Source organism: Streptomyces violens, assembly GCF_000717745.1.
In the GTDB taxonomy this organism is placed as follows: Bacteria; Actinomycetota; Actinomycetes; order Streptomycetales; family Streptomycetaceae; genus Streptomyces; species Streptomyces violens.
The window spans coordinates 113422-227528 of sequence record NZ_JOBH01000012.1; the positions used below are offsets into that span (position 1 = coordinate 113422).

The 114107-nt window shown below is 72.3% G+C and carries 96 protein-coding genes and 1 pseudogene (2 of these 97 only partly in view); 55 read left to right on the plus strand and 42 right to left on the minus strand.

Annotated elements, in window-relative coordinates:
* A protein-coding gene (locus IF04_RS0123780) for a maleylpyruvate isomerase family mycothiol-dependent enzyme (protein ID WP_063829517.1) crosses the window boundary here: on the minus strand, positions 1-72 show its 5' end (the start). It extends 570 nt beyond the left edge of the window; the window shows 72 of its 642 coding nt (coding positions 1-72); it begins with the start codon at positions 70-72; its stop codon lies off the left edge, out of view.
* A gap of 262 nt (positions 73-334) precedes the next feature.
* Here IF04_RS0123780 and IF04_RS0123785 point away from each other — a divergent pair, with 262 nt between their 5' ends.
* Positions 335-1129 carry an AfsR/SARP family transcriptional regulator gene (locus tag IF04_RS0123785; protein WP_051831501.1) on the plus strand — a complete coding sequence of 265 codons (795 nt, stop codon included), beginning with the start codon at positions 335-337 and terminating at the stop codon, positions 1127-1129.
* 51 nt (positions 1130-1180) lie between these two features.
* On the opposite strand, the gene IF04_RS0123790 is transcribed toward IF04_RS0123785, so the two are convergent.
* The 9 genes and pseudogenes from IF04_RS0123790 to IF04_RS0123830 all read right to left on the minus strand — a co-directional run bounded on the left by IF04_RS0123790 (position 1181) and on the right by IF04_RS0123830 (position 9708).
* Entirely contained in the window at positions 1181-2401 is a 1221-nt protein-coding gene (locus IF04_RS0123790) for a beta-ketoacyl-[acyl-carrier-protein] synthase family protein (RefSeq protein ID WP_030261489.1), read from the minus strand.
* The gene (locus IF04_RS0123795) at positions 2401-2631 is read right to left on the minus strand and encodes an acyl carrier protein (RefSeq protein WP_030261491.1); all 231 of its coding nucleotides are present in this window, start codon (positions 2629-2631) and stop codon (positions 2401-2403) included. The genes IF04_RS0123790 and IF04_RS0123795 overlap by 1 nt, the downstream gene beginning before the upstream one ends.
* A 91-nt stretch (positions 2632-2722) precedes the next feature.
* Positions 2723-3754 carry a beta-ketoacyl-ACP synthase III gene (locus tag IF04_RS0123800; RefSeq protein WP_245654485.1) on the minus strand — a complete coding sequence of 344 codons (1032 nt, stop codon included), beginning with the start codon at positions 3752-3754 and terminating at the stop codon, positions 2723-2725.
* A gap of 9 nt (positions 3755-3763) precedes the next feature.
* Positions 3764-4741: a ferritin family protein gene (locus tag IF04_RS0123805; protein WP_030261496.1), complete on the minus strand. Its 978-nt coding sequence runs from the start codon at positions 4739-4741 to the stop codon at positions 3764-3766.
* Positions 4734-5270, minus strand: coding sequence for a hypothetical protein (locus IF04_RS0123810; protein WP_030261498.1), 537 nt, complete (start codon positions 5268-5270; stop codon positions 4734-4736). The genes IF04_RS0123805 and IF04_RS0123810 overlap by 8 nt, the downstream gene beginning before the upstream one ends.
* A 3-nt stretch (positions 5271-5273) precedes the next feature.
* The gene (locus IF04_RS0123815; RefSeq protein WP_063829518.1) at positions 5274-5774 is read right to left on the minus strand and encodes a type II toxin-antitoxin system RatA family toxin; all 501 of its coding nucleotides are present in this window, start codon (positions 5772-5774) and stop codon (positions 5274-5276) included.
* 5 nt (positions 5775-5779) lie between these two features.
* Entirely contained in the window at positions 5780-7060 is a 1281-nt protein-coding gene (locus tag IF04_RS0123820; protein WP_030261782.1) for an aspartate aminotransferase family protein, read from the minus strand.
* 969 nt (positions 7061-8029) lie between these two features.
* Positions 8030-8695, minus strand: a pseudogene (locus tag IF04_RS40280) (MmgE/PrpD family protein); the annotation flags it as partial.
* An 8-nt stretch (positions 8696-8703) separates the two neighbouring features.
* Positions 8704-9708: a diacylglycerol/lipid kinase family protein gene (locus IF04_RS0123830; RefSeq protein ID WP_030261503.1), complete on the minus strand. Its 1005-nt coding sequence runs from the start codon at positions 9706-9708 to the stop codon at positions 8704-8706.
* 181 nt (positions 9709-9889) lie between these two features.
* On the opposite strand from IF04_RS0123830, the gene IF04_RS0123835 reads away from it, so the two are divergent.
* Together IF04_RS0123835 and IF04_RS0123840 are read left to right on the plus strand one after the other, a co-directional pair.
* Complete coding sequence (locus IF04_RS0123835; protein WP_030261505.1) at positions 9890-10888, plus strand: bifunctional lysylphosphatidylglycerol flippase/synthetase MprF; 999 nt, start codon at positions 9890-9892, stop codon at positions 10886-10888.
* A gap of 38 nt (positions 10889-10926) precedes the next feature.
* Positions 10927-11991: a fatty acid desaturase family protein gene (locus IF04_RS0123840; protein WP_051831502.1), complete on the plus strand. Its 1065-nt coding sequence runs from the start codon at positions 10927-10929 to the stop codon at positions 11989-11991.
* Positions 11992-12060: 69 nt separating this feature from the next.
* Here IF04_RS0123840 and IF04_RS0123845 read toward each other — a convergent pair whose 3' ends face one another.
* From IF04_RS0123845 to IF04_RS0123870, 6 genes are all read right to left on the minus strand, one after another.
* The gene (locus IF04_RS0123845) at positions 12061-12789 is read right to left on the minus strand and encodes an AfsR/SARP family transcriptional regulator (RefSeq protein ID WP_245654486.1); all 729 of its coding nucleotides are present in this window, start codon (positions 12787-12789) and stop codon (positions 12061-12063) included.
* Positions 12790-12893: 104 nt separating this feature from the next.
* Complete coding sequence (locus IF04_RS0123850) at positions 12894-13676, minus strand: thioesterase II family protein (RefSeq protein ID WP_051831504.1); 783 nt, start codon at positions 13674-13676, stop codon at positions 12894-12896.
* Positions 13673-14182, minus strand: a complete 510-nt coding sequence (locus IF04_RS36740) for a PaaI family thioesterase (RefSeq protein WP_063829523.1) — start codon at positions 14180-14182, stop codon at positions 13673-13675. Before IF04_RS36740 ends, IF04_RS0123850 begins: the two co-directional genes overlap by 4 nt.
* A gap of 16 nt (positions 14183-14198) precedes the next feature.
* Positions 14199-15347, minus strand: a complete 1149-nt coding sequence (locus IF04_RS0123860) for an acyl-CoA dehydrogenase family protein (protein WP_030261517.1) — start codon at positions 15345-15347, stop codon at positions 14199-14201.
* Positions 15348-15352: 5 nt separating this feature from the next.
* Positions 15353-16945: an aldehyde dehydrogenase family protein gene (locus tag IF04_RS0123865; RefSeq protein ID WP_030261519.1), complete on the minus strand. Its 1593-nt coding sequence runs from the start codon at positions 16943-16945 to the stop codon at positions 15353-15355.
* Between the two features lie 95 nt (positions 16946-17040).
* Complete coding sequence (locus IF04_RS0123870) at positions 17041-18495, minus strand: CoA transferase (protein ID WP_063829519.1); 1455 nt, start codon at positions 18493-18495, stop codon at positions 17041-17043.
* A 131-nt stretch (positions 18496-18626) separates the two neighbouring features.
* Between IF04_RS0123870 and IF04_RS0123875 the strand changes: the two genes are divergently transcribed.
* Genes IF04_RS0123875 through IF04_RS0123890 form a run of 4 tightly spaced genes read left to right on the plus strand, consistent with a single transcriptional unit; the run spans position 18627 to position 27916 of the window.
* Positions 18627-18935, plus strand: coding sequence for an acyl carrier protein (locus IF04_RS0123875; protein WP_030261524.1), 309 nt, complete (start codon positions 18627-18629; stop codon positions 18933-18935).
* Between the two features lie 15 nt (positions 18936-18950).
* Positions 18951-25280: a type I polyketide synthase gene (locus IF04_RS0123880; RefSeq protein ID WP_030261526.1), complete on the plus strand. Its 6330-nt coding sequence runs from the start codon at positions 18951-18953 to the stop codon at positions 25278-25280.
* Positions 25281-25293: 13 nt separating this feature from the next.
* A complete protein-coding gene (locus IF04_RS0123885; RefSeq protein WP_030261529.1) occupies positions 25294-26892 on the plus strand; it encodes a long-chain-fatty-acid--CoA ligase in 1599 nt (532 codons plus the stop codon).
* 28 nt (positions 26893-26920) lie between these two features.
* Positions 26921-27916 (plus strand): LLM class flavin-dependent oxidoreductase, encoded by a 996-nt coding sequence (locus tag IF04_RS0123890; RefSeq protein ID WP_030261531.1) that lies wholly within the window; start codon positions 26921-26923, stop codon positions 27914-27916.
* Positions 27917-27934: 18 nt separating this feature from the next.
* Here the strand turns inward: IF04_RS0123890 and IF04_RS0123895 are convergent, their stop codons facing one another.
* Both IF04_RS0123895 and IF04_RS0123900 read right to left on the minus strand, forming a co-directional pair.
* The gene (locus IF04_RS0123895) at positions 27935-28780 is read right to left on the minus strand and encodes an esterase/lipase family protein (RefSeq protein WP_051831528.1); all 846 of its coding nucleotides are present in this window, start codon (positions 28778-28780) and stop codon (positions 27935-27937) included.
* Positions 28781-28955: 175 nt separating this feature from the next.
* Complete coding sequence (locus tag IF04_RS0123900; RefSeq protein WP_030261533.1) at positions 28956-30131, minus strand: MGDG synthase family glycosyltransferase; 1176 nt, start codon at positions 30129-30131, stop codon at positions 28956-28958.
* A 69-nt stretch (positions 30132-30200) separates the two neighbouring features.
* On the opposite strand from IF04_RS0123900, the gene IF04_RS0123905 reads away from it, so the two are divergent.
* The 4 genes from IF04_RS0123905 (at position 30201) to IF04_RS0123920 (ending at position 33797) form a co-directional block, all read left to right on the plus strand.
* Complete coding sequence (locus IF04_RS0123905; protein ID WP_030261534.1) at positions 30201-30956, plus strand: polysaccharide deacetylase family protein; 756 nt, start codon at positions 30201-30203, stop codon at positions 30954-30956.
* Between the two features lie 106 nt (positions 30957-31062).
* Complete coding sequence (locus IF04_RS0123910; RefSeq protein WP_030261535.1) at positions 31063-31899, plus strand: SDR family NAD(P)-dependent oxidoreductase; 837 nt, start codon at positions 31063-31065, stop codon at positions 31897-31899.
* A gap of 48 nt (positions 31900-31947) precedes the next feature.
* Positions 31948-32880, plus strand: a complete 933-nt coding sequence (locus IF04_RS0123915; RefSeq protein WP_063829520.1) for a DMT family transporter — start codon at positions 31948-31950, stop codon at positions 32878-32880.
* A gap of 2 nt (positions 32881-32882) precedes the next feature.
* Positions 32883-33797: a DMT family transporter gene (locus IF04_RS0123920; RefSeq protein WP_030261539.1), complete on the plus strand. Its 915-nt coding sequence runs from the start codon at positions 32883-32885 to the stop codon at positions 33795-33797.
* Positions 33798-33818: 21 nt separating this feature from the next.
* On the opposite strand, the gene IF04_RS0123925 is transcribed toward IF04_RS0123920, so the two are convergent.
* Positions 33819-34997, minus strand: coding sequence for a MalY/PatB family protein (locus IF04_RS0123925; protein ID WP_030261541.1), 1179 nt, complete (start codon positions 34995-34997; stop codon positions 33819-33821).
* Positions 34998-35053: 56 nt separating this feature from the next.
* Positions 35054-35866, minus strand: coding sequence for a dimethylargininase (ddaH, locus tag IF04_RS0123930; RefSeq protein WP_030261543.1), 813 nt, complete (start codon positions 35864-35866; stop codon positions 35054-35056).
* A 227-nt stretch (positions 35867-36093) separates the two neighbouring features.
* On the opposite strand from ddaH, the gene IF04_RS0123935 reads away from it, so the two are divergent.
* From IF04_RS0123935 to IF04_RS0123955, 5 genes are all read left to right on the plus strand, one after another.
* A complete protein-coding gene (locus IF04_RS0123935) occupies positions 36094-36750 on the plus strand; it encodes a response regulator (protein WP_030261545.1) in 657 nt (218 codons plus the stop codon).
* 8 nt (positions 36751-36758) lie between these two features.
* A complete protein-coding gene (locus tag IF04_RS0123940) occupies positions 36759-38339 on the plus strand; it encodes a sensor histidine kinase (RefSeq protein WP_030261547.1) in 1581 nt (526 codons plus the stop codon).
* Between the two features lie 458 nt (positions 38340-38797).
* Positions 38798-39511, plus strand: coding sequence for a GAF and ANTAR domain-containing protein (locus tag IF04_RS0123945; RefSeq protein WP_030261550.1), 714 nt, complete (start codon positions 38798-38800; stop codon positions 39509-39511).
* Between the two features lie 170 nt (positions 39512-39681).
* Positions 39682-41382: an aa3-type cytochrome oxidase subunit I gene (ctaD, locus tag IF04_RS0123950; RefSeq protein ID WP_106975659.1), complete on the plus strand. Its 1701-nt coding sequence runs from the start codon at positions 39682-39684 to the stop codon at positions 41380-41382.
* Complete coding sequence (locus IF04_RS0123955; protein WP_030261555.1) at positions 41379-41747, plus strand: hypothetical protein; 369 nt, start codon at positions 41379-41381, stop codon at positions 41745-41747. The genes ctaD and IF04_RS0123955 overlap by 4 nt, the downstream gene beginning before the upstream one ends.
* A gap of 2 nt (positions 41748-41749) precedes the next feature.
* Here IF04_RS0123955 and aac(3) read toward each other — a convergent pair whose 3' ends face one another.
* Positions 41750-42607: an aminoglycoside 3-N-acetyltransferase gene (gene aac(3) / locus IF04_RS0123960; protein ID WP_030261557.1), complete on the minus strand. Its 858-nt coding sequence runs from the start codon at positions 42605-42607 to the stop codon at positions 41750-41752.
* A gap of 164 nt (positions 42608-42771) precedes the next feature.
* Here aac(3) and IF04_RS0123965 point away from each other — a divergent pair, with 164 nt between their 5' ends.
* The 3 genes from IF04_RS0123965 to IF04_RS0123975 all read left to right on the plus strand — a co-directional run bounded on the left by IF04_RS0123965 (position 42772) and on the right by IF04_RS0123975 (position 45021).
* Entirely contained in the window at positions 42772-43083 is a 312-nt protein-coding gene (locus tag IF04_RS0123965) for a hypothetical protein (protein WP_030261560.1), read from the plus strand.
* A gap of 40 nt (positions 43084-43123) precedes the next feature.
* Complete coding sequence (locus tag IF04_RS0123970; protein ID WP_030261562.1) at positions 43124-44383, plus strand: nucleotide sugar dehydrogenase; 1260 nt, start codon at positions 43124-43126, stop codon at positions 44381-44383.
* A 104-nt stretch (positions 44384-44487) separates the two neighbouring features.
* Positions 44488-45021 (plus strand): EF-hand domain-containing protein, encoded by a 534-nt coding sequence (locus IF04_RS0123975; RefSeq protein ID WP_030261564.1) that lies wholly within the window; start codon positions 44488-44490, stop codon positions 45019-45021.
* A 76-nt stretch (positions 45022-45097) separates the two neighbouring features.
* Here the strand turns inward: IF04_RS0123975 and IF04_RS0123980 are convergent, their stop codons facing one another.
* A complete protein-coding gene (locus tag IF04_RS0123980; protein ID WP_030261567.1) occupies positions 45098-45535 on the minus strand; it encodes a DUF6917 domain-containing protein in 438 nt (145 codons plus the stop codon).
* A complete protein-coding gene (locus tag IF04_RS0123985) occupies positions 45532-46656 on the minus strand; it encodes an Ldh family oxidoreductase (protein ID WP_030261569.1) in 1125 nt (374 codons plus the stop codon). Before IF04_RS0123985 ends, IF04_RS0123980 begins: the two co-directional genes overlap by 4 nt.
* Before the next feature lie 223 nt (positions 46657-46879).
* Between IF04_RS0123985 and IF04_RS0123990 the strand changes: the two genes are divergently transcribed.
* The 9 genes from IF04_RS0123990 to IF04_RS0124030 all read left to right on the plus strand — a co-directional run bounded on the left by IF04_RS0123990 (position 46880) and on the right by IF04_RS0124030 (position 58608).
* A complete protein-coding gene (locus tag IF04_RS0123990) occupies positions 46880-48049 on the plus strand; it encodes a DegT/DnrJ/EryC1/StrS family aminotransferase (RefSeq protein WP_030261572.1) in 1170 nt (389 codons plus the stop codon).
* On the plus strand, positions 48046-49176 hold the full coding sequence (locus IF04_RS0123995; protein WP_030261574.1) for a DegT/DnrJ/EryC1/StrS family aminotransferase: 1131 nt from the start codon (positions 48046-48048) through the stop codon (positions 49174-49176). Before IF04_RS0123990 ends, IF04_RS0123995 begins: the two co-directional genes overlap by 4 nt.
* Before the next feature lie 60 nt (positions 49177-49236).
* Positions 49237-50217 carry a UbiA family prenyltransferase gene (locus IF04_RS0124000; RefSeq protein ID WP_051831507.1) on the plus strand — a complete coding sequence of 327 codons (981 nt, stop codon included), beginning with the start codon at positions 49237-49239 and terminating at the stop codon, positions 50215-50217.
* Positions 50214-51587 carry a protoporphyrinogen/coproporphyrinogen oxidase gene (locus IF04_RS0124005; protein ID WP_030261579.1) on the plus strand — a complete coding sequence of 458 codons (1374 nt, stop codon included), beginning with the start codon at positions 50214-50216 and terminating at the stop codon, positions 51585-51587. The genes IF04_RS0124000 and IF04_RS0124005 overlap by 4 nt, the downstream gene beginning before the upstream one ends.
* Position 51588: 1 nt before the next feature.
* Positions 51589-53154: a class I adenylate-forming enzyme family protein gene (locus tag IF04_RS0124010; protein WP_030261581.1), complete on the plus strand. Its 1566-nt coding sequence runs from the start codon at positions 51589-51591 to the stop codon at positions 53152-53154.
* A 27-nt stretch (positions 53155-53181) separates the two neighbouring features.
* A complete protein-coding gene (locus IF04_RS0124015; RefSeq protein ID WP_078600700.1) occupies positions 53182-54045 on the plus strand; it encodes a methyltransferase domain-containing protein in 864 nt (287 codons plus the stop codon).
* A complete protein-coding gene (locus IF04_RS36000) occupies positions 54042-55736 on the plus strand; it encodes a CoA transferase (protein WP_037960469.1) in 1695 nt (564 codons plus the stop codon). The genes IF04_RS0124015 and IF04_RS36000 overlap by 4 nt, the downstream gene beginning before the upstream one ends.
* Positions 55733-57382 carry a class I adenylate-forming enzyme family protein gene (locus tag IF04_RS0124025; protein WP_051831509.1) on the plus strand — a complete coding sequence of 550 codons (1650 nt, stop codon included), beginning with the start codon at positions 55733-55735 and terminating at the stop codon, positions 57380-57382. Before IF04_RS36000 ends, IF04_RS0124025 begins: the two co-directional genes overlap by 4 nt.
* A gap of 95 nt (positions 57383-57477) precedes the next feature.
* Entirely contained in the window at positions 57478-58608 is a 1131-nt protein-coding gene (locus tag IF04_RS0124030) for a PP2C family protein-serine/threonine phosphatase (RefSeq protein WP_030261592.1), read from the plus strand.
* 34 nt (positions 58609-58642) lie between these two features.
* Here IF04_RS0124030 and IF04_RS0124035 read toward each other — a convergent pair whose 3' ends face one another.
* The gene (locus IF04_RS0124035) at positions 58643-59518 is read right to left on the minus strand and encodes a DUF5707 domain-containing protein (protein ID WP_342668215.1); all 876 of its coding nucleotides are present in this window, start codon (positions 59516-59518) and stop codon (positions 58643-58645) included.
* A 293-nt stretch (positions 59519-59811) separates the two neighbouring features.
* Here IF04_RS0124035 and IF04_RS0124040 point away from each other — a divergent pair, with 293 nt between their 5' ends.
* On the plus strand, positions 59812-60540 hold the full coding sequence (locus IF04_RS0124040; protein WP_030261596.1) for an SDR family NAD(P)-dependent oxidoreductase: 729 nt from the start codon (positions 59812-59814) through the stop codon (positions 60538-60540).
* A 44-nt stretch (positions 60541-60584) separates the two neighbouring features.
* Positions 60585-61112, plus strand: coding sequence for a 2,4'-dihydroxyacetophenone dioxygenase family protein (locus tag IF04_RS0124045; protein WP_037960473.1), 528 nt, complete (start codon positions 60585-60587; stop codon positions 61110-61112).
* A 63-nt stretch (positions 61113-61175) separates the two neighbouring features.
* Here IF04_RS0124045 and IF04_RS0124050 read toward each other — a convergent pair whose 3' ends face one another.
* From IF04_RS0124050 to IF04_RS0124060, 3 genes are read right to left on the minus strand one after another with little or no spacing between them, the layout of a single operon-like run.
* Entirely contained in the window at positions 61176-62165 is a 990-nt protein-coding gene (locus tag IF04_RS0124050) for a sugar kinase (RefSeq protein ID WP_051831510.1), read from the minus strand.
* A 5-nt stretch (positions 62166-62170) separates the two neighbouring features.
* The gene (locus IF04_RS0124055; protein ID WP_051831511.1) at positions 62171-62860 is read right to left on the minus strand and encodes an RraA family protein; all 690 of its coding nucleotides are present in this window, start codon (positions 62858-62860) and stop codon (positions 62171-62173) included.
* A gap of 15 nt (positions 62861-62875) precedes the next feature.
* On the minus strand, positions 62876-64219 hold the full coding sequence (locus tag IF04_RS0124060) for an MFS transporter (protein ID WP_078600704.1): 1344 nt from the start codon (positions 64217-64219) through the stop codon (positions 62876-62878).
* 231 nt (positions 64220-64450) lie between these two features.
* On the opposite strand from IF04_RS0124060, the gene IF04_RS0124065 reads away from it, so the two are divergent.
* The 5 genes from IF04_RS0124065 (at position 64451) to IF04_RS0124085 (ending at position 70888) form a co-directional block, all read left to right on the plus strand.
* Positions 64451-65395 carry a LysR family transcriptional regulator gene (locus IF04_RS0124065; protein ID WP_030261615.1) on the plus strand — a complete coding sequence of 315 codons (945 nt, stop codon included), beginning with the start codon at positions 64451-64453 and terminating at the stop codon, positions 65393-65395.
* 47 nt (positions 65396-65442) lie between these two features.
* Positions 65443-66564, plus strand: coding sequence for an RraA family protein (locus IF04_RS0124070; RefSeq protein ID WP_211259851.1), 1122 nt, complete (start codon positions 65443-65445; stop codon positions 66562-66564).
* A 56-nt stretch (positions 66565-66620) separates the two neighbouring features.
* Complete coding sequence (locus IF04_RS0124075) at positions 66621-68036, plus strand: mandelate racemase/muconate lactonizing enzyme family protein (RefSeq protein WP_030261621.1); 1416 nt, start codon at positions 66621-66623, stop codon at positions 68034-68036.
* 97 nt (positions 68037-68133) lie between these two features.
* Positions 68134-69147, plus strand: a complete 1014-nt coding sequence (locus IF04_RS36745; RefSeq protein WP_051831512.1) for a LysR family transcriptional regulator — start codon at positions 68134-68136, stop codon at positions 69145-69147.
* A 67-nt stretch (positions 69148-69214) separates the two neighbouring features.
* A complete protein-coding gene (locus tag IF04_RS0124085; RefSeq protein ID WP_030261626.1) occupies positions 69215-70888 on the plus strand; it encodes an FAD-binding oxidoreductase in 1674 nt (557 codons plus the stop codon).
* Between the two features lie 16 nt (positions 70889-70904).
* Here IF04_RS0124085 and IF04_RS0124090 read toward each other — a convergent pair whose 3' ends face one another.
* Complete coding sequence (locus IF04_RS0124090; RefSeq protein ID WP_030261628.1) at positions 70905-71942, minus strand: LacI family DNA-binding transcriptional regulator; 1038 nt, start codon at positions 71940-71942, stop codon at positions 70905-70907.
* A 157-nt stretch (positions 71943-72099) separates the two neighbouring features.
* Between IF04_RS0124090 and IF04_RS0124095 the strand changes: the two genes are divergently transcribed.
* Complete coding sequence (locus IF04_RS0124095; protein WP_030261631.1) at positions 72100-72699, plus strand: TetR/AcrR family transcriptional regulator; 600 nt, start codon at positions 72100-72102, stop codon at positions 72697-72699.
* A gap of 4 nt (positions 72700-72703) precedes the next feature.
* The gene (locus tag IF04_RS0124100; protein WP_030261632.1) at positions 72704-73897 is read left to right on the plus strand and encodes a GDSL-type esterase/lipase family protein; all 1194 of its coding nucleotides are present in this window, start codon (positions 72704-72706) and stop codon (positions 73895-73897) included.
* On the opposite strand, the gene IF04_RS0124105 is transcribed toward IF04_RS0124100, so the two are convergent.
* On the minus strand, positions 73894-74529 hold the full coding sequence (locus IF04_RS0124105) for a LysE family translocator (protein WP_030261633.1): 636 nt from the start codon (positions 74527-74529) through the stop codon (positions 73894-73896). The genes IF04_RS0124100 and IF04_RS0124105 overlap by 4 nt on opposite strands.
* Positions 74526-74900, minus strand: a complete 375-nt coding sequence (locus IF04_RS0124110; RefSeq protein ID WP_030261635.1) for a hypothetical protein — start codon at positions 74898-74900, stop codon at positions 74526-74528. The genes IF04_RS0124105 and IF04_RS0124110 overlap by 4 nt, the downstream gene beginning before the upstream one ends.
* A gap of 245 nt (positions 74901-75145) precedes the next feature.
* Here IF04_RS0124110 and IF04_RS0124115 point away from each other — a divergent pair, with 245 nt between their 5' ends.
* The gene (locus IF04_RS0124115) at positions 75146-76681 is read left to right on the plus strand and encodes a mannitol dehydrogenase family protein (RefSeq protein WP_030261637.1); all 1536 of its coding nucleotides are present in this window, start codon (positions 75146-75148) and stop codon (positions 76679-76681) included.
* Here IF04_RS0124115 and IF04_RS0124120 read toward each other — a convergent pair.
* The 4 genes from IF04_RS0124120 to IF04_RS0124135 are packed head-to-tail and all read right to left on the minus strand — an operon-like array spanning position 76665 to position 81688.
* Positions 76665-77372 carry an ATP-binding cassette domain-containing protein gene (locus IF04_RS0124120; RefSeq protein ID WP_051831513.1) on the minus strand — a complete coding sequence of 236 codons (708 nt, stop codon included), beginning with the start codon at positions 77370-77372 and terminating at the stop codon, positions 76665-76667. The genes IF04_RS0124115 and IF04_RS0124120 overlap by 17 nt on opposite strands.
* Entirely contained in the window at positions 77369-78415 is a 1047-nt protein-coding gene (locus IF04_RS0124125) for an ABC transporter ATP-binding protein (RefSeq protein ID WP_030261642.1), read from the minus strand. The genes IF04_RS0124120 and IF04_RS0124125 overlap by 4 nt, the downstream gene beginning before the upstream one ends.
* Positions 78396-80171, minus strand: coding sequence for an ABC transporter permease subunit (locus tag IF04_RS0124130; protein WP_106975654.1), 1776 nt, complete (start codon positions 80169-80171; stop codon positions 78396-78398). The genes IF04_RS0124125 and IF04_RS0124130 overlap by 20 nt, the downstream gene beginning before the upstream one ends.
* Positions 80172-80206: 35 nt before the next feature.
* On the minus strand, positions 80207-81688 hold the full coding sequence (locus tag IF04_RS0124135; protein ID WP_030261646.1) for an ABC transporter substrate-binding protein: 1482 nt from the start codon (positions 81686-81688) through the stop codon (positions 80207-80209).
* A gap of 249 nt (positions 81689-81937) precedes the next feature.
* Here IF04_RS0124135 and IF04_RS0124140 point away from each other — a divergent pair, with 249 nt between their 5' ends.
* Entirely contained in the window at positions 81938-82534 is a 597-nt protein-coding gene (locus IF04_RS0124140; RefSeq protein ID WP_051831529.1) for a hypothetical protein, read from the plus strand.
* Positions 82535-82620: 86 nt separating this feature from the next.
* On the opposite strand, the gene IF04_RS0124145 is transcribed toward IF04_RS0124140, so the two are convergent.
* Positions 82621-83310, minus strand: coding sequence for a UdgX family uracil-DNA binding protein (locus IF04_RS0124145; protein WP_030261650.1), 690 nt, complete (start codon positions 83308-83310; stop codon positions 82621-82623).
* A 245-nt stretch (positions 83311-83555) separates the two neighbouring features.
* On the opposite strand from IF04_RS0124145, the gene IF04_RS0124150 reads away from it, so the two are divergent.
* Positions 83556-85718 (plus strand): NACHT domain-containing protein, encoded by a 2163-nt coding sequence (locus IF04_RS0124150; RefSeq protein WP_051831514.1) that lies wholly within the window; start codon positions 83556-83558, stop codon positions 85716-85718.
* A 63-nt stretch (positions 85719-85781) separates the two neighbouring features.
* Here the strand turns inward: IF04_RS0124150 and IF04_RS0124155 are convergent, their stop codons facing one another.
* The gene (locus tag IF04_RS0124155; RefSeq protein WP_051831515.1) at positions 85782-88001 is read right to left on the minus strand and encodes an ATP-binding protein; all 2220 of its coding nucleotides are present in this window, start codon (positions 87999-88001) and stop codon (positions 85782-85784) included.
* A gap of 542 nt (positions 88002-88543) precedes the next feature.
* On the opposite strand from IF04_RS0124155, the gene IF04_RS0124160 reads away from it, so the two are divergent.
* Positions 88544-88747 (plus strand): cold-shock protein, encoded by a 204-nt coding sequence (locus IF04_RS0124160; RefSeq protein WP_030261656.1) that lies wholly within the window; start codon positions 88544-88546, stop codon positions 88745-88747.
* A 355-nt stretch (positions 88748-89102) separates the two neighbouring features.
* Positions 89103-90593, plus strand: a complete 1491-nt coding sequence (locus tag IF04_RS0124170; protein WP_030261660.1) for a DEAD/DEAH box helicase — start codon at positions 89103-89105, stop codon at positions 90591-90593.
* A 175-nt stretch (positions 90594-90768) separates the two neighbouring features.
* On the opposite strand, the gene IF04_RS0124175 is transcribed toward IF04_RS0124170, so the two are convergent.
* Complete coding sequence (locus IF04_RS0124175; RefSeq protein WP_030261662.1) at positions 90769-91548, minus strand: 2-keto-4-pentenoate hydratase; 780 nt, start codon at positions 91546-91548, stop codon at positions 90769-90771.
* A gap of 64 nt (positions 91549-91612) precedes the next feature.
* Positions 91613-92953, minus strand: coding sequence for an MFS transporter (locus tag IF04_RS0124180; RefSeq protein ID WP_106975655.1), 1341 nt, complete (start codon positions 92951-92953; stop codon positions 91613-91615).
* 558 nt (positions 92954-93511) lie between these two features.
* Between IF04_RS0124180 and IF04_RS0124185 the strand changes: the two genes are divergently transcribed.
* The 5 genes from IF04_RS0124185 (at position 93512) to IF04_RS38835 (ending at position 99022) form a co-directional block, all read left to right on the plus strand.
* Positions 93512-94918: an LLM class flavin-dependent oxidoreductase gene (locus IF04_RS0124185; RefSeq protein ID WP_030261667.1), complete on the plus strand. Its 1407-nt coding sequence runs from the start codon at positions 93512-93514 to the stop codon at positions 94916-94918.
* An 87-nt stretch (positions 94919-95005) separates the two neighbouring features.
* The gene (locus IF04_RS0124190) at positions 95006-95566 is read left to right on the plus strand and encodes a flavin reductase family protein (RefSeq protein ID WP_211259852.1); all 561 of its coding nucleotides are present in this window, start codon (positions 95006-95008) and stop codon (positions 95564-95566) included.
* Positions 95567-95695: 129 nt separating this feature from the next.
* Entirely contained in the window at positions 95696-97189 is a 1494-nt protein-coding gene (locus IF04_RS0124195) for an aldehyde dehydrogenase (NADP(+)) (RefSeq protein ID WP_030261672.1), read from the plus strand.
* Positions 97190-97239: 50 nt separating this feature from the next.
* The gene (locus IF04_RS0124200; RefSeq protein ID WP_030261674.1) at positions 97240-98556 is read left to right on the plus strand and encodes a flavin monoamine oxidase family protein; all 1317 of its coding nucleotides are present in this window, start codon (positions 97240-97242) and stop codon (positions 98554-98556) included.
* Positions 98557-98776: 220 nt separating this feature from the next.
* The gene (locus IF04_RS38835; protein ID WP_157847698.1) at positions 98777-99022 is read left to right on the plus strand and encodes a hypothetical protein; all 246 of its coding nucleotides are present in this window, start codon (positions 98777-98779) and stop codon (positions 99020-99022) included.
* A gap of 14 nt (positions 99023-99036) precedes the next feature.
* Here IF04_RS38835 and IF04_RS0124205 read toward each other — a convergent pair whose 3' ends face one another.
* Positions 99037-99828: an IclR family transcriptional regulator gene (locus tag IF04_RS0124205; RefSeq protein WP_030261676.1), complete on the minus strand. Its 792-nt coding sequence runs from the start codon at positions 99826-99828 to the stop codon at positions 99037-99039.
* Between the two features lie 1029 nt (positions 99829-100857).
* Between IF04_RS0124205 and IF04_RS0124215 the strand changes: the two genes are divergently transcribed.
* Complete coding sequence (locus IF04_RS0124215; protein ID WP_030261678.1) at positions 100858-101538, plus strand: TetR/AcrR family transcriptional regulator; 681 nt, start codon at positions 100858-100860, stop codon at positions 101536-101538.
* 10 nt (positions 101539-101548) lie between these two features.
* On the opposite strand, the gene IF04_RS0124220 is transcribed toward IF04_RS0124215, so the two are convergent.
* Complete coding sequence (locus tag IF04_RS0124220) at positions 101549-102982, minus strand: LVIVD repeat-containing protein (protein ID WP_037960478.1); 1434 nt, start codon at positions 102980-102982, stop codon at positions 101549-101551.
* A 265-nt stretch (positions 102983-103247) separates the two neighbouring features.
* Here IF04_RS0124220 and IF04_RS0124225 point away from each other — a divergent pair, with 265 nt between their 5' ends.
* Complete coding sequence (locus tag IF04_RS0124225) at positions 103248-103970, plus strand: DUF305 domain-containing protein (RefSeq protein ID WP_051831517.1); 723 nt, start codon at positions 103248-103250, stop codon at positions 103968-103970.
* A 168-nt stretch (positions 103971-104138) separates the two neighbouring features.
* On the plus strand, positions 104139-105503 hold the full coding sequence (locus IF04_RS0124230) for an FAD-dependent oxidoreductase (protein WP_030261685.1): 1365 nt from the start codon (positions 104139-104141) through the stop codon (positions 105501-105503).
* 9 nt (positions 105504-105512) lie between these two features.
* On the opposite strand, the gene IF04_RS0124235 is transcribed toward IF04_RS0124230, so the two are convergent.
* Positions 105513-106166, minus strand: coding sequence for a response regulator (locus IF04_RS0124235; protein WP_030261687.1), 654 nt, complete (start codon positions 106164-106166; stop codon positions 105513-105515).
* Between the two features lie 158 nt (positions 106167-106324).
* The gene (locus IF04_RS0124240) at positions 106325-106720 is read right to left on the minus strand and encodes an ArsR/SmtB family transcription factor (RefSeq protein WP_030261690.1); all 396 of its coding nucleotides are present in this window, start codon (positions 106718-106720) and stop codon (positions 106325-106327) included.
* A 397-nt stretch (positions 106721-107117) separates the two neighbouring features.
* On the opposite strand from IF04_RS0124240, the gene IF04_RS0124245 reads away from it, so the two are divergent.
* The 5 genes in view from IF04_RS0124245 to IF04_RS0124265 are tightly spaced (at most 47 nt apart) and all read left to right on the plus strand, a layout consistent with a single transcriptional unit that may run on beyond the window.
* Positions 107118-108152 (plus strand): 2,5-dihydroxypyridine 5,6-dioxygenase NicX family protein, encoded by a 1035-nt coding sequence (locus IF04_RS0124245; protein WP_030261692.1) that lies wholly within the window; start codon positions 107118-107120, stop codon positions 108150-108152.
* 47 nt (positions 108153-108199) lie between these two features.
* Positions 108200-109468, plus strand: a complete 1269-nt coding sequence (locus tag IF04_RS0124250; RefSeq protein ID WP_030261696.1) for an FAD-dependent monooxygenase — start codon at positions 108200-108202, stop codon at positions 109466-109468.
* Between the two features lie 28 nt (positions 109469-109496).
* Positions 109497-110870: an MFS transporter gene (locus tag IF04_RS0124255; protein ID WP_030261699.1), complete on the plus strand. Its 1374-nt coding sequence runs from the start codon at positions 109497-109499 to the stop codon at positions 110868-110870.
* Between the two features lie 26 nt (positions 110871-110896).
* The gene (locus IF04_RS0124260) at positions 110897-111745 is read left to right on the plus strand and encodes an FAD binding domain-containing protein (RefSeq protein ID WP_030261701.1); all 849 of its coding nucleotides are present in this window, start codon (positions 110897-110899) and stop codon (positions 111743-111745) included.
* Positions 111742-114107 carry the 5' portion of a xanthine dehydrogenase family protein molybdopterin-binding subunit gene (locus tag IF04_RS0124265; RefSeq protein WP_030261704.1) on the plus strand. It continues 13 nt past the right edge of the window, so 2366 of the gene's 2379 nt are visible here — the first part of the coding sequence; it begins with the start codon at positions 111742-111744; its stop codon lies off the right edge, out of view. The genes IF04_RS0124260 and IF04_RS0124265 overlap by 4 nt, the downstream gene beginning before the upstream one ends.

Below are 114107 nucleotides of genomic sequence, written 5' to 3' on the forward strand. Positions count from 1 at the left end.
GGTCAGGCTCTCGATCGTGTCGAGGAAGCCGGCGCGTTCCCGGCGGAGTTCCTCTTCGGCGGGCAGGCGCACCGTCGGCCTCGCTTCCGTGATCGTCGTGGGGTCCGGGCCATTGTGCGGGCCGCCCCTGACGGCACGCTGACGTCCCGCTGACGCCGCGGGCCCGTGCCTCCCCGCACCTGGTCACGCCCTTCGGGCGCAAACCTCGGTACCGCGGTTGGCTCATGTTCCCCTGTACCGAATCACCCGGCTTGAGCGGGATTCGGCGAGGCGTCTAGTGTGCGCACGGTCCGGAAGCACGGCACCCCCACACTCTCTTGCACGGAGAAGGTTCATGCCCCGTTCCGACCACCGTCCCCGACCCGACGCCCAGCCGCTGTTCCGCCTTCTCGGGCCACTGGAGGTGGGGCGGGGGCCATGTCCGCTGCCACTCCGGGCGGCCCGGCAGAAGCTCATTCTGGCCACCTTGCTGCTCAGCGCCGGCCGCGTGGTGCCGGTGGCGGGGCTGATCGAAGCAGTCTGGGGTGAACAGCCGCCGAACACCGCCCGCAGCCAGATCCACATCTGCATCTCGCAGTTGCGGCACAAGCTGGCCGACGCGGTGTACGACGGCCGCCGGATCGAGACCCGGACGTACGGCTACATACTGCGTGCCGAGCCGGGCGACCTGGACGTGGCGGTGTTCCGGGAGCGGGTGGCGGCCGCCGACCTGGCCGCGGCACACGGCCGGCCGGAACAGGCCGCCGGGCTCTACCGGGCCGCGCTCGGCCTGTGGCGGGGGCCCGCCCTGTCCGGCCTCGCGGGCGACGCGGCGGGCAGGGCCGCGGCACAGCTGGAGGAGGAGCGGATCGCGGCGGCCGAGAAGCGGATCGAGCTGGAGTTACGGCTGGGCCGGCACCGGGCGCTGGTGCACGAGCTGACCGGTCTGGTGGGCGATCACCCGCTGAACGAGCGGCTGAGCGGCTACCTGATGACGGCGCTGTACCGGTCGGGGCGGCAGGCGGAGGCGCTGGCGTCGTACCAGCGCGCCCGCCACCGTCTCGCGGCGGAGCTGGGCCTCGAACCGGGCCGGGAGCTGCGCGCGCTGGAACGGGCGATCCTCCGGCAGGAGGACGTGCCGGCGCTGTAGACGCGCCTTCTGAAGGGCGGTCCGGGCGTGGTCCCGGACCGCCCTCACGTCCTACGCGGGAGCCACCGCCAGTACCGCGTTCTGGCCGCCGAAGCCGATGGAGTGGGAGAGGGCGAGCCCGATGCGGCGGGGGGTTGGGGCGGTGGCGAGGTCGAGGTCCAGACCGGGGTCGGGCCGGTCGAGGTTGGCGGTCGGCGGCACCAGCCCGCGTTCCACCGCGAGCACGGTGTACGCGGCCTCCACCGCACCGGCCGCGCCGATCAGGTGCCCGGTGACACCCTTGGTCGAGGTCACCAGCGGGCCGCCGGGCAGGACCCGGCGCACCACCGCGGCCTCGGCCGCGTCGTTCAACGGGGTCGACGTGCCGTGGGCGTTGACGTGCGCCACCTCGTCCGGGGACGCGCCCGCGTCGGCGAGCGCCGCCCGCACCGCGGCCTCGATCCCCCGGCCTTCGGGGTGCGGGGCCGTGATGTGGTGGGCGTCGGCGGAGCCGCCGTATCCGACAACGCGGGCGCGTACGCGTGCCCCGCGGGCCCGTGCGTGCTCCGGGCGTTCCAGGACCAGCAGCCCGGCCCCCTCCCCCGCCACGAAGCCGTCACGGTCGGCGTCGAAGGGGCGCGAGGCCCCGGCCGGGTCGTCGTGGCGCCGCGAGAGGGCACCCATCTGCGCGAACCCGGCGACGGTGAGCGGGGTGACGGGGGCCTCGGCGCCACCGGTCAGGACGATGTCGCAGCGGCCGAGCGCCAGCAGGTCCCGGGCCATGCCGATCGCGGCGGTGCCGGACGTGCAGGCGGTGCTGACCACGAGGTTGGGGCCGCGGGCGCCGCACTCGATGGCCACCTGGCCCGCCAGCATGCCGACCGGATGCATCGCCAGCAGCAGGGGCGAGACCCACTGCGCGCCCTCCTCCCGCAGCACCTGGTGCTCGCGCTCCGCGGTGGCGGGTCCGCCGAGGCCGCAGCCGAGGACGACGCCGACCCGGGTGCCGTCCCAGTCGGCGGGATCCAGGTCGGCGTCGGCGAGGGCTTCGCGCACGGCCACCAGCGCGAACTGCACGCAGCGGTCCAGGCGGTGGGCGCGGCGCGCCCCGAGGAGGGCGGCCGCGTCGAAGCCGGGGACCCGGCAGGAGAGCCGTACCGGTACGCCGTCCAGCTCCGGGTCCAGGGCGGCGGCGGGCTTCGCGGCACAGACGGTCTCCCAGTTCGCTTCGGTACCGATGCCCGCCGGGGAGACGAGCCCGATACCGGTGACGACCGCGTCGGCACCGGGCATCAGAGCGTCGCCCCCCGCTCCTCCATGAGCCGGACGATGTCGCCGACGGTGCCCGCCTCGGCCAGCGTGTCGTCGCTGATCTTGATGCCGAGCTCCTTGTCCAGGACGAGGGAGAGCTCGACGACGGCCAGGGAGTCCAGCTCGATGGCCTCGGGCGTGGCCTCCATGGTGATGAGGTCCGCCGGCACTTGGAGCTTGCCGGCCAGGATCTCCTTCAGCTGTTCGAACATGGTCGCTCCTCGGGAGTCGTGGGCGGTGGGGAGTCGTGGGCGGTGGGGAGTCGTCGGTAACCGGAGGCCGTACCCGGGCGCTGAGCGGCCGTCAGTCCCCGGGGGTCACGTCCGGCCACACCAGGGTGGTCGCGCCCCAGGTGAGGCCGCCGCCGAAGGCGGTCAGCAGGAGCCGGTGACCGGGCCTGAGCCGGCCGTCCCGGGCGCTGTCGGCGAGCAGCAGGGGCACGGAGGCGGCGGCGGTGTTGCCGGTGTCGGCGATGTTGCTGAGCTGCCGTTCGGCGGGGATGTCGAGTTCGGCGCCGAGCGCTGCCTGGATGCGGGCGTTGGCCTGGTGGGCGGCGAGCCGGTCGACGTCGCCGGTCTTCCAGCCCGCGGCTTCCAGCGCGGCGCGCGAGGCATCCGCCATGCGCTCCACCGCCTGCCGGAAGACCTCCCGGCCGCGCATGCGGAAGTACTCGCCGCCGGGGGCGGGCGGGTGGCCGCTCTGCCGCTCCCGGGAACCACCGCCGGCGATCTTCAGCAGTTCGCCACGGGTGCCGTCGCTGCCGAGGACGACGCGACCGACGGCGCCCGGCTCGTCCGGCGTGCCCGCGCGCAGCACCACCGCGCCCGCCCCGTCGGCCAGGAGCGCCGCCACCGAACGGTCCTCCGGGTCGACGACCGTGGTCAGTACCTCGGCACCGATGAGCAGGACGCGCCCGGCGAGGCGCCCGGCGATCATTCCGGACGCGACGCCGAGCCCGTACACGAAGCCGGAGCACATCGCGCCGAGGTCGAAGGCCGCCACGTCGCCGAGGCCCAGCCGTGCGGCGACCTCCGGTGCGGTGGCCGGCGCCTGGTGGTCCGGCGTCATGGTGGCCACCAGCACCGCGTCCACCGTGGGCGACCCCGCGGAGCGCAGGGCCCGCCGGCCGGCCGCCACCGCCAGGTCGGAGGTGGCCGTGCCGCGCGGGGCGACCCGGCGCCGGGCGATGCCGGTCCGGGAACGGATCCACTCGTCCGTCGTGTCCAGGCGGGCGCTGAGGTCGTCGTTGGTCAGCACGCCGGGCGGCACGTGGCCGCCCACTCCGGCCACGACCGCCGCGGGCGCGTCGGCCCGGGTCAGCTGGTCACCGTTCACCGTTCCCCCTCAGCCCTCTCCGCCCAGTACCGCGACGGCCTCCGGGAGCCCCATGTGGACCAGGCGCACCTCGGCCATCTCGTCCGTCCAGCGCCCGGCCATCTCGTACCGCTCCTCGGGGGTGGTGTCGAGCATGCGGCGGCCGGGCCAGATCTCGTAGTCGCCGACCACGTCCGCGTGCTGCCGCATGCCTTCCTGGAAGAGCTCTTCGCGGGCGAGGACGTACTCGGCGTCGGGCAGGTCGTCCCACAGCTTCCGGCCCTCGCGCAGGATGTCCAGCAGCCGCGGCCGGTACTCGGGGTGGGCGGCGAGGTGGTCGCGGAGGATCGAGCTGCCGACGGTGAGGTGGCGGATCTCGTCGATCGCCGCACCGCGCGAGATTTCCCCGGCGGCCGGGTCCAGCCGGTCCCATTTGCGCTCGCTGAGCTCGGCGGCGGGCGCGAGGACGCCCTCGACGATGATGGTGAAGACGGCGACCCCGCCCGCGAAGTCGGCCCGGTCACGGACGACTTCGAGGCAGTACTGCTCGATGGGGCGCAGCACCCGGGTGCGGTAGTCGGCGGACATGTCCTGGATGTCGTCCAGCAGCGTGCGGGCGGGTGAGCCCAGTTCCACGAGGTGTTCGCGGAAGACCCGGGCGTGCCTCGCCTCGTCCAGCAGCTGGGTGGCGTAGAACTCCAGCTCCGCGATGCCGGGGGCGTGGGCGACGTAGTATCCGAGCGCCCGGGTGGCCATCTCCTCGGCCACCGAGCGGTAGCCGAGTTCGAGGGTGAGCGCCTCGCGCAGCGGGCCGGGCTCCTTCATGTACGGGGGTACGGGCGCCTCGTCGGCGTGCCCGGTGACCGCGCGGCCGCGCAGGGTGCCCTGGGCGACGTGGCGGAGCCAGTACGCGAGGTCGCACTGGTCGGCGGTGAGGTCGAGGGTCTTGGCCCCGTCGAGGAGTCCGGGTGCGGTGTCCCAGTCCGCCGCGGGTGTGGCGTCAGTCATCGTGGGGTGTCCTCCTGTGGTGGGCGCGGACCGGTCCGCCGGCCGGGGCCCGCACGGCGTCGGGGGCCGGGACCCTGGCACCCGCGCCGCGGGGCCGCAGGGCGTCGGCCAGCCGCTGGTACAGCGGCTCGGGTTCGGGCTCGAAGCGCAGGGCGAAGGGTTTGAGGAAGTTGCCGAACAGGCCGCGGTCGCCGCACAGGTGGAGCGGCAGCGCCAGCAGGGCCCACTCGGGGCGCACCAGCCAGCACCAGAGCGCGGCGACGGCGCCGGCGGTGAGCAGGCTGTGCATGGTGTTGTAGAGGATGTAGTAGATCTTGGAGATGCGTTTGTCGGGGCTGCGGCGGTACGCGAGTGCGCCGGGCAGGTAGCCGATGACGTCGATGTACGCGAAGAGGAGCAGCGCCGGGAGCCAGCGGATCTCGTCGAAGTGCAGCACGATCAGGACGATCGTCACGGCGAGCCCGGCCAGGTACTCGGCGCGGTGCAGCCGGAAGGTGGTCCGGGTCTCGAAGGGGTTGGCCTGGTCCACCGGTCAGTCCCCCGCGCCGAGCGGCTGGGCCTCGTCGTGCGCGGCGTCCGGCCGGGCCGCCGCGCCGAGCCGGACGCCGGCGAACATGCCGTTGACGGCCCAGCCGACGGTCTCCTCGATGACGCGCGCGGCGATCGGGTCGAGGATGCCCGCCATGCTGGGGATGCCGAAGCAGAAGCCGGCGTCGAAGCGCAGGGCGCAGTCCGGGCCCGCCTGCCTCAGCAGCCAGCTGCCGGACAGCTCGTCGAAGTCGCCTTCGGTCTGCCGGAAGGCGATGTGCAGCCGCTCCCGGTCGTAGGTCTCGCTCTCCGTCCAGCGCAGCAGGCCGCTGCGGAAGTACAGCTCCCAGCTGGAACTGCCCTGTGGCCCCGGCGGTCCTTCGTGGACCACGGCCGAGCGCACGTGCGGGGTCAGCTCGGGGTAGCGCTCGAAGTGGAGTACGGCGTCGAAGACGGCCTCGGCGGGGACGTCGGGGATGAGTGCTTCCACGGTCACGTGCCGCATGTCAGCTACCGCCTTTCCGGCATCCGGGCAGCGTGCTCGACCAGGTCGCGGGTGGCCCCGTCGAAGGCGGCCAGGAGATGCTCCACGTCCGCGTCGGTGAGCACGGCGGGCGGGGTGAACCGCACCACGTTGCTGCCGTTCATGGAGTGGTTGGCCACCACACCGTGGTTGAAGAGTTCGATCAGCAGCTCGCCCGCGAGGCCCGCCTCCACCAGTTCCACTCCGATGAGCAGCCCCCGGCCGCGTACCTCGGTGACCAGGTCCGGGATGTTGCGGGCGGCGATCTCGGTGATCCGCGGCAGCAGCCGGGCGCCGAGCGCGGCGGCGCGCGGGACGAGGTCGTCCTCCTGTACGGCGCGGATCGCGCCCTGGACGGCGGCCATGAGGAGCGGGGCGCCGGAGAACGTACCGGTGTGCAGGTAGGGGTCCTTGTCGAACGGCCGGAACGCCTCGCGGGTGGCGATCGCGGCGGAGACCGGGACGACGCCGCCGCCCAGCGCCTTGCCCGCGACCAGTACGTCCGGCACCACCTCCGCGGCGTCGGCGCCCCACCACGTGCCGAGCCGGCCCAGTCCGGTCTGCACCTCGTCCAGGACGAAGAACCCGCCGTACTCCCGGCACAGTTCGCCGACCCGGCGGAGGTAGCCGTCCGGCGGGATGATCACGCCGCCCTCGCCCTGCACCGGTTCGACGATCACGCAGACCTCGCCGGGGCTTTCGGCCAGCTCCTTCTCCAGGAGGTCGGCGTCCCCGTACGGGACGTGGCTGACGCCGTCCAGCAGAGGGCGGAACGGCCGCTGGTAGAGGTCCTTGCCGGAGACCGACAAGGCGCCGAGCGTCTTGCCGTGGTAGCCCAGGTGCGTGGCGACCACCTTCCGCCGGCCGTTCGCGCGGGCCAGCTTCAGCGCGGTCTCCACCGCCTCGGTGCCGGACAGCGAGAAGTGCACGCGGTCCAGGCCGGCCGGGGTCACCGCGGCCAGCGCCTCGGCGGCACGGGCGACGGCCGGCTCCAGGAGGATGCGGGTGCCGACGGGGTGCACGCTGAGCTGGCGGCGTACCTCCGCCATGACGGCGGGGTGCCGGGCGCCCATGAGGAACACGCCGTAACCGCCGCAGTTCAGGTACCGCTCGCCGTCGCTGGTGGTCAGCCAGGCGCCGGACGAGGCGACTTCCATGCGACCGCCGAACAGTTCGGCCAGGGTCGCGCGGCCCTTGCTCAGGTGGGCCCGGTACAGGCGGAGGATCTCCGCGTCCGTACCGGTACCGGGTAACGCGGGAGCGCTCACGGGCGGTTGCTCCTCGATGTCGTCGGCCGGACCGGTGCGCCGGTCGGGCCGGGCGGTCCACGGGACATGGCCGTGCGGCGGCCGGTGGGGATGCGCTGTCACAGTGGCACGGGCACCTGACGGATCGCTGACGGCTGCCTGATCCGCGCCCGGCGACGGGCCCTCCGGGCCGGAGGCCAGGGCCTCCTCGGTCCACGCACGCAGTTCGGCCGCGGTCATCTCCGGCAGCCGGGGCAGCGCGTCGGCGACACCGGCCGGCCCGCCGAGCGCACGGAACTTGGCGCGTACCAGGTCGGCGTGGTGGGCACGGGTGTGCGGCCCCGCGGCGCCGTACGGGATCAGCAGTTCGCGTTCGGCGGTGCGGCCGTCGGTGAGGCGGACGGTCACCCGGGCGCCGGTGGCCTTGGCGGATCCGGCGAAGTCGGCGGCGGGCGGCGCCGGTTCGCCCGCCAGGCGGACCAGGTCGTCGCCGCCGAACTCGCGCAGCCACGCCGCGGCCGCCGGTCCCGCCTGGCGCAGCGCCTCGCCGAACGGCGCCTCGGAGGCCAGGAGTTCCCGTGTCAGGCCGGGGTCGTGCCGCAGCCGTACCTTGCCGGCGACGGCGCGGCGTACCGGGTCGTCGGCGGCCGGTGGTACCAGGTCGGCGACGGTCAGCCGTCCCGTGAGCAGCGCGGTGGCCACGGGATGGCCGATGTCCAGGACCAGGGCGCCGAGGGGCCGCCCGGGCCCGTCGAGGTAGCGGCGGGCGCGCTGCCCGGCGAGGACCGTGTAGAGGGACGCCTCCACGAGGACGTCCTCGACGGCGGCGGCGTCAGGGGCGCCCAGGTCGTGGTGGAGGTCCAGCGCGCAGTCCACGGCCGCGTCGATGCCGGGCCCGCCGGGGTGCAGCTTGTACGAGAACGTCTCGGTGTGCCAGCGCGTGCCGAGTCCCGCGGTGACCGCCTCGGGCAGCGGTACGGTCGCGAACCGGCGCAGGAAGCCGTCCGGGTGTTCCAGCAGGTCGGGCGCGCCGGTGAGCCCGGCGGCGGCCGCGTCGCAGGCGTCCATGGCGGTACGGACCGGTCCGAAGGCGTTCAGGACGCGGGCGTCGCTGGCGAGGAACGCGCGCATCAGCGGCCAGGGCGGCTGCGCGTACGCGAGGCCGAGCGCGGCCGTCCACCGGGCGGCCGGGGCGCGTTCGCAGTGCAGCCGCCCGGCGACCGCGCCGGCGAGGTGGGCGTGCAGCGCGGTCTGGCCGCGCAGCGGGCCGAGCGTCGCGGCGGCGGTGATGCGGGCCGCGCACTCGTTGGCCGCGACGACGGCGGTGAGCAGCGCGGGTCCGTCCAGCCGCCGCGCGTGGGCGTAGGCGAGGGGCACCGCGACGGTGGAGTTGGACAGGTGCCCGGCGTAGGCGGTGTCGTCGAGGTTGAGAAAAGAGCCGAGGCCGGCCAGTACGGCTGCCGCCTGCCGCGGGTCGCTCTGCAGCGGCGGCCCGAAGGCGGCCGCCAGGCGCCGGCCGAGCGGATGCTCCGCGCCCGCGCGGACCGCGCCGAGCTGGGACAGTACCTGGCTGGCGGCGCGGCGCAGCACACGTGCGGGCACCGCGTCGGGCGTGAGCCGCGCGGCCCAGCCTGCGAGGTCTTCGAACAAGGCCATGGCGGTACCTACTTGCCCTGCTGTCCGTGGGGGGCTGCCCAGACCGGCAGCGCTCCGGGCAGCACGTCGAAGGTGGCGGTGGTACCGATGCGGTCGCGCAGCTCGCCGTCGTGTTCCAGGACCAGGCGCTCGCCGTCCAGCCGCTCCAGGACGATCCGCCGCCCGCGGCCGTACGCCGCGCCCGGCAGATCCAGGTGGCGGCCGTCGCGGGCGAGCGTGGGCAGCAGGGCCGGGTCGGTCCGGCCGCTGACGACGCAGACGTCCAGCAGTCCGTCGTCCACCTCGGAGCGGGGCAGCAGGAGGTACTGGCCCGCGCGGTAGCGCCCGCCGCCGACGCCGGCCAGCACGGTCGGGCCTTCGGCCAGTACTGTGCCGTCGACGGTGACCCGGCCGGGGTAGGGGCGGAAGTCGGCGGCCGCCTCGGCCAGCAGGCGCGCGTAACGGGCGCGGCCCGCGCCGGGCGCCGGAGTGCCGTTGGCCTTCGTGCCGTTGGCTGCTGTGCCGTTGGCCTTCGTGCGGACCGCCGTCAGGATCTGGGCGCCCAGCCCCGTGCAGGAACCGAGCAGCACATGGCCACCGGTCTCGGCGAGCAGGGCGAGGTCGATCCGGCGTACCGCCGCCCGGCCGCCGAGGACCATCGACACCGTGTCCTGCCAGGGCCGGTCGTCCCAGAACATGCGGTAGCCGGAGTTGGCGCTGCCGCCGGGGATCATGAGCAGCGCCGCCGGGGAGCCGTCGCCGTCCTGCCCGAGCAGGCCCTCGGCCGTCTCGTGCACGGTGCCGTCGCCGCCCACCGCCACCACCAGTCCGGGGCGGTTTCCGACGGGCCCTTCGGTCAGGGCGCGGCGTACGGCGGCGGTGGCGTCGCCCGGTCCGGTGGTGCGGTGCACCGTCACCGAAGCGAGCTGTTCGCGGCAGCGGGCGGCAAGGTGGTCGACCAGTTCGGCGGAGTAGCCGCCGGCCGCGGGATTGGCCACGACGAGGGCACGCGGCGGGCAGGGAGAGGAATTCACGGTAAGCAGCCTGGCCCAGCGCACTGACCGCTTCCTGACCTTCTCCTGATATTCCCCTGACACTTCACTGACGAGGTCTCAATTCCCGTTCCTCGGCCCGGGAATTACTTGTCGCGACCGGCCCGCACTGCTCTACTCGGATGCCGGCCCGTCCACTGCGCATGCTCGGAGGAATGGACGTATGACCACCGAACCGGCCTCGGATACGCTGGCCCACAAGGCCATCAGCAGCTACTCGCATTCCGCCAATCCGAGCGCTTTTCTGGCACTCAACGAAGGGAACAGCTACTTCACTTCGCCGGGCGCGGAAGGCGTGATCGTCTACCGGCGTTCGGGGCGTTGCCTGGTCCAGTTCGGCGGGCCTTTCGCGCCCGCCGAGCACTATTCCCGGCTGCTCGGCGCATTCGCTGCATACGCACGACGGCAGCGGCTGCGGCTGGTCGGCATCCAGCTCCAGCAGGCCGACGCCGTGCGCTACGCGGAGCTGGGGTTCACCGTCAACCAGATCGGCGCGTCCTATGCGGTGGACCTTGCCGGTTTCAGCCTGCGCGGCTCCCGTTTCGTACGGCTCCGCAACAAGATCTCGCGGTCGCTGCGGAGCGGCCTGACCGTTCAGGAAGCCCCGGCGGACCAGTGGACCGGCGCACTGCGTGAGCTGGACGCGCGCTGGCTGGCGGGCAAGGGGAAGCACGCCAGGCCGCTGGAGTTCCTGGTGGGCCAGCACGGCGGCGCGGCCCAGCGGCACCGCCGGCTGTTCGTCGGACTGATCGACGGCGAGCTGGCCGGGTACATCTCGTACTCTCCCGTCTACGGCAGCCGGTCCGGCTGGCTGCACGACCTGAGCCGGCGCCGCCCCGACGGGCCGCCGGGGGTGGCGGAGGCCATCAACAGCCACGCGATCGAGGTGTTCCGCGGCGAGGGGGCGCGCTGGCTGCACTTCGGCTTCACCCCGTTCACCGGGCTCGATCCCGCGTGCGAAGTGCCCGGTCACAGCCCGGCGTTCCGGTGGCTGGTGGGCAAGCTGTGGGAGCGCGGCGATGCCGTGTATCCCGCGCGCAGCCAGCTCGCCTACAAGGAGAAGTGGGCGCCGGACGTGGTGATCCCGGAGTACATCGCCTTCCGCGGGCGGGCCTCCCTCAGGTCGCTGACCCATGTCTTCCGGGCGGCCAACGCGCTGTAGCCGTGCGCCGCCACCCACACTGCAGGAGGCCATCCGGCATGACCCACGCATCCCCGTACCGTTCCGGCGCGCTGTCCGGCGCACCGTTCACCGAGCTCTTCCGCCAGGTCAAGGACGCGGGTCTGCTCGCGCTGCGACCCGGTTACTACGCCTGGCGGCTGACGCTGAACGCGGCGCTGTGCGGCGCCGGTCTGGCGGCGTTCCTCCTCCTCGGCGCCTCCTGGTGGCAGCTCGCCGTCGCCGTGTACCTGGCGCTGTGCTCCGTACAGTGCGCGTTCATGGGCCACGACGCGGGTCACAAGGCGATGTTCCGCGACAAGCGCGCCGCCACCGCCGTGGGGCTGATCCATCTGAATCTGGTCAACGGGATCAGCTACGGCTGGTGGGTGAACCACCACAACCGTCATCACAGTCACCCCAACCACATCGACCGCGATCCCGACATCGCCCGCCGCACCGCCGTCTTCCATGTGAAGCAGTACGCGACCCGGAACGCCCGGCAGCGGTTCATCGTGCGCCATCAGGCGGTGCTCTTCTTCGTGCTGCTGGTCCTGGAGGCGTACAAGATCCAGAAGACCTCGGTACTGGCGGTCGTCCGCGGGGTGATGCGGCGCCCTCTCCTGGAGGGCGCCCTGCTGCTGGCGCACGCCGTCGTCTTCCTGGGCACGCTGTTCCTCGTGCTGCCGCCGCTCCACGCCGTGGCGTTCCTGCTGGTCCACCAGGCCGCGACAGGGGTGTACCTCGGCCTGGTCTTCGCGCCCAACCACAAGGGCATGGCGGTGCGCGAGGGCGAGGAGGAGGCGCTGGACTGGCTGGAGCGGCAGGTGCTGACGTCGCGCAACGTCCGGCCCTCGGTCCTGACCGACTTCCTGTACGGCGGCCTGAACTACCAGATCGAGCACCACTTGTTCCCGGCGATGCCGCAGCGGAACCTCGGCCGGTGCCGGAAGATCGTACGCAGGTACTGCGTGCTGCACGGACTGCCGTACCGGGAGCTCGGGTTCGCCGCTTCCTACCGGGAGGTCGCGGGCTTCCTGCACGAGGTCAGCGCCCCGATGCGGGCGGATCAGGAGCGGGCGGGACGCCACCGGCGAGCGCTCTGAAGTCCGGCCGCCCTCCGTGGGGACGGAGGGCGGCCGGCGCGGCGTGTGCGGCGCGGAGGCCGCCGGTTCTCAGCTGCGGGACGGTATCCGCGCCGCGTGCACGGCCGACACCGGGCCGCTGGCCAGCGCCGGGTCATGGACCAGGATGGCGTGCTCCACGCGGCGCAGGGACGGCGAGGGATCGACGCCGAGCTGCTCGATCAAGGACTGCCAGGTCTGCCGGCAGGTGTCCAGCGCCTCGGCCTGCCGGCCCGAGCGGTACAGCGCGACCATGAGCTGTTCGCAGAAGCGTTCGCGCAGGGGGTTGGCCAGGTGGGCCTCCCGCAGTTCCGCCAGGACCGCCGTCCCCCGGCCGAGCAGCAGCTCACTGTCGAACAGCGTCTCCAGGGCCCGCAACCGGTGCTCCTCGTACCGTGCGGCGGCGGCCTTGCCCAGCGGGCCGCCGGGGCTGCCGCCGCAGACGGCCCCGCGCCACAGCCGCAGCGCGCCGCGCAGCAGGGTGACGGCCTCCTCGGGCGCGTCGGCGCGCAGCCGTTCGGCGCGCGCCGCGCTCTCCATGAAGGCCGTGGCGTCCAGTTGCGCGCCGTCCATGAGGAGCTGGTAGCCGTACGGCAGACAGACCAGGCGTGGCCGGTCCCGGCCCGGCTCGATCACCCTGAGCTTCTTGCGGAGCCGGCTGGCGTGGGCCTGCAGGGCGTTGGCCGCGCCGGCCGGGGCCGACTCCCCCCACAGTTCGGCCATCAGCGTCTCACTGGACACCGCCTTCCCCTCGCTCACCAGAAGGGCCTGCAGCAGCATGCGCTGAAATCCGCCGGCCACCGTGACACGGCCCTCCGGAGAAAGCATTTCCAAGCCACCGAGAATCCTGAACTCGATCATGGCGCAGACGCTATATCGACCGGCTATCGTCCGGCTTTTCGGTCGGTATCGAGTTTTCCCTGCTGTGAAACCCGCTGGATGTGCCGGGTGAAATCCGTCGCGACGGCCAGGGCGTGCTCGGTGAGGTAGAAATGCCCTCCCGGGAATTCACTGATCCCCAGGAACGCGGGTGTACGGCCGGACCACTCGCTGAGCCCGCCGGGCTCCAGCGTCGGATCGGACCGGCCGCCGTACGCGGCGACCGGGCAGCCGACGCCGGCTCCGTCATCGCGGTAGTCGGCGACGAGAGCCAGGTCGGCGCGGACGGCGGGCAGCACCAGCGCGAGCAGTTCGGGGTCCGCGCCGGCCTCTTCCGGCAGCACGCCGAAGCGCCGGATCGCCGCGGCGAACTCCCCGTCGGGCAGCGGCAGCAGCGCATCCACCGGCCGGAACCGCTCGGGCGCCCAGCCGGACACGCCGAGCAGCGCCGGCCCGGTGCCGCCGTCCTCCTCGATCGCCACGGCCAGCCGGTAGCCCAGCAGCGCGCCCAGGCTGTGCCCGAAGAACGCGTACGGCCGGTCGTCCAGCTCCGCTTCGATCGCCTCGTGCAACGCCTCGACCAGCGGCCCCGTCCGCCGGTACGGCGGCTCGGAGCGGCGCTCCTGGCGCCCCGGCAGCTGGACGACCCGCACTTCGACGCCGGGGAGCAGCGCGGCCCACCGGTGGTAGAACGCGGCGCTGCCCCCGGCGTGCGGGAAGAAGAACAGCTGCCGGTCCGCGCCGGGACGGGCCTCGGGGGTGTGGAACCAGCGGCCCGGCGGCGTCATTCCGCACCCCCTTCCGCCGCGCCGCGCATCCGCTCGGCGAAGTCCGCGTCCGGGATGACGCTCGCGCGGGCCTGGGCGGCCGGGCGGCCCCCGGCGTCCACGATGCGGGCGTTGGCGACCATCCGGCGCCGGCCCGCGTGGACGAGTTCGGCGTGCACGCTGTACGTGTCGCCGGGCCGCACCGCCCGGAGGAAGTCGATGTCCAGGTTCAGGGTGATCATGGGGTGGGCGCGGTCCCCGTGGCTCATCCCGGCGGCGCAGCAGGCGTCGTCGAGCACCATGGCGAGGTACCCGGCGTGCACCCCGCTCCCCGCGAAGTTGGCCAGCTCCCGCGGGGGCCGCCAGGTCTCGTCGACACCGCCGCGCCGCGCTCCGGTCACCCGCAGCCCCAGCAGGGCGTGGTGGGCGCCGTGCGGCACCTCTCCGTCGGCCAGGGCCTGCAGCATCTGCGCCCCGGTCAGCTCGTGCCACCGCGCGAGCATCGCGCTCTCCATCGTCTCCGGCATGTCCGGCATCGTCCCATCAGGACAGGACAAGGGGGGAGCCGTCGGCGTAGGCGAGCAGCGGGCCGGCGGTGCTGGTGCGGGACGGCGGGTGGAAGGCCAGCGGCCGGACGGCGGCCGCGAGCAGCGAGCCTTCCGGCGAGCGGATGAAGTCCATGCCGCCGAGCAGTTCCAGGGCGAGGTCGGCGGCGCCGGACAGCGTTTCCTGGGCGGCGTACCGGGCGACGAGCACGGCGGCGACCGCCTCCTCGCCCGCCAGGTCGCCGTCGCGGACCGCGCGGGCCGTGCCCTCCAGCAGGAGGTGGGCCGACTCGGCGCGGACCACGAGCGCGGCCCGGTCGGTGAGGCTGCCCCGCGCCTGCTCCAGTACGCGCTGGACGAGGGCGGCGGCGGCACCGGTGTACCCAGCGGAGATCAGCAGTTCGAACCAGACGAAGCCGGCGCTCTGCATCTCCGACAGCCGGTCGGGGCCTTCCCCGTCGGCGGTGGTGCGCAGGACCAGCTCCTCGGGCACGAACACGTCCGTGAGCCGCACCTCGTCGCTCTCCGCCGCGGCGAGCGCACTGTTGCCCCAGAAGGGGTGCACGGTGATGCCGGGCGTGTCCGCGGTGACCAGCGCGACGGCCAGTTCCGGCTGCCCGTCGGCGCCGGGGACCGTGACGCTCGCGGTGAGCAGGTCCATCGAGCGGGACAGGCTGCACGGCTTCTTGGCGCCGTTGAGGAGGTAGCCGCCGTCGGCCGGCTTCGCGGTGACCGCGGGAGCGAGGATGTTCTGCTGGGTGCGCCCCTCGGCCCAGCCGGACGCCATCAGCTTCCGGCCGGGCACGACGCCGGCCAGCAGGTCGCGCTGGGCGACGGTGAGGCCGTCGGCACGGCCGGCCAGCGAGTAGAGCATCGCGGCCGTGAAGTGGTGCATGGTCGCGGCGGCGGCGAGGGAGGGCGAGTACGAGCCGAGGGCCCGCATCACGCGTACGGCGTCCACGGGGTCGGCGCCGCGGCCGCCGAAGGCGGCGGGCACCAGCAGCCCGGCGCCGCCGTGGTCGCGGAAGAGCGCGATCACCGGACTGCCGACCTGTTCCCGGTCGGTCAGGTCGATCTCCTCCAGGGCCTTGCCGAGGCCCGGGTGGTACTGCTCGCAGGTGGTGCGGGCGGTTTCCAGGGAGCGCATTGAAGTCACCTTTCGCCGAAGACCGCGTGCCGCGGGCTGACGCCGGAGCTGATGCCGACGCCCTGGAGGTGCGAGGTGGTCAGCATGGGGTAGTTGGCCTCGCCGTGCACGCCGCCGGTCAGGCCGGTGCCGCCGTGGCTGGGCAGGCAGGGCAGGAAGCCGATGTGCGAGTCGTTGACCTTGAGCAGGCCGCCGTTGCCCACCCGTCGCACGAATGCGTCCACGACGGAGGTGCTCCGTGTCCACAGGGAGTTGCGCAGGCCGTAGGCGTTGGCGTTGAGGAAGTCCCAGAACCGGTCGAGCAGCACGTCGTCGGCGGCCGGTTCGGCGACGATGACCGGAAGCAGCGGGAAGAACGTCTCACGGCGTACCATCTCCAGCTCCCGGGCGCCCGCGAGGCCGTCGACGCGGACCACGGTCGGCTCCAGGAAGACCCCGGTCTGCGACCGTGTCCCGTCGGCCTCCGTACGGTGCCCGCCGCACACCAGCTCGGCACCGGAGCGCAGCGCCTCCTCCAGCAGGGCGAAGAACCGCTCGCTGCGCCGGACGGGAGAGAGCAGTACGTCCTCGTCACCGGGGTGGCCGGGGCGGATGTCGCGGGCCTTGGCCGTCACCTCGGCGAGCAGCTCGTCGGCGATGTCCGGGTGGGCGAGGACGTAGTTGGGGACCATGCAGATCTGGCCCGAGCCGTAGAACGCCTCGGTGACGGCCTCGGCAGCGAGCGGCAGGTCGGCGTCCTTCCAGACCACGATGCCGTCGTTGCCCGCGAGTTCGAGGACGGGCTTCTTGCCGGCGGCGATGCAGCGCAGCTGGAAGCGGAGCCCTTCCTCGCTGCCGCCGATGTAGAAGATGTCGTCGACGAGGGGGCTGTCGAGCCACCGGGTGAGGGTACGCGCGGGGTTGCCGCAGACGGCACCCAGGGCTCCGGGCGGCGCGCCCGCGTCCATCAGGGCCGGCCCGGCGAGTTCGCGCAGCAGGTACATGGTGCTGAGGGCGATGCTGCGCGGGGCGCGGACCACGACGGAGTTGCCCGCCATGAGCATCAGGACGGCGAGCGCGGCGCTGGGCGCCGGGGCGTTCTGCGGCGGGTTCAGACAGACCACGCCGTCGGGCCGGCGGTGGACGATGAGGCGGCGTCCGGCGTGCCGGAACTCGGTCCGCATGCACTGCCGGTACCAGGCGCAGCTCTCCTCGCCGTACAGCTCCAGCAGGCCGTCGAGCTGCCAGCGGGCGAGCCGCAGCGGGGTGCCCTCGGCGACCATCAGGTCCAGGAGTTCCGCGCCGTGCCGGAGCAGCCGTGCGCGGAAGAGCGGGCCGAGGGCCATGCGCTGGTCCAGGGGTACGGCGGCCCAGGCGGGTGCCGCGGCGGACGCGGCCTTGAGGGCGGCGTCGACGCCGGCATCGCCCGCGACGGCGACGCGGCCGATGACGTAGGGGTGCTGGGCGGCCTCCGATTCCGGGTCCGGGGAGCGTTCCAGCGCGCGCTTCAGGCCGACGCTGGTGAAGACGTCCTCCAGCAGGGAGCCGGCGCTGACGGTGTAGACCCAGCCCTCCCCTTCGACGTCCCGGCCTCCGATGTACGAGGAGTAGCTGAGCAGCGGCCGTTCGCGGGCCGGCGGTGCGGCCGGCGCGCCGTCCGGTGCGGCGGTGCTGCGGGGAGAGAACCCCACGGTGCCTCCAACGGTCGTATCGGTCACGGGCCCACGGGCGCGGGGCGCCACTGCGGTGCCGAGGAACCTCGCGGTACCAGCACCGGGTCGTCGAAGCCCGCGGGGGTCTCGCTGAGGCGGACGGGCGGGACGATGTGCCGCAGCTCCCCCAGCGGGGTGGCGCGGGTCTCCCACTCGGGGTCCGGCGGGACGGCGTCCTCGGCGAGTCCGGCGATCAGTTCCGGCTCCCAGCTGCCCAGTTCCCAGCACCAGTTGGCGACGCCGGCGAGCGAGACGCGCACGGCGTAGCTGCCGCCTTCCTCCGCCCGGCGGACGGCCGCCGCCATGATGCCGGCGGCGGCGAGGTAGGAGGCGAGGTAGTCGCAGAGGATCCGGCCCGGCGGCAGCCCGGGTGCCTCGCCGCCGCCTTCGCGCAGGCTGATGCCGGTGAATGCCTGGGCCTGCTGGTCGAAGCCGCCGCGGTCGCGCCAGGGCCCGGTGTGTCCGTAGGCGGTGAGGGAGCAGTGAATGAGCCCCGGGCGGGCGGCCGCGCACTCCTCGGCGGTGAGGCCGAGCCGGGCGGCCTTCGCCGGGCGGTAGTTGAGGACGAAGACGTCGGCGTCGCGCAGCAGCCGGTCGAACGTGTCGCGGCCGGTGCCGCGGTGGTGCAGGTCCAGCCGGGCCGACCGCATGCCGCTGCCCGACTCGTGCCAGACGGCGTCGTGCTCGAAGGAGTCCGGTTCGCACACATGCAGCACGTCGGCGCCGTACTCGGCCAGCGTCCGCCCGGTCGCGGTACCCGCCAGGATGTGGGTGAACTGCAGGCAGCGCAGCGAGGACAGCGGCCGGGGCCCGGTCGGCAGCGGGACGGCGGGGCCGTCGGCGATCCGCTCCACCGTCACCAGCGGCTCGGCCAGTACCGCGCGGCCCTGCGGGTGGGCGAGGAACTCCTCCCGGGTACGGGCGATGACGAGCGGGACGGCCCGCTCGGCCGCCGCCTCCTCCAGCGCTGCCGCGTCCCAGCGGCGGACGGCGGCGGCGATGTGCTCCCTGGTGTGCGCACAGTCCAGGAGGCTGAGCAGTTCGTCCCGGGTGCGCGGATAGCAGGCGATGGGGATGACCCAGCGGTCGTCGGCGGTGCGGTAGAAGTCCCAGACCGCCGGTGCCATGCCGGTCAGGCCGGCCAGCGAGCCCATGCTGGAGAAGTAGCCGTTGAGCGTGGCACCGCCGCCCAGGAACGGGGACATGCGGTGCAGGCCCCGGCCCAGGTCCAGGGACAGGTACTGGTCCCGGCCCGTGCGGAGATGCCAGATCCGGGCGGCGCCGACGGCCGCGGCGAGCAGCGACACCCCGATCGCGGCCGACATGCGCAGCGGGCTCCGGACGTACGGATGGCAGCCGGTCACAGTCAGACCGCTCACCGCGGATTCCCGGCTCAGGCCGATCGTTTTCAGCGTGCTGTCCAGTTCCCTGGTGAAGTCGAACCCGTCCTCCATCATTCCCTCGATTCTCTGCCGGCAGGCGCGTTTTCGGTGCGGGCCGCCGAGTCTGCCATTGCCGGAACCGGGCCGGAACACAGAGTCAGCGCACTGTCAGCAGCGTGTCAGCACCGTTTGCTTGACTGCCGACCATGGCGGACTCCGACGACCTTCACCGGCTCCCCCGCTCCGAGCGCCGGGAGGCGCTGGAGGAAATCCTTTCCAGGGAGTTCAAAGCCTGCCTTCTGATGGACGAAGAGGAGGAATTCCCGCTCGAGGAGAATTTCTTCGATCTCGGCCTCACCTCGCTGCGCGTCATGGAGCTGAAGCAGCGCCTGGAGACCCTGCTGAACTGCGAGATCAGCTCCAACGTGCTGTTCAACAGCCCCAATCTGGCGCGGCTTACGGAGCACTTGGCCACCGACGTTCTGCCCGGCCTCTTCGACGAACCGGTCAGCTGAGAGAAGGAACCAGCCATGCCTGAAACGCCCGAGGCCGCCGGGGAGCAGAGCCGGTGGGAGCCGACCGAGCCGATCGCCATTGTCGGAGTGGGGCTGCGTTTTCCCGGCGGTAACGAAACGCCCGAGGAATTCGCGGAGTTCCTGCGCACGGGACGGTCGGCGGAGGGCCCGGCGCCCGCTGACCGCTGGGTTTCCGGGGAGGACGGCGAACGGTCGCGCACCGCGGAGGGGAATTTCCTCGACGGGCTCGACATGTTCGATGCGAAGTTCTTCAAGATATCGCCCAAGGAAGCCCCGTACATCGATCCCCAGCAGCGCCTGGTACTGGAAACCGCCTGGCAGGCACTGGAGAACGCCAATATCGACCCCGCCGGCCTGCGGGACACCGACGCCGGGGTCTACATGGGCGTGATGTCCATGGACTACCTCACGGAGACGGTCGCCGTCCCGGACGGCGAGATGTCCGGCGCCTCGGTCCCCGGCACCGCGCACAGCGCCGTGTCCGGGCGGCTGTCGTACTTCCTGGGACTGCGCGGCCCCTGCATGAGCGTCGACACCGCCTGCTCGTCCTCGCTCACCAGCGCGCACCTGGCGGCCCAGGGCCTGCGCCGCGGGGAGTGCGACCTCGCCCTGTGCGGCGGCGTGAACGCCATCCACCACCCGCTGATCCAGAACACCCTGCACAAGGCCGGGATGCTCGGCTCCGACGGCCGCTGCAAGACCTTCGACGAGAGCGCGGACGGCTACAGCCGCGGCGAGGGCTGCGGCGTCCTGGTGCTCAAGCGGCTCTCCGACGCGCTGCGCGACGAGGACCGCGTCCTCGGCCTGCTGCGCGGCTCGGCCGTGCGCGCGGACGGCGAGAGCGCGGGTCTCACCGCCCCCAACGGCGTCGCCCAGCAGGCCGTCATGCGGGCCGCGATCACCGACGCCGGGCTGACGCCGCGGGACATCCAGTACGTCGAGGCGCACGGTACGGGCACGCCGCTGGGCGACCCCATCGAGATGGGGTCGATCAGCGACACCTTCGCGGAGTCCCACAGCAGCGCCGAGCCGGTGGTGGTCGGCTCGGTGAAGACCAACGTCGGACATCTGGAGTCGGCGGCGGGCGTCTGCGGCATCGTCAAGGTGCTGCTCCAGATGCGGGAAGGCACCTTCTACCCGCACCTGCACCTCACCACCCCGTCGCCCCGCATCCCCTGGGACAGCTGCCCGGTGAGCGTGCCCACGGAGGTCACGCCGTGGCCCGCCAGCGGCCCGCGGCGCGCCCTGGTCAACGGCTTCGGGATCGCCGGCACCCTCGGCTGCGTGGTCGTGGAGGAGCCGCCGCCCCCGGCCCGTACGGAACCGGCGCGGGACGACGGCGCGCCGCACGTCCTCACCCTGTCGGCGAAGAGCACTCCGTCGCTGCGCCGCCAGATCGAGCGCTACCGGCAGTACGTCGCGGATTCCCCCGACGTCCCGGTGTCCGCTCTGTGCCGTACCGGCGCGCTCGGGCGGGCGCACCTGCCCGTACGCCGCGCGGGCGTCGTCCGGGACCGCGCCGGGGTGACGAAGCTGCTCGACGGCTGGCTGGCGCGGGCCGACGAACCGGGCGGCGGCAGCGGGTCCGTCGGCAGCCTGCGCAAGGTGGCGTTCCTGTTCACCGGGCAGGGCAGCCAGTACCCGGGCATGGGCCGGGCGCTGTACGAGCGCCAGCCGGTCTTCCGGGAGCACCTGGACGCCTGTGACCGGCTGTTCGCGCCGCATCTGGGCCGGTCGGTACGGGATCTGGTGACCGGCGCAGCGGCCGACGGCGACGCGATCCACCGGACCGTGCACACCCAGCCCGCCCTGTTCTCACTGGAGTACGCGCTGGCGCAGCTCTGGCTGTCCTGGGGCGTGCGGCCGAACGTCCTGGTCGGCCACAGCATCGGGGAGATCGCGGCGGCGGCCGTCGCCGGGGTCTTCTCCCTGGAGGACGGCGTGGCGCTGGTCGCGGCGCGGGCCCGGCTGATGGAGTCGGTGACCGCGCCCGGCGGCATGGCCCAGGTGTCGGCGGCACCGGAGGAACTGGCCCCGCTGCTCGACGGCCGCCCGGACCTGGCCATCGCCTGCCGCAACGCACCCCGGCAGTGCGTGCTCTCCGGCGGCCGCGAGTCTCTTGGCGAGGTGTGCGTGCTGCTGCGCGATGCGGGTTACGAGGTACGGGAGCTGTCGGTCTCGCACGCGTTCCACTCGCCGCTCATGGCCGAGGTGGCGGACGCCTTCCGGCACGAGCTGAAGGACATCACATTCCACGAGCCGCGGCTGTCCCTGGTCTCCAACATCACCGGACGGGTCGCCAGGCCCGGGGAGCTGACCACGCCGGAGTACTGGGTCCGGCACATCGGCGCCGCCGTGGACTTCGACGGCAGCATGCGGACGGTGGCCAAGCGGGGCGGGCACGCGTGCGTCGAGATCGGCCCCGGCTCGACCCTGACCTCCCTCGCCCGGCAGTGCGTGCCGGCCGGTGACCACCTGTGGCTGGGCGGCCTGAACCGGGCCGACACGGACGGCGGTGCGGTACTGAACGCCCTCGCCCGGCTGTACGCGGCCGGTCTGCCGGTGTCCTGGGCGGGTGTCCACCGCGGCGCGGCCGACCGGCCCGCCACCCTGCCGACGTACGCCTTCGACCGCAAGCCGTACTGGCTGCCGGCGCCGCGCGGCCGCGACCGGGACAGGGCACCGGCGGCGGCCGGCGCGCAGCACCACCCGCTGCTGGGCGAGGAGGTCTCCACCGAGGAGCAACTTGCGGACGGCACACGGGAGTTCGCGACCCGGGTGGACGCCGCACATCCGGCGTACCTGGCGGACCACGTCATCATGGGGCAGGTCGTCCTGCCCGGCGCGGCCTATCTGGAGGTGCTGCTCGCGCTGCAGGACGCGGTGTACGGCGAGACCTGCCGGCCGGTGACGGACGTGGCGATCCGGGAGCCGGTCTTCCTCGCCGCCGACCGGACCGCCGAGGTGCGTACCCGGCTGCGGCCCCGGGAGGACGGCACGGCCGAGGCCGAGATCGTGACCCGGGTGGCGGGCCGGGACGGGGCCTTCGAGCGGTGCCACGCCACCGCGGTCCTCGGTGCGCCCGAGCCCCCCGGCGCGGCGCTCAGCAGGGCCGGGACGGAGCTGTGTGCGCAGGCGGCCGGCGCGGGCGAGCCGGCGGCGGCGGTCGGCGGCGAGGAGCTGTACGCCGGGATGTCCGCGGCGGGGGTGGATTACGGCCCGGAGTTCCGCCGGCTGCTGGCGGCCCGCGGGCACGACGGGCGGCTCGCGGTGAGCGAGCTGCGCGGCGTGCGGACGGGGCCCGCCGAGCACCTGCCGCCGGCGCTGCTGGACAGTTCGCTGCACGGGATGGCGGTCCTCAACGACGCCGGGGAGACGTATCTGCCGGTGCGGTTCGGGCGACTGCGGCTGTTCAAGAAGCCGAAGGCGGCGGAGCTGCGCACGGTGGCCAGGCTCGTCCCGGCACCGCCGGACGGCGGGCAGGACGTGGACGTGTCGGCGGACCTCGTGCTGCTGGAGGGCGACCGCCCGGTCTTCGAGCTGACCGGGCTGGGCCTGAAGCGGGTGGCCAACACCACGGCCGGCGGCGGGCGGCACGCGCAGGTCTTCCACGAGCCGCGCTGGATCAAGCGCTCGCTGCCGGGGCCGGGGCAGAGTGCCGGGGAACCGCGCCGCGTGCTGGTGCTGAACCGTACGGCGGCGGAGCTGGGCGACCTGCCGGCACGGGCCGCGGAGACCGGCACGGAGTTGACGTACGCCGCCGGGGCCGATGTGGCGGCCGAGTTCCTGCGCGACGGGGACCCCACCGATGTGTGCTGGTTCTGGCGGGCGGGCGACGGCGAGGGGGCGGCGGCGCTCGCCGCCGAGTGCCGGCGCAACTACCGCGATCTGCTCGCGGTGCTCGGTGTGCTGGAGCGCGGCGGTGCCGGCCACGGCAGGCGGCTGTGGCTGGTCACCGAGGGCGCCCAGCTGCTGCCGGACGAGACGCCGCACGGCACCGGCCCGTCGGCGGCCGCCACCCTGTGGGGCTTCGGCCAGGCGCTGTGGCACGAGTACCCGGGCTACCGCGTCACCCTGGTCGACCTGCCGCGCGAAAGCGGCGGCGACGGCACGGCCGGGGCCGCGGGTCCGCTGCTGGACGAGTGGCTGGCGCGGGACGCCGGGGAGTTCCAGGTGGCGTACCGGGCCGGGCTCCGCCACGTACGACGGCTGCACCCGCTCGACCCCGCCGGCCGGCCGGACGCCGCCGTGCGGCTCGCGATCACGGAGTACGGCTCCTTCGCGGGCGTGCGGCCGGAGCCCGTCGAGCCGGTGCCGCCCGTGGGCGACCGGATACAGGTCGCGGTGCACTCGGCGGGCCTCAACTTCAAGGACGTGCTCAACGTGCTGGGACTGCTCAAGCAGCACGCCGAGGAGACGGGCGTCGAGTACCGGCCGCAGCCGCTGGGCTTCGAATGCGCGGGCACGGTGGTCGCGGCGGGGCCGGATGCGGCCTTCGCGCCCGACGACGAGGTGATCGTCAACGCGCTGGACTGCATGGCGAGCACCCTGACCGTCTCCTCGGAGCTGGCGGTGCGCAAGCCGGACCGGATCACCATGGCCGAGGCGGCCGGCGTGCCGACCGTCTTCGTCACCGCGCACTACGCGCTGCACCACCTCGCCGGGCTGAAGCCCGGCGACCGGGTACTGGTGCACGCCGCGGCGGGCGGCGTCGGGCAGGCCGCCGTGCAGCTCGCCCAGCAGGCCGGTGCCGAGGTGTTCGCCACCGCCAGTCCCGGCAAGTGGCCGCTGCTGCGCGCCCAGGGCATCCGCCACATCATGAACTCCCGGACGCTGGACTTCGCCGACGAGGTGCTCGCCGCCACCGGCGGCGAGGGCGTGGACATCGTGCTGAACAGCCTGAACAAGGACTTCATCCCGGCGGGCCTGCGCTGCCTGGCCGACGGCGGGCGGTTCGTGGAGCTGGGCAAGGTCGGATCCTGGACGCCGGAGCAGGTGGCCGAGGTACGCCCCGACGTGGCGTACCACCACTTCGACCTGGGCGAACGGCCCGAGGCCGAGGCGCGGGAGCACACCCGGCAGATCCTGCAGTCCGTCACCGAGCAGCTGGCCGACGGACGGCTGCGGCCCGTCCCGGCCACCGTCTACGCGCTCGACGAGGCCGAGGAGGCGTTCTCGGTGCTCGGCCGCGGCGCGAGCACCGGCAAACTGGTGCTGCGGTTCGCCGACGACCGGGCACGGCCCGCCCGGCCGCTCGCCGTCAGCCCCGACCGTACGTACCTCGTCACCGGCGGGCTGGGCGGGCTCGGGCTGGTGACCGCGCGCAAGCTCGTCGAACTCGGCGCCCGCCACCTGGCGCTGGCCGGCCGTACCGCACCGCCCGCCGAGGAGGCGGCCGCGCTCGCGGCCGGGCTCGGCAAGGACGTCCATGTCACCGTCCTCCAGGCGGACATCGCCGAACCCGCCGACGTCGAGCGGATCACCGCCGAGCTGAAGCAGTCCCCGTACCCGGTGGGCGGCATCGTGCACGCGGCGGGCGTCCTGAACGACATGCCCGCGTCCGCGCTGACCTGGGAGAGCATCGAGACGGTGCTGCGGCCCAAGGTGTACGGCTCGTGGCTGCTGCACGAGGCCGCCGCCTCCTTCCCGGAGCTGGACTTCTTCGTCGGTTACTCCTCCGTCGCCGCCGTGCTCGGCGGCCCCGCGCAGGCCAACTACGCGGCGGGCAACGCGTATCTGGACGGTCTGCTGCGCTGGCGCGCGGGCCATGGCCTGCCCGCGCTGTCCGTCAACTGGGGCCCGTGGGCCGAGGTCGGCATGTCGGCCCGGCTCGACGCGCCGCTCGTCCGGCGTCTGAAGGACCAGGGCGTCACCTTCATGCATCCCGGGGACGGCATGCACGCGCTGGTCACCCTGCTCGGACAGCCCGCGCCCCAGGTCGTGGCCGCGGCCTGCGACTGGGACCGGTACGCGGCGGGCCAGGCACTCCCGCACAGCCTGTACCGGCACCTCGTACGCGACGGGCGCCCGGCCGGCCGGCCGGGGCTCGACGTCGACGAGCTGCTCGCGCTGCCCGCGGACGAGCGCAGGGCCGCGCTGAACACGTACCTGCGCGCCCGGATCGCCGACATGCTGCACTTCGACGGCACGGACGACGTGGAGCCGGACGCGGTCTTCCTGGAACTGGGCCTGGACTCGCTCGCCGCCGTGGAGCTGAAGAACGCGCTGGAGACCGCGTTGCGCGTGCCGCTGCCCGCCTCGGTCACCTTCGACCATCCATCCGTCGGGCAGCTCACCGACTTCCTCGACCGGCAGCTGTCCTGAGAGGGGCAACGGGATGAACGACGACACGCTCACGCGTCCACGACCGGCCGTCCGGCCGCGCACGCTCGATGCGGTCGCGGCCCGCCAGGCCGCCGACCGCCCCGGCCACCCGGCCGTGCTCTGCGAGGGCCGGCAGCTCACCTACGCGGAGCTGCACCGCGAGAGCAACCGCACCGCACACGCCCTGCTCGCGGCCGGCCTCGGTCCGGGCTCCCGCGTGGCCTACCTCGGGAAGGAGTCCGAGCACTTCTACGACATCGCGCTGGCCTGCGCCAAGACCGGTGCCGTGCTGGTGCCGGTCAACTGGCGGCTGACCCGCGACGAGATCGCGCACATCCTGGGCGACTCCGACACCGAGCTGCTCTTCGCCGAGCGCGAGCGGCTGGCCGTCGCCGGGCAGCTCGGAACCGTCCTGCCGAAGCTGCGCGAGGTGGTCCCGCTCGACAGCGGCGAGGACCGCGGTGCGGGCTTCCTGGCCTGGAAGGCGGACCGCCCGGAGCGCGACCTCGCCGCAGGCTCCGGCCCGGACGACGCCGTGGCGCAGATCTACACCAGCGGCACCACCGGCCTGCCCAAGGGCGTGGTGCTGGCCCACCGCAGCTTCTTCAACGTCGACGAGGCGTTCACGCGGCACGGCTGCGACTGGGTGGACTGGCAGCCCGGCGACCGGTGCCTGATCGGCATGCCGGGCTTCCACATCGGCGGCCTGTCGTACGCGATGCAGGGCTTCGTCGCCGGGGCCACGATGGTCAGCATGCCGATGTTCGTCGCCGGTGACGTGCTGCGGCAGATCGGCGAACTCGGCCTGACCCACGGCCTGGTGACGCCCGCCATGCTCCAGATGCTGCTGGACGAGCCGGGCGCGGGCCCCGCCGCGTTCCGCTCCGTACGCAAGATGATCTACGGTGGCGCGCCGATCTCCGGGCCGCTGCTGCGGCGCTGTCTGGAGACGATGGGCTGCGAGTTCGCGCAGATCTACGGCAGCACCGAGACGGGCAACTTCGCCGCCTGCCTGCCGCCCGCCGACCACGTTCCCGGCAGTCACCGGCTCACCGCGGCCGGGCGCGCGTATCCCGGCATCGACCTGCGGATCGCCGACGAGGACGGCACGGCCCTGCCGCCCGGCGCCGTCGGCGAGGTCTGGGTCCGCACCCCCGCGCGGATGCTGGGCTACCACCGGCAGCCGGCGGCCACCCGGGAGACGGTGCGGGACGGCTGGGTCCGCATGGGCGACGCGGGCCGGCTCGACGACGACGGCTACCTCTTCCTGTGCGACCGCATCAACGACACGGTCATCATCGGCGGCGAGAACGTCTACCCCACCGAGATCGAGCACGCGCTCGCCGGGCACCCGGCGGTGGCCGAGGCCGCCGTCGTCGGCGTCCCGGACGAGCGCTGGGGCGAGGCCGTGCACGCGTACGTCGTGCTGCGGCCGGGACAGCAGGCCACGCCGCGGGAGCTGATGCGCTTCCTGCGGGGCCGGCTCGCCGATTTCAAGATCCCCACGGCGTACGAGTTCCTGGCCGAACTGCCGCGCAACCCCAACGGCAAGGTGCTCCGCCGCACCCTGCGGGACCGGCTGTGGCAGGGCCGGGAGCGCAAGGTCAACTGAGGGCACATCAGGAATGGGAGGCCACGGCATGAGTGCCGAGGACCGTACGGATGACGGACACCGGCTCCGGGTCGGTGTCCTGCTGCCGACCCGGGAGGCGGCGATCAACGGTGACCACGGCGTCGCCCCCCTGCTGGACTTCGCCCGCGAGGCGGAACGGCTCGGCTACGACTCGGTGTGGACCGGGGACTCGCTGCTCGCCCGGCCCCGGCTGGACCCGGTGGTGGTGCTCGCCGCCGCCGCGGCCGTGACCAGCCGGGTCACCCTGGGCACGGCGGCCTACACGGCGGCCCTGCGGCACCCGCTGCTCGGCGCGCACCAGCTCGCGAGCCTGGACCGGGCGGCGGAGGGGCGCCTGGTCGCCGCGCTCGGCGCGGGCTTCCCGGTGCCGGAGACCGAGCGGGAGTTCGCGGCGGTGGGCGTGCCGTACACCGGGCGGTTCGGGCGCCTGGACGACACGGTACGGCTGTGGCGGGAGACCTGGCGCGGCAGCGCAGAGGCGGAGTCGGGGAAGGGCCGCGAACCGGCCGGTCCGCACCGGCCGCCGTCCCCCTCCTCGCCCGCCGGTCCCCCGCTGTGGCTGGCGGGCAGCGACACGCCGCGGGTGCTGGCGCGCACGGCCGAACGGTACGACGGCTGGCTGCCGTTCCTGCCGGACGCGAGTGGCTACGCGCGAGCCTGGGACCGGATCGGCCAACTGACGGCGGCACAGGGCCGGCCGCCGGGCGCGGTCACTCCGGGGCTGTACGCGACGGTGGCGATCGACCCGGACCGGGCGGCGGCCCGCAAGCAGCTGGACGCCTACGCCCAGGCGTACTACGGCCGTTCGCTGGAGCAGATGGCGACGTTCCAGGCGTTCGGGTACGGCAGCGCGCAGGAGTGCGCGGAGTGGCTCGGCGGTTACGTACTGGCCGGGGCCCGGCACATCATCCTGCGGATCGGCTCGCTGGACCCGGCCGCGCAGCGGGCCCAACTGGCCGAGGCGGCACGGGTGCTGGTGCCCGCGCTGCGCGCGGGCACCTGACACCTCCTGGTGATTCCGCTACGGGACGGGCTTGGGCACCGGCGCGGGCGCGGGGGCCGCCGCGGTCTTCTTCGCCTTCGCCGGTCCCAGCGCGCGCAGCACCTCCCGCATCACGAACGGCGAGTACACCACGGCGTTGTGCTCGCTGAGGTCGGCCACGCACAGGTCCTGCAGGAGGATGTTGCGGACCTTCGGGCCCTCGAGCCAGCACGAGGTGTAGGGCGTGACCACCTCGTCATACTTGGTCGCGATGACGGTGTACCGCACGCCCTCGACGGTGTCCGGACCGTCGTTGAGCTTGTTCATGAAGTCACTGCCCTTGTGCTGTTGGGTGAGCGCGGGCGTCACCATGTTGGTCAGCTCGATGCTGGCCGGGTACTGCTTCATGAGCGCGGCGATGCCGTTGCCGGTGGTGCCGTGGTTGTTCGGGGCGAGCCCGATCAAGTGATGCACTTTGGCGGCGCCGCCGAGGTACTTGAGGTAGTAGCGCGGGAGCATCCCGCCCTGCGAGTGGCCGATGATGTCGACCTTCTCCGCGCCGGTGGCCGCCAGTACGCGTTCCACATAGGCGGCCAGCTCCTCGGCCGATTCCTCCATGGAGGTGAGGCCGTGCATCACCGGTATGCGGGGGTCGGCGCCGTAGTCGAGCCGGAAGACGCTGTATCCGGCGGCGGCGAGGACCGGGGCGACGGTCAGCCAGTAGGTCTCGGCATTGCCGAAGGTGCCGTGGACGAGGACGACCGGGCGCGGGTGCTCCTCGTCGGGGCGGGCGGACCAGTCGTCGATGCCCGGCGAGCGGCTCAGCGCGGTGGCCGCCTGCGTGGTGATGGCCGCGGCCTGGGCGAGGGCGATGCCCTCTGCCATCTTGCCGGTCACCGACTGGGTGACCGATTCGAGCGGATTGGTGAACGGTAACTGGCCTTTTCCGGTGGGAAACATAGGGGAATCCTCCCGAGCAGCACGAAATGCCCCGGTCCAACCCGATTGGTCGGCCGAGCCCCGTTATGTCGCCTCACGCTACCGCTCCCCGGGCCGTTGGCTACCGTCCGGTGTTCTCCGGGGGCCGGGATCCCGCCACCCCCGGAGGCGCGGCGGCCGCCGGCCGTACGGCAGCGGTGATGACCTCGGCGGCATCGGCCCGGAACAGCGCCCGCCCGGCGGCGATCCGGGCCTCCCGGACCGGCCCGTCGCGGGTCAGGTCGTCGAGTACGCGCAGCAGGTCGGCCGGGTCGCGGGCGTGGCCCGACAGTCCGGCGGCGGCCATCCGGCGGGCCCCCGCCGCGCCGTGCCCGGGGATCGGCCGGTAGCTCACCACGGGCAGCCCGGCCGCCAGCGCCTGGGCCGCCGTCTGCCCCGCCGCGTTCTCCACCAGTACGCCCGCCGCGGCCATCAGGGCCGGTACGTCCGCCACCCAGCCGAGCGCCACGGTCCCGGACACCCGGCCGATCCGCCGCCGCAGCGACCGGCTGCGGCCGCACATCACCACCGGCAGGTATCCGCCGTCGCGGAGCAGCGCGGCCGTACTCGCCAGGTGCGAGGCCACGCCCCAGGCCCCGGCGGAGAGCAGGACCGGGGTGCGACCGGGGGCACGGGCGGCGAAGCGGCGGGTGAAGACGGCGGTACGGGAGGGCGGCGGCGCGGTGCGGAAGGCCGCGGGCACTACGGGTCCGACCGCCGCCGCGCCCCGGCCGCCGAGCCGGCCGATCTCCGCCGCGGTCTCCGGGGTCGGGCAGAGGTGCAGGTCGTTGCCGGGGTGCAGCCACTGGCGGTGCACGGCGAAGTCGGTGAGCACGACGATGCTCGGGCAGCGCAGCGCCCCGGCCTCCCGCAGCCGGCCGCTGACCTGCGCGGCGAGGTGGAAGGTCGCGATCACCGCGTCGGGCGGCGCGCCGGCCAGGCGGCGCCGCAGCTCCTTGGCGGCGGGCGCGACGACCGGCGAGGTGTCGGCGGGGCCCGGCTGCGGGCGGCCGGGCCCGGGCGGCGGCCGGGGGACGAAGTAGGCGCGGTAGATCGCGTCGTAGAGCGCGGGCGCGTGCCGGACGGTGGTGGCGTAGAAGCCGCGCAGGGCGGCGCCGGTGCCGGCCGGCAGCAGGTCGAGGACGTCGAGGGTCTCGGCCCGGTGGCCGCGGCCGGTCAGCCGGTGCGCGAGCTCCCCGGCCACCGCGTGGTGCCCGGCCCCCATGCCGGCGCTGAGGATGACGAATCGTCCGCCCATGTGCTCCACCGCCCCGGTCCGGGTGCCTTTCCCAAGCATTTCGTGGCGTACGCGACCATACTGGACGGCATGCGCATCGACCGTCCTCCGCCCGGGCCCGCCGCGTGGCAGGCGGCGGGCGCGGCCGCGACAGCGGCGGCCGCGCTGCACATCGGACCGGCCGGGACCTGGCTGCCGCCCGTGCGGCGCGCCCTCTTCCCCGGGCTCGACGGTCAGGGCCACCCGGGGCACATCGCCCTGACCTTCGACGACGGCCCGGACCGCGCGAGCACGCCGCGCTTCCTCGACGCGCTGGACGGCCTGGACGTCCGGGCGACCTTCTTCCTGCTGGGCGCGGCGCTGGCCGAGGCACCCGAGGTGGGGCGGGACATCGTGGCCCGCGGGCACGAGGTGGGGCTGCACGGCTGGGACCACCGCAGGCCCTGGTGGCCCGCGCCGGTACGCGAACTGCGCGACCTGCGCCGGGCGGTCCGGGCGGCCACCGACATCTGCGGGGTCCGGCCCCGGTGGTACCGGCCGCCCTACGGCATCCTCACCGGCGGCCGGTGGGCCGCCGCGCACCGCCTCGGGCTGCGCACCGTGCTGTGGTCCGCGTGGGGGCGCGACTGGGTGGCGGGGGCCGAGGCGGCCACGGTCGTGCGCACCGTGGAGCGCCGGCTGGAGGGCGGCGCGACCGTCCTGCTGCACGACAGCGACCGCACGTCGGCGCCCGGTTCCTGGCGCGTCACGCTCCAGGCGCTGCCCGTACTCGTGCAGCGCTGCCGCCGGCAGGGCCTCACCGTGGGCCCGCTGCGCGACCACGGTACGGACGACACGGGCTGGTGACGCCCGGGGTGGCAATTGCCCGGATCATCACGAAAGTCGTGTCATGCTGGTCCGGGTCTGGATATCAGGACATAAAGGGTGAGCCCCAGCTCGGAGGAGGTCTCCTGTGGAAGCCGCGGGACCACTGCCGCACAGTCCTGTACTCCCGGAGGACCAGCCCGGACGCCACAGCGCCGCGCCGCAGGCGCACCGTACCGGCGCGCCGGTGGCGCTGATCACCGGCGCCTCGTCGGGCATCGGCGCGGCCGTCGCCTCCCGGTTCGCCGCCGAGGGCGGCTGGCAGCTGCTGCTGAACGGCCGTGACGAGGAGCGCCTGGACCGGATCGCCGACCGCTGCGGGGCCACGGCTCTCCCCTGCGACCTGGGCGACCCGACGGGCTGCGGACAGCTCGTCGACCGCGCCCTCGACGTGGCGGGCGGCGTGGACGTGCTGGTCGCCGGGGCCGGCATCGGCTGGGCGGGCCCCTTCACGGCCATGCCGCCGGCCGCCATCGACGAGGTACTGGCGGTGGACCTGGCCGCCGTGCTGCATCTGACCCGCCGGGTGCTCCCCGACATAGTGCGCCGCGACCGCGGACACCTCCTCTTCGTGGGGTCGATCGCGGGCGCCGTGGGGGTGCGCGAGGAAGCCGTGTACTCGGCGGCCAAGGCGGCCGTCGCGGCCTTCGCCGAGAGCCTGCGGTACGAACTGGCGGGCAGCCGGGTGCGGGTGTCGCTGGTGGTGCCCGGCGCGGTCAACACCCCTTTCTTCACCCGCCGGGGAGCGCCCTACCAGCGCGCCCGGCCGCGGCCGATCGCCGCGACGCGGGTGGCCGACGCCGTCTGGGACGCGGTGGCGCACGAGCGGAGCGAGGTCTTCGTCCCCGGCTGGCTGCAGGTTCCCGCCCGCTTCAAGGGCCTCGCCCCGGCCCTGTTCCGGCGGCTGGCCACGCGCTTCGCCTGAGGGGCCGCCCGATCCGTCCTCCCGGGAGGACGACCGAGGAAGGACGTCGTGCTGAGCTACTTCCTGGCCGTGCTCGCCGCCTGCGCCAACGCGGCCGCCTCGGTGCTGCAGCGGCGCGCCAGCCGTGACCTGCCGGGCGAGGACAGCCTGCGGCCCCAGCTGATCCTGCATCTGCTGCGCCGCCCGGTGTGGTTCGCCGGCTTCCTCTGCGTGATCATGGGCTTCGTCCTGCAGGCGGCCGCGCTGGCGACCGGCAGCCTGTCGGTCGTCCAGCCCATCCTCGTCATCGAGCTCCCGGCGACGCTGCTGCTGGCGTCGTGGGTGTTCCACACCCGGCTGCACCACCGCGAGTGGCTGTCCGCCGTGGGCATGACCGGCGGGCTGGCCGCCCTGCTGTACTTCCTCTCGCCCGCCCCCGGGGACGGCGAGGAGGCGGGCTGGGAGGCGTGGACGGTGGGCACCGGCGTGAACCTCTTCGTCGTCGTCGCGGCCGTGGAGTGGGGCCGCCGCCAGCCGCCGTCGCTCCCGGGCGGCGCGAGCCGCAGGGCGGCCGCCTTCGGCGTGGCGGCCGGCTGCCAGTTCGGGCTGACGGCCGCCTTCATGAAGGGCGCGATGAGCCGCGGGGAGGAGGGCATCGGCGCGGTGTTCGCGACCTGGCAGCTGTACGCCATGGTCGCGGCCGGCATCCTCGCGATGTTCCTGCTCCAGTCGGCGCTGCACGCCGGGAACCTGCTCGCGGCCCAGCCCGGACTGACGCTCTCCGACCCGATCGTGGCCATCCTGTGGGGCTCCTTCGCCTTCGCGGAGCATGTGCGCGGCGGCTGGTACATCGTGCCGGCCGTGGCGGGCGGCGCGCTGATCGCCGTCTCCGCGGTGGTACTGGCCCGCTCCCCGCTGCTCAAGGGCGAAGTGGCGCTGCGTGAGGCGGACCGGGTGCCCTCGGCCGAGCAGCCGCCCGCCGGCCGCCCCCCGGTGCGGTGACCATGATCTACCTCTACGGTGTCCTCGCCGCCTGCCTGTTGGGGCTGGGCTTCGTCCTGCAGCAGCACGCGGCGCGGGAAGCGCCGCTGAAGGACATGCTCAGCTTCCGGCTGCTGCTGGACCTGATGAAGGTACCGATGTGGCTCGCGGGGATCGGCTGCATGGTCGTCGGGCAGATCTTCAGCGTGCTCGCGCTGAGCCGCGGCGACCTGTCCCGGGTCGAGCCGCTGCTGGCCACGAACCTGCTGTTCGCCATGGTGCTGGCCCGGTGGCTGAGCGGGGAGCGGCTGGGCTGGTCGGGCTGGGCCGGCGTGCTGCTGCTCAGCGGCGGCGTGGCGGCCTTCATCGTCGCCGGGAGCCCGCACAGCGGGCCCGCCCACACCGGCACGCTGCGGCACTGGCTCGTCTTCGGCGGCGTCCTCGCGATCGCGCTGCTCCTGGTGCTGACGGCACGTCATGTGCGCCTGGTGGAGGAGCCGCCGCTGCTGGCCGCCGCCGCGGGTGTGCTGTACGGCCTCCAGGACGCGCTGACCCGGGTGTCCAGCGAGATCGCGGAGGCCCACGGCCTCGGGCGGCTGCTGGTGAGCTGGGAGCCGTACGTGATCGTGGCACTGGCCGTGACGGGGCTGATGCTGGTCCAGAGCGCCTTCGAGGCCGGGCCGCTGCGGATGTCCCTGCCGGCGCTGACCGCGGCCGAACCGCTGGCCGGCATCGCCTGCGGCATCGGCTTCCTCGGCGACCGCATCCGCGTCACCCCCGCCGCACTGACCGGCGAACTCCTCGGCCTGGCCGCGGTGGTGACCGGCGTCTTCCTGCTCGGCCGCCACCCGGCCATGCCCACGGGCAGCCACAAGGACCCGGACGAGTCCACCGGCAGCCACCGGGACCCGGAGGAGTCCGCGCCGGAGAGCGACTAGGGCGTGTGTGGCGCGGCGCCCTCAGCCCAGGGCCGCCGCCATTCTGCGTACCGCTTCGGTGAGCACCTCCGGCGACGTGGCGAGGTTCAGCCGGGCATGGCCCGCGCCGCCGGTGCCGAAGTCCGTACCGGGGCTGAGGGCGACCCGGCCGCGCTCCAGGAAGACCGCGGCCGGATCGTCGCCCAGGCCGAGTTCGCGGCAGTCCAGCCAGGCGAGGTAGGTGCCCCGGGCCGGCGCGTACCGCACCTCCGGCAGCCGCTCGGCCAGCAGCTCCGCCAGCAGTCGGCGGTTCTCGTCCAGCCCGGCGAGCAGCGCGTCCAGCCAGCCGCCGCCGTCCCGCAGGGCCGCGGTGTGGGCCAGTACGCCCACATGGCTGGGTCCGTGGCCGACCTCTTCGGGGAGACGCGCGAGGTCGTCGGCGGCCGCCGGGCCCGCGAGCGCGAGGGCGGCCTTGAGCCCGGCGAGATTCCACCCCTTGGACGCGGACATCAGGGACAGCCCGCTCTCCGCGCCCGGCACGCTCAGGTACGGCACGAAGGTGGCCCCCGTGGCCACCACCGGGGCGTGGATCTCGTCCACCACGACCCGGACACCGTACCGGGCGGCCAGCGCGGCGACCGCGGCGAGTTCGTCGGCGGTGTGCACCGTGCCCGTCGGGTTGTGCGGGCTGCAGAGCAGGTACGCGGCCCGCCGCCCGTCCGCGACGGCCGTACGGAAGGCGCCGTCCAGGGCGGCGAGATCCATTCGGTGGCCGGGCCCGAGCGGCGCCTCCACGATCTTCCGGTCCGCGTTGCCGAGGAACTGGTAGAACGGCGGATACACAGGGCAGTTGACGACCACCGCGTCGCCGGGGCCCGTGGTCAGCTTCAGCATCTCGACGACGCCGAGCATCACATCGGGCACGATCGCCGTGCGCTCCACGGCGAGCCCGTCCCACCCCCACCGCTCGCGGGCGAAATCGGCCAGCGCCTCGGCGTACGCGGTCCCCGCCGGGTAGCCGGTGTCGCCGCGCGCGAGCGCGTCCGTGACCGCCCGTACGACCGGTTCGGCCAGCGGTACGTCCATCTCCGCCACCCACAGGGGCAGCACGTCGTCCGGGTACGTGCGCCATTTCATGCTGGTCCGCCGGCGCAGCTCGTCGAGCGTGAGACGGCGCAGCGGGTTCGCTTCCTCGGATGTGTCCCGCGGGATGCTGTCCATGCGCCTCAAGATAGGCTTCCCGCCCCGATTTCCCCATGGGGCGTCGGGCCCGGGCGTCACCCCTCGCGCAGCTCCAGGGTGCAGCACTTGACGCTGCCGCCGGCCTTGAGGAGTTCGGTGAGGTCCACGCCGATCGGCTCGAACCCGCGCTCGCGCAGCCCCGAGATGAGCCCCGTGGCCGACTCCGGCAGCAGTACGTGGCGGCCGTCGGAGAACGCGTTGAGGCCGAACACCGCCGCGTCCTCGGCCGTCGCGAGGAGCGCATCGGGGAACAGCTCGCGCAGCACGGCCCGGCTGCCCGGTGTGAACGCCTCCGGGTAGTACATGATCTCGTCGTCGGAGAGCACGGCGAGCGCGGTGTCCAGGTGGTAGAAGCGCGGGTCGACCAGGGTCAGCCCGGTGACCGGCACGCCGAAGAACTCCTGGGCCTCGGCGTGCGAGCGGGGGTCGGTACGGAAGCCGGTACCGGCCAGCAGGCGGCGGCCGACCAGCAGATAGTCGCCCTCCCCCTCGTTGACGTGCTCGGGCCAGTACGTCTCGGTGAAGCCGTTCGCGCGCAGCCAGGAGAGGTACAGCGGGCCCTCGGCGGTGCGCTCCTCGTGCCGGAAGCGGGCGCCCAGCACCTTGCCGTCCACGACGGTGGCGCCGTTGGCCGCGAAGACCATGTCGGGCAGCCCGCCGGCCGGCTCGATGACCTCCACGGTGTGGCCCAACTCCCGGTACAGGGCGCGCAGTTGCTCCCACTGGGCGAGGGCGAGCCCGCCGTCGACGGGCTTCTCGGGCTCCATCCAGGGGTTGATCGAGTACGTGACGTCGAAGTGGCGGGGCGCGCACATCAGGAGGCGGCGGGGGGCGGCGGTGCGGAGCATGGTGTCTTTTCCTTTGTTCGGGGGGCGGGTTCGCAGTGTCGGCGTGCGGGGTGTGCGCCGGGTGAAGCGAGCACGACCACCGCGTGGCCGATCAGGACATTAGGGAGCGGGAAGGGCCCGGTCAGGCATCCTTCGTCAGCGGTGGTACGGCACTTTCGTCAGCGTCCGGGCGGGTTGCGCAGGCGGTAGCGTGGGTTCGCTGTACACATACGGAAACGGGGGAGACGATGATCCGAGTGCTGCTGGCGGACGACGAGGCGATGATCCGGGCCGGGATCCGGGCCATCCTCGGGACGGCCGAGGACATCGAGGTCGTCGCCGAGGCGTCCGACGGGCACGAGGCCGTGGCGCTCACCCACCGGCACCGCCCGGACGTGTGCCTGCTCGACATCCGGATGCCCCGGCTGGACGGCCTGCAGGCCGCCGCCGAACTGCGCCGCGTCGCGCCCGGGAGCGCGGTGGTGATGCTGACGACGTTCTCCGAGGACGAGTACATCGCGAGCGCGCTCGGCTCCGGTGCCGCCGGGTTCCTGCTGAAGTCCGGCAATCCGCGCGAACTGATCGCCGGCGTACAGGCGGTCGCCGAGGGCGGTGCCTACCTCTCCCCCGCCGTGGCCCGCCGGGTGATCGCCCGGCTCGACTCCGGGCAGCTCGGCAAGCAGGCCGGCGCGCGGGCCCGCATCGAGGGCCTGACCGGCCGCGAACGGGACGTGCTCGCGCTGGTCGGGGCGGGCCTGTCCAACGCCGAGATCGCCCGCCGGCTGCACGTGGTCGAGGGGACCGTGAAGGCGTACGTCAGCCAGATCCTCGCCCACCTGGACGTCAGGAACCGGGTGCAGGCGGCGATCCTGGCGTACGAGGCCGGGATCGTCCAGGAGGACTGAGACCACCGATGCCCCGCCTCCCCCGACTCCCTCACCTCTACGACCTTCTGCTGTGGTCCGCGGTGACCGCACCGCCGGCCGTGGCCCTCTTCGAATTCCCGCCCGGGCAGCCGCTGTTCGTCGCGCGCGCCGCCGTACCACTGCTCGCCGTGGCCGTACTGCTCTGCCGCCGCCGGCCGCTGACCGCGCTCGGCATACCGGTCGCGCTGGGCCTCGCGCAGAGCGTGGAGCTGCTCAGTCCGCTGTACTGGCCGGCGCTCGCGGCCTTCGCGTACCTGGCCGGGCGCCGCACGGCGGAGATCCGCCCGGCCCTGTGGTTCTTCGCGGCGGTCGCCGTCGCGGGGCTGCCGCTCTGCACGATCATCGGCCGCGACCTGTGGGGCTGGCCCCAGATGCTCCTGGTCCTGCTGCCGTGCGCGGCGCTGCCCTGGCTGCTGGGCCGCCTCCGGCGGCAGTACGCCGAGCTGGTCGGCAGCGGCTGGCGGCTGGCCGACCGGATGGAGCGCGAGCAGCAGGCCGTCGCCGACCGCGCCCGTATCCGCGAACGGGCCCGGATCGCGGGCGACATGCACGACTCGCTCGGGCACGAGCTGACGCTGCTCGCGGTCCGCGCGGGCGCTCTGGAGGTCGACCCGTCGCTGGACGCCCGCCATCAGGCGGCCGTCGGTGAGCTCCGGGCGGCGGCGGGCGCCGCCACCGAACGGCTGCGGGAGATCATCGGCGTGCTGCGCGCGGACGACGAGGAGGCGCCGGTGGTCCCCTCGGAGGAGACCGTCGAGGCGCTGGTCGATCGGGCGCGGCAGTCCGGCGTCGACATCCGTCTGGCGCGCACGGGCGCCGCGGGCGGCCTGCCGCCGATGGTCGGCCCCGCGGTGCACCGCGTGGTCCAGGAGGCTCTGACGAACGCGGCGAAGCATGCGCCGGGCGGCGCCGTGCGGGTCCGGATCGACCGCGCCGACGGCAGGTTGTCGGTCTCGGTGGTCAATGAGCCCGCCGCCGCGGGGGCGCCGCCGCCCGGGGTGGCTTCGGGCGGCGCCGGGCTGGTGGGCCTGGACGAGCGGGTCCGGCTGGCGGGCGGCACGCTCCGGACGGGGCCGACGCCGGAGGGCGGCTTCGAGGTCGCGGCGGAGCTGCCTACGGGGGCGGGTGCGGGGCCCGCGGAGCTGCCGGCCGGCGCGGGCGCGGCCGCGCGCGGCTCCGGTTCCGGGGCGCAGCCCAGTACGTCCGCGAGGGAGTTGGAGCGGGCCCGCCTTCAGGTGCGGCGGCGGCTCACGCAGACCGTCGTGGCGCCCCTGGCGGCCCTCGCCGGCATTTTGCTCCTCATGATCCCGGTCAGTCTGCTCAGCTCTTCCTTCTCGGTGCTGGACCGCGCCGCGTACGACCGGCTGCGGGTGGGCCAGGACGAGGAGGCGGTGGAGGACCGGCTGCCGGTCTTCACCAGGGACGGGCCGCCGGACGACGCGCCGCCCGCGCCGCGCGGCCAACGGTGCGCCTACTACAGCACGGGCGTGCTCGCTGCCGACGCGTACCGGCTCTGCTACGCGAACGGACGGCTGGCCGGCAAGTCCGTGGTGGGCGCGAAGGAGTGAACGGGGAACTCTCCGCCCTGCCGCGCCCGTGGTCCGATCTGCCGCGCCCGTGGTTCCGCTCTGCCGCGCCCTGCGCAGCTTCCGCATGACGGTTCAAGAGGGCCGGGGCTGTCCGAGCCATCTTTGAATGCGCATCCGTAAGTCGGATTCGACGGGGGCGGCGGACCTTGTGGCATGTCCCCTTGGCATTCCGGCTGGCCCGGTGCGGGGCGTGCCCGCACGCGCGTGCCCCGGCGCGAGGCCCGGTTCCGGGCGCCGGATGGCTCGGACTGCACGGTACGTGTCCGAGTCATAGTCGTGGCGCGCGTCCCGTGCGGGACCCTGTGAGAGTGCTGTTCCCGGGTGGATGCGCACGGTTGCGCGGCATAGCCCGAGGAGGCGCCAGAGCCGACCGCGCGTTCGTCACCCTGCCAGCCGGACGACCGTCCTCTTCCCTCTTCACGTCCGTAAGGATGATCATGGGTCGCGAGCAGTTCCTGGCCGACGTCTTCGTGGACCTGGCCGACGCCTCCTACGGGAAGGCGTTCGACACGGCCGGCTACTTGCAGAGGTTCACCACCCGGTGCGTACAGCTGCTGGACGTCTCCGCAGCGGCGGTGCTGTTCGCGCCGCCGGGCGAGGGGCTGCAGCCGGCCGCCGCGAGCGAGCCGGACCCGGCCTTCGCCGACCTGCTGGCCATCGCGGCGCTGGAGGGGCCCGCGCGGGAGGGCTACCGCACCATCTCCCCGGTCGTCTCGGTGGACCTGCTGTCCACCGCCCCGCGCTGGCCCGCCTTCACGGAGCAGGCCCTCGCCGCCGGGTACCGCTTCGCCAGCGCGGTCCCGCTGACCCACCGGCGACAGGCCGACGGCTGCCTGCTGTTGCTGCGTACGGGCTCCGCTCCGGTGCCCGAGCAGGACGTGCGGCTGGGGCAGGCGCTGGCCCATGTTGTGGCCGTCAGCCTCTGCCACCAGGAGGCCCTGATCACCTACCGCAGGGTCAACGACCAGCTCCGCGCCGCGCTGCAGAGCCGTATCGCCATCGAACAGGCCAAGGGCTTCCTCGCTCACCGCATGGGGGTCAGCGTCGATGAGGCGTTCGAGGCGATGCGCGGCCACGCCCGCCGCCGCGGCCGGCGCCTGCGGGAGGTGGCCCGGGAGGTCGTCGAGCAGGAGCTGATCCCCGACGCCTGACCGTTTGCCGGGGCTTTCCCCGGCCGGGCGGAATTCCCGGTATTCCCCCCTCCCACGTACGGCCCAATGGCGCGGCTGCTTTCCGCCGGTGCCGTATACCAGCCGTGTACCCATGGGAGCGGAAAGGGAGTGGCGTCGTGACGACGCAGACGGAGCACCCGGATCAGCCGATGGTCCGAGAGACCCCCCGTCGCACAAGAGGTGCCGTGGTGGTGACGTGGCTGACGACCACGGACCACAAGAAGATCGGCTCTCTCTACATGGTGACGGCCTTCATCTTCTTTCTGTTCGGGGGGCTGCTGGCGCTTTCCATGCGTGCCGAACTGGCGCGCCCGGGCCTGCAGATCCTCTCCAACGAACAGTTCAACCAGGCGTTCACCATGCACGGCACCATCATGATGCTGATGTTCGCCACGCCCCTCTTCGCCGGGTTCTCCAATGCCATCATGCCGTTGCAGATCGGCTCGCCGGATGTGGCGTTCCCGCGGCTGAACATGCTGTCGTACTGGCTTTTCCTCTTCGGTTCGCTGATCGCTGTGGGGTCGTTCCTGACGCCGAGCGGCGCGGCCGACTTCGGGTGGTTCGCCTATACGCCGCTGTCCGACGCCACCCGTACTCCGGGGGTCGGCGGGGACATGTGGGTGATGGGCCTGGCGCTCTCCGGATTCGGCACCATTCTCGGCGCCGTCAATTTCATCACCACGATCATCTGCATGCGGATGCCCGGCATGACGATGTTCCGGATGCCGATCTTCACCTGGAACGTGCTGCTGACCAGCGTGCTGGTCCTGATGGCCTTCCCCGTGCTGGCCGCCACCCTGCTGGCCCTCGCGGCGGACCGGAAGTTCGGGGCGCACATCTACGACCCGTCCAACGGCGGCGCGCTGCTGTATCAGCACCTGTTCTGGTTCTTCGGCCACCCCGAGGTCTACATCATCGCGCTGCCGTTCTTCGGCGTGGTCACCGAAATCATCCCGGTGTTCGCCCGCAAGCCCATCTTCGGTTACATCGGACTGGTCGCGGCGACCATCTCGATCACCGGCCTCTCGGTCACCGTGTGGGCGCACCACATGTTCGTCACCGGCGGCGTGCTGCTGCCGTTCTTCTCCTTCATGTCGTTCCTGATCGCGGTGCCCACCGGGGTGAAGTTCTTCAACTGGATCGGCACGATGTGGCGCGGCTCCCTGTCGTTCGAGACACCCATGCTCTGGGTCCTCGGCTTTCTCCTCACCTTCCTGTTCGGCGGCCTGACCGGCGTCATCCTCGCCTCTCCCCCGATGGACTTCCACGTGAGCGACAGCTATTTCGTGGTCGCGCACTTCCATTACGTCGTGTTCGGCACGGTCGTCTTCGCCATGTTCGGCGGATTCCATTACTGGTGGCCCAAGTTCACCGGCACCATGCTCGACGAGCGGCTGGGGAAGATTCACTTCTGGACGCTGTTCGTGGGCTTTCACACCACCTTCCTCGTCCAGCACTGGCTGGGTGCCGAAGGCATGCCCCGCCGCTACGCCGACTACCTCTCGGCGGACGGCTTCACCGCGCTGAACACGGTCTCCTCCATCGGCGCGTTCCTGCTGGGCGTCTCCACGCTGCCGTTCCTGTACAACGTGTGGCGCACCGCCAAGTACGCGCCGAAGATCACGGTCGACGACCCCTGGGGCTACGGCCGGTCCCTGGAGTGGGCGACGTCCTGCCCGCCTCCGCGGCACAACTTCGAGACGCTGCCCCGGGTCCGCTCCGAGTCCCCCGCCTTCGACCTGCACCACCCCGGCGTCGCCATGCTGGACCAGGCGGAGGCCACCGGGCGCAGGGACATGGTGGACGAGGACCCGGACACCTCGCTGCGCGGCGGTACGGAGGAGAAATGAACCCGCAGTACGGCCCGGAGGAACGCGCGGCCGACGCCGACCTCGGCCGGCTGGAGGGCTACTTGCTGTGCTGGACGGAGGCCGAGCGGGCCCGGACCGAGGCCGCGGCGTTCGCCGACCGGATGCCCTGGCTCACCACGGCACAGCGCGAAGAGGTCATCCGCCAGTACACGGACGACCGGCTCCTCCTCACCCGCCGCTACCTGGAACGGATCCGCCACCGCTGCGCGCAGCTCCAGGACGAGTACGCCACCCGCTACCGGGAGCTGCGCCACCGGGTCCTGTGCGCGGCGGTGGCGGCGGCCCTGTCCGCCTGCGCACTGGCCGGCTGCGCACTCGGCCTGCTGACCGCCGCGGGGCGGTAACCTCACCGGCGGGCGTCGCCCAGTTCGTCCTCGATCCAGGCGACGCCGAAGTCGACGACGTCCCCGGCGTCGAAAAGGTGGCTGCGCGCCGCGCCGACCGGGCCGCTGCGGCCGAGGCCCGCGGCGAGCATGTCCCGGACGATGGCCTCGAACGGCCACTGCCCCTCGGGCACGACGGCGGAGTAGTCGAAGGCCCCGTTCTCCGAGTCGATGTCGTGGAAACGCCGCCAGACCCGCTCCCCGCCGACGACGACCGGCTGCTCGTACGTCACGAACCGCTTGCCCGGCGCGTCGGCGAGCGCCTCGGCGTGGTGCAGGATCGTGAGGGAGTCCAGCGGGGCGCCCAGCAGGAGGACCCGGCCACCCCGGGTGACCAGCCGCGCCAGCGGGCTGCCGGGGCCGTGCGGGCCGTCCCACGGCTGGTCGGCCATCAGCTCCTCAGCGGCCGCGCCGAGCGCGGCGAAACTGGCGTCGGGGTGCCGGCTGCGGACGGCTCCCGCCATGCGGCGCAGGGCTTCGGGGAGGCGGCCGTTGGCATGGTCCGCCTCGCTCACGTCCGGGTCGTACGCGGGGTGTTCGGCGCGCAGCGCGTCCTGCCAGGCTCGCGGCCAGTCGGTGAAGTCGTAGGGCGGTGCGTCGTTCCAGCCGCAGGTGACCATCAACGTGCCCCGCTCACCCACGACATCGCGGAGCGCGCCGATGACCGTCTGCGGGCCGCCCGCCACATACCCGAGGGCGGACAGCGCGGTGTGGAACATGACGTGGTCACCGTCGGCGAGGCCGAGCGCGGTGAGGTCACGGGCGAGCCGGCCACGGGTCACGGGACCGCCGGAGCGCTCGAGCAGCGCGAGTTCGTCCATGGCGGCGACCGTACCCCTTTCCACGGGCCGGTCATACGATCTTCTCTTGCCACCGCATTGGCATATTGTCGCTGATTCGGGTGCACCTTGACGGGTGAATATTACGCGGCAGGGCGCAGGGGCAGCATTCTCGCGGTGCTCGTTCTCCGCGAAAGGAATGTCATATGCGCCGAGTCGGTTCTGTTTTCACCCTGGTCGCCGTCGCGCTCATCGCGAGCGTTTCCGCGACCGTTCCGGCAACCGCCGCTCCGAGTGACGGCGAGGTCAGCGTATTCGAAACCGAGTTCCAGCCGCTCACCACGTACGAGAATCCGGAGGGCTGTCACAAGCTGCCGCTCGGTGCGCATGTCCTCGTCAATCGCACCGACAAGCCCGTCCGGGTCTACGGCGACCCCTTCTGTCTCACCCCCTCACTGACCGTGCAGCCGGGATATGGCTCGCATGTCCCCCCGGGCACCGGAAGTTTCTCCGCCTGATCAGAGATGAGGAGCCGTTGCGAACGAGGGGGGAATTTCCATGACTGCCGATCTCGTGGTGATCGGGCTGGGGCACGTGGGGCTGCCGCTCGCGCAGGCCGCGTGCGCCGCGGGCCTGACCACCATCGGGTACGACGTCTCGACCGCGGTGGTGACCGGGCTCAACGAGGGGCGCTCGCACGTCGGTGGGGTGCCGGACGCGGAGGTCGCCGACATGCTGGCGACGGGGTTCCGCGCGACGGACGACGCGTCCGTGACCGGCCGGGCCGACACCGTCGTGATCTGCGTCCCCACGGGACTGGGCGCGGGCGGCGCGCCGGACCTCGGGGCGGTGCGTGCCGCGTCGCGCGCCGTGGCACGCGGCCTGCGCCCCGGCATGCTCGTCGTCCTGGAGTCCACGAGTTACCCGGGCACCACGGAGGACGTCGTCCGCCCCCTCCTGGAGGAGGGCAGCGGGCTGCGGGCCGGCACGGACTTCCACCTCGCGTACTCACCCGAGCGCATCGACCCCGGTAACCGGCAGTTCGGGATCGGCAACACCCCGAAGGTGGTGAGCGGCTGCACTCCCCTGTGCGCCAAGCACGCCGTCGCCTTCTACGGCCGGTTCGTCGAGACGCTGGTGGTGTCGCGCGGCACGCGCGAAGCCGAGATGGCCAAGCTGCTCGAGAACACCTACCGGTACGTCAATATCGCGCTCGTCGACGAGGTGGCGCTGTTCTGCGACCGCACGGGCATCGACGTGTGGGACGTGCTGCACTGCGCCGCGACGAAGCCCTTCGGGTTCGCTCCGTTCCAGCCGGGGGCCGGGGTGGGCGGCCACTGCATCCCGGTCGATCCCCGCTATCTCGCGGCGAAGGCCGACGCCGAGGGCTTCCACTTCCGGATGCTGTCCGCGGCCCATGAAGTGGTGTCACGGATGCCGGAGCATGTCGTCGGCCGGGCCGTCGGGCTCCTCGGCGACATGGGAAAGGCGCCCGGAGAAGCGTCGGTCGTCCTGCTCGGCGTGGCGTACAAGCCCGATGTGGCCGACGCCAGGGAATCGCCGGCGGCACCGGTGGCGAGCGGTCTGCGCGCTCAAGGCATCGCGGTCCGCTATCACGACCCGTATGTAGGGGAATTCGCCGCGGACGGCGCATTCCTGGAACGCGTGGAGTCCTTGCCGGACGCCCTGGCCGGTGCCGATCTGGCAATTCTCCTGCAGCACCACGCGTGTTACGACCTGACGACGCTGACCCGCGCGGACTGTGCCCTGCTGGACACCCGCGGAAGAGCCTCCGGGGCCCGGGTCACGCTCCTCTGAATTCCAGACTTGCGGGCCTTCGGAGAAGAAGGGTTCCGCGAGGCGGCGCCGACGTTCCGTCCGGCGTCGCTGACATCCCGCACATCCAACGAAAGGGAACCATCATGGCTACTGCCGTCGCGAACGATCGCCTGCTGAAGCGTTTCCAGAAGTGGGACTCGGACGGTAACGGAATCCTGGAATGGCAGGACTTCGAGCAGGAGGCCGGGAAGATCGCGCAGAACTTCGGCAAGCGCACCGACTCCCCGGAGGCGCAGGCGCTGCGGGAAGCCTTCCGCAGCCTCTTCGATCACCTCACGCAGGCGGCCGGGGCACCGTCGAACGGCCCGCTCACTCAGGACCAGTTCCTGAGTGTCACCGGGGACCTCATCTTCCAGGGAGGCGAGGCCGACTTCAACCGCGCGCTCGGCCCGGTGGTGAAGGGCATCATCGGTCTCTGCGACAAGAACGCCGACGGGCAGATCAACGCCGGTGAGTTCGAGGCGTGGCTCGGCGGCATCGGCGTGGACCGCTCGAAGGCCCAGGAGGCGTTCCGCAAGGTCGACACCGACGACGACGGCGAGCTGTCGCTCGACGAACTGCTCGCGGCGGTACGCAAGTACCACTTCGGCCAGCTGGACGTCGAGCTGCTCGGCTGATCGGTCACCGACCCGAAAGGCGCGGCCGGTGGTCCCCGTGGGGGCCACCGGCCGTCGCCGTGTGCGGAGGAAGCGGTCAGTGGCCGGTGGACGGTACCTGGGTGAAGGCGACGGGGAGTTCGGGGCACAGCTCCAGGTCGCTGCCGGTGACGAGCCTGCCGGTGCCGATCAGGATGTTGTAGTGGTTGGGGAAGTGGCAGGCGTCGAAGCCGACGACGGTGCCGATGCAGAGTCCGTCGATCCAGACGTCGTCCCCGCGGTCGATCACCCCCGCGCAGGCCAGCTCCACGAAGCCGAGGAAGCCGACCCGGTCGACGCGGGAACCCGGACGGGTGTCCGGCTGGTCGGTGGTGACCAGTTCATGGACCTCACCACGCCGCACGCAGCGGCTCGCGTGCGGTTCGAGCGTCATGCCGCGGTCCGTCCGGCGGTGCAGCAGGACCTTCACGAGGTCGCCGCGCACGGAGCGCTTCGCGCCGTCCTCGTGCGAGGCGCCGATGCGGCGGGGCGTCATCGCGCCGCTCCCTTCGCCGGGGCGAACACCCCGAGGCCAGTGAGCTCTTCGTGGAGGTGGGCCGGGAGGGGGACGCCTTCGCGCCGGCGTGTCTCCGCCCGTTCCGCCTCCCACCAGCCCGGGTAGCGCACGGGGCGGGTCTCGTCCACGGGCGGGCAGGCCAGCAGCGTGCTGAACAGGGACCGGGCGGCGCCGGGGAAGTCCCCGTCGAACCGCAGTTTCTCCGGTGCGATGGCGAGGGCGAAGAAGCCGATGTCGTCGTCGCGGCCGTGCGGCCGGCCGTCGCCCTGCAGCGCCTCCGGGGCCGGCCCGACGGCCGCGCCCGGCAGCAGGGCGGCGAGCAGCTCGACGACGAGACCGAGGCCGAAGCCCTTGTACGCGCCGGTGGCAGGGTCGCCGCCGAGCCAGCGCAGATGGGCCTCGCCGCGGTCGAAGGCGGCGGGGTCGGTCTGCGGGTTGCCCGCAGGGTCCGCCAGCCAGCCTTCCGGTACGGACTCGCCGCGCTGCGCCGCCGTACGGATCCGCCCCGTGGGGACGACCGTGGTGCTCATGTCGAGGACGAAGGGGCGGCCGTCCAGCGCGGGCGCGGCGACGCTCAGTGGGTTCGTGCCGAGCATGGCGAGCGTGCCGTCCGGTGGGCGGGCGATGCGCTGGCCGCCGCAGTTGCTCGCGAGCATGCCGATCATGCCCTGCTCGGCGGCGCGTGCGGTGTGGAACCCGGCGCAGCCGAAGTGGGTCGCGCGGCGGGCCGAGACCATGCCGATGCCGTACAGCCGGGCCCGCTCCACGGCGAGGTCCATCGCCTCGGCCGCTGCCCACAGGCCGAGCGCGCGGCACGAGTCGAGGACCACGCAGGCGCCGAGGTCGGTGACGGTCCGTGGCTCGGCGGCGGGGTCGGCCCGGCCGCCCTCCAGGAGCGGGAGGTAGAGACGCCCGAGGTTGAAGACGCCGTGCGAGTCGAGCCCGGTGAGGTCTCCGTAGCACAGCGCGTCGGCGGCGGTACGGGCGCGCCCGTGCGGCACGCCGTAGGAGGCGAACAGGGCGGCGACGGCGGCGCACAGGGCATCGTGCTCGACCAGTACCGGCGGCTGCGCTGCCCGGTCCTTGGCGGGGTGGGTCATACGGAACTCCATCATCCTCCAGAAAAGCGGTGCGCGTGCGCGCCGTTCATCGGACAAGCGAATGCTGCGTGCCGCCAGAAGGCGAGTCAAGAAATATGAATAGGACTTACCGCAAAGTGTGAATATGCCAGGGGGCACGTGTCGATTGCTGCGAACGGGGGATCACTCACCCTGCGGGAAACCGCCGAATGCGTACCAGGGGGTGGTCGAGGTCTCTCTCGACATGGAAGTGCATTGTCATACAGTCCCATTCTTCTCCCAGGCGGAGACCTTTGCGCGACTGTGGCCATTGATCGAAGACCGCGTGAACGAGGTGTTCGACAACGGGAAATTTTCACACGGCAGACAAGTGGCGGAGCTGGAAAGCGCGTTGGCCGCGTACACGGGAGCGCGCCATGTGATCGGGGTGAACAGCGGCACGGACGCACTGGTGCTGCTGCTGCGCGCCTGCGGCATCCGGCCCGGCGACGGCGTCCTGGTGCCGGCGTACTCCTTCGCGGCCACCGCCACGTCGGTGGCGCTCGCCGGGGGCCGGCCGCAGTTCGTCGACATCGACCCCGTCACGTACGCCATGGACCCCGCGGCGCTGGCCGCCGCCGTCTCCCCGACGAGCCGTTTCGTCATGCCCGCGCACCTCTTCCATCAGATGGCCGACATGGCGGGCCTGGCCAATGTGGCGGCCCGGCACGGCCTGGTGCTGCTGGAGGACAGCGCGGAGGCGATCGGCATGCGGCAGCGCGGTGTGCACGCCGGGCTGCACGGCGCGGGCGGGGTGCTGTCGTTCTTCCCCAGCAAGACGCTCGGCGCGCTCGGTGATGCCGGCGCGGTGCTCACCGACGATCCCGGGACGGCGGAGCTGGTCTCCGGCCTGCGGCACCACGGCCGGCTCGGCCGCACCGTCGACGACTTCCCCACGATCTCGACGCGGAGCGCGCTGCCCGGAGTGAACAGCAAGATGGACGACATCCAGGCGGCGGTGCTGCTGGCCAAACTGACCCGGCTGGACGCCGACATCGCGCGCCGCGGCGAGCTGGCCGCGGCCTACGGTGAACGGCTCAGGGAAATTCCCGGTGTCCTGCGGCTGCCCGAAGTGGTCGATCGCGGACCGGGCTCCGCGCCCGTCTTCTACGTTTATCTGATCGAAGTCGAGCGCCGGGACGAACTGGTCGCCCACCTCGCCCGGCACGGCATCGGGACCGAGGTCTATTACCCGACCCCGCTGCATCTGCAGCCCTGCTTCGCGGAAATCGGCCATTCTCCGGGGGACTTCCCGAATGCCGAGGCGGCGAGCGGCCGCGCGGTGGCGCTGCCTTTCCATCCGGACCTTTCCGAGCGGCAGCTCGACCGCGTCTGCGAGGTCATCGGCGCGTTCTACCGCGGGAGGCCGGAATGACCGTACCGCCACGTATTCCGTTCTTCCCGCCGGATCTGTTCGAGGGCGATCGCGAGGTACTGCTCGGTCTCCTCCGCGACATCGGTCTCGCGCCGGAACAGCGCTTCATTCTCGGGGAACACACCCGCAGGTTCGAGCAGTTGCTCAAGGAATCGCTCGGCGCCGCCGACGTGGTCGCGTGCAGCAGCGGGACCTCGGCGCTGGACCTGGTGCTCGCCGCGCTGGACGTGGGTCCGGGCGACGAGGTGGTGGTACCGGCCTTCGGCTGCGCCCCGCTCGCCTCCTCCGTCGTGCATCTGGGCGCCACGCCGGTGTTCGCCGATGTCCGGCCGCACACGATGGTCGCCGACCCCGCCGAGGTGGAGAAGCGGATCACCGAGCGCACCAAGGCGGTCATGCCGGCCCACATTTTCTCCGTCATGGCCGATATGCCGCAGTTCGCCGACCTCGCGCGGCGCCGCGGGGTCCGGCTCGTCGAGGACTCCGCGGTCGCGCAGGGCGCGGTGCTCGGCGGCACGCCCGCCGGGCTGTGGGGCGAGGCCGGGGTGTTCTCGTTCGTCCAGGTGAAGTCCTTCGGGATGCCCGGCGAGGGCGGCGTGGTCGTGACCCGGGACGCCGCCCTCGGGGAGCGGGTGCGGATGCTGCGCAACCACGGGCAGAACGGCCACAACCGGTTCCTGCATCACGTCATCGGGCGGAACAGCAGGTTCGACGAGATCCAGGCCGCCTTCCAGATCCACCGCTTCGGCGGGCTGGCGGCGCGGCTGGAGCGGCGCGCCGCCATCGCCGAGTACTACACCGAGCGGTTCGCGCCGCTGGCCGAGCGGGGCGTGGTCCCGCCGCCCGCGGGCCGGGACGGCCGCTGCTACTACGTCTACGCGGTGCTCGCGGAGCGGCGGCAGGAGCTGGAGCGGCAGCTTCGCGAGCGCGGCATCGAGTCCCACGCGTACTACCCGCTCCCGCTGCCGCTGCAGCCCGCGTTCGCCGTGTACGCCGCGCCCGGGGACCGGTGGCCGCACGCCGAGGAGGCGGGCAGGCAGGCGCTGGCGCTGCCCGTGTATCCGCATCTGACCGATGCGCAGGTCGAGTACATCGCCGATGCCGTGTGCGCGTGCGCGGCCGACTGAGCAGCGAACGACCGAGCAGCGAACAGGACCCATCACCAACTCAGAGGAAGGACAAGGCAGATGACGCATCAGGACCTTCCGGCCGGGCTGCCGCGGGCCGCCGCGGGGCGGGCGGAGCACCGGCTCCGCAGCTTCGCCCGGCTGGGCAAGCTCGACGTCTACGACTACTACCTCAGCATCCTGGTGGTGCTGGCCGCCGTGCTGCTGCCCGCCGCCCGGTTCGACCGGCCCACCGCCACGATGCTCGTGGTCTTCCTGCTCGGCCAGGTGTTCGTGATCATGGCGATGGTCGCGCTGGACGACGTGACCGGCTTCCGCGACGGCAGCGACACCCAGAACTACGGCCCGGACAACCCACTGCGCAACAAGCTGCGCAAGCCACTGGTGGCCGGCACCCTGACGGAACGCGAGGCGCTCGGCTTCGCCTGGGTGACGGCACTGATCGGCGCGCTCCTGTGGGCCGTCGCCGTGACCGTCGCGCCGCACCGTCCGACGTGGGCGCTGGTGCTGATCGCGGCCCTGTTCGTGGTGTCTCTCCAGTACTCCTACGGCCTGAAGATCAGCTATCACGGCTTCCAGGAGGCGTTCCTCGTCGCGCTGGGCGTGGTGCTGGTCGTCGCGCCGTACGGCCTCGCCGAGGGCCACTTCTCCGGATTCCTCCTCGTGCAGGGCGTGCTGTTCGGGTTCGGGCCGCTGATGTTCGGTGTGTACTCCAACACCAACGACGTCGAGGGCGACCGGGCCGTGGGGCGGCCGACCGTGGCGGCGCTGGTGTCGGAGCGCGGCAACACGGTGTTCATCGGCTGTCTGTCGGCCGCGGAGTTCCTGCTCGGCGCGGTCGCCTCGGCCACCGGCGCCGCCCCGTGGTGGTTCGTGCTGCTGATGCTGCCCGCGACGGCGCTGCGGACGAAGCAGTTCGTCACCGGCTTCGTGCGCGGCGACATCATGCGGGCCCGGAAGACCGGCTTCGCGGTGCACCGGCTGAGCGTGGCGCTGCTGGTGGCGGCGAACCTCCTCGTGGGATCGGGGGCCTTCGCATGAGCCCGGACCTGGACGTGGCCGTGATCGGCGCGGGAATCGCCGGGCTGACCACCGCACACGAACTGCAGCGCGCCGGGCTGAGCGTCCGGGTGTACGAGAAGCAGCGGCACGTCGGCGGCCGGATGCGCAGCTTCCGGCACGACGGTTACACCATCGACGAGGGCGCCGAGCAGCTCCCCCGGCACGGCTACCGCGCGACCTGGGAGCTGATCGAGCGGCTGGGCGTGCCGGAGGGCGATGTGCCGCGGATCGGCGGCCGGCTGGGCATGTGGCGCGGCGCGCGGGCCCGGCCTGGCGTGGCGGAGCCGTCGGCGCTGCTCACCGGCGCCGGGCTCGGCCCGCGCGCCCGCCTAGATCTGGCCCGCTTCCTGGCCCAACTCGGGCGGCAGCGCGCGGAGTTCGACGCCGACCACCCGGAGCGCACGCCGCTGGGCACGACGACCGTCAAGGAGCTGGCCGGGCGCTATCACTCCGATCTCCACGACTACCTCCTGCAGCCGGTCGCCGGCAGTTTCTTCGGCTGGGACACCGCGCGCTCCGCCGCGGCCCCGATGCTGAGCCTGCTGCTGGACGCGGGCGGGCCGGCGAGCTGGCACACGTACGCGAGCGGCATGGACCTGCTCGCCCGCCGGCTCGCCGCCGGGCTGGACGTCGTCACCGGCAGCGAGGTGCACGAAGTGGTCGCCGACCGGGATTCGGCGGGCCTGCGGATCGGCGGCGGCGTCGTCACGGCGCGCGCGGCGGTGCTCTGCGTACCGGCGCCCGTCGCGGCCCGGCTGCACGCCAACCCGTCGGCGGACGAGGCCGCGTACCTGTCCGCGTGCACGTTCACGCCGACGCTGAAGGTGAGCTGCCTGCTGGACCGGCCGCTCGGGCCGCGGGCCGGCGTCGAGCCGCTGTACCTCCTCCTCACGCCGGACGCGGAGGACAGCGTGCTGTCCGGCGTCATCGCGGACCACGTCAAGCACTCGGCGCGGGCCCCCGCAGGCAAGGGCCTGCTGACCCTCATCGCGCACCCCCGGACCATCCCCGAGCTGCTCGCCGCGCCGGAACGGGAGGTCGTCGAGCGGCTCACCAAGGCGGCCCGGCGCTATGTACCGGGCCTGGAGAAGGCCGGTATGCGCAACTTCGTGCATGCCTTCCCGCACGGGCTGCCGGAGGCCACCCCCACCGCGCTGCGCCGCCGCCCGTCCTTCATGGCCCGCGCCACGAGTCCCGTGGAGTACGCCGGCGACTGGGTGATGCTGCGGCCGTCCTCCGAGGGCGCCGTGCGCGCGGGCGCGCTCGCCGCCTCGCGCGTCCTCAGCCGGCTGCGCGGCCCCCGCCCCCACGACACCACCGACCGGGAGACGACACGTGAAACCGCATGACATGGGGACCCTGTTCGAGGAGTGCGCCGAGCGCGGCCACGGTACGGAGTTCCAGTTGGACCGGCCGTTCGACATCGCGCCGGAGGCCGGTACGGCACACTCCGTCGCCGGACTGGCCGCGCTCGTCCAGGACATGGCCGGCCGGCTGACCGCCGCCGGGGCCCGTCCCGGGGACCGGGTGGCGATCGTCAAGGACAACCACTGGGACTACGACCTGCTGGCCTGCGCCGCCGTGCGGATCGGCGCCGTCCCCGCACAGCTCTCCGGGCAGCTCTCCGGAGAGACGCTGCGGCTGCTGCTCGAACGCCTGGGCCCCGCCCTGCTCGTGACCACGTCGGGCCTGCTGGAGCGGGCCCGCGCCGAAGGCGCCGACCTGTTGCGAGCGGCGGACGCCTGCGTCCTGCTGGACGGCGCGTTACCGGGCACGCTCGCCTTCGAAGCGCTGCAGGGGAACCCCGCGCCCGGCCCCCGCCGCCGGCACGACGACGAGCCGCTGGTGATCAACCACACCTCGGGCACGACGGGCGTGCCCAAGCTGGTGGTGCACTCGACCCGCACGATCATCGGCAAGCTGGCCCGGTTCGAGACCGTGCGGTATCCGAAGATCGGCGTGCGGCGCGACGACACGCTGCTCAACGCCAGTTCGTACGCGCACGGCCGGACGTTCTGCTGGACCGCGAGCGTGCTGTGCCTGGCGCCCCGGCGGATCACGATCGTCACCGGCCAGGACCCGGACGCCGCCGACCCGCTGCTCCGCGCCCACCCGCCGACGATCGTCGAGGCGCTCCCCTCGTCGTACGTCCGCTTCCGGCCGCTGACCACCCGCCTGGACAATCCGTTCCGGCGCGTACGGCTGTACATCAGCACGTACGACGCGGTGCACCCGCCCGTCCTCCGCGCCTACTTGCAGGCCAGCGCGCACCGCGGCCCGCTGTGGATGCAGGGCTGGGGCCAGACCGAGACCGGCCCGCTGACCTTCCGCTTCCACACCCGCCGCTCCCTGTCGTCGGACGACGCCCGCAATCTGGGCCGGCCCATTCCGCTCAAGACCCGGCTGAAGGTGGTCGACCCCGAGACGCTCGCGCCGCTGCCGCGCGGCCGCGAGGGGCTCGTGCTGGCCAGGACAGCGGCGCGCGGCCTCGCGTACGTCGGCGAGGACGCCCGCTGGGCGGCGAAGCAGCACGGCGGCTGGTGGCACACCGGCGACCTCGGCATCCGGAGCCGCGGCGGCAGCGTCCGGCTGATCGACCGCGAGGTCGACCGCACCCCCCAACTGAGCTGTCTGCAAACGGAGGACGTCCTGGAGGAGCGGCTGCCGCAGGTCCTGGAGTGCGTCGTGCTCGGCAGTCCCGGCGAGGCGCCGCTGCCGGTCGTGGTCACCGCGGACGGCACGCTGGACCGGGACCGCTGGCAGGAGGCGGTGCGCGACCTCCCGACACTGCGCGAGCCGGCCGTCCTCACCTGGGACGACGTCCCCCGTACGGGCACGGGCAAGGTGCGCCGCACGGCACTGCGCCGCCGCCTCACCGGCCGTACGGACACCTCCGGCTCCGGCCGGTGGACCTGAAAGCTTCAGGTGAGGAAGGAGCAGTTCATGTATCGCAGAGAGGTGGGGAGCACACTGCACCGGAGCCTGGAAGACACGAACGACGCGTACAGCACCCCCGGTTACGTCTTCGACAACGACAGCACGCACAGCCGGGAGCAGCACCGCTGCCTGGCCGCCGCGTACGACCCCGTGACCCTCCCGCGGCTGGCCGCGACGGGGGTCGGGGACGGCTGGCGGTGCCTGGAGATCGGTTCGGGCGGCGGGAGCGTGGCGCGCTGGCTCGCCGCGCGCGTCGTGCCCACCGGTGAGGTGACCGCCACCGACGTCAAGCCGCACCACATCGCCGAGATGCCGGGGCTCTCCGTGGTCCGGCACGATGTGGTGACCGACCCGCTGCCCGAGGCGGCCTTCGACCTCATCGTGGCGCGCCTCGTCCTGCAGCACCTCCCGGAGCGGGGTGCCGTACTCGCCAAACTGGTGCGCGCCCTCAAGCCGGGCGGTCTGCTGCAGATCGACGAGTTCGACACGTCGTACGAGCCGCCCCTGCTCGCCCCGGACGCGCGCGCGGCCGGGCTGTACACGGCCTTCCTGCGGGCAAAGGCCGCCGCGATGCGGGCGGGCGGCGGCGACCCGCACTGGGGGCGGCGGGTGCCGGCCGCGATGCGGGCCGCGGGGCTCGTCGACATCGACCCGCAGCCGTTCATCGAGTCCCGGCACGCCGCCTCCGCAGGGCTGCGGCTCCAGCTCCATCACACCTACCACCTGCGGGACAAGCTGATCGCCGCGGGCATGACCGAACGGGACCTGGAGGAGGTACGGGCGTTGATGCGGGACCCGTCCTTCCGGGCGGCGTCCAGCATCCTGTACTCGACGCAGGGCCGCCGTCCGGCGGTCGGGGGCGGATCGTGACCGCCCCGCCCCAGCCGGTCGAGGCCGCGGTCGCGGGGCGCGTCGCGGCGCGCGCCCTGGACCTCGCGAACGCCCCCAAGTCCGGCCGGCCCCAGTACGCGATCGACTGGGCGGGGCCGGTCGGCCTGCCGCTGCCCGACGAGCGCGCCGTGCAGGCGGCCTGCGGGATCATGCATGTACACGGCCGCGCGGCCGGCCGCCCCGCGCCGCTCGCCGTCGACTACGCGTCGGCGGTGGCCGGAGTACTGGCCGCGCAGGGCGCCCTCGCCGTCCTCATCGGCCGGTCCCGGGGCCTGGCGCTGCACGGGGTCCGCACCTCGGTCGCCCAGGCCGCGCTGCTCTCCGTCACGCAGTACCTCGCCGCCGCGACCGCCGCCGACGACCCGCCGGAGCCGCTCGCCCCCGGCGAGTGCGTCTGGCTCACGGCCGACGGGGTGCACATCGAGTTCGAGACCCTCGATCCCCTTCGGTGGCAGGACTTCTGGCGGCGGCTCGGCGCGCCGCCCGCCGACGCCGGGCGCGGCTGGCGCCCCTTCCAGCAGCGGTTCGGCACCGCCTGCTGCCCGCTGCCGGCGTCCCTGCACGAGGCGGTGGCCCGCGCCCCTTTCCGGGCCGTGCGGCACGCGGCCGGCGAGGCGGGCGTCAGCGTACTGGCCGTCCGCGAGGACCCGTTCCCGCCGATCGGCATCCGGCCGTGGACCCTGACCCCGTTCCCCGAGCGGACCGCCGAGCGGCCTGCTCCCGCGACGGAAGCGCCGCTCGGCGGCCTGCGGGTCGTCGAGTCGACCCGGCGGGTGCAGGGGCCGCTCGCCGGGCACGTCCTGCGGATGCTCGGCGCCGACGTCATGCGCATCGAGCCGCCGGGCGGCGACCCGATGCGCGGCATTCCGCCGATCGCGGGCACCTGCTCGGCCCGGTTCAGCGCGCTCAACGCGGACAAGACCGTGGCTGAGATCGACCTCACCACCGAGGCGGGCCGGCGCGAGGTCCACGAACTGGTCTCCGGGGCCGATGTGTTCCTGCACAACTGGGCGCCGGGCAAGGCCGCGCAGCTCCGCCTGGACGCCGACGACCTGCGCAGGACCCGCCCGGGCCTGGTGTACGCCGGAGCCTCGGGCTGGGGCGACGCGCTCGGGCCGACGCCGCCGGTCGGCACCGACTTCCTGGTGCAGGCCCGCAGCGGACTTGCCGCCGCGCTCCGCCCCGCGGACGAGCTCCCCGTGCCCTCCCTGATGACGCTCACCGACATCCTCGGCGGTCTGGTGTCGGCACAGGGCGTACTGGCGGCGCTGCTCACCCGCATCCGTACCGGTCACGGCGGGCGCGTCGACTCCTCCCTGCTCTCCGCGGCCGCGGTGATCCCGCGCCGCCGCCGGCGGGTCGAGTGGACCCCGCTGGACCGTCCCTTACGGACCGCGGACGGCTATCTCGCGCTGGGCCCGGAGGCCCGCGTCCGGCCGGAGCGGGTCGCGCGGATCACCGGGCCCGGCGCCGCGTCGGACCTCGCCGCGTCCCTCCTCCGCTTCCGCCTCCGCCCGACGGGCTTCTGGACGCCCCGGCTGCGGGAGGCGGGCCTGACCGCGACGCCGGTCTGCACCGACCTGCGCGACCTGGCCCGCGCCCCGGCCTTCCGCGGGGCGCTCGCGACGGCGGAGCACACGTATCCGCTCGCCCCCTGGGAGTTCTCATGACGACGGAGTCAGCAGTTGCCACGCCGAGGACCGTCTGGACCTCGCGCGACGGGGTCGCGCTCCGCGATCTCGTACCGTCGCGGGACCGCCGCGCCTGGGCCGCCCGGGGTGATTACCCGGACCGCGACCTGTACTCCCTCTTCGCCGAGCACGCCCGCCGGCACCCGGCCCGGGAGGCGGTCATCGACGCGGCGGGCGCGGTGGACTACGCCACCCTCGCCGCCCGGGTGCGGCACATCGCCGCCGCCTTCGCCGCCGCCGGCCTCGGCGCACGGGACGTCATCGCGCTCCGGCTGCCCAACGGCCGCGAGGCGGTGGCGGCGGAGCTGGCGGTGGCGGCGCTCGGCGCGGTGTCGCTCCCGTACTCGCCCGGCCGCGGCACCCGTGACACCCTCAGCCTGCTGGCCCGCTCCCGCGCCCGCGGCGCCGTCTTCTCCTCCCCCGACGACATCGCCCTGCGCTCTCAACTGCCTTACTTACGTGCCGTGTTCGGCCCCGACGACCTGCCCGGCGCCCGCCCGCTCGATGCCCCCGCGCCCGCCTTCCCGGACCCGCCGCCGCCACCCGACCCCGACTCCCCCGCCCGTATCCTCGTCTCCTCCGGTTCCGAGGCCGAGCCGAAGATGGTCGCCTACTCGCACAACGCGATGGCCGGCGGCCGGGCCGCGTACATCCGGGCCCTGCACACCGACGACACGCCGCCGCGCCACCTCGTCCTCGTCCCGCTCGCCTCCTCCTTCGGCTCCTGCGGCACGCCCGTCACGGTCGCGGCGCTCGGCGGCACCCTCCTCGTCCAGGACTCCTTCGACCCGGCGGCGGCCCTGCGCATGATCAGCGAGTACCGCCCCACGCTTGTCTTCGGCGTACCGACCATGCTGCGCCGCCTCGCCGACCACCCACCGGTCCCGGGCGAGGACCTCACCGGCCTGCGGGCCGTCGTCTCCAGCGGCGCGGCCCTTCCCGAATCCACGGCCGCCGCCTGCAGGCGGCGGTTCGCGCGCCCGGTCATCGCCGTGTACGGCTCCTCCGACGGCGTGAACTGCCACACCGCGGCGACCGGCCTCACCCCGGAGACCGGCACCGGCCGCCCCGACCCCGCCGTGGCCGCCATTCGCATCACCGACGGCGACGGCGCTGAGCTCCCCCCGGGGCAGCCGGGCGAGATCTGCGCGCGCGGCCCGATGACCCCGCTCTGCTACGTCGCGAGCCCGGAGCTGGACGCCCGCTACCGCACCGCCGGCGGCTGGGTGCGCACGGGCGACCGGGGGCTGCTGGACACGCCCGGCAGACTGCACGTCCTCGGCCGGCTCCGCCAGATCGTCGTACGCGGCGGATACAACATCAGCCCCGCCGAGGTGGAGCGGGAGCTGGGTGCCCATCCCGCCGTCGCCGAGGCCGTCTGTGTCGCCGTGCCGGACCCGGAGCTGGGCGAGCGGCTGTGCGCGTGCGTCCGCGAGCTCCCCGGTACGGTCCCGTCGCTGACCCTGCCGGACCTCACCGCCTTCCTGGAACGGGAGCGCGGCCTGGAGCGCCGCAAGCTGCCCGAACTCCTCCTCCGGCTGCCGGAAATGCCGCTGGGCCCGACGGGCAAGATCTGCCGCCGGACACTGACGGCGATGGCCTCGGCGGCGCCGCGGCGCGCCTGAGAGACTTCACCGGGGCCGCTGGGTAGGGATACCGTTCGGCGGCCTTCGGCTTGCCGTGCGCTGCCTGCGGTCTCGCGGGCGGGCAAGATGGCCTGATGAGGGAGTTGGCAGTGTGGTCGCGGACGCGTCGTTGGATTCCGGCGGCGGTGATCGTTCTCGCGGTACTGGTGGACCTGCTGACGCCCGCGCCGGTGTCGTCGGCGCCGCTGCTGGCCGTGGCGCCGGTGGCGGCGGTCTCCCTGCTCCGGCCGGCGGGCATCGTCGCCGTCGGCCTCGCCGCGATGCTGGCGCACGCGGGCCTGGCGTACGCCGCCGGTTCCTTCGGCTGGCAGGCCGGCGTCGCCAACCAGGTCACCCTGATGGCGGTCACCGTCCTGGCCGTGGGCCTGGACCGGTCCCTGCGCTCGCAGCACGCCAGCGCCAGCCGGGCGCGGTACGCCGCCGAGGTGGCCCAGCGGGCCGTGCTGCCCCGGCCGCCCAGCAGGCTGGGTGAGCTGCGGATCGCCGCCCGGTACGTCCCGGCCGAGGACATGGCCCTGATCGGCGGCGACCTCTTCGTCGTGCAGGACACCCCGTTCGGCGTCCGCGCGATGGTCGGCGACGTGCGCGGCAAGGGGCTGTCCGCCGTCGCGGCCGTCAGCGTCGACATCGGCGCCTTCCGCCACGCCGCCGACCACTCCCCCGACCTGCCCGACCTGGTAGAGGTCATGGAGGAGGCGCTGCTGCGCGAAGGGCGGCGCCGGGAGGGCCCGGACGAGACCGAGGGATTCACCACCGCCCTGATCGTCCAGTTCAGCGACGACCTGGAGCAGGTGCAGCTCGTCAACCGCGGGCATCCGGCGCCGCTCCTGCTGCACGCGGACGGCCGGGCGCGCGTGCTGGAGCCGGCGGAGGAAGCGCCGCCGCTGGGCATCACCAGCCTGGGGAGCTGGGCGTCACCGGTGGAGACGTACGCCTTTCCGCCTGGGGCGATGCTGCTGTGCTTCACGGACGGCGTGACCGAGGCCCGCGACCGCGCCGGTGCCTTCTACGACCCGGCCGACCGGGTCCCCGGCATGCTCCGCGACTATCTGCGGCAGACCGGCCATCCCGCGGAGCCGTCGACCGTCCTGGACTTCCTGGCCCGCGACGTCAGCCGGCACAGCGCCAGCGCGCCCCAGGACGACCAGGCCCTTCTCGCCCTGCACCGCCCCCTCCCCCACCAGGACCTGCTCACCCACCGGTGACCGGGCCCCCGCGGGGAAGGGGACGTGCCGGGCGTCAGCGCACGTCGACGCAGTCGCCGGTGGAGGTCACGGCGGGGGTGGTGGAGGTACCGGCGAAGCTGTACCGCCAGCAGGTGTCCGTGCTCGCGGTACGGGTGGTCTTCACCTGGCCCGCGGTCGAGCCGCTGCCCGAGGTGTACGTCTTCAGCGTGGCGTAGCTGCCACCGCTCGCGGGACGCGACTGGAGCTTCACCGACTGCTGGGTGTAGCCGGCGTACTTGAAGGTGTCCCAGTTGGCGCGGGTCAGCGTGCCGGTGATGGTGATGGTCCGGCCCTTGAGGACCGGCTCGGGCGAGGCGTTCACGGTGAGCTTGGAGTAACGCTTCATCGCGAAGGACTTGACGTTGTCCTGCTGGACATAGTCAGCGTCCGTGCCCTGCGCGAGCGCCCACACCTTCCAGGTGCCGGCGGCGGCGTTGGTCAGGTCGAGCTGCGGGTCGATCGTGAACGTCTGCGTGCACTTGGCGGTGGTGGCCGAGGTCGCCGTGCAGCCGGCGTTCTCCTCGTTCCCGGTGACGCCGGTGTCCATCTCGTCGAAGGTGGCGCCGCCGTGCCACAGGATGGCGGTGGCCCAGTCGATGCCGGAGTCGTCGGTCGCGGTGAAGCTGACCGTCACCGTCTTGGTGTTGGTGGTGCCCAGGACCACGTCCTTGCCACCGTTGACGACGACATCGGAGATCGCGGTGTCGCCGTACCCGTCGTCGGCGACGGCGCGCAGCCCGAACGGCTCGGCCTTCTGCTTCGCCGTGGCGGCCTGCTGTACGGAGCTCTCCTGCGCGGTGCGGGCGGCCGCGGCGGAGTCGTCCGTCCGCCCGGCGTCGGCCTGCGCGACCGGAATCGCGAGAGCCGTCAGGGCCAGAGCGCCGCTCACGGCGGCGGCAGTGGCGCGTCTACGCATGTGTTCCCCAGGTGGAGAAGGGGCCCGGAACTGGCTGCTCACAGGCCCAAGGTTCGAAGGAGTCGGTTGACTCGACGGGGAAGATCAACGGGAGCCGCGGAAGGTTGTACGGCTGGCTGAGAAATTTCGAACAGTAGGTGAACACGCGTCGGCGACGGCCAGGCGAATGGGCCCCATTCCCCTGCCGTATGAGCGCTGACGCGGCTCTCCCCGCTGTGTTGAATCGGTTGCGGCACATCCGTGGTGACCAAAACGAGGGGACAGCTGTGGACGAAGACCAGCCGCCGGGGCCCGGCGGACGGACCGTGGTCGTGACCGGGGGCACCAGCGGCATCGGCGCCGCGATCGCCGCGCGGTTCGCGGCCGCCGGGGACGACGTGACCGTGGCGGGGCTCGACGCGGACGGCGCGGCCGGCCGGCTGCCCGGAGGCGTACGCGCGGTACAGCTCGATGTGACGGACGATGCCGCGCTGCAGGACTTTCTCGGGGGCTTCGACACCCTGGACGTACTGGTCAACGCCGCGGGCGTCATCGCGCGGCAACGCGAGTACGACCTCGATGTCTTCACCCGCGTGGTCGGCGTCAACCTCACCGGCACGATGCGTTGTTGTGTGGCCGCGCGCGAGGCCCTCGCACGTTCGGGCGGCTGCATCGTCAACGTCGCCTCCATGCTGAGCTACTTCGGTGGCCCCAAGGTGCCGGCCTACAGCTCCAGCAAGGGCGGGGTCGTACAGCTCACCAAGTCGCTCGCGGTGGCCTGGGCGGAGCACGGCATCCGCGTCAACGCCGTCGCGCCCGGCTGGATCCGTACCGGGCTGACCAGCGAACTGCACGAGAGTACCGAGGCCAGCAGGCGCATCGTCGAGCGCACGCCCATGGGGCGTTGGGGCGCCCCCGAGGAAGTGGCGGGTGCCGTCGCCTTTCTGGCGGGCCCCGACGCGGGCTTCATCACGGGCGCCGTACTGGCCGTCGACGGCGGCTATCTCGCCGCCTGAAATATCTCGCCGCCTGAAAGACTCAAGGGAAAGGATCGTTCCGTATGAATGCCTCCTCCACCTCACCTACCGTGCCGCCGAAAGGCCCGGTCATTCCCGTCTCGCCGGTCGTCCCCCCGGAGATCGCCGTGGCAGCGGTGCCCGAGGACGACCGGGTGTGGGTGCCACAGGCGCCGCACGTGTGGTTCCGGCCGCTGATGTTCAACACCGTGACCGGCCAGTGGTGCAATCTGCTGAAGGTGACGGCGGCCGGCATCGTCTCCCGGCACCGCCACCCGGGAGTCGTCTTCGGCTATGTCATCAAGGGCAAGTGGCACTACTACGAGCACGACTGGGTCGCCGAGGCCGGGCACTTCGTGTACGAGCCGCCGGGTGAGATCCACACCCTCGCGGTCCCCGAGGACTGCCAGGAGATGATCACCTTCTTCAACATCACCGGCGCCCTGGCCTATGTGGACGACCAGGGCGTGCAGACCGGGTACGAGGACACCTTCACGAAGATCGACATGTGCCGGGCCCACTACGCGAAGGTGGGACTGGGCGCCGACTACGTGGATCAGTTCATCCGCTGACGCAACATCAGAGCCGGTGTCCGGACCCCGCCAGGCCCGGACACCGGCTCCGGTGCGTTGCGTTCACGCGGCCGCCGAGCGCGCCTCCTCGACGGCCTTGCGGTCCGGGATCGGCGCCACCGCGCCGTGCCCGGTGGTGGTCAGCGCCGCGGCCACGACGGCGTACCGGGCCGCGTCCCCTGCGGTGTCACCGGCCAGCAGCCGGGCGGCGAAAGCACCGTCGAACGTGTCGCCGGCGCCGGTCGCGTCCACGGCCCGTACCCGGTGCGCGGGGATGCGGGTGAGGCGGCCGCGCTCGGACAGCAGGACGCCCTCCGCCCCCATCTTCAGCGCCACCACGGCCGGGCCGCGCCGGGCGAAACACTCCGCCACCGCCTCGGGACTCTCCTCCCCCGTCAGGAGCCGCCCCTCCTCCAGGTTGGGGAGCACGATGTCCGCGAGGGAGGCACTGTGCAGGGCCGTGGCCCGCGCGCGTTCCAGTGGCCAGAGCGCGGGCCGGTGGTTGGGGTCGTACGACACGAGGGTGCCCGCGGCGCGCGCCGTCCGCATGGCGTGCAGCGCGGCGTCGCACGCCGAGGACGAGACCGCCTGGGTGATGCCGCTGACGTGCAGCAGCCGGGCCCGGGCGAGGGCTTCTTCGGGGACGTCGGCGGGGGTGAGCCGGGCGGCGGCCGAGCCGGCGCGGCGGTAGGTGAACCGATGGCCCTCCCCGGCGTGCCGGGTGATGAAGTACAGGCCGGTGTCGCCGTCCGGTTCCTGGATCACGCCGGAGATGTCGATGCCGTTGCGCGTCCACAGGTCCAGCAGCAGCGCGCCGAACGCGTCGCCGCCGACCCTGGTGAGGTAGCCGGTACGCGCTCCCGAACGGCTCGCCGCGATGGCCATGTTGGACGTGTCGCCGCCGTACCCCAGGGTGAAGCGGACGGCGTCCTCCAGCGCGCCGTCGGAGTCCGCGCTGAACTCGACCAGGGGCTCGCCGAGGGCGAGGATCTCGGGCCCGGCGCCGGTGTCGCGCGCCGGGACGGTCAGGGGGGTGCGAAAGGGTGCGGACATCGCTATCAGATCCTGTTGTACCGGGCGAGACCCGCGCGCAGCGATCCGGAGCCGAGGATGTGCCGGGTCTGCTCCTTCTCCCGCTCCTCGATCTCCTGCGCGGTCGCCAGGACGGCGGCCACCAACTCGGCCGGTACGCGGACCACGCCGTCCCGGTCGGCGACGATGAGGTCCTCGGGGTGGATGTCGACGCCGCCGACGACGACGGGCTCGTTGAGCGCGACGGTGCGGATTCTGCCGAGCGTGGTGGCGGGGACGGTGGAGCGGGCGTAGACGGCGAAGTCCGGGAAGTCGCGGGTGATTTCGGTGACGTCGCGGACGCCGCCTTCCAGTACGCAGCCGGCGAGGCCGCGGGCCACCGCGCCGGCGGTCATCAGCCCGCCCCACACGGCGATGTCGGCGCCGCCCGCGTCGATGCACACCACGCTGCCGGCGGGCGCTTCGTCGATGGCCTGGAGCGCGTGGGTGGGCGGCCCGGCCTCGGCCGCCGGTATCTCGCGGACGGTGACGGCGGGGCCGGCCAGGGTGCCGGCGCCGGGCGCCACCTGGTGGAGGGCGCCGGCCAGGTAGCCGCGGCGGCCGTGCTGTTCCACGGCGTCGGCGAGGGAGGCCGTGGTGACGGCGCGGAAGGCGTTGAGGGTCTCCTCCGTGTAACGGCCGGCCTGCGGCGGTGTGGAGGGTGCGTGCTCGGACATGTAAGGGGATTCCTTTCAGTGGTGAGTGGAGGGGGAGGTGGCGGCGGAGCCTTGCGACGCGGTGTGCTGCTCCGTGCCCAGTGGCTCCAGCGAGCGGATGACCAGCCCGTACACGAGGGCGCCGAGCAGGGCGACGCCGCCGGCCACCGCGAGGGGCACGAAGTACGAGCCGCCGAAGGCGTCCAGCAGCGCGCCCACGACCAGGGGGCTGACGAAGCCGGCCACGTTGGAGGCGAAGCCCTGGATGCCCGCCAGCGAACCGACGTTCGCGGGGCTCGGCGCCACATCGGCGGGCAGCGCCCAGAGGCTGGACGCGGCGAAGCACAGCGCGCTCTGCGACACCGCGAGCAGTGCCAGCGCCAGGTACGCGTTCTCCACGATCCCCGCGAAGACGATGACCGAGGAGAGGACGAGACCGGTGACGATGGGCACCTTGCGGGCGTACGTCACCGACCGGCCCTGGTTCACCAGCCGCTTCTGGAGCCAGCCGCCGAAGAGCTGCGCGGGGATCGAGAGCAGTGCCGGGATCATGCCGAGGAAGCCGAGCTTCAGCAGGTCAAAGCCCCGGGCGTCGACCAGGTAGGAGGGGAACCAGGTGACGAAGAAGTACAGCACGAAGGAGAGGCAGAAGAAGCCCGTCACCATGCCCCACACCGTGCGGTAGCGGAAGAGCTGCCGCCACGGCATGGCGGGCCGGCCGTCGTCGGCGCGCTGGGCGCCGCCCTCGTTGATGTAGGTGCGTTCGGCGTCGGTGAGCTTGGAGTGCGCGTCGGGGTCCCGGTAGTACTTCAGCCAGAACACGCTGTACAGGAGGCCGACGGCCCCGGCGGCGAGGAAGGAGCCCCGCCAGCCGAGCAGCGCGATGACGGCGGTGGTGATGGGCAGCGCGAAGGCGGTACCGGCCCGTCCTCCGCTGTCGAAGACGGAGGCGGCCAGCGCGCGCTCGCGCACCGGGAACCAGCGCCCCACGATCTGCGAACTGGACGGGTAGGCGGGCGACTCGACGGCGCCCAGCAGCAGCCGCATCAGCAGCAGTACCAGGAATCCGGAAGCCGCTCCGACCAGCATCGTGGCCGCGGACCACGCGAGCAGCGCGAACGCCATCATGCGGCGCGGTCCGAACCGGTCGACGAGCCAGCCGGCACCGGGCAGGAACGCGGCGTAGGTCCAGAAGAAGGCGCCCAGCAGCAGACCGGTGGCGGTCTTCGACAGGTTCAGCTCGTCCGTCATGTACGGCAGCGCCACACCGAGGTTGGCGCGGTCCACGTAGTTGATCGTGACGGCGCCGAACGACAGCCAGATCATGCTCCAGCGGACGCGGCCGCCCGCCGGTGGCGCGGGCTGCGAGGCTTCGGTCATCAGAGCTCCAGAGGCCATGGAGAAAAGAAAGCGGGAATCCGGGCGCACGTCAGCGCGGCGCCATCGGCAAGCGGTGAGCGGTGAGCGGTAATGAAGCGTGAGCGTAGGCGCCCCATCACACCCGGATAAGGGGCCGTTCCGTATGCCGCTATTCGCAATACGGATCGGTCCGCATCCGCATCGGGAAAGGGTTGTTGCCGAGCGCCCGCGGCAGGGATAGACCCAGGAACCATGCTGCGTACCGACGTACGTCTCGAATGGTTTGTCTCTTTCCTCAGCGTCATCGACACCGGCAGCTTCAGCGCCGCAGCGGAGGTGGTCCACCGGTCCCAGCCACGCGTGAGCATGCATGTCGCCGCCCTGGAACGGGAGGCGGGTGTCCCACTGTTCGACCGGGACCGGCGGCCCGTGGCCCTCACCGACGCCGGAGCCGTCCTCGCCGAGCACGCGCGCACCATCCTGCGCCAGCTCTCCCGGGCGGAGGCCGCGATGGCGGCGCACCGGGGCGCCGCCCGGGGCGTGGTGACGCTGGGCAGTTATCCCAGCGCCAGCGTGGCCTTCGTGCCCCAGCTGCTGGAACGCATGGCGCGTACCCGCCCCGCCATCAAGGTGGTCCTGGTGGAACGCCCGACGCTGGAACTCGACGGGGCGCTCGCCGCGGGCGAGGTGGACCTGTGTCTGCGCCCGATGACACCGCCGCCCGGGCCGTCGGTCGAGTACCGGCCGCTGTGGCGCGAGGGCCTGATCGTCGTGCACCGCCCCGACCATCCGCTGGCCGCGCTGCCGGAGCCGCTGCCCGTGCCGGAAGTGGCCGAGTACCCGCTCATCACCATCGGCCGGCTGGGCTCACCGGAGGCCATGGGCTTCGAGACGTACCGCGCGTTCCGGGAGCGCGGCTTCGAGCCCAACGCCGTGCAGGCCACGAATCAGCCGCAGACGCTCATCTCCCTCGTGCGCAGCGGGCTGGGCATCGGGGTCACCAATCTGCTGGCGGTGGCCACGGCGGACGCGCAGGGCGTGGTGGCACGGAAGCTGGACGTACCGTGCGGCCGGCGGGTCGCCGTGCACTGGAGCGGTACCAACCCGCTGACGCCCGCCGCGCGCACGCTGCTGCGCGAGATCGAGGGCTCCGACGTGCCGCCGGGCACCCGGCGGCTGGCACCGGAGCGCCCCTGACATTCGACATCCGAATCCGGCTATCCAGTCGTCATTCTTCCCGACGCATGGACCGGTCCCTACCGTTTCGGTCGTTCCGGCATCCGCCGCGTACCCGGCACTTTCGTCAGGAACGGCCGAGAGGAAATTCCATGCAGAAATCCAGATCGCTCATTTCGGTGACGGCGTGCGCTTCCGTACTGATGGCCGGCGGACTGGCGATCACCGCGTGCTCGGCGCAGGAGACGACCTCCGCGCACCACGGGCGTCCGGTGGCCGTTCAAGCCGGCGCAGCCGCAAACGCACAGCAGAGCCGGGTGAACCCGGTGGCGACAAAGGCGGACGTGGTGGCGCTGACCGCCGACTGGAAGGGCGACCGTTTCCCCGACGGCCGCCCGAAGGTCTCCGACGATCTGCTGAAGCGTATGAAGGTCGTATCGACCGAGCAAGCGTGGGGCTATCTCGAAGGAAAGGGCTATCACAACCAGTTCGCCGGCGACTGGAAGACGATTCACGAGGGGAAACCCGTCATCGGACGGGTGCTCACCGCGCAGTACATGCCGAACAGTCCGGCCCTGGAAAAGCGGATGACGGACGCCGGGCACGCCGCGGGAAATGACGGCCAGATGAACACCTGGCCGATCGAGAAGCTCCAAAAGGGCGATGTCTACGTGGCCGACGGTTTCGGCAAGGTCACCGACGGCACCCTCATCGGGGGAAACCTCGGCAGCGAGATCTACGCGAAGACCCGCAACGGCGTCGTCTTCGACGGCACGGTGCGCGACCTGGAGGAGCTTCAGGACATCAAGGGCTTCAACGCGTACGTCCGTGGCTGGCACCCCTCCTATATCCGGAATGAAATGCTGACCGGCCTCAACCGCACCATTCGCATCGGTGAGGCCGTGGTCCTGCCCGGCGACGTCGTGCTCGCCAGGCGGGAGGGCGTCGTCTTCATTCCCGCGCAACTGGCCGAGCCTCTGGTGAAGGACGCCGAACTGACGCTGCTCCGCGACACCTTCACCAAGCTGCGACTCAAGGACGGAACGTACACCGCCGGGCAGCTCGACAAGGGCTGGGACGAGATCGACCAGAAGATCAAGGACGACTTCGTCAACTGGCTGAAGGAGAACAAGAACGACCTGCCGGTCTCCCCGGAACGCATTCAGGAAATCATCGACGACGCCGACTGATGCGCCGCGCAAAAACCTCATCCCCCGGACCGTCCCCCGAACCAAGGAGAATTTCCATGGAAACCGACACCCCGAAGAGCGGGCGGGCACGGCCCGCCAGACGTGACATGCTCAAGTTCTCCGCGCTCGGCCTCGGCGGACTCAGCCTCGGCGCCCTGGCGTTCCGCCCAGTCGAGGAGCAGGTCGACTTTCTCTCGCAAAAGGTCAGCCGGGCCTCGAAGCCGTCCCAATTGAAGATCACCGACCTGCGGGTGGCGGTTCTCGACGGCGTCCCCTTCACCAGCCCCGTCGTCCGCATCTCCACGAACCAGGGGATATCCGGGTACGGCGAGGTCCGGGACGACGCGGACAAGCGGTACGCACTGGAGCTCAAGAGCCGGCTGCTGGGCGAGAACCCGTGCAACGTCGAGATGCTCTTCAAGCGCATCAAGCAGTTCGGCGGCGACGGCCGCAGGGGCGGCGGCGTCTCCGGGGTCGAAATGGCGCTGTGGGACCTGGCCGGCAAGGCGTACGGCGTCCCCGTCTTCCAGATGCTCGGCGGCGCGTACCGGCGCAAGATCCGGCTCTACACCGACACCACGGAGTCGGAGGACCCTCAGGAGTACGCGCGCCGCATGAAGGAGCGCGTGGACAAGGGCTTCACCTTCCTGAAGATGGACCTCGGCCTGGAGCTGGTGGCGAAGAAGCCGGGCACCATCATCGGCAAGAGCTACTGGGACGGGAAGCTGGAGCAGTACAGCGGTGAGCCCGGGAGCTACGGCCAGACGCAGCACAACTTCACGATGGTGCAGATCACGGACAAGGGCATCGAGCTGATGGCCGAGTTCGTGGAGGCGGTGCGCGACGCAGTGGGGTACGACGTTCCCATGGGCATGGACCACACGGGCCACTTCGACGTCAACACCGCGATCAAGCTGGCCCATCGCTTCGAGCGGTACAACCTGGCCTGGCTGGAGGACCTGGTGCCGTGGTTCCACACGGACGACTGGCAGGAGATCACCAAGGCCGTCAACGTGCCCACGATGACCGGCGAGGACATCTACGGACTCGAGGGCTTCCGGAAGCTGTGCGACGAGGACGCCATCGACCTCGTACAGCCCGACCCGGCCACCGCCGGCGGCATCCTGGAGACCAAGCGGATCGGTGACTACGCCGCCGAGAAGGGCAAGGCGATGCCGCTGCACTACGCCGGCTCGCCCGTGGGCGCCATGGCCTGCGCACACATCGCGGCGGCGACCGAGACCTTCGTCGCGCTGGAGTACCACGCGACGGACGTCCCGTTCTGGAACGACCTCGTCAAGCAGGACCAGCCGCTGATGGACAAGGGCTGGTATCACCTCACCGACAAGCCCGGGCTGGGCATCGAGATGGACGAGAAGGAGATGGAGAAGCACCTCGCCAAGGGCGAGAAGCTGTTCGCGCCGACGCCGGAGTGGGACAAGAAGGTCGCCTGGGACCGTACTTGGAGCTGAGTCACAACGAAACTCAGTTTCCCTTACCCCTACCTATGGTGCTCCTGACCCCATCGGTTTAAGTTCGAAACCGGTTAATCATAGGAGGGGGAAGGCGTTGGAGTACCGCGTGGAGTGGCTCGGCAGCTTCGTGGGGGTTGCCGAGCACGGCGGCTTCTCCGCCGCCGCGGCCGCCCTGAGCCGGTCGCAGTCCCGGGTCAGTACGCATGTGGCCGCCCTGGAAAAGGCGCTGCACATGCGGCTGTTCGACCGGTCGGTCCAGCCCACGGTGCTCACTCCGGAGGGGCGGGCGCTGCTGCCGCACGCCCGCACGGTGCTGCGGCAGTTGCGGGCGCTGCCCGGAACGGCCGCCGAGGTACGCCGCGGTCTGCGGGGCGAGGTCCGCCTCGGCGTGCACGCCGGCGTCGCACCCTTCCTCCTACCCCGGACCATGATGCGCGTCCAGCAGTCACAGCCCGGCCTGCGGCTGTCCGTACGGGAGCAGGGCGCCGCCCAGTTGGAGGCGCGGCTGCTGGACGGGCGGCTCGATCTGGCCGTCGGCCCCGGTGGCCCGGCCGGGGCCCGCGCCGACGCGCGGCTGGCCCGGGTCCGGCTGTGGCGGGAGCAGCTGATGGCCGTGGTCCGGGAGGAGTCGGCCGGCACGCTGCCGGCCCGGCCCTGTCCCGCGGACCTGGTGGACCGGCCGCTCGCGGTGGTCGACGTGGACCAGCCGCTCGCGGTGGTCGACGTGGACCAGCCGCTCGCGGTGGTCGACGAGGTGGCCGGGCCGAACGCACCGGCCGCCCTCCGGGCCGCGTTCACCGGGACCGGCCGCACCGCGCCGGTCTTCAGCACCCCGCAGGCGCAGACCATGGTCGGCCTGGTCCGGCAGGGCTGGGGCGTCGGCGTGGCCGAAGTGCTCAGCCTGAGCACCGCGGACCTCCGGGGCGTGACCCTCCTCCCCCTCACCGGCACACCACCCGGCCGCGACATCTCGCTGTGGTGGCGCGCGGACCGCGCCGGCTGGCCGGCCCGCAAGGCGGTGGAACGCTGCGTCCACCTCGCGGCCGTCCCCGCCCTCGCCCGCATCCGCGCCCACTGCCCCGCATCAGTGGGGACGATCAGCGCCTGAGCGGCCTCTTTCCGTACGTGCACGACCATCCGGTTCCGTATGCGCATCACCAGAAGGGAATGCGGACATGAGCGGGATAGCACGCAGGGGATTACTCTCGGGAGGCGCCGCCGCGCTCGCGGGCGCCGCGGGCGCGGGCATCGGCGGCATGGTGCGGCCATACCCGGCGGCCGCCGCCTCCCGAAGCAAGGCACGGGCAGGGGCCGTACCGGGCCGGCCGGTCGTCGTGACGCCGCACGACGCCCGCTACCCCGACCTGGTACGCGGCAACAACCGGCGGTGGACCGGCTCGCCCGGCGCCGTGCACCTGGTGAGCAGCACGGACCAGGTGGTCGACGCGGTGCGCGACGGTGTCCGGGACGGCAGGCGGCTGGCCGTCCGCAGCGGCGGGCACTGCTACGAGGACTTCGTCTTCAACCCGGACGTCGAGACCGTCATCGACATGTCCGAGATGCGGGCCGTGTACTACGACGAGGACCGCTCCGCGTTCGTCGTGGAAGCGGGCGCCACCCTCTTCGATGTGTATCTGACCCTGTACCGGCTGTGGGGCGTCACACTGCCCGGCGGGCTGTGCCACTACGTCGGCGCGGGCGGCCACCTGTCCGGCGGCGGCTACGGGATGCTGTCCCGGCTGTACGGCCTGACGGTGGACCATGTGTACGGCGTGGAGGCCGTGGTCACCGACGGGAAGGGCGGCACCCGCTCCGTGGTGGCCACCCGGGACGCCGACGACCCGAACCGGGACCTGTGGTGGGCGCACACCGGGGGCGGCGGGGGCAACTTCGGCATAGTGACCCGGTACTTCCTGCGCACCCCGGGAACGGCGGGCAGGGCACCGGCCGCGCAACTGCCCAAGCCGCCGGCCGAGGTGCTGCTGCACGACGTGTCATGGCGCTGGTCCGACCTGTCGGAGCGCTCCTTCCACCGCCTTCTGCAGAACTACGGCACCTGGCTGGAAGGCCACAGCGACCCGGACTCCCCGTACGCGGGGCTGTACAGCAGCCTCAATCTGAGCACGGTGGCGAGCGGCGAGATCTCCCTGTCCACGCAGTTCGACGCCACCGTGCCCGATGCCGAGCGGCTGCTCGAGCGGTACTTGAACGCGCTCACCGAGGGGGTCGGCGCCGCCGCCCGGCCGGCGAGCGTGGCGGCCGGTGAACTCCGGCCGAGCGCGGACCGGTTCGCGCCGCGCCGCTCCCCCTGGCTGCTGGCGACCAGGAACACCGGCGCCTACGCCTGGACCCGGAGCGCGGACTACAAGTCGGCGCACATGCGCACGGGATTCCCCGACGACCAGATCGCGGCCATCCACCGCCATCTGCGGAGCGCCGCGGGCGGCCCGGGCGACCTGCTGCAGGCCATCACCTACGGCGGCCGGATCAACGCGGTACGGCCGGGGGCCACGGCCGTCGCCCAGCGCGACTCCGTCCTGAAGCTGCAGTACCAGTGTTACTGGGAGGACCCCGCCGAGGAGGCGCGCAAGGTCAGCTGGCTGCGCGAGTTCTACGGCGAGGTGTATGCCGGGACCGGCGGGGTGCCCGTCCCCGGCGAAGTGACCGACGGCTGCTATGTGAACTACGCGGACGTCGACCTGAGCGACCCGCGGTGGAACACCTCGGACACGCCGTGGCACGAGCTGTACTACAAGGACGGTTACGCCAGACTCCAGCAGGTGAAGCAGCGGTGGGACCCGTCCGACACCTTCCGGCACGGGCAGTCGGTCCGGCTGCCGGCCGGCTGACGGCTGCGCGGCGCTGTCACCTTCGCGGCGGGGCCGTCGAAGCGCGTTCCGTCAGTACCGGTGCGGGCAGCGGAGTCGGCGCCGGTGCCTCGACCTTCAGTTCCTGCATCAGGCGGAGCGCCGCCCGCTCCCCCAGCCCCTGGACGTCCTGGCGCACGGTGGTGAGGCGGGGCGTGATCCACTGGCTGAGCGGCAGATCGTCATGGCCGATCACCGACAGCTCGTCCGGTACGGACAGGCCGCTCTCCTGTGCCACTTGGACGCCGGCTATCGCCATGACGTCGCTGTCGTAGACGACGGCCGTGGGGCGCTCGGGGCGGCGCAGCAATGCGCGGGTGGCGCGCGCCCCGCCCGCCGCGGTGAAGTCGGCCTCTTCGACGGCGACGGCTTCCATGCCGCACTCCCGCACGGCATCGCGGAAGAGCCGCAGCCGGTAGGAGATGTGCGCGAGGGAGTCCGGCCCTCGTACGTACGCGATCCGCCGGTGCCCGAGCCGGGCCAGGTGCCGTACCGCCAGGTCGGTGCCGGCCCCGGGCTGCTCGAGGCCGACCCATGGCAGCCCGGACTCCCGCCACGGCCGGCTCATGAGGACGGCGGGGAGCCGCAGGTCGTGCAGCAGCTCGATGCGCTCGTCGGCCATCCGGGGGTCGGCGACCAGTACCCCTTCGATGCGTTGTTCCAGCGCGAGGCCGGTGTACAGGGCGCGCTCCTCGGCCGCGGTCCCCACCGTGCAGATGCGCAGCAGCAGCGCGTACCCCAGCGGCGCGAGCGCGCGCTCCACCCCGGAGAGCAGTTCGGGGAAGAACGGGTCGGAGCTGAGCACGTCGGTGGGGCGGTCGAGGATCATGCCGATGACACCGGGACCGCCCGCCGCGAGCGCCACGGCGGCGGCGTTGGGGCGCCAGCCCAGGCGCGCTGCGGCGGTGAGGATGCGCTGTCTGGTCTCGGCGGAGACGCCGGGCCGGTTGTTGAACGCCTTGGAGACGGCGGCCTTGGACACCCCGGCCACCGCGGCGACATCGCTGATGGTCGCTCGCTCCGGCATACGGCTCATCCGGCCCTCCCCGCTCCCCGGTCTCCCGGGAACTCTAACGCCGAGCCGATCATCGCTCTCCGGCGCCGCTGCGTCGAAGCGTACCTAATAGCGGTGTCGATTTGCCTAAAGGTATTAGGCAACTGCATAATCGATTCCGGATGACCGGGAGGACGGCATGGCGCGGCGCGTAGGACTGACCACGGAACGGCTGACGCAGGCCGGGGCGGAACTGGCCGATGAGGTCGGGTTCGACCAGGTGACCGTCTCGGCGCTCGCCCGGCGGTTCGACGTCAAGGTCGCGAGCCTGTACTCGCACGTGAAGAGCTCCCAGGACCTCAAGACCAGGATCGCCCTGCTCGCCCTGGAGGAGATGGCCGACCGGGCCGCGGCCGCCCTCGCCGGGCGGGCGGGCAAGGACGCCCTCGCCGCCTTCGCGAACGTCTACCGCGACTACGCCCGGGAGCATCCCGGCCGCTACGCCGCGGCCCGGCTCAGGCTCGACCCGGAAACGGCGGCCGCGAGCGCGGGCGTGCGGCACGCGCAGATGACGCGGGCGATCCTGCGCGGCTATGACCTGACGGAGCCCGACCAGACGCACGCGGTCCGGATGCTGGGCAGCGTCTTCCACGGCTACGTCAGCCTGGAGCTGAGCGGCGGCTTCAGCCACAGCGCCCCCGACAGCCAGGAAACCTGGTCGCGGATGCTGGACGCCCTCGACGCCCTGCTGCGGAACTGGCCCGCACCCCCGAACACCCCCACCACGCCAACAGGTTGAGACCATGCACACCGAGCACGACACCACACACTCCTGGATCACCACGCCCCTCACCGCGGACCTCCTGCGCGGCGCCCTCGACCTGGAGCACACCGAACACGGCGTGCTGCCGCACCGGCTGCCCGCCCGGGCCCGCAAGCAGATCCCCGATGGGCAGCTCGCCATGGCGGAGTCCCAGCCCTCCGGCGTACGCCTGGTCTTCCGCACCCGTGCCACCGCCATCGAGCTGGACACGCTGCCCACCAAGCGGGTCTACGTGGGCGTGCCGCCCCGCCCGGACGGCGTGTACGAGCTGCTCATCGACGGCCGCCCGGCCGACCGGGGCAGCGTCACGGGCGGCAACACCCTGACCATCGACATGACCACCGGTTCCGCCGAGACCCGGCCCGGCCCGGCGGGCACCCTGCGCTTCAGCGGCCTGCCCGACCGCGCCAAGGACGTCGAGATCTGGCTGCCGCACAACGAGACCACCGAACTGGTCGCCCTGCGCACCGACGCCCCCGTCGAGCCCGCGCCGGACCGGGGCCGCAAGGTGTGGCTGCACCACGGCAGTTCGATCAGCCACGGCTCCGACGCGGCCGGCCCCACCAGTACATGGCCCGCTCTCGCCGCCTCCCTCGCGGGCGTGGAACTGATCAATCTGGGCTTCGGCGGCAGCGCCCTGCTGGACCCGTTCACCGCCCGTACCCTGCGGGACACCCCCGCCGACCTGATCAGCGTCAAGATCGGCATCAACCTGGTCAACGCCGACCTGATGCGGCTGCGCGCCTTCGCCCCCGCCGTCCACGGCTTCCTCGACACCATCCGCGAAGGCCATCCGACCACACCGCTGCTGGTCGTCTCGCCGATCTACTGCCCGATCCACGAGGACACCCCCGGACCGGCCGCTCCGGACTTCAGCAACATCGGCGCCGGGAAGCTGATTTTCCGGGCCACGGGCGACCCCGCGGACCGCACCCGCCTGACGCTCAGCATCATCCGGGCGGAGCTCTCCCGTATCACCGCGGCACGCGCAGCCGAGGACCCGAACCTGCACTACCTCGACGGCCGCGAGCTCTACGGCGAGGCCGACCACGCCGAACTGCCGCTGCCGGACCAGCTCCACCCGGACGCCGCCACCCACCGCCGCATCGGCGAACGCTTCGCCGAACTGGCCTTCACCGGCGGCGCCTTCACGGCCCCATCGGTCACGCCCTAGTCCGCGCGGCCCGTCGCCGCGACGGTGACACCGAGACCGATCATCGCGAGCCCGCCGGCCCCGCCGACCATGGAGAGCCGCCGCGGCGACCGGGCGAACCAGCTCCGCGCGGTGGCCGCGACCAGTCCCCACACGCTGTCGGAGGCCACCGCGATGACGTTGAAGACCAGGCCGAGCAGCAGCATCTGCGCGGTGACGTGCCCCTGACCGCGGTCCACGAACTGCGGCAGTACGGCGGCGAAGAAGACAATGGTCTTGGGGTTGGCCACGCCGACCGCGAACCCCTCCCACACCGTCCGCAGGCTGCCGCGCGCCGGGGCGTCAGCCGCGAACGCGGCCTGCAACGCCCCGCGCTGCCGCACCGCCTTGACACCGAGGTACACCAAATACGCGGCACCCGCGAGCTTCAGCGCCATGAACACCAGCGCCGAGCGCTCCACGAGGGACCCGACACCGAGCGCCACGGCCACGACGAGGACGTACGCCCCGAGCGCGTTCCCCACGACCGTGGTCAGCGCCGCGCGGCGCCCCTGCGCCAGCGCCCGCCCGATCACGAACAGCACGCTGGGCCCCGGAACCACGATCAACAGAAATGACATGGCCGCGAATGCGAGCAGCCGGTCGATGGTCATACGTCGAATCCTTCCTCCGCCTCCCGGAGCCATTTCCTGACGGCCGGGAGGTCGGCGCGGGCCCGGTTCAGTACCACGTAGACGAAGATGCCGTCGTTCCCGCAGCGGGAGAGCGGACGGATGAGGTGGTACTCGTCGTCCAGCGTGATCAGTATGTCTTCCATCCGGTCGGGGCTGTAGCCGAGCGTTTCGAGCGCGGCGAGTTTGGCGCGTACGACATCGGTGTCCACCAGCGCAGCCTTCTCCAGGTCGGGTCCGGCGGGGTGGCCGATGGCGCCCAGCAGGAGCCGGCTGTAGTAGTCGACCACGGAGACGCCGAGGACACCGTCGACCTCCCACAGGCCCCGCAACGTCTCGTCAACGCCGGCCACAGCCCACCCGTCCCCGTTGCTCACTCGGCCCACACCACTCAGACTTCATCTTTGCAGACGGCAAGTCACACACGCCCCGCCTGACCAGAACCGTCGTCACTTGTCCGACCCAGGAACGCCCCGGAACATCCCGGAACGCGCATGACACTCCAAGGAGCGCCCCTGATGAGCAAGCCCGACCGAGGCGCCGGCGGCGGCCCGCGTGACGCGGCCGCCCACCGCAAGGACGCAAGGACGTACTCCCCATGACCACCACCCCCGCCCGTACCGCCCGGCTGTCCGCCGCCACCTCCCCGGCCGGCGCACTGCTGCACCACCGCACCCTCACCCCCGCCGACACCGGCATCGTCCACCTCGGCCTCGGCAACTTCCACCGCGCCCACCAGGCCGTCTACACCGCCGCCGCGCTCGCCCGCGAGGGCGGCCCGTGGGGCGTCCTCGGCGTCGCGGGCCGCGCCACCGGCGTCGCCGACGCGCTGCGCGCCCAGGATCTGCGCTACACCGTCGCCGAGGTCTCCCCGGACGGCCTGCGCTGCACCGTTCCCGCCGTGCACACCGGAGTACTGGTCGCCGCGCGCGAGCCCGAGCAGGTGCAGCGCGCGCTCGCCGCCCCCAGCACGCGCATTGTGTCCCTCACCGTCACCGAGAACGGCTACACCTACTCGCCCCGGACCGGCGGCCTCGACCTCGACCACCCGGGTATACGGGCCGATCTGCGCGGCAACCGCACCGCCCCGCAGACCACCCTGGGCCGCATCGTGCGCGCCCTCCAGGAGCGCGCCGCCACCCATGGCGCCCCGGTCACCGTCCTGAGCTGCGACAACCTGGTCGGCAACGGCAACCACACGCGCCGCCTCGTCGAGGAGTTCATCGCGCACCTGCCGGCCGGCGAGCGCGAGGAGGTCGGCGCCTGGCTCGCCGCCGGGAACGTCACCTTCCCGAACACCATGGTCGACCGCATCGTGCCGGCGACGACAGACGCGGAGCGCACGGCTGTCGCGGAGGCACTCGGGATACGCGACGAAGTCCCCGTCCCCGCCGAGCCGTTCAGCATGTGGGTACTGGAGGACCGCTTCGCCGCGTCCCGCCCCGCCTTGGAGGCGGGCGGCGCACTCTTCACCGACGACGTCGAACCGTACGAACTCCTCAAGGTCCGGCTGCTCAACGGCACGCACTCGCTCATCGCCTACCTGGGCGCCCTCGCGGGCTGCGACACCATCCCGCAGTCCACCGCGCACCCCTTCGTCACTGAGGCGGCCCGGGCCGTCCTGCTCGGCGAGTACCTGCCGAGCCTCACCGTCCCCGACGACGTGGATCTCGACGCGTACGTGGCCCAGCTCTTCACCCGCTGGGCCAATTCAGCACTCGGCCACCGCACCCGCCAGGTCGGCTCGGACGGCTCCGCCAAGCTGCGCCAGCGCATTCCCGACCCCGCGCTGCTCCATCTGCGGGCCGGGAGGATGCCCCACCATCTCGCCCTCACCGTTGCCGCCTATCTGTGCTGCCTGGCCCCGTCGCCCGGCTTCGACCCCGGTGAGCACGCGGCGGCCATGACGGACCCGGCCCGCGACCGCCTCGCCGCCTTGCGTGCCCGGACCCCTGACGGCCCGTCATTCGCCGCCGCGGTACTGGACGACGGCCTCCTCGGCGAAGCCCTCCCGGAACACCCCGAATTTGCCCTCCGCACGGGCGAGTTCATCGACCTGTTCCACGCTCACGGCCCACAGGCAGCGGCCACCGAAGCCGCCCGGTCCCACCCGGACACTACGCGGTCCCGGTGATCCGCCCCTCCCGCATTTCGATCGACCGGTCCGCGAAGTGGCGGACGACCGCACGGTCGTGGCAGATGAAGAGGTAGGCGAGGCCGAGCTGGTCCTGGAGGTCCGCGAGCAGATTCAGGATGCCGGCGCGGACGGACGGGTCGAGGGAGGAGACGGGCTCGTCGAGGACCAGCAGCCGCGGCTCGGACGCCAACGCGCGGGCGATTCCGACGCGTTGGCACTGGCCGCCGGAGAGCTCGTGCGGCAGGCGGTCACCGCAGGCCGGGGCAATGCCGACCCGGTCCAGCAGCTCGGCCACCCGGGCCGGGCCCGTCGCATCCCAGCGGCCCTGGACGCGCAGCGGCTCCGCCACGGCGTCGCGGACGCGGTGGCGGGGGCTGAGGGAGCCGTACGGGTCCTGGAGGACCGGCTGCATCCGGGGGCGGAGCGGGCGCAGTTCGCGGTCGGTGAGCGCGGTCAGCTCCGTTCCTTCGAAGCGGACCTCGCCCGACGCCGGGCGGCGCAGTTGCAGCACCGCCATGGCGGTGGAGGACTTGCCGCAGCCCGACGGGCCGTTGAGGGCGAGCGTCTCGCCGGCGTCCAGGGTGAACGAGACGTGGTCCACGGCGGTGACCGCGCCGTACCGCACGACGAGGTCGCGGACGTCGAGCAGCGGGTGGTCGCCGGTGCTCCGGTGTGCGGACGGGCTCATGCGGGCTGCTCCAGGAACAGGTCGGATGCCGCGTACGGGACGTCGTCCCAGCGGTGGCAGGTGACGTCGTGGCCGTCGCCGGCCGGCCGCGGCCGCGGTTCCTCCCGGTGGCAGCGGTCCTCGGCCAGCGGGCAGCGCGGCGCGAAGGCGCAGCCGGGCGGCAGACCGTCCGGCGTGGGCGGGGTACCGGGGATGACGGGCAGCCGCCGGCCGTTACCGCGCCGGCCGCCGGGCTCATCCGGCTCGTCCGGCGGCAGCGACGCCAGCAGCCCCGCGGTGTAGGGCGCCCGGGGGCGGCCCAGTACGTCACGTGCCGGTCCCTGTTCGACCGGGCGGCCTGCGTACATCACCAGCACTCGGTCGGCGTGTTCCCTGACCACCGCCATGTCGTGTGTGACCAGCAGGAGGGCGGCGCCGACCGCTTCCCGCTGCTCGGCGAGTACACGCAGCACCTGTTCCTGCAGCTCGGCGTCGAGCGCGGTGGTGGGCTCGTCGGCGACCACCACATCCGGCTCGTTGACGGTCGCCATGGCGATTACGGCACGCTGCCGCATGCCACCGGAGTACTCGTGCGGATACGCCCGCGCCTTGCGTGCGGCATCGGCGATGCCCACCCGGTCGAGCGCGGCGACCGCCCGGGCACGGGCCTCCTTGCGCGACACGCGGGTCACCGACCGTACGGCCGCGGCGAGTTGGTCGCCCACCGGGTGCACGGGGGACAGTGCGGACAGCGCGTCCTGCGGGACGAGGGCCAGCCGCCGGCCGCGGAGGGCCGCCAGGTCCTTAGGCGCGGCGCCCACGAGTTCAGCGAAGGCCCCCGAGTCCTCCCGGAGCCGTACGCTCCCCGTCGCCGTCGCATTCCCCGGGAGCATGCCCAGCAGCGCCCGCGCCGTCAGCGACTTGCCCGCGCCCGACTCCCCCACCACGGCCAGCACCTGTCGTGCGTGGACGTCGAAGGACACGCCGCGGACCACGTCGGTGCCGTCGAAGGAGACGCGAAGGTCGCGTACGGAGAGGAGCGCGTCAGGATGCGGAGTGCTCAAGGGAGGGCTCCTTCCGGGGAGACGGGGCGGAGTGGCCGGTGCCACGGCCGGTGCCACGGGAGGACGAGCCGGGGCGGCTCTCCGCGTACGCCGCCGTCGACACCGCGAGGCCCGCCAGCAGGGCCAGGGCGACCGCGGGGGCCAGTGCCGCCCACGGGGCTCGCTCCACGTACGCGCGGGACTCGTCCAGCAACAGGCCCCACTCGGGCGCGGGCGGCTGGGCGCCCAGGCCGATGAAGCCCAGCGAGGCGAGGGCGAGGGCGATGCCGGGCAGCCGGAGGAGCGCGTGCCGGGTGACGGGCCCGGCGACGGACGGCAGCACGTGCCGGGTCAGTATCCAGAACGGCGGTGCGCCCATGGCCCGTTGGGCGGTCAGAAACGCCGACGCGCGGATCTCCTGCACCAGGACGGCCGCGTGCGCGGCGAGCGGCGGCCAGGAGATCAGGGCCACCGCGAGGGCGGCGCCGCCCGTGCCGGGACCGGCCGCCGCCGCGACCAGGATGCCGACGATCACCGGGGGCAGCGCGTTCGCGATGTCCGCCGCGCCCGTCGCCACGCCCGGCAGGAAGCCCAGGGCCAGCGACAGCAGCAGACTCACCGCGCTCACCGCCGCGGCCGTACCGACGGTCGACGCCGCACCGTGCCCGAGGCGGGCCAGGACATCACGGCCCAGCCCGTCGGTGCCGAGCGGATGGGCCCACGACGGGGCCAGCAGCCGGGCCGTGGTGTCCACCGCGTACGGGTCGCGCAGCAGCCCCCAGCCGATGGTGACCAGCAGGATCGCGCCCAGCACCACCGGGACCGCCGGATGCGTGCGTACCGGGCGCGGCGCGGGCAGCGTCAGTCCCGCGTCGCGCAGGGCGGGGCCCAGCAGCCGGCGCCGGACGAGTGCCGCCAGCGCGCCCGCCGCCAGGCCGAGGGCCAGCAGGGCGAGCACGGAGCCCTGGAGCAGCGGCAGGTCCTGGGACTTGGCCGCGCCCAGTGCCGTACGGCCGATGCCGGGCACCGCGAAGACCGTCTCCACGGCGACCGCGCCGCCCGTCAGGCCCACGGCCGCCATGCCGAACTGCGGGACGAGGGGCGGCAGTACGCGCCGGAGCGCCGCCGCCGAGACGCGTACCCGGCCGACCCCGGCGCCCCGCCACAGCTCCACCCACCGCTCGTCCAGCACGGCGGGCAGCGCGTCCGCGACCAGCCGTCCCAGCAACCCGCCCGCGGGCACGCCGAGGGCGAGCGCGGGCAGCACCAGGTACTGCGGCCCCTGCCACCCGGAAGTGGGCAGAACGCCGAGCCACACCCCGCACACCAGCAGTGCGACCGTGGCGAGCAGGAACTCCGGTACGGCGGCCAGCATGGCGGCGAACGCACCGGCCGAGCCACGCCCCCGTATCAGCACGGGCACGACCAGCGCGCAGGCCAGCAGCACCGCCACCCCGAAGGCCGCGGCCATGAGGCTCAGCGACACCTGCAGTCCGGAGACCACGGACGGCAGGACGTCGGTGCCGGAGACCCACGACGTGCCGAGGTCCCCGCGCAGCGCTCTGGAAGCCCAGTTCCCCAGCATGGTCAGGGGACCCGCGTCCAGCCCGAGATCGGCGCGGATCGCGGCCAGCGCCTCCGGGGTCGCCTCCTGCTCGGCCGACCGGGCACGCAGCACGGTCAGCGCCGGATCCCGGCCGGAGAGCCAGGGCAGCAGTCCGACGGCCGCTACCACGCCGGCCAGACAGCCGAGGCGGGCGAGCCCGGCCGTGCTCATCACTTTCCTTGCGTACAGCCCCATATGACGGTGTCTCACTTGACGCGGGTCTCCGCCGTGACCAGCTCGCGCTCGCGCGGGTCGTGAGCCACGCCCGCCACCCGGGCGGCGTCGCCCTGGATCACACGCTCGTGCAGCAGCGGCACCGCGGCGTCGGTGGCGAGCACCGCGGCCTCGGCCTCGATGACCGCCTTGCGGCGCGCGTCACCGGTCTTCAGCGCGGCGGCCTTCGCCAGGGCCTTGTCGACCTTGCCGTCGGCGAGCTGGGGGATGTTGAAGGACCCCTTGGACCCGAAGTCGCTGTAGAGGTACGCGGCGGGGTCGCCGGAGTCGAGGACGGTCGCGCGGGAGAGGAGGAACGCGTCGAACTTGCCCGCCAGCGCGTCCGATTCGATGTTGGCGTACTCGCGGATCTCCAGCTTCACCTTGAAGCCGGCCTTCCGGAGCTGCTGCTGCAGCGTCGCCGCGGCCTCGGGCAGCTCGGCCCGGTCGGTGAACGTACCGATGGTGATCGTCTCGGCCGGCGCGTCACCGGCCTTCGCCCGCTTCACCGGCGACCGCAGCCCCTCGGCCCACGGCAGCGCGGGGCCGAGCAGCCCCTCGGCGACATCGGCCCGGCCTTCGTACACCCCCTTGACGATCGACTTCGCGTCAACGGCTTCGCGGGCCGCCGCCCGCACCGCCGGGTCCTTGAAGACACCCTTCTCGGTGTTCAGGTACAGGGTGTTGGTGCGCGGCATCGGCACCTCGGTGATCAGGTCCTGGTCGAGCACCGCGGCCTGCGAGACCGGGACCGCTTCCACGATGTCGGCCTCGCCGCTGCGCAGCGCCGCGGCCCGGGCGGTACCGTCGGGCACGAACTTCACATCGATCCCCGGGGCCTTGGCCTTGCCGCCCCAGTACTGGTCGTACCGGTCGAGGTTCGCCGACGACGTGCCGTTGACCTTGGTGAGCTCGAAGGGTCCGGTACCGGCTCCGACCGGATCCACCGTCTTCCCCGCATACGCCTTCGCCGCGAGGATCGAGAGCTGCGGTGAGCTGAGGCGCTGCGGTACGAGCGGGTCCTCCTCGGCCGTGGTGACGACGACCGAGTCGCCCTCGGCCTTCGCGGTGAGCTCGACGCCGTCGAGGATGCGCGGCTTCGGGGAAGCGGTCGCGGCCTCGGTCAGGGACCGGACGACGTCTTCGGGCGTGAGCCTCGTACCGTCGTGGAAGGTGACCCCGTCCCGGACGGTGAACGTCCACTCGCGGCCGGACTGCCGCCACTCGGTCGCCAGCGCGGGCTCGGCGTCCCCGTCCTCGTCGAGCTTCACCAGCGTCTCGGCCGTGGACCAGCGGGAGAGCTTGAAGGCGTCGTCGGACAGCGGAGAGAGACCGGAGCGCGGCGGCTGCATCATCGCCACACGTATGCGCTCACCCCCGGACGAGACATCACCGGAACCGGACGACGCCGAGAAACAGCCGGTGAGCAGCGCGGAGGCCGCGGCGAGGGACAGCAGGCGGGCGGGCAGACGCACGGAACTCTCCGGTAAAGGGAAGGTCAAGAAGGGGTGCGACTGAAGGTAGCATGATGACAATCGTTTTCAACATTTGGCCGAGAGTGACTGCCGTCACCTCATTCGCGCACTTGAGGCGCCCCCTCCCCCGTGAGGCGTCCGGCCAGTACGGCAAAGCACAGGCCACCGCGGCCGACCACGGTGATCACCAACGGCATCTCTGGTTATGATCATGCCAACTGATGGTCACTGACGGGGAGATCGAACATGCTGAACCGGAAGACGATGTGGCTGCGTGCGGCCGCGCCCGTTGCTGTGCTGGCGCTGACGCTGACCGCATGCGGCGGGTCCGGCGGGGACAGCAAGGGTGACGCCAAGGGCGGCACCAGCAAGCTCCAGGAAGACAAGCCCGAGACCCGGGAGCTGGCGACCGGTGAGAGCGCCACCAGCCCGTTCAAGGAGGACGACGGCAAGATCACGTACTCCGTGCTCGCGGAGAAGGTCGACGTGGGCACCGAGGCGGACACCAAGAAGATGGTCGACGACCCGGCAAAGGCCAAGGGGTTCGTCCCCGCGGTGGCCCACGTGAAGTACACGAACAAGGGCGGTGGCGTCGTCAGCTCGTACCCGAGCGTCGGTGACAACGTCGAGATCTACGCCGACGGCCAGCGCGGAACCATCCTGATCGGTGCCGCGGACGACGCGCCCGGCTGCGAGTCGGACACCGACATCGAGAACTGGAAGAAGGGCCAGAGCCACGTGCTCTGCGAGACCTACATGGTCCCGAAGGGCGCGAAGGAACTGTCCGTCCGCTGGTCGGCCGAGGACGACGGCGAGCCGTACAGCTGGACGTTCAAGAACTCCTGACCGCTGGCCACATGGCCCGCGCCGGCTACGTGGCGCGGGCCGGGCCGTGTGCATGTGCCGACACATCATGCACACGCCCTCGGCAGCTAAGACTTGCCGGCCAGCGCACCGGCCGCGACGCGCAGGTCCGACACCAGTCCGGCATACGCCGCCTCGCGATCGTCGGACCGCAGGATCGCCGACGGGTGGAGCGTTGCCACGACCAAGCCCCCTCCGTCGGCGGCCGCGCGCCGCTGCCCCTCTTCCTCAGGGAAGGGAATGAGGGTGCCCCGGTCCTTCGTCACCCGGAACGACGACCCCAGCAGCGCCTTGCCCGCGGTCGCCCCGAGCGCCACCACCACCTCCGGGTCGACCAGGCGCAGCTCGGCGTTGAGCCAGGGGCGACAAGCCGTCATGTCCCGCAAGCTCGGCGGCTTGTGGATCCGGCGCTTGCCCCGCGTCGCGATGGTGAACTTGAAGTGCTTCACCGCGTTGGTGACATACGTCTGATCGACGTCGATGGCGGCGTCCTGCAACGCCTTCCTCAAGAGACCACCGGCCGGCCCGACGAACGGCTCCCCCTGACGGTCCTCCTGGTCACCCGGCTGCTCGCCGACGAGCATGACGCGCGCCGATGTACTGCCCGCCCCGAAGACGGTCTGCGTCGCGTCCTGGAACAGCGGGCACCCCCGGCAGTCCGCCGCGGCCCGCCGATGAGCCGGAAGCCCCCCACGCCGAGGCAGGAACGGCGTGGCGTCGTACTGCTGCCCATCGGAGTCACTACCGCTTCCGGCCATCGGCGTCATCTCCTGAGTCGCTCTGCCACGGGTGCTGCCGTGCTACGGCACTGCTCCGGACCATCTTCGCCGCGCTCCGCCGCCATGGCAGCCGGACACGTGCCCGGCGGTCAAGCAGGCGTCACCCACACGTGTGACATGGCGTCCGCAGACGGCCGCTTTCGGCATGCTGGTACCTCGCAGTGCGGCGGGCCAAGCCGGATCGGCGTGGGGGCCGCCGTCGGGAACGGAAGAGATGCCGGCAGATGTGGCGCCCCTCGCAGTTCACCACTGTCTCGGTCTTCGTCGTCACCGTGGTGGTGATTCCTCTCACCGTCAACATCGCCAGCGAGTCCGTTCCGGCGCCTGTGAAGCCGTACCTGTGGCTCGCCTGGCCTGCCGCGGGCTTGTCGGCAGTGCTGGCCGCCGTGGCGGAGGCCCGCCAGCGCGGGGGCCGGTCGTCCACCGGTGCGGCGCAGCCCGAGGAGGAACAGCTGGCGCGCGCCGCCGACCAGCTGTCCCCCACCCTGCGGAGCCAGTGGTCCGCCGAGGCGGAGATACGGATGCTCCACCGGCCCCAGCCCTTGCGGCTGCGGTGGTCGGCCACCGGACGCCCGGCCGGTCCCCGTCCGGACTCCGTGGGGACCGTGGCAAGCCCCGACGACGAAGCGGCGGACGGACGGCTGCTGGGGGACGGTCACGACGAACTGGTCAGCAACTTCCTTCGGCTCCGGCGGCGGAGACTCGTGCTGCTCGGCGAACCCGGCGCGGGCAAGACCGTACTCGCCATCCTGCTCACCCTCGCCCTGCTGGAACACCGTCGGGACCACGGCGGTCCGGTACCCGTTCTCTTGTCGCTCTCGTCGTGGGACCCGCGCACCGAGCACGTGCACACCTGGGTGGTCCGGCGGCTGATCGAGGACTACCCGGCCCTCGCCAATGCCGATGTCTTCGGGACGGACGCCCCACGCCGCCTGGTCACCGACGGACGGATACTGCCCGTCCTCGACGGTCTCGACGAGATGCCCGCCGTCCTCCACGGGGCCGCTCTCGAAGCCCTGGACGGGATTGATCCCCGCACCCCGCTGGTGATCACATGCCGCAGTGCCGAGTACCGAACCGCTGTCGCCGGCAGTGGCACGGTGCTGACCACGGCGGCGGTGGTCGAACTGGAGCCGGTGGGAGTACGCGAAGTACTCACTTTCCTGGACGCGGGAGGAGTGACCCGAGGGGAGCGCTGGGTTCCTGTACTGGCTCATCTGCGTGAGCATCCGCAGGGTCCGCTCGCCCAGGCCCTGTCATCGCCACTGATGACCTCTCTGCTGCGTACGGTCTACCGCGGCCGGGCGAACGACCCCGCCGAACTGGTGGATCCCGGCCGGTTCCCGGACCGGACAGCCATCGAAGGGCACCTGCTGGACGCGTTTCTCCCGGCCGCCTACCAGGACATGCTGGCGCTGCCCGCATCGGAGCACTCGCCGGCCGGGCCACCCCGCTACCCGCCCGAACTGGCAATCAAGTGGCTGGCGTTCATCGCGACGCACCTTCACGACAGGCACTCGCCGGACCTGGTGCTGTGGCATCTGCACAGCGGTCTGCCTCCGGGCGGGCGCCGCGCGGTCGGTATCGCACTGCAGTTGGCGACCGGGGGCTTCGCCGGGCTCGGTATAGCGGCCGGGGCCGGGTGGGACGTGGGGGTGGCCGCCGGGCTCGCAGGCGGCTTCGGCGCCGGAATGGTCGCCGCTCCCCCGGCTCACCCGGGCTGTGTCAACCTGCAGATCCGGGGCCGGCTGCGGTTGATCGGCAGGAAGTTCGCAGTGGGCCAGGTGCTCGGTTTCATGACCGCCGTCGGTGCCCTCACCGCCGCCGCGCTCGCCACCGTGCTGGGATTCGGACTCGTGGGCGGCCTGGCGGAGGTACTGAAAGTGGGATTCGCCGTCGGGCTCGGAACGGGGATCGCCTTCGGGGCGATGATGTGCCTCAACACGCCCGCGGACGCGATCCGTGCGCCCAGCCCCCGGTCCGTCCTGGGGGACGACCGTACGGTCAGCGGTATCCGTGCCGCGGTGGAGACCCTGGGGTCCGGAGTGCTGTGCGGAGCCCTCATCGGACATTCTCAGTTCAGGATCTCCGTCGACATCGAGACCGCACTCTTCTTCGGGCTGGGCAGCGGCCTGGCCGTCGGGCTCGCCGGCCGGTTCGCTTCGCGGTTCCAGACCGGTCTGGCGGCGAGCGCATGGGCCTGGTACTCGGCCAGCCACTGCTGGCTGGCGCTGCGCGGCCGCCTTCCATGGCGCCTCATGCGCTTCCTCACCGACGCTCACCGGCGGGGCGTGCTGCGGCAGACCGGCGCCGTCTACCAGTTCCGGCACGCCCGCCTCCAGGACCGCTTGGCCGAGTCGGCTTCCCGCGTCTCCGGACAGTCCTGATGACCACTGCGAGCCGATCGGCGCCGCGGCCAGGATCCTCGGCATGGGCCGGACAGCCGATACTCAACGAAGCTGCGGGCGATCGAGGGCGTACGCGATGCCGGTGTCGAGGTCGGTTGCGTAGCCGGTGTGGAACGCGGCCTTGTAGCCGAGTTCGCCCAGGGATTCGTTGGCCTGCTGCTCGCAGGACCGGCGGGCGGTGACGAATTCCGGGATGCCTGCCTGGGGCAGCCCGATGGTGTCCCAAGCGTGCCGGGCCAGCCCGAGCAGCCAGGCGGCACACTCGCTCTGCCCGTCGGCACCCGTGGCCACCGCGAGCACGTCCAGGGCCAGGGCGCACCCCAGGCTGTCGTGCAGCCGGTGCTTGACCTTGAGTGCCGCCCGTGCGTAGCGCAGCGCGGCCTCGGGTCGGCTACAGGCCAGTTCGGCGTGTGCGCGCATGACGTCGCCGTAGGCACGCATCCATTGTTCGCCGCACCGCCTGCACTCGGTGCGCATGGCCTCCAGCATCGCGATGGCTTCGTCGGGACGGCCGTCGGCGGAGAGCGCAATGCCTGCCAGCACCCGGGCCAGGAGCCTGGCGAGGGGGAGCGGCCCGACGAGCGCACCGTCTCCTGGTGAGGTGAGGGTGAGCAGATGTTCCGACTGGGAGAACACCGTCGCCCGGTCGCCGAGCATGGTCGCCGCGACCAGCAAGCAGGCCCGGGCGGTGGTAGCAGCGTCCATGTCGTCGAGCCGTTCGGCCTCAGCGACGCACTGGTCGGCCCAGGCCGTACCGGCCGCGGCGTCGCCCTGGCACAACAGGACCATGCTGCAGACCCACAGCGCCTTGTCACGGGCCGGGCTCGGAGCGGTGCCGAGGGCGAGGGCCCGTTCCAGATAGTGCTGTCCTTCCTTGAGGTGGCCGCAGGGGTACCAGAAGAACCACAGCGCCCCGGCCAGTTCCAGCGCTGTGAGCCCGTCCTGCTGGGCCAGCGTGTACTCCAGCGCGGCTCGGAAGTTGGTGTGCTCACCGTTCGCCCGGTCATACCAGGCGTACTGGTCGGCTCCGATCCAGGCGGCGTCGCCGCGGCGGGCCAGTGCCAGGTAGAAGGACCGGTGGCGATGGCGCAGCCGGTCCTCCTCGCCCAGGCGGCGCAGCCAGGTCGCACCGTACTCGCGGATGGTGTCGAGCATGCGGTAACGGTCCCCGCCCGCGGTCGGCACCCAGATCAGGATCGACTTCTCCGCCAAAGAGCCCAGCAGAGCGGGGATTTCCTCGTACGGAAGGTGCACACCGGCACAGACCCGGCTCGCGGCCCCGGAGTCGAAGCTGCCGGCGAAGACGGACAGCCGCGCCCACAGCAGCCGCTCGGCCGGGGCGCACAGTTCATGGCTCCAGCCGATGGCGGTACGCAGGGCCCGGTGCCACGGAGGTCCATCCCTGCTCGATCGAGGCAGCGAGCTCGGGGACGGTTGGGCGTCGACTGCGACCTCGTCGGGCTCGCCGAGTACGGCGAGTACGGCGAACCGGTCGTCCAGCTTCTTGGTCAACTCCCGTACGGACAGCTCGCGCAGTCGGGCCGCGGCCAGCTCCAGGGCAAGCGGCAGCCCCTCAAGGCGTCGGCACAGCCTCAGCACTTCGGCCCGGTTGGTGTCGGTGATCTCAAAGCCCGGTACGGCCTCGGCGGCCCGCTCGGCCAGCAGCGCCACTGCGTCCGCCTCGGCCGCCGCACGGTCGTCGCTCCCCGGCACCGGCAGCGGGTCGATCAGCACCAGCTGTTCGTCCGCCATGCCCAGCGGACGGCGGCTGGTGACAAGTATCCGCAGCCCGGGGGCGGCCGCCAGCAGGGCCCGGGCGGCCGACGCGCAGGCTTCGACGAGGTGCTCGCAGGTATCCAGTACGAGCAGCAGTTCCCGGCCGGCCAGGTAATCGCCCACCACCTCGATCATCGGGCGGGTGATCTCGTTGGCCACCGACAGCGCCTGGCCGATCGCATACGGCAGCAACACACCCTCTTGAAGGGGCGACAGCTCGACCCACCAGGCCCCATCGCGAAAGCACGGCCGCAGCCCGGCCGCGGCCGCCTGCGCCAGCCGGGTCTTGCCGACCCCGCCGACCCCGGTGACGGTCACCAGCCGCGCCCCCGCGTCCCCCTGGTACAGCCGCTGGATCTCCGCCAGTTCCGCACGGCGCCCGACCAGACGCGTCTTCGGTCCGGGGAGGCTTCCGGGGAAGTCTGCGGGCTGGTTCTCCGGCAGGTCGCCGGGGACGTTCCGCGCCCACCATTCGCCACCGGTCACGATCGTCCGCCCTTCGTCCTTCCGCCGCCCCTCCAGGGCACACCGCAGGGACAGCCCTCGGCAGCCTTTCGACTCCTCCCACTCTGCGTGTCCATCAACGGGAAGAAGATGAGCGTTAGTGACACTTGCGGACCGCGACGGATCGCTGGACGAACGGAGTGGCTACGTGACCGATTCAAGCGCGCGAAGCTGCCCGCAGGGGCGGCCCCCGGCTGGTGGGCGGCGCCTCGGCCGCGGCGCCGCTGGGGATTTCGACAATCGCCCGGATGTGAATATCTCGTTTCGCCGTTGCAGAAATACGGGTAATGCGCGCTGAGGAGTTTTGCCTCGGCAGATTCGAAACGGGAAAGTGTCGCACTCTTCGGAGCGGCCGTGCTACGGTTACGTCAGTTGCAGTTGTGGTTCCCCAAAACTTCAAGCGCTCCTTTCAGGGTCCCTGGAAAGAGTCTTGTGCATTTCGGTATTCCCGGAGGGTGATCATCGCGGCAGCTCCGGTTCCTGCACGGTGTGGGTTCCGGGTATCGCCCCGAAGGAGATGTATTTTGGCTACTGGCACCGTGAAGTGGTTCAACGCGGAAAAGGGCTTCGGCTTCATCGAGCAGGAGGGTGGCGGCGCTGACGTGTTCGCCCACTACTCGAACATCAACGCCGCCGGCTTCCGTGAGCTGCTCGAAGGCCAGAAGGTAAGCTTCGACGTCACCCAGGGCCAGAAGGGCCCGCAGGCGGAGAACATCGTTCCCGCCTGACGCTGACGCACACAACGAGCTGGGGCACGCACCTGCGTGCGGGCCCCGGCTCGTTGCGTTATTTGCGCTCGCCCGCAGCGACGGACTCCCGCCCGCAGTGGCGAGCGAGCGGCAGCATCGTCTGCCGCATCATCGAGTCGTGGGTCGGCAGAAGCCCGCCACCCGGCTCCCTCGCACCCGTATAGCGGCCACGTTCTTCACGGACGGTGGCCCGGTGCCTCTTCACGACGACTCGGTAGCCCATTGCGGCCCCGTTTGTTTCGTCTTTTCTTCGGCTCGATCTTGCGAATCCGCACGCGGTTCCAGAGCGCTGCGGCGAATTCCTCGATACGTGCCGCATCGAGGAAGGTTCTGTATGAACCGCACTGCTCGCACCACCGCCGACTCCTCCCCCTCACATAACGGCGCGGTGGGCTCCGGCCGTACCGGCCGCCGTCCGCAGGGGACCGCCCGCAGGGGCGGACCTTCGCGTTCGGCCAACACCGGGCGCCCCGGTCAGGGACACGCCGCGGGCGCCCCGAAGGAGTTCGCACTGCCGGTCACCCACACCGCGCCGTTGCCGGCTGTCGAGACGTTCGCCGGCCTCGACATGCCCGACCGCCTGAAGACCGTGCTCCGCGCCCAGGGCATGAGCGCCCCGTTCCCGATCCAGGCCGCGACGCTGCCCAACGCGCTGGCCGGCCGGGACGTGCTGGGCCGCGGCCGTACGGGCTCGGGCAAGACCCTCGCCTTCGGTCTCGCCCTGCTGGCCCGTACCGCAGGGCAGCGCGCTGAGCCGCGGAGTCCGCTGGCGCTTGTCCTCGTCCCCACCCGCGAGTTGGCTCAGCAGGTGACTGCCGCGCTCACCCCCTACGCCCGCGCGCTGCAGCTGCGGCTCACCACTGTGGTCGGTGGCATGTCGATCAGCCGTCAGGCACGTGACCTGCAGGCCGGTAGCGAGGTGGTCGTCGCGACGCCGGGCCGGCTCAAGGACCTCCTCGAACGCGGCGACTGCCGACTGAGCCAGGTGGCCATCACGGTCCTGGACGAAGCCGACCAGATGGCCGACATGGGCTTCATGCCGCAGGTGACCCACCTGCTCGACCAGGTACGCCCGCAGGGGCAGCGTCTGCTGTTCTCCGCCACCCTGGACCGCAACGTCGACCTCCTGGTACGCCGCTATCTGACCGATCCGGTGGTCCACTCCGTCGACCCCTCCGCAGGCGCGGTCACCTCCATGGAGCACCATCTGCTGCACGTCCAGGGGGCTGACAAGCACGCGACGACCACTCAGATCGCCGCCCGTGACGGTCGGGTGATCATGTTCCTGGACACCAAGCACGCAGTGGACCGGCTGACCAGGGACCTGCTGGCGGTCGGGGTACGCGCCTCGGCCCTGCACGGCGGGAAATCGCAGTCCCAGCGCACCCGCACCCTTGCCGGTTTCAAGTCCGGCCACACGAATGTCCTGGTGGCCACCAATGTCGCGGCCCGCGGCATCCACGTCGACAACCTCGATCTCGTCGTCAACGTCGACCCGCCGAGCGATCACAAGGACTACCTGCACCGCGGTGGTCGTACCGCCCGCGCCGGTGAGTCCGGCACCGTCGTCACCCTCGTTCTCCCCGGACAGCGCCGCGGCATGAACCGCCTGATGTCGGACGCCTCCATCACCGCACAGGAAACGCGGATCCACCCGGGCGAAGCCGAGCTGAGCCGCATCACCGGGGCCCAGGCACCCTCGGGCATCGCCCTGACCGCCGCGGACACCGAGCCCCCCAAGCGCACCGGCGCCGGTGCCGGGAAGGCACGACGCAGCCGGCCTGCCCGACAGCGGCGCCACTCGTCCTTCAACACGGCCGCATAGGCACTCGCCCTTCTCTGGTCCGCCCGGAGGCGGTCAGAGACCTCCGGCCCCTACCGATCCCTGCCGAGCTTCCTCGCTTGCGGCAACGCCGACTCACTTCCGGCAACGCCGAAGGGGGGCGACACACCGCACTGCACAGCCGGTGTGTCGCCCCCCTTCGGTCGTGCAGGGCCGGTCAGACGGCTTCGAACTCGACCTTGCCCAAGCCGTCGAACTCGGCCGTGACGACGGCCGCGCGCTTCAGCGGTACCGCCTCCAGGCAGCTGCCGGGCAGGATGACCTGGCCGGGCTCGAAGGCGATGCCGTACTGGGAGAGCTCGCCTGCCACCCAGGCGATGGCGGCGATCGGGTTGCCGAGGACGGCGGAGGCCGGGCCGGAGCCGACGCGCTCGCCGTCGTAGCGCAGTTCGCCCGTCATCGTCGAGAAGTCGAGCTGCCCCAGGGTCTTGGGCGTGGTGCCAAGGACGATGCCGCCGACGGAGCCGTTGTCGGCGAGGGTGTCGCCGATCTGGATGCGCCAGTCGGTGAAGCGGGAGTCGATGATCTCGATGGCGGGGACGACGCACTCGGTGGCGCGGAGGACGTCCGCGACCGTGACGTTGGGGCCTTCGAGCCGGTCCTTGAGGAGGAACGCGGGTTCGACCTCGGCGTACGGCTCGATGAACCGGTCGAGGCGGACCGGCAGGTTCTCGAAGTGGAAGTCGCTCGCGAGCAGGTGGCCGTAGTCGGGCTGGCCGACGCCGAAGGCCTCCTGCATGACCTTGGCGATGTTGCCGAGCTTGTAGCCGACAAGGCGGTCGCCGGCCGCTGTCCGCCGCTGGACGTTGTGCTTCTGCACGGCCATCGCGTCGGCGAGGGTGAGGTCGGGGCGGGTGTCGGTGATCGGCTGGATCGCCTTGTGGGCCTGGCGGGCGGCCTCGATGGCATCGGCGATCTCGATCAGGTCGTGCTGCATGGGCTCGCTTTCTGACGGTACGGGCAGGCTTCGGGTGCTGGTGCTACGGGGACGAGGGGAAGCATCAGCGTTGGGTGCGCGGTGCCGATGTCACACTGAGCGGCTTGCCCTTCGTCTCCGGGGCGGTGAGCTGGGTGACGACGGCGCCGACGGCGCACAGTCCAGCGGCGACGAGCATCGTCGAGCCCACGCCGATGGTGTCCAGAGCGACGGGCACGAGGAAAGTGCCGGCCGCCGCACCGATGCGGCTGGTGGCGGTGGCGAGACCGATGCCTGCGCCGCGGATATCGGTGGAGAAGACCTCGTTCGGGTAGACACCGGTGACCGCCGTCGACATCGCGTTGGTGTACGAGAACAGCAGGAAGCAGACGAGGATCAGCACCGGTGACGCGGCCGGGAAGAAGCCGACCACCGCGAGTGCCACGGCGCCCATCCAGAACTGCGGGATGACCAGCAGACGCCGGCCGACCCGCTCGATCAGGACGAAGGTGGTCGCGGCGCCCGCGAGGGCAAGACCGTTGACCCACAGTGCGCCGAGGAAGCCGTCTCCCATCCCGAAGCCCGCCAGGACGGTGGGGGCGAAGGAGGCGATGGCGAAGTAGGGGGTGACGGTGCAGAACCAGAAGACGCAGACGAAGGTCGTGACCTTGCGGTAGTCGGGCGAGAAGAGGCGCCAGAAGTTCGCCTTGCGGGTCTCCTCACCGGCCAGGTCGGCGATCTCGTGGGCGTCCTCGAAGTACTCCTCGGCGATCTTCCGGGCCTCATCCGTACGGCCCTTGCTCATCAGCCAGCGCGGCGACTCGGGGGTGCCGGCGCGGGCGATCAGGAGGAGAACGGCCGGCACGGCGCTGGTGCCGAGAATGATCCGCCAGTCCAGGTCGAAGGCGTGGCCGATGCCGTAGCCGACGGCATACGCGGCCAGATAGCCCAGGTACCAGGCGAATTCCTGGAAGGCGAGCAGCTTGCCGCGCAGCCGGGTCGGGGAGAACTCGGCGAGCAGCGGCCAGCCGATCGAGTACTCGGCGCCGATGCCGATGCCCATGAGGAGGCGTACGGCGAGCAGCTGCCAGCCGTTGTCGACGAAGAACTGCAGCCCCGAGCCGACGACGAACAGCACCATGTCCAGGGTGAACATGCGGGCGCGGCCGAACCGGTCGGAGAGGTAACCGCCGAGCGGGCCGCCGAAGAAGATGCCGATGAGGACGGAGGCGGCGATCAGCCCCTGCCAGGCCAGGGAGAGTCCCAGGTCCTTGCTGATGGCGGCGTTGACGGCACCGATGCCGCCGAGGACGTAGCCGTCCAGGAACATCCCGCCGGAGGAGATACCGGCCAGCCGGCGCAGGAATCTCCTCCGTTTGCGGTCGCTGGTCGGATCTTGCGGCGGGCTCGCGGTGATGGCCGTCATCGGCGACTCCAACTTCGATGGAACGAGGGGCCATTGCGCGGCGGACGGTCAGGGACGGTGCTGCGGGGCTCCGTCGGGCAGGGGTGCGCCGAAGGCCGGACGGACGGCCGCTGAGGGTGCGCGGCGCCGGAAGGCCGGAAGCCCGGTGCTGCGGGAACGTCGGTACGCGCACGCCGGTGCAAGAGGGCGGTGGGCCGACATGAACGCGTTGGTCCCGAACTCTACGTTCATAAATCACGGCCGCACTGCCGACCGAAAACTTCCATGGGCTCCTGGGCCTGTCAAGAGGTGTGCGCGGGGCCCTCCACGGAGCGGCGGTCGCACGGCGAGTGTCCTCAGAGCGACCTCGACCTGCGCGGAGGCCGGAGCGCAGGCAGTCACTAAGACCCCTGGAGGCGAGTGCGAAGAGGGCTCGAATTTCTCTCGCCCGATGTCTTGACGGACCTGCCGACTGCTCTCAACATGAACGTGACGTTCGGAAACTGAACGTCGTCACGGCCTCGCAGTACAGCGAGGAGCCGTGGGAGAGCTCCTCGCTCGCGCTCCGGGAGGGACACCATGAGCACACAGCCCCTGAAGCTTTTCGCCTTCGACGTCTGCGCCCCCGCCCACCTGACGGCCGGATCCTGGCGGGACGCCGCCGACCAGGGTTTCCGCTACACGGACCTGAACTACTGGACGGACACGGCGAAGATGCTGGAGGAGGCCCGCTTCGACGGGATCTTCTTCGCGGACAACGTCGGCTACCACGACGTCTACGGCGGCAGCCCGGACGCGGCGTTCCGCGACGCGGCCCAGTTCCCGATCAACGACCCGACGCTGCTGATCTCGGCAATGGCCTCGCACACCCGCCACTTGGGCTTCGGCGTCACGGCCTCGCTCACGTATGAGGCGCCGTACTCACTGGCCCGCCGCTTCTCCACCCTGGACCACCTCACCGGCGGCCGGGTCGGCTGGAACATCGTCACCTCGTACAGCGACGCCGCCGCCCGTAACTTCGGCCTCTCGCAGCAGATCCCGCACGACCAGCGGTACGACATGGCCGATGAGTACATGGAGGTCGTCTACAAGCTGTGGGAGGGCTCCTGGCAGGACAATGCCGTCGTACGCGACGCCGCGAACGCCACCTACATCGACCCGGCCCGCATCCACTCCATCCGGCACAAGGGCACGTACTTCGACGTCCCCGGCATCCACCTGTGCGAGCCGTCACCGCAGCGCACCCCGATGCTTTTCCAGGCCGGCGCCTCCTCGCGCGGCATGAAGTTCGCCGCCGCCAACGCCGAGGCCGTCTTCGTCAACACGATGACGCCCGAGATGACCCGCCGCAGCGTCGACAAGATCCGTGCCGCGGTCGCCGAGGCGGGCCGCGACCCGCGCTCGGTCAAGGTCCTCGCGCTCCTCACCGTCGTCGTCGCGCCGACGGACGCCGAGGCACAGGCCAAGTACGAGGAGCACGTCCGCAACGTCTCCTACGAAGGCGCGCTGGCCCGCTTCGCCGGCTGGACCGGCATCGACCTCTCCGGCGCCGACCCGGACATGCCACTTGAGTACGTGGACGTCGAGGCGTCCCGCTCGATGGTCGAGATGTTCACCAAGGCCGACCCGAACAGGAAGTGGACCACCCGCCAGATCGCCGAATTCATCGGCATCGGCGGCACCGGCGCCGTCATCGTCGGTTCGCCGGAGACGGTCGCCGCCGAGATGCGCAAGTGGCACCAGGTCGCCGATGTCGACGGTTTCAACCTCTCGTACGCCAGCAAGCCCGGCGGCTGGCAGGACTTCATCGAGCTGGCACTCCCCGTCCTGCGCGACGAGGGCCTGGTCCGCACCGAGTACGACAAGGACGCCGCCACGCTGCGCGAGTCCTTCTACGGCGCCGGCCGGCGCTACACGCTCGACGGCCACCCGGCCTCGAAGATCCGCGCCGCCGCGCCCGGCACCGGTGCCGACTTCGCGAGCTGACCCCCTCGGCGGCCCGTTCCGCACGGACCGCCACCCCGCACTCCTCATTTCCGCCCCGTACACGATGACGTCGAAGGGACCGCTGTCATGACTGCCTCTTCCATGGCCACCGCCGCCTCCGCCCCGGCCGCCTCTTCCGCCTCGGCCTCCACCGAGAACGCCGTCGACCAGCGGGCCTTCCGCGACGTGATGGGACACCTGCCGACCGGCGTGGTCGCGATCACGGGGGTCGAGGCGGAGACCTCGCAGCCTGCCGGGATGATCGTCGGCACCTTCCAGTCGCTCTCCCTCACCCCGGCCCTGGTGACCTTCAGCGTCGACCGCTCCTCCACCAGCTGGCCCAAGATCCGCAGCGGCGGCCGGTTCAGCGCCAGCGTCCTGGCCGAGCACCAGACGGACGTCTGCAAGGCGCTCTCGCGCAAGTCCGGCGACAAGTTCGAGGGCGTGGAGTGGGTCCCGTCGCCGGAGGGCTCCCCGCAGTTCCTCGGCGCCTCGGCCTGGATCGACTGCGAGATCGAGCAGGAGCTGGACGGCGGCGACCATGTCATCGTCATCGGCCGCGTCCTGCGCATGGACAGCGGCTACAGCGAGCCGCTCGTCTTCCACAAGGGCAAGCTCGGCGGCTACCGCGCCCCGGTCGCGGCCTGAGCCCGTACGGAAACGGGTACCGCCCGCGACCGGCACCGCTGCCGCACCCCGCACCCCCGCACCACCCGCACAGCTCCCGGCCCGTTGGCCGTTCCGACGCCCCGGGCCCCGCATACCCGAAGGACTCCCGTGAACCACCCCCAGTCCGCCGAACCCGAGACTCCGGCAGGCGAACTCGAGACCCTGCTCGGGCTGGCCACCCAGGCCGCCCCCGTGTGGGCCGCCTTCACCCCGCGTGAACGGGCCACGGCCCTCGTCGCCGTCGCCGAGGCCCTGGAGGCGAATGCCGATCACCTGGTGGCACTCGCCGACCGGGAGACCGGACTCGGCCACGCCCGGCTGTCCGGCGAGGTCAAGCGCACCACGGGCCAGCTGCGCTCGTACGGCGAACACGCCGTCAGCGGCGCCCCGTTCGGCGTCACCATCGACCACGCCGACCCCGACGCCACCCCGCCGCGCCCCGAACTCCGCCGTCACCTGGTCCCCCTGGGTCCGGTCGAGGTGTTCGCGGGCGGCAACTTCCCCTTCGCCTTCTCGGTCGCCGGGACAGACACCGCCGCCGCGCTCGCGGCCGGCTGCCCGGTCCTGCTCAAGGCACACCCCGGCCACCCGCGGACCTCCGCGACGACGGCCACCCTGGTACGCGAGGCACTCGCCGAGGCGGGGGCGCCACTGGGCACCTTCGGGATGTTCACCGGCCGCGAGGCGGGCGTGACCGTGCTGCGCGACGAGCGCGTCCAGGCCGCCGCCTTCACGGGGTCGGTCCGGGGCGGCCGCGCCCTGTTCGACATAGCCTCCTCCCGTCCCCGCCCCATCCCCTTCCACGGCGAACTCGGCAGTGTGAACCCGGTCGTCGTCACGGCCGGCGCACTCGCCGAGCGCCGTTCCGCGATCGTCTCCGGGTTCGTCGCCTCCTTCACGCTGGGCGCGGGACAGTTCTGCACCAAGCCCGGCATCCTGCTGCTGCCCCGCGACCCGGAGACGGTCGAGGAGATCGCCGCCCAGGTGCGGGCGGCGCACGCGCTGCCGATGCTGTCGCTGCAGATCGCGGAGGGCTACCGGCGCCGGCTCGACGAGGTCGCCACCGCCCGGCAGATCCGCACGCTGGTCGACGGCGCCCTCACCACCACCGACGCGGACGGCCGCCCGCAGGCCTCCCCCAGCCTCTTCCTCGTCCCCTCTGTCGAGCACGTCCTCGAGGAGGCGGACAACCTCCTGGAGGAGTGCTTCGGCCCGGCGGCCGTGATCGTCCAGTACGACACCGAGGACGAGGCCGCGCAGGTTCTGGAGGCGCTGGAGGGAAGCCTCACCGTCACCTTCCACACCGCGCCCGGAGAGCAGCCGGCCGGCCTCGTCGAGCTGGCCCAGCGCAAGGCGGGCCGGGTGCTGTTCAACGGCTGGCCCACCGGCGTCGCCGTCACCACCGCCCAGCAGCACGGCGGCCCGTACCCGTCCGCCACCTCAGCCCACACCTCGGTCGGCCCGTACGCCATCGACCGCTTCCTGCGACCCGTCGCCTACCAGGACGCCCCGGCGGAACTCCTCCCGGCCGCCCTGCGTGACGACAACCCCCTCCGGTTCCTCCGCACCGTCGACGGAAAGCCCGAGACGGCCGCGCATTGAGCAGCTCGAAACGTAAGGACGGCACACCGAACGACCCGGAAGGGGAACCCATGGGAGCGGAACAGCACGAACAGGCCGACGTCGTGATCGTCGGAGCCGGCGTCGCAGGCCTGGTCGCGGCCCGCGAACTCGGCCGCCAGGGACTGCGGACCGTCGTCCTGGAGGCGCGGGACCGCCTCGGCGGCCGCACCTGGACCGACCACCGCCTCGGCCGCGACCTGGAGATCGGCGGCACCTGGCTGCACTGGACCCAGCCGCACGCCTGGGCCGAGGTCAACCGCTACGGCCTCGAGGTCACCCGGGGCCCGCGCTCCGAGGAGACGTTCTGGCTCGCCGGCGACGAGGTCCGGCGCGGCACCCTCGACGACTTCATGAACCTGATCGACCCGGGCATGACCCGTCTCCTCGAAGAGACCATGACCTGGATCCCGCGCCCGGACGACCCGCTGCGCAACCCCGACCTGGCCGAGGCCGACGCCTGGACCGTCCAGGAGAAGCTCGACGAGCTGAACCTGCCGGAGGCGGAGAAGAACGCCAACGAAGCGGCCTGGGTCGGCCACTTCAACGCCCCGCTCGACCAGTGCTCCTTCGTCAACGCCCTGCGCTGGACGGCAGCCGCGGCCGGCCACTGGCATCTGATGCACGAGTCCACCGCCATCTTCCGCCTCGTCGGCGGCACCAAGGGCCTGGTCGCGGCGATCGCGGCAGAGGCGGAGTCCACCGGTAACGTCGAGATCCGGCTGTCGTCGCCGGTGACGAGGATCGCGCACGACGCGGACGGGGCGACCGTCTCGTACGGCGACGGGCAGACCGTCCGCGCCCGCCGCGTGATCGTCGCCCTCGGCCAGAACCTCCTCGACGGCCTCGACGTCACCCCGGCCCTGCCCGAGGAGAAGCTCGTCCCCGCCCGCGAGAAGACCGCCTCCCAGGGCGCCAAGGCGTGGATCCGCGTCCGCGGCCCCATCAAGCCGTTCTTCGCGTACTCCTCGCAGCACCACCCGCTGTCGGTCGTCCGCACCGAATTCATCGGCGAGGACGACGCCGTACTGGTCGCCTTCGGCGCCGACTCCACCCGCATCGACGTCAACGACGCCCAGGCCATCGACGCGGCGCTGAAGGTATGGCGCAACGACCTCGAAGTACTCGAAGTCGGCGGGCACGACTGGATGGCCGACGAGCACTCTCGCGAGACCTGGCTGATCCAGCGCCCCGGCCAGTTCACCGGCCACCACGCCGCGCTCCAGGCACCGACCGGCGTGCTGCACTTCGCGAGCGGCGACCTCGCCAACATCTGGGCCGGCTTCATCGACGGTGCCGTCGAGAGTGCCACCCGCGTCTCCCGCCAGGTCCGCGAGAGCCTCGCCTGACCGGCGTCACTGACTCCGGATCGGTAATAGGGGACCGATCCGGAGCGTCCGCGGCGCTCACCTGGGACAGCCGCCGCGGACGTCACATGGCCCCGCCGGGCCTTCCTCCCGGCGGGGCCCACTCGGCGCTCCCGCGCGGTGGCGCCGCACAGCACGGACCGCGGCGCTCCCGGACGGAGCGCCGTCGAGTACGGAAGTCGAGCACGGAAGGAGGGCGCGCGTGCGAAGCGAGCCCATGAAGGAGCAGCGCGGTCACGCGCCCGAACCGGGCGGACTCCCGCCCTGGGCACTGCGACGGGCCGCGTCCGTCCTGTCCGTCGAGGCAGCCCGCGCAGGGGACGGGTTGTCCGCGAATACCGCGACGACAACGCTGACCGCGGCCGAGCTGGCCCGCCGCACCGGACTCAGCCGCGGCCTCGCCCGCCGCTGCCTGCACCGGCTCCGTTCGGATGCGCAGGCTCGTTGAAGCCGTGTGCGCCCTCAGTCCGTCTCTTCCCACAGCACCGACGCAAGCCGCTCCACCGTGGTCCGCATCAGCTCCAGCGTGCCGGGGATCTGTTCCCGCGTGAAGCGGTAGCGCGGGCCGTTCACGGTCAGGATCGCGATCAGCTCGCCCGCCGGGTCACGCACCGGCCGTGACAACGACAGCAGGCCCTCCTCCAGCTCGTTGTCGATGATTCCGTAACCCTGCTCCCGGATCTGGTCCAGCTCCCGCAGCAGCTGAGCCCGGTCCGTGATCGTCTGTTCTGTGAACGCCTCGAGCCGCTCCGGCAGCAACCCCGACACCCGCTCCCGCCCCAGCTCGGCCAGGAACACCTTCCCCGTCGAGCTGGCGTGCAGCGGATAGTGCTCACCGCGCATGCCCTTGTTCATCACGCCGACGACGTGCGAGCCGTACGCCTCCGCGATCAGCTCCAGACCGTCGTTCGGCGTGGCGACGGACAGGGTGGCCGACTCGTTGAGGTGGTCCGCCAGCTCCTGCAGCAGCGGCTGCGCGCGCTGGGCCACACCGGAGTGCGGATCCGCGTACCGGCCGAGCCTGGCCAGCTCCCAGCCGAGCACGTAGTTGTTGTCGATGCGGTCCACGAGTCCGGTCTGCTCCAGGCTGAGCAGCAGCCGGAACGCGGTCGGCCGAGAGATCCCCACGGCTTTCGCCAACGTGGTCACGGTGGCACCGCCACGCGGCTGGGCCGCCAGTTCCCGCAACAATCGCGCCGCCTTGACCACGGACTTGTTGGTCAGCTCTGCGGGGGCGGCGGAGTCGTCGCTCATGGGAACCTCTTCGGCGGCTGGGCAATTACGGACTGTGCGGTAGCACACCGCCTTCACTCTACTGACCGCTCGTTCGCATTTTGAACGCATCGGCAAACGTGACCCTGACCACGCCCCCGGAGTCGGGGTCGAGCGCGGCCGTATGCACCGGTCTCCCCGGGCCGGACGATCACACCGTCACCGCCGCCACGGCGTCGTCCTGGTCGGCGTTCGCGACCAGACACCGGGTGTCGGCGTACGGCCGTCCTGCAGCCATTGCACTACCCCCGCCGCGGCCGCGCAGGCCGGGTCGCCCGCCGGGTGCATACCGCGGTCGCCGCCACCTCCGCCGGGAACCCTCGACGGAAGAAGAGTCTCCGGAGGTCGCGCGGGATGTGGGGCCGGGCGGGACGCCACCGACGCTGCGCCTCACCCGTGGGCGTCGGCCCGGGCACGGTCCGGTACAGCCGGCACCACAGCCACGCCAGCAGGGCCATAGAAGCGCAGGCCCTATGCACTCCGGGCAGCCGGATGCTCGCAGGCTCACGCGGGGCTACGGCCCGCCGATCCCCTGCCATACACGGTGCCCCTGTACAGACGTCCGCCGTCCCGCATACCTGCACCTGGCCGCCTGACCGCCGACTGCGACCGCGTCACGAGTTAGGCACTCCAACATGATCCGCCATCTCGACCGCTGTGGGGTCGGTACTGCGACTGAACTGCCTCAGGAGGCCCGGCGCAGAGCTTCTACTGAACCTGATGACCTGTCAGGAAAGTCAGCATTGGGTCAGCATTGGTCCGCCCAGAGACGGTCAGAGATGGTCAGAGATGGTCGCACCTGCAACTTGAGTTCTACACGGCACAGTGGACCTGACCAGCAAAAACACTGGTCAGAGACCTCCGGACCGGAGATGCTTGGACCTGCTTCGGGCGATCCCCCGCGTCGCCCGAAGCAGGTGGCTTGGCCGGATACCGGCCCCGGGGTGGGGCGGGTGTCCGGTGGCTCGCTGAGTATATTGGCCAAGAGCCAGTCAACGCAGGAGTTACAGCATGTCCCCCCGCAGCGCATCGGTCAACGAAGAATTGCGGCGGCGTTCCCGGGAACGGCTGCTGCAGGCGACGGTCGAGCTGGTGGACGAGCGGGGGTACGAGGCGACGACGCTGGGGGACATCGCGGAGCGGGCCGGGTCGGCGCGTGGCCTGATCTCGTACTACTTTCCCGGTAAGCGGCAGCTCCTGCAGTCCGCTGTGCACAGGCTGATGCATCTGTCCCTGGAGGCCGGGCTGAGCAGGGAGCCCTATCCGGACGGGCCGGACGCCGGGCGGGAGTTGCTGGCCCGGGCGATCGACGCGGTTCTGGGGCTGGCGCGGGACCGGCCGACGCTGATGCGGACGCATATGGCGGGCATTCTGACCGCCGAGGGGTTCATCCAGTGCCCCGAGCAGCAGCGGCTCGCGCAGTTGCTGCGGGACACGGTCGTGGCGTACGGCTCGGTCGACCCCGACACCGACTATCCGCTGCTGCGCGCGCTGCTCATGGGGGCGGTGGTCGCCGTACTGCTGCCGGGCGCGCCGATGCCGGTCACCCGGCTGCGGGGCGAGCTGTTCCAGCGGTACGGGCTGGACTGGGAGCTCGGCGCCCCGCCGGACGGTGAGGTTGAGCGAGAACCGTCCGGCGGGACGTCGGAAGCAGGACAGCAGCCGGCCCTGGTGACGCCCGGTCAGCAGTAGGCGGGAGCCGTCAGCGGTAGTCGGGCTGGGTCTGGACGTTCAGTTCCGAGAGGTGGACCGAGCGGGCGCTGTCCGTGCGGGGGTCGTTGATCTTCAGGACGTCGAAGCCCTTGGCCATGTCGTTGGAGTAGATGTGGCCGTTGTAGTAGTACGCGGACCAGGAGCCGCCGCCGACGAGGGTGTCCGCGGAGATCGGGCCGCGTTCGAAGTAGCCGATCTCCTTGGGCGCGGTGGAGTCGGTGAAGTCCCAGATGGAGACGCCGCCCTGGTACCACGCCTGCACCATGATGTCGCGGCCCTTGACCGGGATGAGCGAGCCGTTGTGCGCGACGCAGTTCTCGGTGTCGGCCTGGTGGCGCGGGATCTTGTAGTAGCCGCGGAAGACCAGCTTGCGGTCGTCGCCCTTGCCGGTGATGTCGTAGATGCCGTCCGCGCCGCGGGTCGGGCCGGTCTTCTCGTTGCAGGTCGCGGCGCCGCCGCCGCCCAGTTCGTCGGTGAAGACGACCTTCTTGCCGCTCTCGTTGAACGTGGCGGAGTGCCAGAAGGCGAAGTTCACATTGTCCTGGACGCGGTCGATGACCTTGGGTGCGGCGGGGTCCTTGATGTCGAGCAGGATGCCGTCACCCATGCACGCGCCGGCCGCGAGCTTCAGCTTCGGGAAGGTGGTGAGGTCGTGGCAGCCCGTGGTCCTGGAGACGCCCGGGTTGACGGGGCCGCCCGGGTTGCCGCCGTCGGGGAAGAGCACGGGGAAGTCGACGACCGCGGCCTTCTCGGGGGCCGAGCGCGGCACCTTGATGACGGAGATCCCGTCGTGCGGCGGCTTGCAGTCGGGGAACGTCTCGCTGGGCGAGTAGGAGGAGACGTAGACGTAGACGTTCTTGCGGTCCGGGGCGAGGGTGTGGGTGTGCGAGCCGCAGGCGGTCTCGACGGCGGCGACGTACTCGGGGTTTTCCTTGTCGCTGATGTCGAAGACCTTCATGCCCTCCCAGGAGGACTTCTCGGTCGCGGGCTGTGTGGTGCTGCTGCAGGAGTCGTCGCTGCGCGAGGAGTCGGTGGAGAGGAAGAGCAGGTCCCCGGAGACCGAGACGTCGTTCTGGGAGCCGGGGCAGAGGACCTGGCTCACGGTGCGGGGTGCGCTGGGCCGGGATATGTCGTAGATCGCGAAGCCGTCGTAGTTGCCCGCGAACGCGTACTTCCCCTGGAAGGCGAGGTCCGAATTGGTGCTCTTCAACGCCGTCTTGGGGAGGTTGGCGAGGTGCTGGACGTTGTCGCTGTGGACGATCTCGTCCACGCCGGGGATCTCGCCGTTCTCCATGGCCGCCTTGGTGTCGGCGCGCTGACTGTTGCTCACCTCCCGCTGTACGGGCGGGGAGTCGCCCGGGTCCGGGGTGGCGGCGGCCGGGCCGGCCGCGAACAGCGAGGCGACCAGGCCGCAGGCGGCCACGGCCGCGCGGAGGTGCCCGCGCCGGCCTGCGAGGAGCCGGCGTGCGAGTGGTCTTCGTACCGTTGGTGCCGTGGATCTGTGCGTCGACGACGTCACAGTGTCCTCCCTTGAATCCGTTCGGGATGGGGAACGGTTGTTCTGGGCCTGGGTTTGACCCTGGGTAGTATCGCGCCGCTCATGTACATCTCAATAGGGGGCAATGAAGATGTCATTCGTGGGCAACGAAGTGGGCAACGAACGGGCCGGTCTAGGACGGGAGTTCGCGGTGCAGCGTGCCAGTAGACGTGCCAGGAGACGTGCCAGGAGACATGGCAGGAGACCCGCCGCCGGGGTCGTCGCGGCCGTCACCGTCGCCGTCGCGGTCCTCGGGCTGAGCGGGTGCGAGGCAGGCGGAGGGCGGGACGACGCGGCCGTCGGTGACGCCGGGCAGCAGGTCATCGCGCCCGGGAAGCCCGGCGAACCGGCCCGTACGCTCTCCGCCGACGAGGCGCGCAAGGAAGTCGCCGACGACTCGCCGAACTCCGCCGACTTCTCCTACGTCCGGATGATGATCGAGCACCACCGGCAGGCCCTGGTGATGACCGAACTCGCGGACAAACACGCCGAGTCGGTGACGGTGCGGCGGATCGCCGACCGGATCGACGCCGCCCAGCGGCCCGAGATCGACGCGATGAAGGGCTGGCTGACGACGCACGGCGGCACCCGCGAGCAGCACAAGGAGCACGGGCACGAGAAGCACGGGCACGAGGACCACGCAGCGATGCCCGGTATGGCGACCGACGCCCAGCTCGGCCGGCTGCGCGCGGCCCATGGCGAGCGCTTCGACGCGCTCTTCCTGAAGCTGATGATCACCCACCACCAGGGCGCGGTGACCATGGCGACGGATGTGCTCTCCGACGGTAACAACGTCCGTGTGGAGGAGATGGCGACCGACGTGATCGCCCAGCAGACGGCCGAGATCGACCGGATGCGGAAGGCGGCGCCGTAGGACGCCCTGGGGCGGTGTCCGCTGCGGCGGGCGGGGCGGTGCAGGGCGCGTGTTTCGGATCATTCCCGTGGCGTTTTGCGCCACCCCAGGTGTCACATCCGCGCGGCACACTCCCCTCTACCGCACAGTGGTGCGATCCTGGAGACATCCCGCGGAAGGGGCCTCCCAGTGCTTCGTGTCGCAGTGATCGGATCGGGACCGAGCGGGGTCTACACCGCTCAGGCCCTCGTCCAGCAAGAGGCCGTCCCGGACGTCGAGGTATACGTCCTGGACCGGCTGCCATGCCCGTACGGACTCGTGCGGTACGGCGTGGCGCCCGACCACGAGAAGATCAAGAGCCTGCAGCACACGCTGCGGACCGTACTCGAACATCCACGGGTCCATTTCCTGGGCCACGTGGACGTCGGCACGGGCGGGCTCGACCACGCCGAGCTGCGCCGCATCTTCCACGCGGTGGTGTACTGCGTGGGCGCCGCCACCGACCGGCGGCTCGGCATCCCGGGCGAGGAACTGCCGGGCAGCCGCTCCGCCACGGAGTTCGTGTCCTGGTACAGCGCGCATCCGGACGCGGCGGCGGCCGGCGGCTTCGCGCTCGGCAGGTCGTCCGCCGTGGTCATCGGCGTGGGCAACGTCGCCGTCGACGTGGCGCGCATCCTCGCCCGCGCGGCCGGTGACCTGGTGCCCACCGACGTGCCGCAGCCCGCCCTGGAGGCGCTCGCCGGCAGCGGCGTGCGCGACGTCTGGATGGTGGGGCGGCGCGGCCCCACGCAGGCGAAGTTCACCACGAAGGAGCTGCGGGAGCTGGGCGCGCTGCCGGGCGCCGATGTGGTGGTACGCCCCGATGAGCTGGCGATGGACCCGGCGTGCGGCGCGGACCCGGGCGCGCTGCCGGCCGTGGTGCGCCGGAACGTCGATGTGCTGCGCGAGTGGTCGCAGCGGCCCGCGTCGCCGCCCGACGGCTCGCGGCGCCGCATTCACCTGCGGTTCTACCTGCGCCCCGCCGAGCTGATCGGCGACGCGCGGGACGGCGTGCGGGCCGTGCGGTTCGAGCGGACGGCGCCGGACGGGCAGGGCGGGGTGCGCGGCACCGGGCAGTACGAGGACATCGAGGCAGGGCTGGTGCTGCGCTCGGTGGGGTACCGGGGTGTGGCGCAGCCGGGGCTGCCGTTCGACACGGAGACGGGGACGGTGCCGAACGCGGAGGGGCGGGTGCTGCGGGACGGTACGCCGTGTCCGGGCGAGTACGTCGCCGGGTGGATCAAGCGCGGGCCGACCGGGGTGATCGGTACGAACCGGCCGTGCGCGAAGCAGACCGTCGGCTCGCTGCTCGAAGACGCGCCGGGGCTGGCCGGGCGTGCGTTGCCGGAGGATCCGGTGGCGGCGCTGCGGCGGGCCGGGCAGCGGCCGGTGCCGTGGCCGGGCTGGCTGGGCATCGAGGCGGCGGAGGCGGCGCTGGGCCAGGAGCTGGGGCGTGCGACCGTCAAGATCCCGGACTGGGAAGGGCTGCTGGAGGCGGCGCGGTCGGGTCGGTGAGCCGGCGGTTCACCGCCGGGCCGGTGTCACCAGCCCCGCCCGGTCCGCGATCACCGCGGCCTGTACGCGGTTGAGTCCGCCCAGCTTCCCGAGCAGCGCGCTGACGTGGTCCTTGACCGTGCCGTGCGCCAGGTGCAGGCGCAGCGCGATCTCGCCGTTCGAGTGGCCCTCGCCGACCAGCGCGAGCACCTGGCGTTCGCGGTCGGTGAGGCCGCTGACGCTGCGGACCGCGGCCGCGTCCGGCTTGCCGCCGAGGTAGCCGCCGATCACGGCCGGGGTGACTCCGGGGGCGAGTACCCGGCCGCCGCCGGCCAGTACGCGTACGGCGTGCACGAGTTGTTCCGGTGCGGTGTCCTTGAGGAGGAACCCGGCGGCCCCTTCGTGGAGTGCCGCGCCGAGGTATTCCTCGCCGTCGAAGGTGGTCAGCATGGCGGTCTTCGGGGGCTGCGGCAGGTCACGCAGCCCGCGCAGGACGGTCAGGCCGTCCACGTCCGGCATCCGGATGTCCAGCAGCAGTACATCCGGGCGGTGGGCGAGCAGCGTGGCCCGCGCCTCGGCGCCGCCGCAGTCCGCGACCACCTCGATGTCGGGCGCCGAGCCGAGGATCAGCCGCAGCCCGGAACGGACCAGTTCCTCGTCGTCGACGACCACGACCCGAATCACCCGAGCTCCTCGTTCCCGCTGCCGGCCGCCGGCCCCGGAGGGCACCGCGGCGCTTCCCGCGGTCGAGGTTACGGCAGGTAAGGGCCGCCCGGACGGGACCTGAAGACGAGATCGCGGGCTGCCCGCCCCCGCCGGTCGGCGGGGGCTCGCGGGGAGTATCAGGCCCGGCCGGTCGCGGCCGCACTCGCGCCGGCGCCGAGACCGGCCGCCGCCTGCCGCCGGGCCGCGGTGAGGACCGTGTCCAGCAGGCCCGGGAAGAGGTCCTCCAGGTCGTCCCTGCGCAGCGCGTTCATCTTGGCCGTGCCGCGGTACGCCTGGGTGATCACGCCGTGTTCGCGCAGCACCCGGAAGTGGTGGGTGAGCGTCGACTTGCTGACGGGCGCGTCGAAGACCGAGCAGGAGCATTCCCCTTCGGCCTCGTCCAGTACCAGCACGATGCCGAGGCGGACGGGGTCGGCGAGCGCGTGCAGCACGTCCTCCAGCCGGATGGCGTCGCGGCTCGGGTGCCCCAGCACGCGGGGGGCGCCCCCGGACGGCGTCGAGGTGGCGGGCATGACGGCTCCTGTCGGTCGGCGCACGAGGGCCGGGCGCGAATGTACGAGACCTATCGTACTTCGCGGCCACCCACCCCGCCAAGGGATGCCCTGCCGCACTCCGCACCTCTCCCCCGGGCGCGGCGTGTTTCCGTCGTGTTCCGGCACGGAAGATCCGGGTGAACTCGCGCCGCACCCCTTGCCAAGGCGAGATCGTACGTGTTCGGATTATCTCCATCGGGACGCGCCGACCGGCGCGTCACCGCAGATCAGAGCATGATCAGAGCATGTTCGGCGGGCTCCTCACGCATGCCTGCGCACGGTTGCGCAGGCAGCCGCCCGCCCCGCACGACGCACTCCACGGGCTCCCGAGCGAGCCCATGTCCCGTACGTTCCCCCGTACGTCCTTGGAGGACCCGTGTTCGATCTTTCCTCCGTCGACCTGCTCGACGCCTTCACCCGCGAACTGCGCCTGTGCAAGCTCCGCAGCGACGAGCACGTCGTCGTCCTCGCCGAGCCGGGCAGCCGCGGCGACTACGTGGCGGCCGCCTTCGGCGCCGCCAAGGCGTGCGGCGCCCACGTCATCGCCGCCACCGTGCCCGGCGGCACCCCGGCCCCCATGCCCAGCACGCACACCGGCGCGGGCCCGGGCCTCACCTCCGTACTGAACGACACCACCGCCCAGGACCTGCTGAAATCCGCCGACCTGGTCGTCGACCTGACCCGCGAGGGGTTCATCCACGCGCCCGTGCAGCAGGAGATCCTCAAGGCCGGCACGCGCATCATCTTCGTCTGCGACGCTCCCGACGTCCTCATCCGTAACCTCCCCGAGGAGGCGGACAAGGCAGCCGTGCTGGAAGGCGTAGAGCTGCTCAAGCGGTCGTCCGTCATGCGGGTCACGTCCGACGCCGGTACCGACCTGACCGTGCAGCTCAGCGGCTCGAAGCCGGAGTTCCAGTGCGGCTTCGCGGACGATCCCGGGCGCTGGGACCACTGGCCCAGCACGATGGTGCTGTGCTGGCCGGAGATCTCCGACGGGCGGATCGTGCTCGGCGAGGGCGACATCCTGCTGCCGTTCAAGGAGTACGTACGGGAGCCGGTCACGCTGGAGATCGCGGCCGGACACATCGAGAAGGTCAGCGGGGGCGCCGAGGCGAAGCTGCTGAACACCTTCTTCGAGGACGCGGACGACAAGTGGGGGCGCAGCCTCTCCCACATGGGGTGGGGGCTCATGCGTACGGCGGACTGGTTCGCCACCGCGATGTACGGCAAGGACGAGCTGATGGGCATGGACGCCCGGGCCTTCGCCGGCAACTTCCTGTGGTCCACCGGACCGCATCCCGTGCTGGGCCGCGAGTCCTACGCCCACCTCGACATCGCCATGCGCGGCTGCACCGTGTCGGTCGACGGTACCGACGTCGTGGTCGACGGCCGGCTCACCGACGACGGCTGACGGACGGGCCCGAGTCCGCGTACCCCCGACACAGCCTTGGAGGAAGAGTGGTGCCCAGTCAGTCCTACGAAATCACCGTCGTCGGCGGCGGTCTCGGCGGCATGACCGCCGCCCTGGCCCTGCGCCATCAGGGCCTGCGGGTCACCGTCCTGGAGCAGGCGCCGCAGCTCGGCGAGGTCGGCGCGGGCATCCAGACCGCGCCCAACGCCAGCCGGATCCTCCTCGGGCTCGGCCTGCGCCGGCAGCTGGAGGCCATCCACACCGAGCCGCTGGACCAGGTCAGGCGGCGCTGGCAGGACGGCAGCGTCATCGGCCTCACGTCGCTGGGGCAGCACTGCAAGGACCGGTACAACGCCCCGTACTGGCACTACCACCGGGCCGACCTGCACCGCGTCCTCATGGAAGCCTGCCTCGACCCGGCGGGCCCCGGCCCGGCCGTGGCCGTCCACACCTCCAGCCGGGTCGCGGAGCTGGACAGGTCCGACCCCGCGCGCCCGGTGGCCGTCACCGACGACGGCCGCCGGTACGCCGGGGACGTACTGATCGGCGCGGACGGCATCCGCAGCCGGGTGCGCGACCTGATGGGCGCGGCGGACACGCTGGAGTTCTCCGGCGAGATGGCGTTCCGGGCGCTGATCCCCGGCGACCTGATCGCGGCCGACCCCGCCACCCGCTGGCTGGTCGACCGGTACCAGAGCACCATCTGGTACGGCCCGGACCGGCATCTGGTCCACTACATGATCCGGCGCGGGGAGTTCCTCAACATCGTCGCGTGCGTACCGTGCACGGACGAGGTGGCCGAGAAGTGGACCGTCGCGGCGACCACGCAGGAGCTCGTGGACGCGTTCCCCGGGTGGGACGACCGGGTGCCCGCGATGCTCTCCAAGGCCAAGGAGGACGTGAGCTGCTTCGCGCTGTACCACCGGCGGCGGGACCCGGTCTGGATGGACGGCCGCGTCGCGCTGCTGGGCGACGCCTGCCACGCCATGCTCCCGTACCAGGCGCAGGGCGCCTCGCAGGCGATGGAGGACGCGGCGGTACTGGCGGAGGAGCTGGGCGGGGTGAACACCGGCGACATCGAGGCGGCGCTGCGCCGCTACGTCGGCCGGCGGGCCAAGCACGCCGGGATGGTGCAGGATGCCTCGCTGCAGAACAAGACCTTCTACCACTTCCCCGACGGGCCGGAGCAGCGCGCCCGGGACGAGAAGCTCCGGCGCTTCGAGGGCGAGTCCGACCTGTCCTACGAGTGGCTGTGGGGCGGCACCCCGCTCCACGACCCCGACGCCGTCGCCTTCTCCTACCAGTTCGCCCGCTGACCCGTCCCGGCTGTCCCTTGGAGCGACCATGAAGACAGGCGATCAGATCGTCCAGGACCTGCCCTGGAGATGGGGTGTCCAGGGCAGGATCTTCCTCATCGGCGGCCTCGGCTACCTCTTCGACGCGTACGACATCGCGCTCAACGGCTTTCTGATGCCGCTGGTCGGCGCGCACTTCGACCTCTCGCTCGGCGCCCGCGGCCTGGTGGCCACCGCCAACCTGGTCGGCATGGCCGTCGGCGCGGTGGCCTGGGGCGCGGTCGCCGACCGCATCGGCCGCAAGAAGGCGTTCAGCGTCACGCTGCTGATCTTCGCGGTGTTCTCGGTCCTCGGCGCGTTCGCCCCGGCCTACCCGGTCTTCCTGGCGCTGCGCTTCCTGGCCGGTGTCGGGCTCGGCGGCTGCATCCCCGTGGACTACGCGCTGGTGGGTGAGTTCTCCCCGCGGAAGTACCGGGGGCGGGTGCTCACCGCGCTGGACGCGTGGTGGCCGGTGGGCGTGACGCTGTGCGGCCTGGTGTCGACGCTGATGCTGCCGCTGGACGGCAACTGGCGGTGGATGCTCGCCACGATGAGCCTGCCGGCGCTGCTGCTCTTCTGGGTGCGCCGCGGGGTACCCGAGTCGCCGGTCTACCTCTCGCGGAAGGGCCGCGAGGCGGAGGCCCGTGCGGTCATCGACGACCTGGTCGCGCGCACCGGCGCGCCCGTCGAGCCGTATGTGATCCCGGCACCGGTGGCCGAGGAGCGGACGCGGGGCCCGCGGGCCGCGCTCGAACAGCTCGTCGGGCTCTGGCGGTTCAGCGCGCGGATCACCTCCGCCGCCTGGCTGCTCTTCGCGACCGTCATGCTCGTCTACTACGCGGCGCTGAGCTGGCTGCCGTCCATCCTCAAGGAGCAGGGGCTCGGCGACACGGCCGCGTTCATGAACACCACGCTGATGAGCGGCGTCGGGATCGTGGGCGTGCTGGTCTCCACCGCGCTGGTGGACCTGGTCGGCCGCAAGTGGCTGATCGGCGTCTCGGCGCCGGTCGCGTCCCTGGCGCTGGTGGTCTTCGCGCTGGTGCTGAAGATGCCGACCGGCTCGGTCGTGGCGATCGGTGCCTTCGGCTTCCTGATGCAGCTCACCATCCCCGCGATGTACGCGTACGTCGCCGAGCTGTACCCGACGCGGCTGCGGGCGAGCGGCTTCGGCTGGGCCTCGTCCGTCAGCCGGGTGCTCACGGGATTCGCGCCGATGCTGTTCGGTTCGGTGCTGTGGCCGGTGCTCGGACTGCCGCTGACGTTCGCCGTACTCGCCCTGGCGGTACTGCTCGCGGTCGGCTGGATGGCGGTCGCGGCGCCCGAGACGAAGGGCCGGGCACTGGACGCCCCGGCCGAGGAACGCGTACCGGAGCCGATGAACTAGCCCGCTCGCTCACCGAGAGGAGGACCATGAAACCCGCCCCCTTCCGCTACCACCGGGCGCGCAGCACCGAGGACGCCACCCGGCTGCTGGCCGAGCTCGGTGCCGACGCGAAGGTCATCGCCGGGGGCCAGAGCCTGGTCGCGATGATGAACTACCGGCTGGCCCGGCCGGCCCATCTGGTCGACATCGGCGGTCTGCGCGCCCTCGACCACCTGCACACGGACGCCGACGGCGGTCTGCACATCGGGGCGCTGACCACGCACCACACCGTGGAGACCGCGCCGCCGGACGTCCTGGAGCCGGGGTTCGGCGTGCTGCGCCGGGCCATGCGCTGGATCGGCCATCTGCCGATCCGGACCCGCGGCACGGTCGGCGGCAGCCTCGCGCACGCCGACGCCACCGCTGAGTGGTGCCTGCTGGCCGTCGCGCTCGGCGCCGAGCTGGTGGCGGAGGGGCCGCACGGCCGCCGCCGGATCCGTGCCGAGGACTTCTTCTTCGGGTACTACACGACCGCGCTGGACCCCGGCGAACTCCTCGTCGAGGTCGTCTTCCCGCGGCCCGCGCCGCACGCCGCGCTCACCGAATTCGCCGAGCGCCAGGGCGACTTCGCGATTGTCGCGGCTGCGGTGGACCTCGACGCCGAGGACGGCACGGTACGCGGTGGGCGGGTGGCGCTGGGCGGCGTGGCACCGGCGCCGGTGCGGGTTCCCGAGGCGGAGGCCGTACTGGCGGGCGGGGGCACGTTCGCCGAGTGCGCGGCCGCCGCGGCAGACGCGAGCGATCCGCCGGGCGACGCCAACGGCAGCCCGGAGTACCGCCGGCACCTCATCCGCACCCTTGTCCAGCGCGCCTGCGAGGAGGCGATGGCACCGTGACACCCCGTAGTACGGAGGACCGGCTGGTCGGCCGGTCGGTCGCCCGCCGCGAGGACCCGCGGCTGCTCACCGGCCGCGGCCGGTTCGTGGACGACATCGCACTGCCGGGCATGCTGCACGCGCAGTTCGTCCGCAGCACCGTCGCACACGCCGAGGTCACCGCCGTCGACCTGAGCGCGGTACGCCAAGTGCCGGGCGTGGTCGCGGCGTTCACCGCCGAGGACCTGGGGCTCGGCGACATCACGGCCCGGCTGGACCGCCCGCTCACCGAGTTCGTGCCCACGGCCATGCCGGTCCTCGCCCGGGACCGGGTCCGGTACGTCGGCGAGCCAGTCGCCGTCGTCATCGCGCGGGACGCGTACGCCGCCGAGGACGGCCTGGAGGCGGCCAAGGTGAGCTATGCGCCACTCACCCCCGTCACCTGCGAGGACCAGGCGCTCGCCGAAGGCGCCCCGCGCCTCCACGACGACGCCCCGCGCAACACCCTCGTCGATGTCTCCCTCTTCGCCTCCGAGGGCATCGACGCGGTCTTCGCGGCCGCGCCGTGCGTGGTGCACGTCGACTCCCGGACGGGACGGCAGAACGCACTGCCACTGGAGACCCGCGGCACGGTCGCGCACTGGGACGACCGCGAGGAACAGCTCGTACTGGAGACCTGTACGCAGGTCCCGCACCAGGTGCGCACGGTCGCCGCGCGCTGCCTGGGGCTGGACGAGCGGGCCGTACGGGTGCGGGTGCCGGACATGGGCGGCGGCTTCGGCCTGAAGTGCGTCGTCGGCCGCGAGGAGATCGCCGCCGCTGCCGCCGCACTCCGGCTGCGTCGCCCGGTCAAGTGGATCGAGGACCGCAAGGACGCGCTGACCGCCTCGTTCCTCGCCCGCGAGCAGCACTACGACGTACGGGCCGCGTTCGACGCCGAGGGCCGCATCCTCGGGCTGGACGCCGACGTGGTGTGCGACATGGGTGCGTACTCCTGCTACCCCTTCACCGCGGGCATCGAGCCGCTGATGGCGTCGGCCGAGATGCCCGGCGTGTACAAGGTGCCCGCCTACCGGGTGCGCGGCCGGGCGATCACCACCAACAAGGCGCCTACCGCACCGTACCGGGGCGTGAGCCGTCCGCAGTACGTGATGGTCGTGGAGCGGCTCTTCGAGCGGGCCGCGCGCGAACTGGGCCTGGACCCCGTCGAGATCCGCCGCCGCAACGTCATCACCGACTTCCCGTACACGGGCGTCAACGGCATCACCTACGACCCGGGCTCCTACCGGGAGGCGCTGGACCTGTGCGAGCGGACCGTGCGGGAGGAGGGCTGGTACGAGAAGCAGGCGGCGGCCGCGGCGGAGGGGCGCCACCTCGGCATCGGCTACTCCTGCTTCAGCGAGCGCACCGGCTACGGCTCCACCGCCTTCGCACAGCGCAAGATGGAGGTGGTCCCCGGCTTCGACCTCTCCGAGGTCCGGATGGACACCAGCGGCGCGGTCACGGTCACCACCGGAACGATGAGCCACGGCCAGAGCCACGAGACGACCATGGCGCAGATCGTCGCCGACGAACTGGGCCTGCCGCTCGCCAAGGTGAAGCTGCACCAGGGCGACACCGACCGGATCACCTACGGCTGGGGCACCTTCGCCAGCCGGTCCATCACGGTCGGCGGCAGCGCGGTCCGGCTGGCCGCCGCCGAGCTGGGGAAGAAGCTCCGCCGGATCGCCGCGGCCCGCTGGGACGTGTCGCCGGAGGAGACGGAGTGCGGCCAGGGATGCGTGCGCCGCCGCGACGACCCATCCATGTCCCTCACGTACGAACAGCTCGCCGAGATCGCGTACCTCAAGGCGCATCTGCTGCCGAAGGACATCGCGCCGGGGCTGACCGGCACCGCCGCGTTCGACGTCTTCAACGACGGCACGTTCTCCAACGCCACCCACGCCTGCGTGGTGGAGCTGCACGAAGGCACCGGGCAGGTGGAGATCCTGCGGTACGTGTGCGTCGAGGACTGCGGCGTGGCCATCAACCCGCAGGTGGTGGAGGGGCAGTGCCGGGGCGGCATCGCACAGGGCATCGCGGGCGCGCTCTTCGAGCAGGTGACGTACGACGCGCAGGGCGAGCCGTCGGCGACCGGCTTCATGGACTACAAGGTGCCCACCGCGCACGAGATCCCGGATGTGGCGATCCATCATCTGGAGACGCCGTGCGCGTTCACCGAGACCGGTGCGAAGGGCGCCGGCGAGGGCGGCACGATCGGCGCGCCGGCCGCCGTACTGAACGCCGTCAACGACGCCCTGCGCAGCACCGGCGTCGAGCTGGACCACACCCCGATCACGCCGGAGGCGGTGCATGACGCACTGCGGCGGCAGCGGACCCTGGA

Bases quoted from the DNA above. Each gene is read 5' to 3' on its own strand.
- IF04_RS0124005 (WP_030261579.1), top strand. From the start codon at position 50,214: ATGAGCCCGGACCTGGACGTGGCCGTGATCGGCGCGGGAATCGCCGGG.
- IF04_RS0124215 (WP_030261678.1), top strand. From the start codon at position 100,858: ATGTCCCCCCGCAGCGCATCGGTCAACGAAGAATTGCGGCGGCGTTCC.
- IF04_RS0124030 (WP_030261592.1), top strand. From the start codon at position 57,478: ATGAGGGAGTTGGCAGTGTGGTCGCGGACGCGTCGTTGGATTCCGGCG.
- IF04_RS0124120 (WP_051831513.1), bottom strand. From the start codon at position 77,372: ATGAGCCCGTCCGCACACCGGAGCACCGGCGACCACCCGCTGCTCGAC.
- IF04_RS0123940 (WP_030261547.1), top strand. From the start codon at position 36,759: ATGCCCCGCCTCCCCCGACTCCCTCACCTCTACGACCTTCTGCTGTGG.
- IF04_RS0123985 (WP_030261569.1), bottom strand. From the start codon at position 46,656: ATGACCCACCCCGCCAAGGACCGGGCAGCGCAGCCGCCGGTACTGGTC.
- ddaH (WP_030261543.1), bottom strand. From the start codon at position 35,866: ATGCTCCGCACCGCCGCCCCCCGCCGCCTCCTGATGTGCGCGCCCCGC.
- IF04_RS0124060 (WP_078600704.1), bottom strand. From the start codon at position 64,219: ATGACCGAAGCCTCGCAGCCCGCGCCACCGGCGGGCGGCCGCGTCCGC.
- IF04_RS0123785 (WP_051831501.1), top strand. From the start codon at position 335: ATGCCCCGTTCCGACCACCGTCCCCGACCCGACGCCCAGCCGCTGTTC.
- IF04_RS0124065 (WP_030261615.1), top strand. From the start codon at position 64,451: ATGCTGCGTACCGACGTACGTCTCGAATGGTTTGTCTCTTTCCTCAGC.
- IF04_RS0123905 (WP_030261534.1), top strand. From the start codon at position 30,201: ATGCGCATCGACCGTCCTCCGCCCGGGCCCGCCGCGTGGCAGGCGGCG.
- IF04_RS0123835 (WP_030261505.1), top strand. From the start codon at position 9,890: ATGACCACCGAACCGGCCTCGGATACGCTGGCCCACAAGGCCATCAGC.
- IF04_RS0124055 (WP_051831511.1), bottom strand. From the start codon at position 62,860: ATGTCCGAGCACGCACCCTCCACACCGCCGCAGGCCGGCCGTTACACG.
- IF04_RS0124190 (WP_211259852.1), top strand. From the start codon at position 95,006: ATGACTGCCTCTTCCATGGCCACCGCCGCCTCCGCCCCGGCCGCCTCT.
- IF04_RS0123895 (WP_051831528.1), bottom strand. From the start codon at position 28,780: ATGGCAGAGGGCATCGCCCTCGCCCAGGCCGCGGCCATCACCACGCAG.
- IF04_RS0124105 (WP_030261633.1), bottom strand. From the start codon at position 74,529: ATGACCATCGACCGGCTGCTCGCATTCGCGGCCATGTCATTTCTGTTG.
- IF04_RS0124170 (WP_030261660.1), top strand. From the start codon at position 89,103: ATGAACCGCACTGCTCGCACCACCGCCGACTCCTCCCCCTCACATAAC.
- IF04_RS0123935 (WP_030261545.1), top strand. From the start codon at position 36,094: ATGATCCGAGTGCTGCTGGCGGACGACGAGGCGATGATCCGGGCCGGG.
- IF04_RS0123805 (WP_030261496.1), bottom strand. From the start codon at position 4,741: ATGACTGACGCCACACCCGCGGCGGACTGGGACACCGCACCCGGACTC.
- IF04_RS0123860 (WP_030261517.1), bottom strand. From the start codon at position 15,347: ATGCGCTCCCTGGAAACCGCCCGCACCACCTGCGAGCAGTACCACCCG.
- IF04_RS0124150 (WP_051831514.1), top strand. From the start codon at position 83,556: ATGTGGCGCCCCTCGCAGTTCACCACTGTCTCGGTCTTCGTCGTCACC.
- IF04_RS0123795 (WP_030261491.1), bottom strand. From the start codon at position 2,631: ATGTTCGAACAGCTGAAGGAGATCCTGGCCGGCAAGCTCCAAGTGCCG.
- IF04_RS0123925 (WP_030261541.1), bottom strand. From the start codon at position 34,997: ATGGACAGCATCCCGCGGGACACATCCGAGGAAGCGAACCCGCTGCGC.
- IF04_RS0123885 (WP_030261529.1), top strand. From the start codon at position 25,294: ATGAACGACGACACGCTCACGCGTCCACGACCGGCCGTCCGGCCGCGC.
- IF04_RS0123990 (WP_030261572.1), top strand. From the start codon at position 46,880: ATGGAAGTGCATTGTCATACAGTCCCATTCTTCTCCCAGGCGGAGACC.
- IF04_RS0123790 (WP_030261489.1), bottom strand. From the start codon at position 2,401: ATGCCCGGTGCCGACGCGGTCGTCACCGGTATCGGGCTCGTCTCCCCG.
- IF04_RS0123965 (WP_030261560.1), top strand. From the start codon at position 42,772: ATGCGCCGAGTCGGTTCTGTTTTCACCCTGGTCGCCGTCGCGCTCATC.
- IF04_RS0123975 (WP_030261564.1), top strand. From the start codon at position 44,488: ATGGCTACTGCCGTCGCGAACGATCGCCTGCTGAAGCGTTTCCAGAAG.
- IF04_RS0124045 (WP_037960473.1), top strand. From the start codon at position 60,585: ATGAATGCCTCCTCCACCTCACCTACCGTGCCGCCGAAAGGCCCGGTC.
- IF04_RS0124015 (WP_078600700.1), top strand. From the start codon at position 53,182: ATGTATCGCAGAGAGGTGGGGAGCACACTGCACCGGAGCCTGGAAGAC.
- IF04_RS0124050 (WP_051831510.1), bottom strand. From the start codon at position 62,165: ATGTCCGCACCCTTTCGCACCCCCCTGACCGTCCCGGCGCGCGACACC.
- IF04_RS0124095 (WP_030261631.1), top strand. From the start codon at position 72,100: ATGGCGCGGCGCGTAGGACTGACCACGGAACGGCTGACGCAGGCCGGG.
- IF04_RS0124200 (WP_030261674.1), top strand. From the start codon at position 97,240: ATGGGAGCGGAACAGCACGAACAGGCCGACGTCGTGATCGTCGGAGCC.
- IF04_RS0124115 (WP_030261637.1), top strand. From the start codon at position 75,146: ATGACCACCACCCCCGCCCGTACCGCCCGGCTGTCCGCCGCCACCTCC.
- IF04_RS0123995 (WP_030261574.1), top strand. From the start codon at position 48,046: ATGACCGTACCGCCACGTATTCCGTTCTTCCCGCCGGATCTGTTCGAG.
- IF04_RS0123890 (WP_030261531.1), top strand. From the start codon at position 26,921: ATGAGTGCCGAGGACCGTACGGATGACGGACACCGGCTCCGGGTCGGT.
- IF04_RS0124175 (WP_030261662.1), bottom strand. From the start codon at position 91,548: ATGCAGCACGACCTGATCGAGATCGCCGATGCCATCGAGGCCGCCCGC.
- IF04_RS0123980 (WP_030261567.1), bottom strand. From the start codon at position 45,535: ATGACGCCCCGCCGCATCGGCGCCTCGCACGAGGACGGCGCGAAGCGC.
- IF04_RS0124075 (WP_030261621.1), top strand. From the start codon at position 66,621: ATGGAAACCGACACCCCGAAGAGCGGGCGGGCACGGCCCGCCAGACGT.
- IF04_RS0124000 (WP_051831507.1), top strand. From the start codon at position 49,237: ATGACGCATCAGGACCTTCCGGCCGGGCTGCCGCGGGCCGCCGCGGGG.
- IF04_RS0123880 (WP_030261526.1), top strand. From the start codon at position 18,951: ATGCCTGAAACGCCCGAGGCCGCCGGGGAGCAGAGCCGGTGGGAGCCG.
- IF04_RS0123870 (WP_063829519.1), bottom strand. From the start codon at position 18,495: ATGATGGAGGACGGGTTCGACTTCACCAGGGAACTGGACAGCACGCTG.
- IF04_RS0124085 (WP_030261626.1), top strand. From the start codon at position 69,215: ATGAGCGGGATAGCACGCAGGGGATTACTCTCGGGAGGCGCCGCCGCG.
- IF04_RS0124025 (WP_051831509.1), top strand. From the start codon at position 55,733: ATGACGACGGAGTCAGCAGTTGCCACGCCGAGGACCGTCTGGACCTCG.
- IF04_RS0123955 (WP_030261555.1), top strand. From the start codon at position 41,379: ATGAACCCGCAGTACGGCCCGGAGGAACGCGCGGCCGACGCCGACCTC.
- IF04_RS0124240 (WP_030261690.1), bottom strand. From the start codon at position 106,720: ATGCCCGCCACCTCGACGCCGTCCGGGGGCGCCCCCCGCGTGCTGGGG.
- IF04_RS0124260 (WP_030261701.1), top strand. From the start codon at position 110,897: ATGAAACCCGCCCCCTTCCGCTACCACCGGGCGCGCAGCACCGAGGAC.
- IF04_RS0123845 (WP_245654486.1), bottom strand. From the start codon at position 12,789: ATGCTGCTGCAGGCCCTTCTGGTGAGCGAGGGGAAGGCGGTGTCCAGT.
- IF04_RS0124070 (WP_211259851.1), top strand. From the start codon at position 65,443: ATGGACCGGTCCCTACCGTTTCGGTCGTTCCGGCATCCGCCGCGTACC.
- IF04_RS0123970 (WP_030261562.1), top strand. From the start codon at position 43,124: ATGACTGCCGATCTCGTGGTGATCGGGCTGGGGCACGTGGGGCTGCCG.
- IF04_RS36740 (WP_063829523.1), bottom strand. From the start codon at position 14,182: ATGCCGGAGACGATGGAGAGCGCGATGCTCGCGCGGTGGCACGAGCTG.
- IF04_RS0123900 (WP_030261533.1), bottom strand. From the start codon at position 30,131: ATGGGCGGACGATTCGTCATCCTCAGCGCCGGCATGGGGGCCGGGCAC.
- IF04_RS0123840 (WP_051831502.1), top strand. From the start codon at position 10,927: ATGACCCACGCATCCCCGTACCGTTCCGGCGCGCTGTCCGGCGCACCG.
- IF04_RS0124255 (WP_030261699.1), top strand. From the start codon at position 109,497: ATGAAGACAGGCGATCAGATCGTCCAGGACCTGCCCTGGAGATGGGGT.
- IF04_RS0123945 (WP_030261550.1), top strand. From the start codon at position 38,798: ATGGGTCGCGAGCAGTTCCTGGCCGACGTCTTCGTGGACCTGGCCGAC.
- IF04_RS0124130 (WP_106975654.1), bottom strand. From the start codon at position 80,171: ATGAGCACGGCCGGGCTCGCCCGCCTCGGCTGTCTGGCCGGCGTGGTA.
- IF04_RS0123920 (WP_030261539.1), top strand. From the start codon at position 32,883: ATGATCTACCTCTACGGTGTCCTCGCCGCCTGCCTGTTGGGGCTGGGC.
- IF04_RS0124010 (WP_030261581.1), top strand. From the start codon at position 51,589: ATGGGGACCCTGTTCGAGGAGTGCGCCGAGCGCGGCCACGGTACGGAG.
- IF04_RS0123875 (WP_030261524.1), top strand. From the start codon at position 18,627: ATGGCGGACTCCGACGACCTTCACCGGCTCCCCCGCTCCGAGCGCCGG.
- ctaD (WP_106975659.1), top strand. From the start codon at position 39,682: ATGGTCCGAGAGACCCCCCGTCGCACAAGAGGTGCCGTGGTGGTGACG.
- IF04_RS0124100 (WP_030261632.1), top strand. From the start codon at position 72,704: ATGCACACCGAGCACGACACCACACACTCCTGGATCACCACGCCCCTC.
- IF04_RS0123850 (WP_051831504.1), bottom strand. From the start codon at position 13,676: ATGACGCCGCCGGGCCGCTGGTTCCACACCCCCGAGGCCCGTCCCGGC.
- IF04_RS0124185 (WP_030261667.1), top strand. From the start codon at position 93,512: ATGAGCACACAGCCCCTGAAGCTTTTCGCCTTCGACGTCTGCGCCCCC.
- IF04_RS0124205 (WP_030261676.1), bottom strand. From the start codon at position 99,828: ATGAGCGACGACTCCGCCGCCCCCGCAGAGCTGACCAACAAGTCCGTG.
- IF04_RS0124090 (WP_030261628.1), bottom strand. From the start codon at position 71,942: ATGAGCCGTATGCCGGAGCGAGCGACCATCAGCGATGTCGCCGCGGTG.
- IF04_RS0124145 (WP_030261650.1), bottom strand. From the start codon at position 83,310: ATGGCCGGAAGCGGTAGTGACTCCGATGGGCAGCAGTACGACGCCACG.
- IF04_RS0124180 (WP_106975655.1), bottom strand. From the start codon at position 92,953: ATGACGGCCATCACCGCGAGCCCGCCGCAAGATCCGACCAGCGACCGC.
- IF04_RS0123815 (WP_063829518.1), bottom strand. From the start codon at position 5,774: ATGCGGCACGTGACCGTGGAAGCACTCATCCCCGACGTCCCCGCCGAG.